Source organism: Enterovirga sp. CN4-39 (assembly GCF_049446235.1).
Taxonomy (GTDB): domain Bacteria; phylum Pseudomonadota; class Alphaproteobacteria; order Rhizobiales; family Beijerinckiaceae; genus Enterovirga.
Genome location: NZ_JBMSEF010000020.1, coordinates 1 through 85045 on the forward strand (window position 1 = coordinate 1; position 85045 = coordinate 85045).

Consider the following 85045-nt stretch of genomic DNA (forward strand, 5'->3'; position numbering starts at 1 on the left):
GGATGCGGGGCTGGTCGTGATGCTGGCGGCCGGCGGCATCCTGGCCGAGATCCACGAGGATCGCAGCCTCCGTCTTGCGCCGGTCGACCGGACCGAGGCCGAGGCCATGATCGGCGAGGTGAAGGCGCTGCAGGCGCTCGCCGGCTATCGCGGACGGCCTAGGGGAGATCTCGCGGCCCTGGCCGACGCCATCGTGGCGATCTCGCAGGCCGGCCCGGAGATCATCGAGGCGGAGATCAATCCGCTCATTGTCCTGGCCGAGGGCCAGGGCGTAGTCGCGGTGGATGCGGTGCTGCGCGTCGCGGAGGAGGAACGATGATCGAGACGCTCGCCGAGCGCGTGAACGGGAACGAGCACCTCGTCCATCGAGGGCGCTTCGTCGACACGACCTTCCTGCTCGGAATCGGGGACGAATCCTGGCTCGTCCGCATCGATTCGGGGCGTATCGCCGAGGTCAGGAAGGGTCCGTTCGTGATGCCGCGCTGGACCTTCGCACTCCGTGCCTCGGAAGAGGCCTGGCAGAGCTTCTGGTCCCCGACGCCGCCGCCCGGGTATCACGACCTGTTCGCGCTGATCCGGTTCAAGCGCCTCGCCGTGGAGGGAGACATGCACCCCTTCATGGCCAATCTCTTCTACTTCAAGGGCGTGCTCGGCGCGCTGAGGAGCGCCGCATGAGCGCCGTGTTCGAACCCGTCACCGGCCGCTACCTGCGCCTCGACCTGCTCGGCAAGCCCCACCGGCTCTATGTCGAGGAGGCCGGGGAGGGCGTGCCGCTGCTCTGCCTGCACACGGCCGGCAGCGACAGCCGGCAATACCGCGCGGTGCTCAACGATCCGGAGATCCTGCGCAACTTCCGCGTCATCGCCTTCGACCTGCCCTGGCACGGCAAGTCCTCGCCGCCCGCCGGCTGGCATGAGCAGCTCGAATACCGGCTCACCTCGAAGGATTATGCCGAGATCGTCATCGGAGTCGCGGATGCGCTCGGCCTCGACCAGCCGGTCGCGATGGGCTGCTCGATCGGCGGCCGCATCGTGCTCCAACTGGCGCTCGATCACCCGGACCGTTTCGGCGCTGTGATCGGCCTGCAATCGGGCGGCCATGTCGACCCGTATTACGACACGCAATGGCTCTACCGGCCGGACGTGCACGGGGAGGTCTCGGCGGCCGTCGTGTCGGGCCTCATCGGGCCGAACGCCACCGACGAGCATCGCTGGGAGACGCTCTGGCACTACATGCAGGGCGGCCCGGGCATCTTCAAAGGCGACCTCTATTTCTACAAGGTCGACGGCGACATCAGGGCTCGGCTGCCGCAGATCGACACCAGCCGCTGCCCCGTCCATCTCCTGACCGGCGAATACGATTACAGCTGCACGCCGGAGGACACGCTCGCCGCCGCAGCCAGCATCGAGGGCGCGAGTGCGGTTATCATGAAGGGGATCGGCCATTTCCCGATGAGCGAGGATCCGGAGGGCTTCCTCGGCCATCTGCGCCCCGTCCTCGCCCGCATCCTCCAGGATCGCCGCTCGTGAGCGACCGGAACGCCGCGCGGGCGGCCTATCCCACCCTGCAGCTCTTCATCGCGGGCCGCTGGGTCGGGGGGGAGGGGCGTCAGACGATCCCCGTCCTCGATCCGAGCACCGAGGCGGTGCTGGGCGCGCTGCCGCAGGCGAGCGAGGCCGACCTCGACGCCGTCATCCAGGCCGCCGCGGATGCCTTTCCCGGCTGGCGCGACATGTCTCCGCTCGCCCGCGGGCGGATCCTGCGCGATGCGGCCGCCCGGCTTCGGACTGCGAAGAGCGAGTGGGCGGCCCTGATCGCCCTGGAACTCGGCAAGCCTTTCGCCCAGGCTGAGGCGGAGGTCGAGACGGCCTGCGAGATGTTCGAGTGGGCGGCTGAAGAAGGCCGTCGCCTCTATGGCCGCGACATCCCGGCCCGCAGCGCCGGGATGCGCATGACGGCGATCTCCGACCCGGTCGGGCCCGTGGGTGCGATCGGCGGCTGGAACGCGCCCGCCATCACGCCCGCCCGCAAGATCTCCGGCGCGCTCGCGGCCGGCTGCACGATCGTGCTCAAGCCCTCGGAGGCGACGCCTGCCTCCGCTCTCATGATCGCACGCGCCTTCGAGGCGGCCGGGCTTCCGGCCGGCGTGCTGAACATCGTGTTCGGGGACCCGCCGTCCATCGGCCGTCGCTTCGCGACCGATCCGCGGCTTCGGCTCCTGACCTTCACGGGCGGCACGCAGGTCGGCAAGGAACTCTCGGCGCTCTGCGCCGGCACGATGAAGCGCATGGTGATGGAGCTCGGCGGCCACGCGCCCGTGCTAGTCTTCGCCGATGCCGACATCGAGGCGGTGGCGCGCTCCGGCGTGACGGCGAAGTACCGCAATGCCGGCCAGGTCTGCACCTCGCCGACGCGGTTCCTGATCGAGGCATCCGCATACGAGCGGTTCGTCGAGGCATTCAGGTCGGCCGCGCGGACCGTAAAGGTCGGCGATCCCTTCGCGCCGGACGCCCAGATGGGCCCGTTGCAGAACGCCCGTCGCGTCGCGGCGATCCGGGCCCTGGCGGATGACGCGCGCGCCCTCGCGACGGTCACCGAAGGCGACGCTCCGGCCGGCCCGGGCTTCTGGCAGGCACCGATCGTCCTGTCCGATCTGCCGCCGCAGGCGCGGGCCTGGCACGAAGAGCCGTTCGGGCCGCTCGCGATCCTGCAGCCTTTCGACAGCGCGGACGCGGCGATCGCCGAGGCGAACCGGCTGAGCGTCGGCCTCGCCGCCTATGCCTGGACGGGTTCGCTCAGGACGGCCGAGCGGCTGGCGCGCGAGATCCAGGCCGGCAGCCTGGCGGTCAACCACTGGGCCGCCTCGTTCCCCGAGACGCCCTTCGGCGGCATCAAGGAGAGCGGCTTCGGGCTGGAAGGCGGCCAGGAGGGGCTGCAGGCCTTCCGCCAGCAGCGCTTCGTCTCGGTCCAGTCCTGAGGGACGCCCGCATAGGCCAGGCCCGTCCCTGCCGGGATCGCGCTGGCGGCCGACACCCGCGGCCGCCTCAGTTCCCGAAGGGAGTCGTCAGCTCCGTCTCGCTGCTGTCCACCACGAACACGGCGAGGAGCTTTGCGGGCTGCGTCTCGCTTGCATTTGCGCTGACGCGGTGCCGGTCCCCGGGCAACTCGGAGAAGCTCTGTCCGGCCGTGTAGGTCGCGACTGGTCCGTCATTGACCTGGCTGCGGATCGCCCCCTCGAGCACGGTCGCGTAGATGAAGGCGGATTTCGCATGCGTATGGCCGGCGGAATGGCCGCCGGGACCATATTCGACGAGCACCCCCTTGATGCTCTTGCCGGGGACGTTGGGCAGTTCGTGCTGATAGACGAGAGTGACCTTGGCGTTCTTGTCCCCGGGCGCCTCCGCGCCAGCGCCGCCGACCGCGAGGATGACCGCAAAAAGGGAGCAAAGGCTGCGCTTCATGAAGCCCTCCTTTGATTGGGAGGCAGATGCGACCGAGGCGGGCTTCGCCAGCGGACGCTAAGCCGCGCAGGGGCGGGCGAGCGTGGGTCGAGGCCCGATCTAAGCATCTCGTCCCATGCTCATCAAGAGCCGGCCGGCTTCGCCCAGCAGCGCAGCGGACCTCGTCGGCCCGAGGGAAGCGTGCCTGCGTCGGAGCGGCTTTCGCCTCGGCGGCCGCCTGAGCAAGGAAGGTGCGGCAAAGCAAATCCGTAGGTAATTGCCTCTATGTCTGGGTCAGGATTCGCTGATCATGCGTAGTGCTTTCCCGCATTTTGTTTCTGGGCGCCGTATGTACAATGATTTTGCCACATTAAGTAAATGATTGGCAGGGCGTGAGCTTCGGCTTGCCACCTCAGGGAGGGTGTGATGCTCGGCAAATGTAGCAGTGCTTTGGCTGTGACGGGAATGCTTGCCTTCGGGTTGACGCTGTACAGCGAGGCAGCGTTTGCGGCCTCGAGGGCGGCTACGATGCAGAAGTGCAACAACCTGGCTCAGTCGAAGGTCCGCAGCAGCGAGAGGAACGCTGATCGCAATCGGACTGCCATCTACAAGTCATGCATGACCAGAGCGGGCCACCGACCCTGACATCATTCGAGTTCGGCGGCGCATCGAAGCCATTGCTTCGATGCGCCATGTCTGCGTGACTGCGCGGCACCGTCGTGTGATGGAGCCGGTCGCAGTTCCCGCCGCCCGATTGCGCTCACAGCGTCAGGGCGATCCACATCAGCGTAAGCGCCATCAGGCAGAGGCTCGCCACCGCCCAGAGCCGAAGCCTCTCGTCGGTAGCCTCCACGATTCTCGCCGGGACCGCAGCCGCCGATCGCAGCGGTTTGACGATCGGGAGGATCGGCTTCCAGTGAATCATGGTTGCGAGCGGGGGAGCCCAGCGTCCCATGAGCATCGCGACGAGGAGGCCGGCCGGGATCGGCCATAGAGCCTTGAGAAGCGCGCCAAGAACGTCCGAGCCGGTGGGCGTGCCGGCGGGAACGGCGAGGAGCGCCTGCCAGGGCAGAAGGCCGAGCAGGAGCGAGCATAGGGCGAGCGCGAGTGCTGCGCCTTCGGCGAGCTTTTGGGGTGGAGCCCGCAGGGCGATCGGCTCATCTGCCGGCATGAACCCGTGGAGGATGACCAGCACGACGTAGCTGCTGGTCAGGACGGCGCTCGCCTGGATCAAAGCGGCCCACCACCACTGCCCTTCGGAGGCCTCAAGCAGCAGGCCCTTGGCCAAGTATGCCCCGCTCGCCGGCATCCCGACCAGGGCGAGGCCTCCGAGCGCGAAGGCCGCGAGGCTGACGGGCGCGACGCCCGCCGCGCCGGCGAGCCCTGCCGTCCGATCATGGCCGAGAGCCGCATAGATGGAGCCGGCGGCGAGGAACATGGCGGCCTTCGCGGTGCCGTGGGAGATCACCTGGATCATGCCGCCCGCGAGGGCGACGTCGCTCGGCGGCTGCGCGCCGCTCGAGCCGAAAGCCACTGGATACATCAGGAACAGAAAACCGATCTGAGCGACCGTCGAATAGGCCACCATCAGCTTGAGCCTCTCCTGGCGCAGCGCGAGGACGTTGCCGAAGACAAGCGCTCCCGCACCCAGCACGCCGAGGAACTCGGCTCCTCCCCGAGCGGTCACCCCAGGCATCGCGTCGAACCAGAGCCGGACCGTGAGGAAGAACGACCCTTTGACGACGAGGGCCGAGAGCAGCGCACTTGCGGCAGCGGGCGCACCGGCATGGGCCGGCGGTAGCCAGAGATAGAAGGGAAACAGCGCCGTCTTCGCCAGGAGGCCGAAGGTCATCAAGGCCGCCGCGATCACCGCGATCGGCTCGCCGTCGACCCGGGCGGCGAGCTGTCCGATGTCGAGCGTGCCGTAGCCGCCATAGATGAGGACCGCGCCGAGCAGATAGAGCATCGAGCCGAGAAGGGCGAACAGGAGGTAGCGGAAGGCCGCCTCCAGCGTCTCTTTCCGGCCGTCCAGGCAGACCATCGGCACGGCCGCGAAGGTCAGGAGCTCCAGGGCGACATAGAGATTGAACAGATCGCGCCCAACGAAGATGGCGTTCAGCGCACCCCAGACGGCGAGGAAGAGCGTCCAGAACATGAGAGGCCGGCGCTCCTCGGGCCGGTCCGGCGGCTGGCGGAAATCCGTGATCGCGTAGAGCGCGATTCCGCCCATCACGACCGCCACGGTCGCCATCATGGCGGCCGAGAGCCCATCGGCACGCAGCGACAGCCCGAGCGGGGGCGACCAGCCCCCCACGTCATAGACGATGGCGCCGCCATTCCGGACCACGGCGACGACCACGGCCGCGGCGATGACACACGAGATCGCAATCGCGACCGACGCGACGCGCCCTACATACCGCCCCCCGAGAGCGAGCCCGAGCAGCGCACCGGCATACGGAACGATCAATCCCAGGACGAGGAGATAGCCGCCAGCACTTGTCCCGTGGGTGGCGGGCAACGCGGCCTCCCTACGGGGCCGCGTCGGAAGCGGCGGACGAACTGGCACCGTCCGCTGATCCGCTGCTGTCCGGGGCGAGCCGGAGCAGCAGCGCGACCGCCATGGCGCTAGCGGAAAAGCCGACGACGAGCCCCGTGATGATGAGCGCGTGCGGGACGGGATCTCCGCTGAATCCTGCCGCGGCGCCGCGTCGGGCGATGACGCCGAGCAGCAGAAAAACCCCGCTGCCGAACAGATTGAAGGCGAGGATCCTTCGAAGCGGATCGGCATGAGCGATGAGGCTGAAGAGGCCGATTCCGACAAGGGCTGCGGCCGCGACACCGTAGAGCGCGGCGCTCACGAGGGCATTCTCCGCGCTGGCGGGCCCACGACCAGCAGGGCGAGGGTTGCCGCAAGCGAGAGCATGAGAACCATCTCCAGGCCGACGATCAGCAGCTTCGCGTAGGGCTCAGGAAAGGCGAGGAAGCTTCCTGCGAGCGGGACGCCCGCAAGCCCCACGGCGATGAACAGGGCAGGGCCTGCCGCCAGGAGGATGCGCAGCCCCGGCCGGCCCACGGGAGGTGGCCGGGCGAGCCCCGCCGCCATCACCAGGATCCACATGGCGGCCAGGATCGTGGCTCCCTGGAACTTGCCCCCGGGCGCATCGGCGCCGGCCCAGACGATATGAACGCCGACCACGATCCCGAGCGGCGGCAACATGCGGCCAAGGAGAACTAGCGCCTCGTCCCGGGCGGAGCCGGATCCCCGCCCGGGGAGGCCGCCCCACCACGGGTCGGGGGTCAACGACCACACGCCGACAAGGGCGAGGAGCATCACGATCGTTTCGAGCAGGGTGTCTAGCGCTCGATAGCCGAGGAGGACGGCCGTGACGGGGTTGCCAAGGCCGAAGGCCGACAGGTTCTCGGCGGCGGCAGGCGCGAGGGTCGGGGGCGGATCGGGAAGGCTGAGCACGACGGCTCCGAGGATGATCGACACCGCCGCGCAGAGGGCAGCCGCAAGGGCACGCTCGATCTTGCCGGAGGCTTCCGCGAGCGTGCTTCCGAGCCCCCGCATGCGCTTGGCTGCGACCAGCATCATCACGCCCATCATGCCTCCGCCGATGGCCGCTTCCGTGAGTGCGACGTCGACGGCGCCGAGGCGGACCCAGACGAGCGCCACCAGCATGCCGTAGGCGACGAACCCGACCGTCGCCGAGAACGTCGCGCGAACGAGGATCATCCAGAGCGCGATCGCCACGACCGTCAGGGCGAGTGCGGCGTCGAAGACGAGCCCGAGCGTCATGGTGGGATCCTCGCCCGCATGACCTGGGCGGCGATGAGCTGCGTCACGGCAGCGCTGGAGAGCAGGACGAGCAGCCAGATCGCGATCAGCTTCAGTCCGCCGAGCACGCCGGCCGCCTGCGGCAGAAGCCCGATCACGACAAGGCCGACGCCCATGTTGTCGGCCTTCGTGAGGGCATGCAGCCGCGTAAGCGCGTCGGGGAAACGCAGCAGGCCGACCGTTCCGGCCAGAAGGAAGAACAGGCCGGCCGAAATTGCGACGACGCTGAAGCCTTGGGTCAGGAGTGTCACCGGTCGTCCCTCCTCGAAGCATCGGCCTCCCTGGCGAATGCGGCCGCGGCGAACGGGGCGAGCAGCGCGATCAACAAGGCGAGGTCGTCCGCGCCGGCCTCCCCGGTCGCCGCTCCGGCCAGCAGCACGGCGGCGATGCCGCCGGTGCCGAGGAGCTGCGCCGACATGATGCGATCGACATCGCTCGGTCCTCTCAGGATCCGGAGGAGACCGATCCCGACCGCCAGAAGGGCGACAACCGCAGCCGCGTTCAGGAACTCGGCCATGGATGACGATCCTGCCGGATCGCGCCCGCAAACAGCGCCTCGTCTGCCGCCAACTGAGCCTGGATCGGCTGCCCGACATCGAGGCAGTGAACCAGGATCGCACCGGACGCATCCGTGCCGGCCGGCAATGTGCCGGGCAGAAGACTTTCGAACGCGCAGAAGGCGGTTCGCGAGGACGCCGTGGTGAGGGAAGTGGGGTATTGCACGAAGCCTGGCCGGAGCGGCAGGCTCGGAGCGAAGGCCCGTCGCGCGACATCGATCCCCGCCCGGAGGGATTGCGGCAGGAAGCGGAGGGCGAGCCGCAGCAGTGGGCGGAGCCGCAATCGTCCCGCGGCCGGGGGCGCGAGATGCAGGCTCGCCCAGGTGGCGGCGGCTGCCGTGCAGAAGCCGATGACCGTATCGGCAAGCCCGACGCCCGCTACGGAAAGCCAGAGACACATGAACGCGAACAGCCTCGCCGCGATCTGTGATGTGCCGGCGCCCTGCCATAAGTGCGGGGTGAACGCCATTATCGTCCCTACCTCGCCCGCCTCACCCCGCCGCCTTCGCCATGACGCGTCCATCCGCCCGTTCGAGCGCCGGTGAAGCGGCGGCTTCTTCGCCGCGGAACCAGGTGACGTAGAGCGTCGGCAGGAAGACGAGCGTCAGAAGGGACGCCACGAGCAGCCCCCCCATGATCGCGAAGGCCATGGGGCCCCAGAAAACGGTCGGCGCGATCGGCATCATGCCGAGCACGGTGGAGCCCGCCGTCAGCAGGATGGGGCGCACGCGCGAGTTGCTCGCGCTGACCACGGCGTCCCAGACGGAGCGTCCCTCGTCGCGATCCGCCTCGATCTGCGTGAGCAGGATCACGGCGTTTTTCGCCACCATGCCGAGCAGCGACAGGATCCCGAGGATGGCGACGAAGCCGAGGGGCCGATTGAACAGCAGCAGAGCTAGGACGACCCCGATGATGCTGAGCGGCACGACGGCGAGGACGAGCGCCACGCGCTGGAAGCTCTGCAGATGGAACATCAGGACAGTCAGCGTGATCAGGAGCATGACGGGAACGACCGCCAACACGGAAGCGCGGGATTGCGCGCTCTCCTCGGCGATCCCGCCGGTGGCGATGCGGTAGGGCCGGCGGAGCCCGCCGTTCAGCTCGGCGATTGCAGGCGCAAGCTCGGACACCACGGCCTCCGGCAGCACGCCATCGCTCACATCAGCCCGCACGGTAAGGGTCGGCATGCGGTCGCGCCGCCAGACGAGCGGCAATTCCTGCTCGTAGCTGAAAGTGGCGAACTGGCTGAGCGCCACCGTGCGGCCGCTGGGCAGCGGGACCTGCAGGTTCCGCAGGGTCTCGACCGAGACCCGCTGATCGGCGGTTGCCCGCGCGATGACGTCGACGAGATAGATGTCGTCCCGCACCTGCGTGACCGGCGCCCCGGCGACGGTGGCGTTCAGGGTGGCCGCGAGGCTCTGGGAGCTGAGCCCGAGCATCCGCGCCTGGTCCTGATCGATCCGGACGCGAAGCTGCCGCGTCGGCTCCATCCAGTCGTAGTTGATGTTCCTCGGCCGGCCGTCCGCAGCGACCGCCTGCGCCACCCGGAGCGCTAACGCTCGCACCTGTTCCGGGTCAGGCCCGCTCACCCGGTACTGGATCGGCCAGCCGACAGGTGGGCCGAGTTCGAGCGGGTAGACCCTGCTCACGGCATCCGGGAAGTTCTCGGCAAGGACCTTGGCCAGCTTGGCCTGCAAGCGATCCCGTCCCGCGACGTCCTTGGCGACGATCACGGTCTGCGAGAAGAAGTCGTTGGGAAGCTGGACGTTGAGCGGCAGGTAGAAGCGGATCGCCCCGCGGCCGACATAGGTGCTCCAACGATCCACATCGGTGTCGCCCTTGAGCACCTCATCGAGGCGCTTCGCCGTGTCGTCGCTCGCATAGATCGATGCGTTCTGGGGAAGCGTGAGATCGACGATCAGCTCCGGCCTGTCGGAGGCCGGGAAGAATTGCTGCGGGACGAACCGGATCGCGAAGAGAGCGAGGCCGAACGCCCCGACCGTCAGCCCGATGGTCAGCCAGCGCCTCCGCATGGCGGCCTGCAGGAACGGCACGTAGAGCCGCTCGAGAAGCCCGGGCTTGCCCGCTGATCCTTCTTTCGGCGCGCGCACGATCGCCTTTCCGATCAGGGGCGCGAAGATCACGGCAACGAACCAGGAGACGACAAGCGCGATCGCGACGACGGCGAAGATGGAGAAGGTGTATTCACCCGCGGTGCTCTTCGCGAAGCCGATCGGCACGAATCCCGCGATGGTGATGAGCGTGCCGGCCAGCATGGGCGTGGCGAGTGTCCGATAGGCGTAGGTCGCGGCCTCGTCCTTGGTGTCTCCCGCCGCGAGCCGGCGGATCATCGCGTCGACCGTCGTCATCGCGTCGTCGACGAGGAGCGTGAGGGCTATGATGAGGGCCCCGAGCGACACGCGATGGAGGTCGATGCCGAACAGCGACATCACCAGGAAGACCACCGCGAGCGTCAGGGGGATCGCGAGCGCCACGACGGCGCCCGGCCGGACCCCAAGGCTCACGAAACTCACGACGATGATGATGGCGATTGCCTGCCACAGAGAGGTCGTGAATTCGTTGATGGCGGTGTCCACGGTGACGGCCTGGTCTGCCACCAGGGTCGGCTCGATACCGACCGGAAGTTCCGCGACGATCTCGGCCATGGTCGTCTTGATGTTGCGACCCAGCGCCAGGATATCGCCGGCCTCGCGCATGGCGATTGCGATGCCGATCGCGGGCTGGCCATCGACGCGGAACAGTGGCTGCGGCGGATCCGCGTAGCCGCGCCGCACTTCGGCGATGTCGCTCAGCCGGACCATCCGCCCGCCGACAGCGAAGTTTACGGCAGCGACGTCCTGCACGGTCTCGAAGGCACCGGAGACCCGTAGCAGCAGCCGCTCCCGCCCGGTCTCGATGACGCCGGCGGGACGGACCACGTTCTGCGCCCTGAGCGTCGCGATCAGCGACGAGTAGTCCAGCCCCAGCCCTGCGAGGCGCTGCGTCGAGAACTCAAGGAAAATCTGCTCGTCCTGCGCGCCCAGGATCTCGATCTTCGAGACGTCGGGCACGTCCAGCAGGCGCGAGCGGATGTCCTCGGCGTGGTCCCGCAACTCGCGATGCGTGAAGCCGTCCGCCCTGAGGCCGTAGATGATGCCGTAGGTATCCCCGAAATCGTCGTTGAAGCCGGGCCCCACGACTCCCGCCGGGAGCGTATGGCGGATATCGCCGACCCGCTTGCGAACCTGGTACCAGAGGTCGGGCACCTCCCGTGGGGGAGTGGAGCCCTTGAGGTCGACGGAGATGGTCGTGACGCCGGGACGCGTGAAGCTGCGGACCGTGTCGAGATGGGGTGTCTCCTGGACGGCGCGTTCGATCCTCTCCGTCACCTGCTGCAGCGTGTCGTCCATCGTGGCGCCTGGCCAGGCCGCCTGTACGATCATGGTGCGGAACGTGAAGGCGGGATCCTCGGCTCGCCCGAGGCGCAGGAATGCCAGCACTCCCGCCAGAATGGCGGCAGCCATCAGAAAGATCACGAGCGAGGGGCGCCGGATCGACCATTCGGACAGGTTGGGGCCGATCACGACGGGGCCCCGAGCAGGCGCACCTTCTGGCCTGGCCGCAGCGCCTGCACGCCGGCCGTGATCACGACATCGCCGGGCTCGATACCGCGAGAGACGAGAACGCGGGCCTGGTCGAAGCGCGCGATCTCGATGGGCCGGAGCGCGACCGTCATGTTCGACGCGTCCACAACCCAGACCGCCGGCTGCCCCTCGCTGCCCGTCAGCGCGCTTGCCGGAACCGCAACCTCGCTGCCGCGGTCGAGCCGCATGCGGCCCGTGACCGTGGCTCCGAGCCGCATCTGCGGTGGCGGGTCGGTAAGGCCAACTCGGACCTGGAACGTCCCGGTGGCCGGGTCGGCGCGTGGAGACAGCTCGCGGACTCGCCCCGTCGCAGTCGCCTCGGGATCCATCGTCAGGGCAACCTCGACGACCGGGTCGGCAGGCGCCTGATCCTTCACCTGCGGCGGAACGTCGAACACCGCGTCACGCCCTTCCTTCCGGGCGATCTGGACGATCATCTGACCGGCCCGCACGACTTCGCCGGGCTCCGCGCCGCGGGCCGTGACCGTGCCGGGAGCATCGGCCGCGAGATCCGTGTAGCTCAGCCGGTCTTGCGCGATGCTGAGCTGCGCCTGAGCGCTGTCGAGCTGTGCCTGGGTGGTGTTGCGTGCCTGGAGGGCCTGATCGTAGCGCACTCGGGTCGTCCACCCCCCTGCGAGCAGCTGGCGCTGGCGATCGTAGTTGTTGCTCGCCTCGTCGAACTGACCGCTCGCGGCCAGGACCGCAGCCTGGGCGGCCCTCAGGGCATTCCTTTCGTTCTCCGGATCGAGGCGGGCAAGGACCTGGCCCGGCTTGACCGTATCCCCGACATTGACCGGCCGCTCGATCATGCGGCCGTCGATCCGGAACCCGAGATTGACCTCGGTTTGCGCCTGGACCGTCCCGGTCAACGTGACGGTCTCGCCGCCTTGTTCCTTGGCGATCGTGATCACCCTGACCGGCCGAGGCTCCGGCGCCGGAGGGGCCTCGGCGCGGTTGCAGCCGCTGAGCAGCGCGAGCGCGATGCTAGCGACCAAGGTCGTCGCCCCCGGGGCGGCTATTCCCTCCCCGGGGAGCTTCGACCTTGCCGAGCCGGCTCGGCGCCTCCCTGAGTCCAAACGCATCGATTACTCCAGTCGTCTGCGCTGGATCGCAATGCTGCGGAGACTGCGCGCCCAATCCTCTCTTCCGGCCCGGGCTCGGAACGGGGAGACGATCCTCCCCGCCGCCATTTAGTTTTCTGATCGATCCAAGAAGATCGATCGAAAATTCAAGGCAGCCTCCGGCTGTCCGGAGCAGTAGTCAATCGGGGTTTTCACTGGGGGTACTTAGAGCATTTCCCCAAGGTGGCCTCTGGCCTGGAGATGTGCACATTCGGGCACGGGCTAGGATTGCTGGCCGATCTTCGCATCGTCGCACGACGACACACGTCGATCTGCTCGGACGCAGTCTGGTCTCAGCGCTGAAAGTGCCTGTTCGGGGAGGCTCGTGAGACATCGGCGACGCGCCAACTAGTTGCCGACGCCAAGCACAATTCAGGAGAGAGAGATGTCCTCACTCGCATCCGCTCCAGCCCAAGAGAGCGCCCGAGCCGCGTCAACCACGCAGAAGCTCCCGCTCTTCGCGCTGACCGGCATGGTCGTGGGCTCGATGGTCGGGTCCGGCATATTCTCGCTGCCCCGCACCTTCGCAATCGCCACGGGCCCGTTTGGTGCCATCATCGCGTGGACCATCGCGGCGGGAGGGATGTACACGCTCGCGCGCGTCTTCCAGCTTCTTGCGGAACGCAAGCCCGAGATAGATGCGGGCGTCTACGCGTATGCCCAGGCGGGCTTCGGCAATTACCCTGGCTTCCTGGCAGCTCTCGGCTACTGGATCGGCAGTTGCATCGGCAACGTTTCGTACTGGGTGCTGATCAAGTCCACGCTCGGGGCGTTCTTTCCGGTTTTCGGCGATGGCAACACGATCGTGGCCATCCTCGTCGCCTCGGTCGGGATCTGGCTCTTTCACTTCATGATCTTGAGGGGTGTGCAGCAGGCCGCGTTCATCAACACCGTCGTGACGATCGCCAAGATCGTTCCGATCCTGGTGTTCATCGTGATCCTGTTTTTCTCCTTCAAAGCAGGCCTGTTCCAGGAGAATTTCTGGGGTGGGCAAGGCATGCCGGAGACGACGCTTTTCGATCAGGTTCGGGCAACCATGCTCGTCACCGTCTTCGTGTTCCTCGGCATCGAGGGGGCGAGCGTCTATTCCCGCTATGCCAAGGAACGCTCGCATGTGGGCCTCGCCACGATCATTGGCTTTCTGGGCGTCACGTGCCTCATGGTCCTCGTCACGCTCCTGCCCTATGCCGTGCTCCAACGCGCCGATATCGCCGGGATGCGGCAGCCATCGATGGCGACGGTTCTCGAGGCCGTGGTGGGGCACTGGGGCGCCGTGTTCGTCAGTGTCGGCCTGCTCGTCTCGGTCCTGGGCGCCTATCTCGCCTGGTCGCTGATCTGCGCCGAGGTGCTGTCCGCGGCAGGTCGGACGAAGGACATGCCAAGCATCTTCGCCACGGAGAACGAGAACCGAGTGCCCGCGGCCGCGCTGTGGCTGACGAACATCGTCGTCCAGCTCTTCGTCATCAGCACCTACTGGTCCACCGATGCCTTCACGCTCATGCTGAACCTGACGAGCGTGATGTCCCTCATCCCGTTCTTCCTCGTGGCAGCCTACGCGTTTCTCCTGGTTCGACGCGGCGAAACCTACGAGACCAGGGGCGAGGAGCGCCGACGCGACCTGATATTCGCCGGCATCGCGGTGGCCTATACGTTGTTCCTGATCTTTGCCGCCGGAACCAAGTTCCTGGTATTGTCGGCCATTCTCTACGGCCCCGGAACGGTCCTGTACTTCTGGGCGCGGCGCGAGCAGGGAGCGCGGGTGTTCACGCCGATCGAGTGGGGGATCTTCGCGGTCGCAATGGTGCTGTGCGCGATCGGCATCCACGGGCTCGCGACGGGGTACATCACGATCTGAGATCCTGCCTTGCACAGGCCGCAGCGTGCGGAGGTGCGGCTTCTTCAGGTGATTGGCGTGACCGGCCGGCGCCTCACGACCGTACCAGCCCTTGCCGGACGGCATAGCGTACGAGCTCGGCGAGGTTCTTCAGATTGAGCTTGCGCATCACGGAGGCCCGATGGGCCTCGACGGTCTTCACGCTCAGGTTCAGCTGCCGAGCGATCTCCTTGCTGCTGTAGGCGTCGGCGATGCGCTTGACGATCTCTTCCTCGCGGCGCGTGAGGGCGGATCCACCGGTGGAGACCTCCACGAAGCTTGCCAGCAGGAGCTCGGAAATCTCGCCGCTGAAATACGGCTGCTTCATCGCGAGCGCCGCAAGGGCGTGCAGCAGATGCTCGCCCGCTTCGCTCTTATGGACAAAGCCGCGAGCTCCGGCCTGGAGCGCGCCGCAGAGCAGCGCCTGGTCGTCGTACTGCGTGAAGATCAGGATCTGGCAGTCGGGGCAGACCAGCTTGAGCTGGCGGGCTGTCTCCACGCCATTGAGCCCCGGCATCGAGAAATCCACGATCGCGGCATCCGGCTTCTCGCGCCGGGCGATCTCGGCCGCACTGGAGCCGTCCTCCGCCTCCCCGCATACCTCATGCGAGCCGGATTCCTCGAGTAACGATCGGATGCCGCGCCGTACGACGGCATGATCGTCGATCAAGAGCACTCGCACGCCATGCTCCTCCGGACGCGACGCTCCCGTTATCTTCCGGGCGCGTCCCGATTTGTACCCTAGGGGAAACACCTAGGGTCATTCGGCTTGCACGCCTTTGCCGAGACGCCTGCCTAGGCCTCCACGAGCTTGTTCCGCACGGCGTAGCGCACCAGCGCTGCCGTCGATCTCAGGTTCAGCTTGCGCATCGCGGACGACCGGTGCGTCTCCACGGTCTTCGCGCTGAGGGAAAGAAGGTCGGCAATCGACTTGTTGCTATGGCCCTCGGCGATGAGCTGGACCACGCGTCGCTCGCGCGCTGTCAGGACATGGCGGCCCTCGCGGTATTTGGAAACGTATGTCTCGAGCAGCGCCTCCGAGACCTTTCCGGTAAAGAAGGGGCGATGCTCGGCGAGACTCTCCACGGCCGTGATCAGGAGCTCCCGCGCATCTGACTTCAAGAGATATCCCTTCGCTCCCGCGGCGAGCAGGTCCCCGATGATCTCCTCGTTCTCGTGCATGGTGAAGATGAGGATCTCCAGCTTCGGCAGCTTGGCCCGCACGATGCGTGTGACCTCCACGCCGTTTGCGAGCGGAAGCGAGTAGTCGAGCACGGCGATGTCCGGCTGTGTTTCCACGGCCTTCTGGATGGCGGCCATGCCGTCCGAGGCCTCCGCGACGACTTCCCAGCCCGCTCGGGCCTCCAGGATGCCGCGAACTCCGGACCGCACGACGTCGTGGTCGTCCGCAACCAGGATGCGGACCATGGCATGCCCTCCGACTATGCCGCCGCCTGGCGGCCATCGCTTACATTTGCTCGGTCTCGTTCAAACCGGGGGCCCCGAGGCCTTGAGTAGAAGCCCCACCGCTACGCCGCACGGGCCGCGCCCGAGCCGTCCCTCGCCAGGGGAACGATGGCCATCAGCGTAGTGCCTGTTCCGGCGCTACGGACCGCCAGGTCGCCGCCGAATTGCCTCAGCCGGGCGCGCATCCCGGGCAGCCCAACCCCGACGGGCGCCTCCTCGATGTCACGGAGGCGCCCGGCCGTCCCGTTGATCCCGCGGCCGTCGTCACGAATGCAGACGACGAGCATGCCTCGCGCAAGCCGGGCGCGGACAGTGACGCTCGTGGCGCGAGCATGGCGGTGGGTGTTGGCGAGCGCTTCTTGCACGATCCGGAACAGCGCTCTCTGGAGATCCTCAGGAAGGCGATCCATGGCCGGGTCTGCCGCCAGGGTTGCGCGCAGGCCGGAGCGACGGCCGAACCCTTCTACGAAGCCCCGCAGGGTGGCGCTGATGCCGTCGCGGTGCAGCCCCGGCGGATGCAGGAGGTAGGTGGAAATCCTGAGCTCCCGAAGGGCTTCGGAGAGACACTCCTCGATCTCGCGTCGGAGGTGGTCCTCGGCGTCGCTCCCGGGCGGAGGAAGCCGCGCCATCCCGAGGTTGGCGGCAACGAGGTGCTGCGAGGTGGAATCGTGCAGCTCGGCCGCGATACGTTTCCGCTCCTCTTCCTGCGCCACCAGAAGCTGACGGGATATCTCCCTGATGGCCTCCCGCGAGGCCCGCGCCTCGGTGACGTCGCGAAAGAACACGCTCACGCCGTCCTGGGACGGGTAGATGTGGTAGGAGAGCCAGCGCCCCTTCCGGATTCCTGAGGGTAGCTCCTCGTGGACGATCTCCCTCCCTTCCATCGCGCGGATGATTGCGGATCCGCACGGCTTCTCCGGACCGAACATGTGCTTCAGTCGCAGGCCGAGGGCGGCGCCCTCGTCTAGCCCGAGCCAGGCGAGTGCGGCCGAATTCGCAGCAGTCAGGCGATAGTCTCGGTCGAGGGTGCAGTAGCAGTCGCTGACGCTCGACAAGATGGAACGGAGCTGTGCGTTGAGACGAGTCAGCTCGTCCCGGTCCTGCAACTCCGCCGTCACGTCGCGTGCGCTGCCGAAAAGCAGCACAACCCGATTGGTGGTCGGATCGCGCACCGGTGCGAGATTGGTCCGCCATGAACGACGCCCGGCGGGAAGGTCGAGCACTTCCTCGTAGGTTATGGGCTGCCCGCGCCTCACGCATTCCCGGTACCTGGCCGTGACCGCCTGGGCGACGGCCGGCGGCAGACAATCGTGTGGGTCCCTGCCTTCGACATCGGCGGAGCGGATGCCGGTCAGTTCCTCGTGGGCAGGATTGATGCCGGCAATAAGGAACCGATCACCCGGCAGGACCTGGACGGTGAACAGGCTCTCCGGAGTATGCACCCAGAAGCTCTCGTGCCTCGCCACCGCGAACATCAGCTCGTCGTTTGCCTTGGTGGCCGTCTCGGCGAGAAGTCGCACCGGCAAGGAGAGCCTTCTCGCAAACGCCGAGGCGGCCAGCGCCGACGCGAGGACAAGCGCGAGTCCACTCAGCGAGATCTGTCGGACGGCCTGGTCGAATGGCTCGTCGAAAAACGATTGAGGGACACGGACGACGGCTGTGAAGCCCGATGATCCGGATCGGTCGTAGAACAATCGGTATCGCCCATCAGCCTGGACCGGGACATATTCGCCGGTGCTTCCCTCCAAACGTCCGAGTTCCATCCGGGGCGTTGGCCCCTCGCCGAAAAGGGGGGTGCGGCCGCTGCTCGCAACATGGGCCAGCGTGCGGTCGAAGAGGCTGGCCACCCATCCCGGCGAGAGTGGTTGCTCGTTCATGAGCGCGCTGAGGCGGGATTCTGAAAGCGAGACCGTCAGCGCCCCGTTCGGACGGCCCTCGCCATCGGCCGTCCTGACATGCACGGCCACCACGCTGGCCCCATTGACCCGGCTGACCACCCGGTCGGAAACCGCGAAGTCTTCCGTCCGTAGCCTCTCGATCGTCGCACCTACTCCAGGGAAGTCGGTCACGACCGGCAGCGTTGCGCCGAGCGGTTGGCGGGTATTCAGCAATTGCCTCTCCAGGTCCCACAGGATCAACCAGGAACCTTCCGGGAGGTCTGTCCTCTTCAACTGCTCATAAAAGGTCGGCAGATCCCCATTCAGCCTTGCGGGCGATCCTGCCAGACCCTTGAGGAGATTCCGGGCGGCCACCGTTTCGCGCTCGAACACGCTGGAGATGAAACCGGCATGCGAACGAGCGCGATGAACGAGGTCGGTGCGCTCGCCGGACGCGCGAAGGAGGAGCAAAGCGACGAGCGGCACGAAGACGATAAGGGGCGCGAGCACGAAGTAGAGGAACAGCGACCGCGACCACGCTTTCCCCAGCGCGATGTCGACGCGCTCCGCCGGCCTGAACCCATCAGCGACGCTCGGCCGAGGCGAGCAGGATCGCTCGTGGACGCTCGACCACATGGCCGCCCCTCCAAGCAATCTTTGGCGCCCGGGCGGTGCTGGCGCCCCGGCGCAAGGCACTATCCTGCGCCGGGGACCCGATGTCCAGCCGAGATAAGGCCAGACATACTCGGGCCACTGGTGCTGAGTCCGAGCGACTAGAGGGTCTGCTCCTGCATTTATAAGGGTTCTCCCTCGCTTCTTCCTGAAAATTGGTTCAGTTTATCAGGCGGCGGCCGGCCGCGCTGAAGATCGTGGCTCGTTCTACACGCTACCCGCGGCACCTTGCTGTCCGCCGGCGTGTGGCGCTGTCGTTCTGGGCCGATTGCCCCCTCTTCATCGCGCGCCTGCAGGCCCATTCCGGGCATGATGGCCGATAGCCTCGGCAACCCTGCGCTCAATGTAGGGGTAGAACGGATTCGACGAAATCCGCACCAGCGCATCGAGCGGGACGACCAGGACGCCGCGCTCGCCGCGCGGCGTGAGGGAGCCGAGATTGATCCCGAAGCTTTCGGTCTTGTCCGGTTGCGAGCCGTAGAGCGGATCCGTCACCGGAAATGGCAGCGCGACGTGGGAGAGCGAGAATGCGGCAGGCGGGAACGACAAGCCCATCGGCGCCACCGCCTCGGCCGTCATGCCTGCTTCGATCCGCCGTTCGATGACCTCCAGCGAGGACGGGTCAACGTTCGTGACGAGCGTCGTCCTGAACGCACGCGGGGCCGGAGGCAGGAGCCGTTCTACGATCGTTTCCATGGAACGGTCGATGAGGGGCCCCAGTCCGATCGCCCGGTTGAGGTCGAACAGGGTGAGCTCGCTGCCGTTCGCTGGAAGCCGCGTGTAAAGGTTCGCGACGATCGCCCGAGTGCTGACCGTGAAGTCGACGACCGACTGGAAGGTGTGGATCGGCGGGAGGGCGGCGATGCTGCCATCCGTGGCCGCCCGGTTGACCTGGTCCTGGAGCGCCCGCGTGACCTGGTAGGCCTGTCGCGCCCCGTTCACGGGGAAAGAGTTGTACTTGAACGGGTTGAACTCCGAGACGACGTCCAGCCAGGCCGCCCGGGCGAAGGCCGGGAAGAAGGCAGGCAGCCCGGCCAGCCCGGCGTACCGGGCAAAGACCGTGATTCCGACCATGGGGGAGAGGAGCACGAGGCGCTCGGGGTGCGGAAGGTCGTCTCTGCGGAGCGCGTCCAGGGCATATTTGAGCGCCAAAGCCCCGCCATTCGAGAAGCCAACGACATGGAGCCGCTTGCCCGCTCCCGTCCGGCGGACGCCCTCCCGCACCGCCAAGCGGGTCGCCGCCATCCAGTCCTCCCACGTCACCTCGGTCAGGGCGGCGGGGACGGTTCCGTGGCCCGGCAGGCGGATGCCGATCGCCACGAAGCCGCGGTCTCGATAAACGGCCGCGAGGTGCCGGAGGCTGTAGGGCGCATCCGTAAGGCCGTGCAGGAACACGGCGGCTCCGATCGGCTCTCCATCGGGTTCGAGGATGTATGAGCGGTTCCAGTCGGTCCCGAAGCCCTGCGGGTCGACCACGCTCCCGATGACGTAGCGGTTGACCGGGACGGCGGCCCCCGGGGCGGGAGCACGGAAGACCTTCGCCCGTACCTTGGCGAAGAGCTTCTCCTCCGCCCGCAGGTACCCCGTCCAGTCCGTGCCATCTATGGCGTCTGCGTCTAGGTCGTAGGGCACATATGTGTGCCAAGGCTCCAGCGGCGCCCCGCGCAGGGCATCCCAGGCCCGGAACGCGAGGCCCGCGACGACAAGGCATGCCGCCACGCACAGAAGAATTCCGGCCCCAATGGCGGCGCGTCTCACTGATTGGCGGACGATGGTTCGGCGGCTCACCGGGGCACGTCTTCTTGTGGACCTCGCCATCCTTGATGGGACGAGGACGCTCTTGTGCGGATCCCCGAACCCGCGGGGCTGTCGAAGGTTCGCCTCGCCCTCTCGGTCCCGCCATCGGGCGAAACCCCGAATGGGATCGGGAAGAGTACCGAGGGCGGCCTCTCCCCTGGCGCGCCCATGGGGCAAAGGTGATGGTCAGCCCGGCAGGCCAGGCTCTCGCCCGGCAGCGGGGTTCACCGCACCGTCTGCTTTATCGGGGGGGCAAGCGGCATGGCTAGCCAGCGGGTCTTTGGGTGCTGTGCGCAGCACACGCGCGGCTCGACGTAGCTCCCCACTCCCGCCTGGATCAGGTTCAGGCTTGCCACTGCTCAACTTCGCGCCTTCGGATCAACAAGAACAGACGTCGACGGGTGAGGTGGTCATATACGTCGACCCCGGGCCCTGGCCCTCAATAAGCCGGGGAGAGATTTCGAAGTCTTTTTCTGAGTTGCGCCGCCGGATGAGCGTTGCAATACTGTCAGTCGAACCCCCGTCAGAGGGGTCGCCGGAGGAACATCAATGAGGAGACGTGACGTTCTCGCAGGAGGGCTCGCGCTCTCCGCGACGGCGGTCGCGGCCCCCTGGGTTCGCGCGCAAAGCCAGATCACGCTGCATGGGGCATCGCAGTTCAACGACGACCACGCCTTCACGAAGGGCCTCGCCAAGTTCGCGGAGCTGACGCAGCAATATTACGGCAAGCCGATCAATTTCGTCCTTCACAAAAATTCCGAGCTCGGGCTCGAGAAGGACTACTTCGCCTATATGAATCAGGGGATTTCTGTCGATTACGCGATCGTATCCCCGGCGCACATGTCGACGTTCTCGCGCGCGGCGCCCTTCATCGATGCGCCCTTCCTGTTCCGGGATCTCGCCCACTGGAACAAGGTGCTCGATGCAGACATCTTGAAGCCCGTCGCCGACGAGATCGCTCAGAAAGCCGACGTGATGCTGGTCGGTTATGGCGGCGGCGGCGTTCGCAACATCTTCTCCAACAAGCCCGCGACGAACCTCGCGGAGCTCAGGGGCCTGAAGGTGCGCGTGCAGGGGGCCCCGATCTGGAGTCGCACGTTCCAGGCGATCGGCATGGCGCCGACGGTCATCGCCTATAACGAGATCTACAACGCTATCCAGAACGGTGTGATCAACGCTGGCGAGAACGAGGCTGCGGGCGTCGAATCCATGAAGTTCTTCGAGGTCGGCCCGAACCTCCTCCTGACTCAGCACGCGATCACCATCCGGCCGATTTGCTTCTCCGGGAAGACTTACAAGCGACTTCCCGCCGACCTGCAGGCGGCCGCCGTAAGGGCCGGCCGCGAGGCCGGTGCCCATGCCAGGCAGATCGAGTCGTCCGAGGATTCACAGAAGATCGATGCGCTAGAAAAAGCTGGAAAGTTGAAGAAGATCGCCTTCACCGAACGCGAGCAGATGAAGAAGCTCGTCGATCCGGTCATGGCGAGCTACGCCAAGGAGATCGGCGCAGACAAGATCTACGACCAGCTGAACGCCGTTACCTGATCGGCCTGCCTCTTCGCTCTCCAGAGTCCGTGCGGCGGTGACGTCCATGCGCATCATCATCGACGCCTACCACAAGCTTCTGACTTGGCTTCTCGTCGCAACCGTCGCGATCCTGATCATCCCCGTCAGCCTTCAGATTCTGTCACGATACACGCAACTCTTCCCCGCCTATATCTGGACGGAGGAGATGTCTCGCTTCCTCTTCATCTGGATGGTGATGATCGGCGCAATGATCGGCGTTCGAGAGCGCACCCATTTCGAGGTCGATGTCTGGCCGGACCTTGGCCCGCGCGCCGGAGCATTGCTGCGCATCATCGCCAACATCTTCGTCGTGATCTTCGCTCTCGTGTTTCTCTACTGGGGCTTCAAGTTCTTGATGTTCGGCTGGTACCAGACCTCGGAACTGGCCGATCTGCCAATGGGCTACATCTTTGCGGCCTGGCCGATCGCCGGCGCGACATGGCTGCTGTTCCTGGGCGAAGCCTTCTTTGACGATCTGAGGACGCTCGCAGGCAAGGCGCCGCTGACGCCCGAGACGCCGGACCCCGGGACCGGGCTCGTGGCCGGGCAGACAGCTGAATGATGCTGCACGGGCTCCAGGCTGTCGCCCAAACCGTCCGGGGAATGATCACGCCGTCGCAGCCCAAAGCGGATTCTCGCCCTTGACCAGCGCTCTTCTCTCGCCAGGCACCGCGGCGCTCGTCCTATTCGGCGTGTTCTTCGTGCTTCTTGTCCTGCGCGTCCCGGTGGCTTTCGCGCTAGGCCTCGCATGCCTTCCTCTCCTGATAGTCGAGGAGAGGCTCTCGCCGCTGGTGCTCTTCAACGAGACCTTCAAGGCCTACAATTCCTTCATCCTGCTCGCGGTGCCGCTCTTCCTCCTCACGGCGAACCTGATGAGCGTGGGCGGCATCACGGACCGCCTCGTGCGGCTATCCCGGGCGCTCGTCGGCAACTTCCCGGGTGCGCTCGCGCAGATCAACGTGATCCTCTCGGTCTTCTTCGCAGGCATCTCCGGTTCATCCACCGCGGATGCGGCGAGCCAGTCGAAGATCTTCATCGATGCGCAGACACGGGAGGGCTACGATCTCTCCTTCTCCATCGCCATCACGGCAGTCTCGGCGGTGCTCGCCGTGATCATCCCGCCTTCGATCCTCATGATCGTCTGGGGTGGCGTGATCTCCGTCTCGATCGGCGCGCTGTATCTCGCCGGCGTGATCCCGGGCCTCCTGATCGCGGGCGCGCAGATGGCGACCGTCCACGTCTACGCCAAGCTCTACAACTACCCAGTCTACCCGCGTGCAACGCTGCGCGAACTCGTCATCGCAATCGTCGTCTCGATCCCGGCGCTCATGACGCCGTTCCTGGTCGTTGGCGGCATCCTGCTCGGCTGGTTTACGGCGACTGAGTCCGCTTGCGTGGCGGTGGTCTACGCGGCCCTCCTCTCGATCTTCTACTATCGCGAGATGGGGCCGCGGCAGCTCTTCGATGCGCTGCTCGAGACCGGCCGGCTCTCGGCCGTGGCCCTGTTCTGCGTCGGTACCGCATCGGCATTCGGCTGGATGCTCGCCTATTACCAGATCCCGCGCGAGTTGCTCGCAAACGTAACGAGCTGGGGCATGGGGCCGATCGGGGTCGGGTTCTTCATCGCGCTCTGCTTTCTCGTCGTGGGCTGCTTCCTCGACGCGATTCCGGCGATCATCATCGTCGGCACGACGCTCGAGCCGCTGTCGCGATCCGTCGATATGCACCCGGTCCATTTCGCCCTGATCGCGATCGTCTCGCTCGCGTTCGGGCTCGTCACTCCGCCGTACGGATTGTGCCTGATGGTCGCCTGCGCAGTCGCGAAGGTGAAGTTGCGCTTTGCCTTGAAGGACACGCTCATCATGCTCGCACCGATGCTTGCGGTGCTCGCGGCGCTGATCGTCTTTCCTGAGATCGTGCTCTTCCTGCCTCGGCTCTTTGCGCCCGAGTTCCTGAAGTGAGCACGACTCTCCGCCGAAGGCTGTCTCGGACTGGTTCTCGCCTCTTGGCATTGTGGTCACCGCAGGAGAGGCGGGGATTGCCGGAAGTGGGACCGCAGCGCCTGCGCACTGTCGGCATCATGCGCGTCAGGGAGCTGGTTCGGAGCGAGACGCTGCATCGGCGAGCGCTTCTTCCCCGACCTGATCAGACGGCAGCCGCCGAGGCCTGGGATGCGGCGTTGCGGCGCTGCAGGTCCGGTGCGAGCGGACGTGATCGGCCTCCTGTTCCGGTGGCCGCAGGCCCGCCTCCAAACGTTACGCCCCATCGGAGCACGGGCTACTCAGCCCCGGGCGGTCGCGAGCGAAATCAGAGACTTAGGAGGTATGGCTGGGGCGCCAGGATTCGAACCTGGGAATGGCGGTACCAAAAACCGCTGCCTTACCACTTGGCGACGCCCCAAGATGACGCACTGATACGCAAGGCGCGGGTGGCTGGCAACCGGGCGCCGCCGCGCTTCTGCGCTGCAGCAAAATCGGCCCAGGGCGGCATCAGGCGGGTTGCGAAGCGCGCACCGCCCGGCTATAGCGTCGGCCGCTCAGTCGGAGTGTAGCGCAGTCTGGTAGCGCACCACGTTCGGGACGTGGGGGTCGCAGGTTCAAATCCTGCCACTCCGACCATCTATCCCGCCAGCAATCTCAATGGGTTAGCTTAGACCGGTCTCCGCGGAGTGGAGGACGGACCGACAGTTTCCCCGACAGAAACTTGGTCTGCGTATCCCTGAGCCGGCAATTGTGACGCGATGCCCTACTCCACCGGATATGATGCCGATCGCGCAGCGGCTCTGGCTAAGTGGCTCGACGAGCGATTTGAGTTTCAGCTGCTCGTGACCCTGACGACCCACGATCCGTCGATGTCCCGGCAAACTCTCAGGGACAGAGTTAAAGAGTGGGACGCTCGGATGAACCGAGCCCTCTACGGACCTAAGTGGGCCAGCCACAAGGACGAGCTACTCTGGTCGTTTGCCTTCCTGGAGAAGCCGGACAGGAACCCGCACTGGCATCTCTTGATCCGCCTCTACGACCACGATCTAGCCGTGCGGAATAACCGGATCACCAAGCTCGAAGTGCGAGCCGCAGAAATCTGGCAGAAGCTCGTCCCGTCCGGCACCGCCGACGTGAGACGGATCGTCCACGGTCACGACCGGGTCGCCTCCTACGTTGCGAAGGAGCTCGGGCACGAGTTACAATACGCTGACTTCGTGACGCCGGACGAGTTCCGCCGGCTGCTGTAGCGCACACGCCCAGGGCTATAGGAGCAACAGCCAAAACCCGTTTGCGGCGCTACGGGGACAACGACCGCTCTGATCGTCTACCGCAATCGTGGCCCACGCCGGACCGCGATTGGTAGGCTATGGCCCATTTGCAATGGTGATCTCGCGCGAGACGGGCGCACCAAGCCGAGCGCTTAGCGCGAGGCGACTGCGATCCGGCCTCCCGGCCGAAGGCCGGAACATCACGGTCAGCGGCTGGATATAACCTGGACCGGGGAGCAGGTGACGACCTCTCCCCGGACTTCGCCATGAACGGTTCGCACCCGACACGCTAGGGTCGAGTGCTCCGGGTCTCTCCATCGGGCAGAGGCAAAATCGTCGCGCCCGCCTACTCTTGCTGCCCGTCCGCCCTCCTGGTCCGGCCTTTCTGCCCCGCCGCGACATCCGCGAGAGCCAGAAGGGAGAGCCCGACCGAGGACGCTGACCGCCGTCCCAGATCGCGCAGACCAGGTGCTAAGCTCGGGTGCGCCGAAAGACCCGATCCGACGTCAGGACGGCCCTCGTGAGGGGACGAGACGTTTTGATGCGCAATCACAAGCACAGATAACAACTATAGCGTAATCGAGCACATAACATTGCACTTTTTCGCTCCGACTGTGTTACAATACTGATCCACAAGGAGCGTATAGCGTGAGCGCCAAGCGCAAATACACCAGACCTTCTGAGTCAACATGGGCGGAGATCTGTGCATTCTGGGAGGTGGGAGACAGCACGCTCGAAGAGCTGTCAGAGCGGTTCGGGGTTGCGCGCCGCACGTTGCAAGCGCACTTCGCGAAGCACGGCGTCATCAAGGGCTGCAAGGCCGCGGCGATGGCTCAATCGGTCCAGGAAGAGGTCTTCTCGCGCGAGCTGAACGACCACGACGTCACGGTGGCTCGTGCAAAGGCCACCCGGGAAGCAGCCTATAACAACGCGATCGCAATCGAGGCGCTCGTCATGGGGCAGCTAGAGGCCGCCAAGAAGGATCCCTCAAGCACGCACAAGGTAGCCAGCGCGATCCGAGCACTCTCGCTCGCAGCTGCGGCCGTCGAACGTCTTCATGCCGTCAAGAAGGCCGCTCTTGGCTTGGATCGCGACAACGTGCTCGAGGAAGAGCTGCCGACGCTGGTCATTCAAGACCTGACAGCAGAGGACCTCGCGGAGCTCCAGGCGCGAGACGAGCAAGACGAATACGACGAGAACGACCTTCTGCCCTTCTCAGAGCCCACGCCGCACGACAGCGCCGGCAGCTACCACGATGATGAGGTAGTCGTGGAGGATGGGACAGAGGAGATCCCCGGCGGACAGCCTCCGGTGCTCGATCACGATGGTTATCGAGTGGTGGGGCGACCTCGTTGAGAATGCGTCGAGATTGCACGCTCTGAGAGCACCTAGCGCAATGCTGTTCTGGACGGCGTGATCACCGCAACGGAGCGCGTCGTATGTCCACGGTCAGGAAATCGAAGCGCAATTCGGCCCACCCTGAGTCCTGTGTGTCAGCGCACAATGTAAGCCTGGATAACTCGCGGACGGGTTGGACTAACGATCTCCGGCTTGATAAGTTGCAGAGAGCGCCATCTCTCCCCAGCCACTGCACTCAACTGTGACTTCGGATCTTCTCGCTTGGGCCGCATCTCGACCGAGATGGCAGCAACTGGCATTGCTGAGGATTTGTGAACAAGGTCGGCTGACCGATGATGATCTCGACGACCTGCAAGCATTGGTGGAAGCAGCACACGGGTTCGCTGAAAAGCAACCGGAACCTCTCGCGCCAGTCGACCTACAGGGAGTCGTGAGCAGATCCGCGACTGCCCCGCGGACCGTGCTGGGGTCCCTCGGACCTGTCGCAAACATCGATCGACTTGCGCACGATCAAAAGCCAATCCGCTTCGCGGCTTCCGGCATTACATTGGTCTTCGGCGCAAATGGGTCGGGGAAAAGCGGCTACTGTCGCGTCGCCAAGGCGCTCTGTCGCTGCCTTCACCAAGGACGCCTCAACGGAAATGCGTATGCGGATGCCCCACCGGGCAGCGCTCAAGTTGAAGTCAAGTTCATCGTTGGTGATGGCCCTCTGCGCTCGGTGACATGGCAGTCGGGAGATCCTGCTCCGGCAGAGTTAAGTAGGATCTCCGTCTTCGACGGGCACGCAGCCAGGCTCTATGTAGACGAAGAGCGCCGGGTTGAGTTCTTGCCGCACGACCTCGATCTGCTGACGAAGTTCGCTGCGGCTATAACAGCCCTGCTCAATCGGTTTAGGAACGCCGAAGCGGCCCTCACCAAGGAGGTCAAGCCACCCCTCCCGTCCGGTTTTACGCCTGGAACCTCCGTCTCCAACCTGCTGACACGTCTTCGACCCGGCGGGGAGGATCTGCCCTCTCCGGCCGAGGTCGAGCAGCTCGCTACCTGGTCAGACGGGCTCGAGGCCCAGCTTCAAAGAGCTGAGGACGAGGTTCGACAAGACCCCGCTTCCCTGGTCACAGAGGTCTCCCTGACGCGCGAGCGCTTGACGGCGCTTGCGAAACACATGGAGGAGGTCAGCGCCGTCTTAGGAGAAGACGGCTGCAAGCACCTAAAGGAACTCTACGATCGCGCGCAATCAGCCAAGGAGCTCGCGTCCAAAACAGCCGCCGCCCTTTTTGCCCAAGAGCCCATCCCGTCGCTCGGCAGCGAAGCATGGCGGCGAATGTTGATTTACGCCCGCGACTTCGCGGTCGAGGCATTTCCGGATGGTCCTGACCCGAAGCTGACAAGGAGCGGGAAGTGCGTTCTTTGTCACCAAGATCTCGACAGCGAAGCTGGCGAGCGCCTCCAACGTTTCGACCGCTATCTCGAAGACAGGGCAGCACAAGACGCCGAGGAAGCTAAAGCGTTGTTCGTCGAGGCGGCACGCAAGGTCAGGGACCTCAAACTGAGGCCCGCTGCGGAAGTCGAGAGCTTGATCAAGGCGCTAAACGGGCTTGGCCCCGAGTGCGCCAGTCTCGCGACAGCGGTCTCTGCGTTTTTCGATGCCGCTCCAGGACGGCATGCGACTCTCGGGGAAATAATCCAAAGCAAGGCCTACGGTCACTTGGCGGCCCTGGAGTCGTTCCCGCCGGCACCGGACGCCAGTGGCGTGCTGAATGCGCTGGCGACGAGGGGGGCGGATCTGGAGCGGGAAGCTCGCACGGGAGACTCGACGGCCCGCATTGCGGCTCATGCAGAGCTCAGCGACAGAAAAAAACTCTCGACCGAGGTCTCCCTAATCATCGCTCGACTGAAAGCGCTTTGGCGCCTCCGACAGGTGGTCGCCTGTCGAGACGCGTGCAATACCACTCAGATTACGAACTTCGTCAATGCTCTACGAGAAAGGACGCTGACGGAGTCGTTGCGAAGCAATCTGGAAGACGAGATCGAGGCTCTCGACCTCGATCACCTCCCAATACGACTTCGGGAGCGTGGCGATCACGGCGCGAGCAAAGTTCAGATCAATCTCGAAACCAAGGTCCGGATCCCGGCCCGAGACGTCTTGAGCGAGGGCGAGCAGAGGGCGCTCGCGTTAGCAGGGTTCCTTGCAGAGCTTAAGGAGATCGGGAGTGCACACGGGATAATCGTCGACGATCCCGTCTCCTCGTTAGACCATGCCCGGACTGAGACAGTCGCGCGGAGACTCGTTCAGGAGGGGTTTCAAAGGCAAGTTATCATATTCACCCACAGCTTGATTTTCCATCATGCCGTCATAGCTTCGGCGAAAGAACAGGCTGTTCCAGTCCATCGTGAGTATATATCGCGCAACGCGAATGGTCAGTTTGGTATCATCGAGGACACCACCGCGCCGTGGCCTCTCGCTAAGGTCTCCAAACGCCTGCATCTTATCGAAGGCGAGCTCAGGCTGCTGAAGAAGGACTACGATCATTTTGAAGAACGGTGCAGGCCGGCTGTCCGGCACATCTACACGCTCCTTCGGGAAACTTGGGAGCGCCTCGTTGAGGAGGTCCTTTTTGCCGATGTGATCGGGAGGTTTCGTCCTGACGTTGCGACCATGAAACTCAGAGCGGTGGAGGTGGGAGAGGACGACCGGAAGGCTGTCTATCAGGGTATGAGTCGCTGCTCGCGCTACTCCGGGCATGACCAGGCGTCAGGTGCTTCTCCGGATCTGCCGCCCATCGAAGAGATCGAGCAAGATCTCGGGTTCCTCACGGATTTTTACCAAAGCAGAGATCGACGTCGAAGCGAGCTGGAGAAGGCCGGCAAAAGTGCGGAGAAAGATCCACCGTCGCCGCAACTCCTGTGCTAAGGGACGCGATGAACTTGGCTGTTCGGCGACGCGGCCAGGGGTCTTGATTTAAGCCGACGTAGATTTGCAGCTCGCGTAGTAATCGGATGCCATTACAGGCGGAGATCAATCCTTGGAGAAACCCCTTCGACAATGGACGCGCGACGACTTAGACGAACTTTGCAGGACGAAAACGCCTGAGAGTCTTTATCTTGAGTTCAAGAAGACGATCCCTCTCAGCAAGGAGGAAGAGATCCGCCAGAGGAAGGCGGGCATAACGAACCCGATCGACCCAAAACTGGCTCAAGGATCGTTCGCAGATCACGGTCGCAACGAATTGCTCGAAGAAGTAGTCGCCTTTGCGAATGCCCAGGGCGGGAAGCTTCTCGTCGGGGTTGATGAAACCAAGGATGCGCCACCTAGAGCTGCTACGATTGAACCGCTGCAAGAGCTGGCCAAGCTCGAGCGAAAGTTAATCGACTCAATTGTTGATTGCGTCGAGCCGCCCCTGCCCAGCTTCCAAGTTAGGGGCATTCCGGTTCAAGGGGAGACCGCCGGGGTCCTGTGCGTCGAAGTAGCTCCTTCTCCTGTCGCGCCTCATCGGGTGAAGACGACGAGACACGCTACCATCCGCCGAAACGATCGCTGCGACCGGATGACCATGCCGGAGATACACCGAATGGTTGCGATGAAGAGTGGTCAGGCGGACGCAATCGCACAAACATTCGCCCAATCAAGTCATAAGACCCGCGAGCGTCTATTCGATCTGATCGATAATCTGCCTGGCACTGTCATCGGCGAGCCGCTGGAACGACGGGTAAGGGCCCGGCTGAAAGCTTCTAAACTTTCTGCGTTGAGCATGCGTGTGACCGCTATACCGCTGAGCTCGCTTAACCTCCAACGGCTCGACAACCTTGATGGCCTCGTGCCATCGGGTGGAGTCTGTCTCGAAGAGAATGGCCAGCTCACGAGAGTGTGTCAGAGCAGCCTTTTTGGGCCGTCCAATGATGGCACTCCAATCTACGGTGGCGTGGTGCACGAGGCATCGCACTCTGACCTGGTTCTCAGCTTTCGAGCCATGCGGGATGGAACGGTAGAAGCAGTCCTGTTCACTTGGGAGCGAACTGGCCAGCTCTGCGCCTTCGGGAGCTGGATGATGGACGCAGTAGGAAGAGTGCTCGGCGTTTACAACAAGCTCCGCAACAGGGCGGGAATGGGATCTATGCCGGCCGAGGTAGACGTAGAGATACTCTCCCTGAACGGAGTCAAGCCCACCCCAGTAGGGGAGAGCCGCCCTGTAACAGGGTCGAAGGAGCTGCCTGAAAGCGCTCGCCTGGGTCCACACTCAGTGGCGACAATGGCTGACTTCGAAAGCCTTCTGAACCAACTGGCCGAGGATCTCCTTAACGCAGGAGGGCGGCGGGCGGATGGCGCGCGCCCGCTCCGCTTCGACCCTTCCTGACACGGCGCAGCCAAGCGGCTGAGCCTCAGCCTCTGTCTCAGAGGGTATACCCGCCTAAGACAAGCGAACGAGACATACTTACTGTCTCAGGAGGGTTGACTTTGGACTTTTGAGACGTCATCTCTGGAGGCTCTTAGAGCCAAATGAGACAGAAATGGCCCGTATTGGATACGCCCGTGTCAGCACCACCGACCAGGATCTGACGATCCAGATTGCTGCGCTCCAGAGTGCAGGATGTTCGGTTGTCCGGTCGGAAAAAGGGTCTGGTTCAACCTTGAATGGCCGGCAAGAGCTAAAAACCGTCCTGGACTTCATTGGGCCGGGTGACACGCTCGTGGTCACGAGGATCGATCGGCTCGCACGCTCGATTGGGGACCTTCAAGACATCGTTCGGACCTTGAAAGCGAAAGGCGCCACGCTAACCGCGACGGAGCAGCCGATAGACACCGGAACTGCCGCGGGTAAGGCGTTCCTGGACATGCTTGGTGTGTTCGCCGAGTTCGAAACAAACCTGCGCCGAGAGCGCCAGCTCGAGGGTATCGCTCGAGCGAAATCTGCAGGCGTATATAAGGGTAGGCCGCGGTCACTGGATCCCGAGTCAATCAAGAAGCTGAGCGATGAGGGCTTGGGAGCTTCCGAAATCTCCCGAAGGCTTGGGATCGGAAGAGCGTCTGTCTACCGTCTCTTGAATAGCGGGGCGGTTCAAAGCGACGCCGTCCCCAGACGGTAACGAAGGGCCCCGAGGACGGGTTTCTCAGACCCGGGCTGCCCAGTTCTGGAACGCAGAGCGCTTCGAGACGGCCGAAGCCTACCCGTCGGGAATGCCCAAAAGGCGCCGCACGAGCCCTTCGATCTCAGATGAGATCTCGCGTTCTACCAAAGCGGCGCGGATCAGCTTTCGAGCTCGCTGAAAACGGACAGCCTCTGGCAGGACCACCGCGGCAGCGGCGAGCTCGGCTTTTTGTGCTGCTGACACGAGGTCCACATGAAGCTCTTTTGCTGGGTCAAACCTCGGGATCGGCAAGGAAAACACAACTTTGTCGAAATGCCGGGCGCCAAACAGCCCACGCGCCTGTAGGGCAGCCGTCTGGGCGCGAGCAGTCTCGCTATTCAAAATTGCGCACAGGTAGAGGGCTTCATCCTCGTTCGCAGTGGCAAACCAGTAAAGCATGTGGTCAACGACAACTCTCCGGTCTCTGAGGACCATCGCAGCAGGCTGTGAACCTGATTTGGCATACACTACCCGAAGAGCTGGAAGCGGGAATTGCGACTTCAGTTTTCCGTAATGATCAAGCTGTTCTACGAGGTCGATCTGACGTGGCCGATGCTGGTTCCAAAGAGCTTCGGCCTTCGTCATCCATTCATGCAAGCCTGTATAGCCCCTATTTGCCGCGCCATCGGCGGTCAGGACTTCGCCTTCAGGCGTGACCGGAATAACGGCCTCAAACGGCTGAAAGGCGCGATACGGAAGGATGCTCTCACCTAAGAAGGTCGAGAGAAGGAATTCAGCCTCTACCCGACTTTCGATGCTCGCGAGGGTCTTCCAAACGCCTTTGTCGTTTCCGGTTCGCCTGCTTGTCACCGTTGGGGATGAGGCATCGCTCCCCAGCCGGCCAGTCGCTTTGCGTTCCACAAAGCACAGCATGCGCGGGTATAGGGTTGCCCCGTTTCGGAAAGCCGCTCGATAGCTGGACCCGCCTCTCTGCTGTGCCTCGCTGGGGCGCGGAGCGCCCTCGCGTGCCGTGAGCTTACGATCAGCGACCGTTTCAGGCGCATCCCGGAACGGAAGTGTTCCCGAGAAGGCCGTCACAACAGGCGGCACTGGGGAGGACACTGCCCTTCGTCGTCCGAATAAGACACAGGAAGGCACTGGAAAGAGCGGCTGAACGCTGTCATCCATCGTCCAGGCTTCGTCATAAGCGAGGCGCGCTGACGAGAACGACCCTGACCGAAGGCGCTCAAATTGACCCCGCGTGAGCACGGCGAGCGGAAGCACGAAAGCCAGCCTTCCGGCCGCGCGGAGGTATAGCGCTACTGCTCTGACCGTGAAGAGCGCGCATAGATCGTTCTGCGTGGCGAGTTTTCCACCTACATAGACCCGATCGCTCTGAGCTAGCTCTTTGAAGCGCTTCTGCAGATCGGGACTCATGTGCCTGTAAGCCACCCATGGAGGGTTGCCGACGAGCACTTGGGCCCATCCTCCCCCGGCTGCGAACGCCAGCGGACGAGACAGATTTCGAGCTACATAGGCCCAAACTGTATCTCGGCCCTCGCGACGAAGTTGATCGAAGGTGTCGAATGTTGTGCCAAGATCCGCGACTGCCTCCTTCTCCTCTTTTGTGAGATCCCGCTTGAAGTGTTGCTCAACTATCCGAGTTGAGCCCGCCTCGAACTGACGACGACTTAGACCGGCCTCACTGCCCGCGCGCATAGCCTCAACGGTTTTGTCAAAGAGCCCTGGATCGCGGCAGAACGTGTCAGGAAAATCGAGCTTTGTTGCGCCGCTACCGTCAGCGCGCGGCGGCACGCGGACCGTCAGCTCACGCAGACCCATGACGTCGCTAATCGAGAGCTGCATGGCGTCGCCAAGATAGACCGGGATTGAGAGCGCGCCGGCACGGGACGGAAGGACGGGTGCGAGCGCGAGCAGGTAGGTGACCCTCGCGATAATCACTGCGACGGGGTGGATATCCATCCCAGCAACCTTGTCCGCCGCTTCACGCGCGCGGCCAGCCGCCGGGAGATCCGCGTCTTCAGCTTCGGAAAGGAAACGTCGGATCGCATGAAACAGAAACGTCCCAGATCCGCAGGCTGGGTCCAAGACACGCTGCTCGAGCGGACGCTCGACCGCCCGACGCACAACTTTGGATGCAAGCCAATCTGGCGTGTAGTATTCTCCTAAACCGTGGCGCTCGTCTCGATCTATCAAGGACTCGTAGAGCACCTTCAGGACGTCTGTTTGGACCTCTCCCAAGCGAAATCGGCGGACGTGTGCCATAATGCGGCGGACAAGGTCCTCGCCCTGGGGGTCGGCCACGACCCAATCGAAGAAATCGCTCTCAACCGCTCCCGATATGCCCACGTCTTCGAAAGCTCGGCCGGAAAGCAGTCGCTTCGGATCGTCTTCGCGGAGCTCTAGAACGGCAACGGCGATTGCCTTAGCGACTACTACTAGGAAGGTGTGCTGGAACCAGAGAGCGTCAGTTTCGACATCCTTGCCGTAGACGAGCTTGAGGAGTTGCGCCCAGAGCTGGCGTTTTAGCGCCACAGCGGGTTCGTCCTTGAGCCTCTCCCAAAGGGCCATAAGCGCAGAGGACGCGCGCCGATAGGCTACGGAGTCTTGACCCAGTTCGAGCCGGATGGTGAGCGGATCGGGAGCAAGCTCATTCTTGAGGGCCAATGCTCCGTCCAGCCAGCTTAGAAACAGCTCAGGCTTCTCTGGATCAAGCTGAGTTCGTTTCAGCGTGACGAGGACGCCGTTATCGAGCTCCAGCACAGCCCAGTTCAGCCCGTCGCTCGCCACCCCGACAAACCGCTGACCTTCCTCGCGCTCGCGATCGGCAAGGTAGGCCGGCATGCGCCTGGTCACATCTTCCCACTCTCGATCGAGGTCACTCTTAGCTTCGAGCACCGTCCGACCAATCAGCGCATCGAGGCGGCCCCTGATTTCAGGGACTCGCCGTTCGAAGTCCAACGCGTGGCGCTCCACATCGAACTCTTCGACGAGGAGTTCTCGGAAGCCAGCCTTGACCTCGTCGTGACCCGGCTTCCTCGCCAAGTCTCGTAGGACGTCCAGAGTGCGATCGCTCAGAGGCATGAAAGTCCGTTGCTCGCGCCTACCCTTGCGCTGGCTGCTTCTACCCGAAGTTGGCTCCAGTGAACGCCGCCTGCGTCGCGATCCACACCTCAACTGTCGGGATCTCGCGCGGTCGAGCACGCATCAGGAACTCGACCCGTTCGCCGCTTGTCACAGTCCGAGACTTCGGACGCGTCTGGGCTCCGTATCCCATCACGGGCGCGGCCGCAGCCGAGTTTGCGGGCGCACGCGCGCACAGCTCACTTCGGGCCCACTCCATTGTAGAATGTCCGAAACCGGACAAAGCGGATTGCCGGAGGAGCACTCCCTCGCTCGATCGCTATAGCGTCAAAGTCAGGCTTCGACCTGACGTAGGGAAGCCAACATGATTACGGAAGAAACCGAGCACGCGGATCGCGTGATTGCCTTAGAGCGGTCAGCTATGCGCCAGTCGCTTGCGCCGCTGAGCTTGGACCAGAAGGCAATTGACGCACTCTGGACCGTCGGGATCAAGGAACGCGAGCAGTTGCTGTTCCGCGCACCCGAAGAGCTGGTCAAGTCCGCTGGCTTAAGCCGCACCGCAGCGGCGAATATCAAGCGTTATCAGGAGCAGTTCCGGCCGGTTTGGGTCGGACAGACAGTCGCGACGATCTGGGAGGCGACTTGGGCTGCGATCAATTCAGGCTATACGGCCGGCTTCGAGCAGTGCGCTGCGGTCCATCATGCTGCACGTGCTGCCCAGACTGCGCCTGAGATCGAAGCCTCCGGCGTGGACGACGATCTGAACGAAGTCGACCGTCTCGCCGCGTGAGAGACAAAAAGGGCGCTCGGCCTCGGCCCGGCGCCCTTTCTCGTCACGGCGCTCGCACTTGGCGGGCCGCTACACCACAGCTGAGCAGCTGCCGCGACGAGCCGGATGAAGTCCGCCTGCTCGCCAAGCGCGGAGGAAACCTCCACGTCTGCCCAGCCAAGGTGTTCCAGAGCTTGCATACCGACGAGCCACTATGAAGCACCAAGGCGAAGTCCTAGAAGAAGGCGCCCAGACCTTATCCCTTGCATTCTGTGTGCCCGACCGGAAATCCAGGGCGCAATCTGCGGATGTGCCCGGATCGAGGGTTGTGCAGGGCGGATGCGACTTCTTTCGTTTCGCCGTGAGCAATCCGGCTCGATCTCGCTATAACGCAGGCATGAAGGATCACTGCACCCGGATCGGCCCCACCGCGAGTCCTCCAATGCTGGGTCGGCCGCAACGCTAGGACCACAGGCGATGGCAACAGCCGCTTGTGGTCCGGCAGCAATGCGGGAATTCAGGAATGAGGACGGTGAAGTCGAGCGAGAGCTCGGTCGAGCTAACGCTCGACGCGGTTGGGCCAGACACGCCGTTACGCTTGAGCGTGGCGGCACGTCTGGCCTACCCTGACGGTTCGATGACCGTCAGCGGTCTTCGCAATGAGGCTGCTCGGGGCCGTCTTATGATCGAGCGGACCGCGGGCAAGCATTATACGACCCTCGCCGCAATAGAGAGGATGAGAGAGCTTTGCCGCGTCGAGCAAAAGGTCCCAGGCTATACGCGCAACCAGAGCGGCGCGACCGATCGACCGGAACCATCATCGAGCAAGCCGTCTGGGTCGTCCGAGATGGGCGCGTTAAGCGCAGCACGGGCCTCAGCGTCGAAGATGATCGACGACCTCCTGCGGCAGCCGAGCAAGCCCTCCAAGAATACCTCGCCACGAAGCACCAGGCGCCCCGAGACGGCCACCGTCCTATAGCTGCCATCCCGGTAGCAGACGTGATCAGCATCTATGTGGCGGATACAAAGGACAGGCAGCCCCGTCCGAAGGAATTTGCCTCGCGCGCCAAGCGCCTGCTTGAGTTCTGGGGTGATATGACCCTCGCTCAGGTGACGGGGCAGACCTGCCGCGAGTATGTCGAGAAGGGCGGCACACGTCGCCAGCTTGAGGATCTGCGTGCCGCCATAGGCCACCATCTCGCAGAGGGCTTGCACCGCGAGATCGTCAAGGTGGTCCTGCCGGAGAAGGGCATTCCGCGTCAGAGATGGCTCACGCGCTCCGAGGCGGCGCGCCTCGTCTGGTCCGCGTGGCGCTACCGCGAAATTCAGAAAGGCAAGGCGACTGACCGGTATTCGCGGCGGCACGTCGCCCGCTTTATCCTCGTGGGGCTCTATACCGGAACGAGGGCGGGCGCGATCTGTTCAGCCGCGTTCAAGCCGACTGACGGGTGCGGATGGATCGACCTCGAAACCGGGGTGTTCTATCGCCGGCCGGAAGGCGAGCGAGAGACAAATAAACGCAAGGCTCCTGTGCGCCTGCCGTCACGGCTGCTCGACCACCTCCGGCGCTGGAAGGCGAAGCGGGCGTGCTTCAATCATCCGGTCGAATGGATCGGCGAACCCGTCAGGGACGTGGACAAGGCTTTCCGTAATTCCGTCAAGGCCGCCGGGCTACCGCCTGATGTGACGCCGCACGTCCTGAAGCATACGGCCATCACGTGGGCCATGCAGGAGGGCATGTCGAAGGAGGACGCCGCGAAATTCTTTTCGACCACCGTCGAGACGATCGAGCGCCACTACTGGCATCACCATCCCGATTTCCAGAAGGAGGCGGCGGAGCGCATGAACCGGCGTTCCCGACAGAAACCCGACAGGAATGAGAGAAACAAACGCGAACAGAACGGAACCGAACGTGACAACGTCCTCGTTCTTAAGAGGGCAAGCTAATGTGCCCCCCCGTTCGGGACGTGGGGGTCGCAGGTTCAAATCCTGCCACTCCGACCAGCAGCCTCCGAGGCGGATCGGCCGGGCCTCGTTTCACCGCAGCACGAAGTACGGCAACGGAGCGGTGCTGCCCTCCGCCGCGATCTCCTCTCCCGCGATCTCATGCGTTCGGAGAGCGGGCTCCTGGGTGGGCGCCGGCGTCGGCCCGGGATGGGACTTTTACCACCGCCTCGCCCTCGAGCACGACCTCGCCCGCGACCGCGCAGGTGCAGGACAGCCGGGCGCGGTGCTTTTCCGGGACGAGTTCGACCACCTCGACGGTGACGTCGACCGTGTCGCCGATGCGGACGGGCGCGCGGAAGCGGAGGTTCTGCGACATGTAGATCGCGCCCGGCCCGGGGAGCCGCGTGCCCAGCACGGCCGAGATGAGGCCCGCCGTATAGAGACCGTGCGCGATCCGCGTGCCGAACGGCGTCCTGGCGGCGAAGTGCTCCGACAGGTGGATCGGGTTCCGGTCCCCGGTGATCTCGGCGAAGCCGACCACGTCCTGCGACGAGATCGTCTTCGACAGCCCGTCCTTCATGCCGACGGACAGGTCCTCGAAATGGAGCGTCCTCAGTTCGAGCATGCCGTCATCTCCTCAGGCTGGCGCGATCGAGAGATCGTCCACGCCCTGTTCTGCCGCGGCGCGGCGTTCGGCCTCGATGGCGCGGCGGAAGGCCGGGCGGCTCTCGAGACGCTCTCGATAGGCCCGAATGTCCGGGGAGAAGCGCGGCGACAGGCCGCTCTCGTCGCCGAGCATCAGGGCATAACCGACGGAGATGTCGGCCATCGTGAAGCGGCCGGCGGCAAGCCAGGTCTGGTTCGAGACCCGCTCGTTGACAGCCCGGAGGCGGGCGGAGAACCAGCGGCCGTAATCCTCCGCCGCCTGCGGCAGGCGGCGCTCGGGCGGCTCCATGCGCGAATATCGGAGCACGATCGCCTGCGGGAAGGTCAGGGTCGCCTCGCCGAAATGCAGCCAGTTGAGATAGGCGCCGTAATCCGGCTCATCGGAACTAATGGCCAGTCCGGATGGGCCATGCCGGGTCGCCAGATAGTGGCAGATCGCTGCCGATTCCGTCATCCGGGTCTCGCCGTCGACGAGCAGCGGGATCGTCCCGAGCGGATTGACCTCGAGGTATTCGGGTGCGCGCGCCCGGGGTGGGAACGGCATGACCCTGAGATCGTATTCCAGCCCGAGTTCCTCGAGCGCCCAGAGCGGGCGAAAGGAGCGGGCGCCGACGCAATGATGAAGCGTGATCACATCCGACCTCTTGAGCCTTCCCCATCCGCGCCCGTGCCCCTATATCGATGGGGCGGGGCTGCGGGGCACGTCAGGAGTACACATTCCCCGGGGCCTTATCGATCTCCTAGGGCGCTGTCCCTGGCCTCGTCCGTGGACTTGGCCAACACGGTGCCCACCTACGTTGTAGGTTCCCGGGATCGATCTCCAACGGCTCTCGTGGCTCCGCACTTTCCATCATGACCGATCTCTCGCCGGCCGGGCGGAAACAGGCGCTCCGGGCCGAAGCCTTTGCCCGCCGCGAGGCGCTCGATCGCGATTGGCGGCGCTCCGCCGCCGACTTGATCGCACAGCATGCGTTGGCTGCGCCCGAACTCGAGGATGTGCATCCGGTCGGGGGTTACTGGCCGATCCGCAGCGAGGCCGATCCGCGGCCGCTCATGGAGGCGCTCATCGCCCGTGGCCAGACCATCGCGCTCTCCCAGATCCGCCACCCGCACCTCTCCTGGCGGGAATGGCGCCCCGGTGACGTGCTCGTCCATGGCGGCTTCGGGGTGAGCGAGCCCGGGCCCGACGCGCCGGAGGTTTTTCCGAAGGCCCTGCTCGTCCCGCTCGCAGCCTTCGACAGGCGTGGCGGGCGGCTCGGCTATGGCAAGGGTCATTTCGACCGCTCGATCGCGGATCTGTCGTCCCATCATCCGGTGATCGCCATAGGGCTTGCCTATGCGGTCCAGGAGATCGAGGAAGTGCCGCGGGAGCCGCATGACCGGCTCCTCGACCTGATCGTCACGGAGGCCGGGATCATCCGGCCGCAATAGGCCTCCCATGCGTCTCCTCTTCCTGGGTGATATCGTCGGGCGTCCCGGCCGCAAGGCGGTGCTCGATCGCCTCCCCGGCCTGCGGGAGCGCTGGGCGCTCGATTGCGTCGTCATCAACGGCGAGAACTCGGCCGGCGGGTTCGGCATCACCGAGCAGATCTGCGACGAACTCCTGGAGGCCGGCGCCGACGCCGTCACACTCGGCAACCATTCCTGGGACCAGCGCGAGGCGCTCGTGTTCATCGAGCGGCAGCCGAAGCTTCTTCGCCCGGCCAATTACCCGCCCGGCACACCGGGCCGCGGCGCGACACTCGTCGATACGCGATCGGGCGCGCGCGTGCTGGTCGTGAACGTGATGGGCCGCCTCTTCATGGACCCGCTCGATGATCCATTCGCGGCAGCCGAGCGCGAGATCGCGCAATGCCCGCTCGGCCAGGTGGCGGACGCAATCATCGTGGACATGCACGCGGAAGCGACGAGCGAGAAGCAGGCGATCGGCTATTATCTCGATGGGCGCGTCTCGATGGTGGTCGGCACGCACACGCATGTGCCGACGGCTGACCATCGCGTGCTGCCGGGCGGGACGGCCTACATGTCGGACGCAGGCATGTGCGGCGACTACGAATCCATTCTCGGGCTGGCCAAGGACGAGCCGGTGCGCCGCTTCGTCGAGAAGACGCCGGGCACGCGGGCCGAGGTTGCGACCGGGGAGGGCACCCTGTCCGGCTTGGCGGTCGAGACCGACGACCGCACCGGCCTTGCCGTGAAGATCGCGGCGATCCGGATCGGGCCGAACCTCGAGGAGAGCCGGCCGGGGTTCTGGGAGTAGGTGCTTGCAAGCGCGCAACCGGCCGGTTGCGGCGAGGCCCCTTCACGGTCGTTACCGGACGGGCGACATCCCGCCGAAATCCATCCGTCACGAGCGGCGATCATGCTTCAATTCGGCCTCGATACCTTCGGCGATGTCACGGCGGATGGTGAGGGGCGCCCCCTTCCTGCCGCGCAGGTCATCCGCGATGTCGTGGAGGAGGGCGTCCTCGCCGACCGGCTCGGCATCGACTTCTTCGGGGTCGGCGAGCATCACCGCGCAGACTTCGCGGTGTCCTCGCCGGAGACCGTCCTGGCCGCCATCGCCGCACGGACGGAGCGGATCCGGCTCGGCTCCGCCGTCACCGTCCTCAGCTCCGACGACCCGGTGCGCGTTTTCCAGCGCTTCTCCACGCTGGACGCTCTCGCGAACGGTCGTGCCGAGGTGATCCTCGGTCGTGGCTCGTTCACGGAGTCCTTTCCGCTCTTCGGCTACCCGCTGGATGCCTACGAGACGCTGTTCTCCGAAAAGCTCGACCTGTTCGCGGCGCTGCTGGAGAACGGGCCTGTCACCTGGCAAGGGACGGTTCGGCCACCCCTGAAGGGGCAACGCGTGTTCCCGGAAATGGAGGGTCGGCGCCTCACCACCTGGATCGGCGTCGGGGGCTCGCCGGAATCGGTGGTCCGCGCCGCCCGGTACGACCTGCCGCTGATGCTCGCCGTCATCGGCGGAGAGCCCGCGCGCTTCCGCCCTTATGTCGATCTGTACCATCGGGCCTATGCCAGCATCGGACGGGCCGCCAAGCCGATCGGCGTCCATTCGCCCGGTTACGTGGCAGAGACGGACGCGCTCGCTCGCGAGGAATTCTTCCCCGACTACAAGAGCATGCGCGACCGCATCGGTGCGGAGCGCGGCTGGCCGCCGATGAGCCGGGCCGAGTTCGACCGCGAGATCGAGCACGGGTCCCTCTATGTCGGCTCTCCCGAGACGGTCGCGGCCAAGATCGCCCGCACCGTCCGGGCGCTCGGCATCTCGCGGTTCCAGCTCAAGTACAGTGCCGGGCCGCTATCCCACGCACGCCTCATGAGGTGCATCGAGCTCTATGCCTCGGAGGTGGTGCCGCGGGTCAGGGCGGCTCTTGGGGAGGGCGGCCCGGCGACCACGGCCTGACCACCACCGGGCCCGTTTGGGGTGACGAATTCTTAAGCGAATGCACGGCTTTTGAAGCTTCGATGTCGCGAGAGCACAGCTCGCGGCCCAGCCATTGCCGCCGGTGCGTGTCTGCCGGCGGTGCGTATGGAGTATCGGCTTGGCGAAGCATCCGCGTATTCCCGCCGTCCTGGCGCTTACGCTGACGGCGCTCACGCTCGGCGCCTGCGGTCACAATCCGGGCGGGTTCGGGCCCACGGCACAGCTCAGCGAGAAGGAGTGCATGGCGCGGGTCATGTATTTCGAATCCAATCGCTCCAGCGACGACGGGATGCTGGCGGTTGGCACCGTCGTGATGAACCGGCTGCAATCGCCCAGGTATCCAAAGACGGTGTGCGGCGTGGTCGGGCAGCAGAACCAGTTCGCCGAGGGGGCGCTGAGCAAGCACGTCAACAAGCGCCACTCCTCTTGGGCGCGCGCGGAGCGGGCCGCGGATGCCGTGCTTTCCGGCCAGCGGCATGCGGGCGTCGGGGCGGCCATGTTCTTCCACACAGCCGGCTACAGCTTCCCCTACCGCAACATGAAGTACGTGACGCTCGCCGGGGGCAACATCTTCTACGACAAGCGCTACCCGGCGCCCGGCGCACCTTCCTGGCCCTCCGCGAACAGCTTCGCCCGGAACTTCGGCAAGCCGGGAGAGTCCTTGGCGCCCGTCATGGTGGCGGACGCGGCGCCCATCCGGGCGACACGGCCCGAGCCGCTCATGGTCGCCACGAGGGCGCCGGCTTCCGCCGCCGCGAAGCCCGAGCCGACCGTCCTTGCCGCGAAACCCTCGGCGAGGCCGGTGCAACCGGTGGCGCTCGCGTCGGCAGCGCCGGGCAAGCGCCCCACGTTCGATCCGGCGCAGATCGCCTCGGTGTTGGCGAAGCCGGCTCCAGGCAAGGCGAAGCCGGCTCAGGTCGCCGCGCAGCAGCCGCCGACGAAGTCCAGGCCGATTGTGCTGGCGATGGCGGAGAGCAAGTCCCGCTCCGGCGGGATCAGCATCGCGGACCTGATCGAGCGCGATACAAGGAGGCGCTAGCGCGTCGCGGCCGTGATGCCGCCATCCACGATGAGCTCGGTGGCCGTGACGTAGCGGGCCTCGTCGGACGCCAGGAACAATGTGGCGTTGGCGACGTCCCAAGCGTCGCCCATGCGGCCGATCGGGACCTGGTTGTTGCGCCTGCTGACGAAGCCGTCGTAGTCGCCGCCCGCATATTTCTCCGCGAGCCGCTCCACGAGCGGCGTGTGCATCAGGCCGGGCACCACGCAGTTCAGGCGCACGCCCGTGGAGGCATGGATGATGGCGGTCGTCCGGGTGAACTGGATCAGTGCCGCCTTCGCGGCGGAGTAGCCGACCTGCGGCTTGCCGATGTAGCGGAGTGCCGCGACGGACGAGACGTTCACGATCGAGCCGCCCCCCTGCCGCTCCATGATGGGGATCGCGTGCTTGCAGGTCAGGAAGGCCGTCGTGACGTTGAGCTGGAACTGCGCCTCCCAGGTCTCGATCGCCATCTCCACCGGGCCACCCGGTTCGGACTGGCCCACATTGTTGACCAGGATGTCGATACGGCCGTACCGCTCGGCCGTCTCCGAGATGAAGGCTTCGACGTCCTCGGGCGAGGTCGCGTCGGATACCACCACCTCGCAGGCGTTCCCCTCCTCTACGATGAGACGGCGGGTCTCATCCGCGGCGCCGGCGTTCCGGTCGGTGCCAACCACGCGTGCGCCCTGGCGGGCGAGCAGCGTCGCGATGGCCTTGCCGTTGCCCCAGCCAGGCCCGCTCGATCCGCAGCCCGTTACGACCGCGACCTTTCCGTCCAACCTCAGCATGCGCGATCCTCCCGAGCCCGAGCCATCCCGCTCTCTGCCGCCCGGATGACAAACGGCGCAACCTCTCCTAAGTCCCGGTCAGCTTTTCCCCAGGTGCATGCGGGGCTCCCCGGCGCCTGACGACATACAGGTGAGGCATGGCCGGGCATTCCCAGTTCAAGAACATCATGCACCGGAAGGGGCGCCAGGATGCGCAGCGCTCCAAGCTGTTCTCCAAGCTGGCGCGCGAGATAACCGTCGCGGCCAAGATGGGCACGCCCGACCCGGCCATGAATCCCCGGCTGCGTGCTGCCATCCTGGCGGCCCGGGCCGAGAACATGCCCAAGGACAACATCCAGCGCGCGATCAGCAAGGCGTTGGGCGGCGATGCCGAGAACTATGAGGAGATCCGCTACGAGGGCTATGGCCCCGGCGGCGCTGCCGTGATCGTCGAGGCCATGACGGACAACCGCAACCGCACGGCATCGGACGTCCGGTCGGTGTTCACGAAGGCGGGCGGCAACCTCGCCGAGACCGGCGCCGTCGCCTTCATGTTCGACCGGGTCGGCGTGGTCGAGTTCGACGCCAAGGCAGCCGACGCCGACGCCATGCTCGAGGCCGCGATCGAGGCGGGTGCAGAGGACGTCGAATCCGACGAGAACGGCCATACCGTCTACTGTGACCAGGGCGCGCTCGGCGAGGTGACGAAAACCCTGGAGGCGCGCTTCGGCGAGCCACGCAAGTCGGCGCTCGTGTGGAAGCCGCAGAATGCGGTGGCCGTCGACGATGAGGCGGGCGAAAAGCTGGTGCGGCTCGTCGAGGCGCTTGAGGACCACGACGACGTGCAGAACGTCTACGGGAACTTCGAGCTCTCTGAAGCCCTCCTGGCCAAGATGAGCTGAGGCCTTGGCCGGCCCGCTGCCGCCTGCGCTCGAGGCGCTCGCAGCCTCGGGCCCGCATCCGGACCATCGCGACGAGCTGATGCTTTTCGGCCAGTTCGTCGGCAGCTGGGATCTGGACGTCACCTGGTATGAGGCTGGCGCGCCCGTGCGGCGCGAGAGGGGCGAATGGCATTTCGCCTGGATTTTGGAGGGGAGGGCGGTCCAGGACATCTGGATCGTGCCGCCCCGGATCGAGCGCACGGCCCGGAGCGACCTCTATGAATACGGCTCCTCCCTGCGCTTCTACGATCCTGCGCTTGGCGCCTGGCGCTCGACCTGGATCGGCCCGATGCGCGGGGCCGTGATCCCCTTCATCGCACGCGGGATCGGCGACGAGATCGTGCTCGAAGGGCAGGAGCCCGGGGACGACAGGCCGATGCGCTGGATCTTCTCCGGCATCGCGCCGGACCGGTTCCTGTGGCGCAAAACCGTATCCGGCGACGGCGGCAGCACCTGGACGACACAGCAGGATTTCGTCTGCCGCCGCTCCGCGTGATCCGGTAACGCGTCTCCGGTAGACGGAGAAGATGCGCGAGCCTCCGATTCGCATCCTCGGCCTCGACCCGGGCCTTCGCCGCACCGGCTGGGGCGTCGTTGTCGTCGAAGGCACCCGGCTGACCTATGTGGCCTCGGGCCTCGTCACCTCCTCGGAGGAGCTGTCGCTCGCCGAGCGGCTGCGTGAGCTGCACGATGGCCTCGCCGCGACGGTCCGCTTCCAGGCCCCTGACGAGGTCGCGGTCGAGGAAACCTTCGTCAACACCAACGCTCAGTCGACCCTGAAGCTCGGCCATGCCCGGGCGGTGTCTCTCCTCGTTCCGGCCCTCGCCGGTCTTCCGGTCGCGGAATACGCCGCCAACCTCGTGAAGAAGACGGTGGTCGGGACCGGTCACGCCGACAAGCGGCAGATCCAGGCCATGGTGAAGGTGCTGCTGCCGAAGGCCAATCCAGCCTCGGCCGATGCGGCCGACGCGCTGGCGATCGCCGTCACGCACGCGCATCACCGCAGGGCGAAGGCGCTGGTCAGGATGGCGTCATGATCGGCAAGCTGAAAGGCGTGGTGGACAGCTACGGCGAGGACCACGCCATCATCGACGTGCAGGGCGTCGGCTATGTCGTCCATTGCTCGTCCAGGACGCTGCGGCGGCTGCCCGGCATCGGCGAGGCGACGGTGCTCTCGATCGATACGCATGTCCGCGAGGACATGATCCGGCTCTACGGCTTCGAGTCAGATGCCGAGCGCGAATGGTTCCGGCTCCTGCAAACAGTCCAGGGCGTCGGCGCGAAGGTGGCGCTCGCCATTCTGTCCTCCCTCGATCCCGGGAGCCTCGCGACCGCGGTCGCGACGGGCGACAAGGCGGCGGTCGCGCGGTCGCCCGGGGTGGGGCCGAAGCTCGCCGCCCGCATCGTCGCCGAGCTGAAGGACAAGGCGCCGATCTTCGGAGCCGTCGATCCGGGTCTCGTGCGGCTCTCAGGTGCCGTGGAAGACAGGTCCGCACCGCCTGCCATCTCCGATGCGGTGTCTGCCCTCGTAAATCTCGGTTACGCCCAGGCGCAGGCCTCCGCCGCCGTGGCGGCCGCGCTCAAGAGCGCGGGCGAAGGTGCAGAGGCACCGATGCTGATCAGGCTGGGCCTGCGGGAACTCGCCGCCGCTCGCTGATTGCGACCGGGGAACCTGCCCCGGTCCTTCCGGTTGGCTCTCACCAGGAGGGAGCCATGATCAGATATCTTCTCGGCCTTGCCGCGCTCGTCGCTGCAGCGCCTGCGCTCGCGCAGAGCCCGAGCTCAGTTCCGCTGCGCGACAACACCCCAGACCGTGAATCGACCGTCAGCCGCCCCGATCCGCGCAGAACCTCTCCCGACACGACGCAGAGCGTTCGCGGGGATCCGAACGCTCGCAACCGCCGAGATGGTCGTGTCGCACCCCCGGCGGCGATCGACAGTGGCGTGCAGGTGATCGCGCCCGAGAAGCGCTAGCCGGACGTCACTGTTCGGCCCTGCGGGCGAAGCTGTGCTAGGTCCGGTCTGCGCCGCCTGAGGCGCCGAATCGAAACCGGGCAGCCTTGGCCGTTCCCTCCAAAAAGACCCTCGTGAGCCCGGAGCGCCGCGGCGACGATCCCGACGCATCGCTGCGCCCGCTGGCGCTCGCCGAGTTCATCGGCCAGCGCGCCGCGCGCAAGAACCTTCAGGTCTTCATCGATGCCGCCAAGGGCAGGGGAGAGGCCCTGGACCACGTGCTGTTCGTCGGCCCTCCAGGGCTCGGCAAGACGACGCTGGCCCAGATCGTGGCGCGGGAACTCGGGGTGAATTTCCGCTCGACCTCCGGCCCCGTGATTGCCAAGGCGGGCGACCTTGCGGCCCAGCTCACCAATCTCGACGAGCGCGACGTCCTGTTCATCGACGAGATCCACCGGCTCAATCCGGCCGTGGAGGAGATCCTGTATCCCGCCATGGAGGATTATCAGCTCGACCTCATGATCGGGGAGGGGCCGGCCGCCCGATCAGTGAAGATCGACCTGCCCAAATTCACGCTGGTCGGCGCAACCACCCGGGCCGGTCTCCTCACGACGCCTCTTCGGGACCGGTTCGGCATTCCGATCCGCCTCGAATTCTACGACACCGACGAGCTCGAGCTAATCGTGAGCCGCGGGGCGCGCGTGCTCGGCATCGGCATCGAGCCTGCCGGCGCGCGCGAGATCGCAGCCCGTTCGCGCGGCACCCCGCGCATCGCCGGGCGGCTGCTGCGCCGGGTCCGCGATTTCGCGCTGGTGGAGGGATCGGACCGGATCACGCGCGAGATCGCGGACAGCTCGCTCCGGCTGCTCGACGTCGATGCGGCGGGGCTCGACCAGATGGACCGCAAGTACCTGACGATGATCGCCGCGAACTACGGGGGCGGGCCGGTCGGCGTGGAGACGATCGCAGCGGCCCTCTCGGAGCCGCGCGACGCGATCGAGGAGATCATCGAGCCGTTTCTCATCCAGCGCGGTTTCGTCCAACGAACCCCGCGCGGGCGGCTCCTCACCGCCCATGCATTCCGTCACCTCGGCCTGCCTGAGCCAAATCGCGATCCGGCGGCACAGTTCGGCCTCTTTACGGAGGAGGATTAGGAACCGGCGGGGACGCCTGGGGCGTTCTAGCCGGCGATGTCCTCGCGGAGCTCTCCATGCGCCGTCTCTTCATGCTGGCCCTTCTTGCACTTCCGACCAGCGCGGGTGCGCAGAGCCTGTCGACCATCGAGTGCGCGACCTACCGGGCGGCGCTGACCGCCTCCGGCGAGAGTGTGAAGGCGCTGGCCCGAGGTGCTCGGGAGATCGATCTGAGCTCGCTGCGCGCCAAGGTCGACGAGGATACCAAGCGCGCCATCTCGCGGCTGGAGGATGCGAATGTGAACCTTCAGCCGGCGATGGAGGAATGGGCCGCGGCCGCGGCGGCCTTGTCCGAGCGCATCAAGGCTGCTTGTTCGGGCTGATGCACGATTCCTTCCGTCACCGCCTCTCCGTCCGCGTCTATTACGAGGACACTGACTTCTCGGGGGTCGTCTACCACGCGAACTACCTGCGCTTTCTGGAACGCGGGCGAACGGAGCTCCTGCGGGAGGTCGGGGTCGACCAGTCCATCTTGCACGCCGAGCCGGGCGGCGTCATCTTCGTCGTGCGGCGGATGGCTATCGAATACGTCCGGCCCGCCCGCATGGATGATGTGCTGACCGTCGAGACCGAGACGGTTGAGATCCGCGGCGCCTCCCTCCGCATGGCTCAACGAATCCTCCGGGACGACACGGTCCTGCTCACGGCCGACGTGCATGTGGCCGTTCTTGCGGGAGGCAAGCCCGCGCGCCTGCCGGACGATCTAAGGCGCCTCCTGGAGGCCGCGGGCGCATGAAGCGAGTCTTGATCAAGGTCGCTGCGGCCATCGCGCTGCTTGCCTTCGCTCGGCCGCACCCCGCCACCAGCGCGGCCGAGCCCGTCTGCCGCCGCCTGACCCATGAGGACCAGGGCTACACGGTTTGCACGGCGGACCTGCGTCGGCACGACATCCGGCTCTTCTGGAAAGCGAAGGACGGCGATCCCTATGGGGGTTTCCGGCGGCTGCTCCCTGAGGCCGGTCCGGGACTGCTCGCCGCGATGAATGCCGGCATGTACGATCCCGCACTGGCGCCGGTCGGCCTCTACGTCGAGAACGGGCGCCAGCTGAAGGCGGCCAGCACCGCCGGCGGCCAGGGCAACTTTCACCTGAAGCCGAACGGCATCTTCTTCATCGAGAAGGGAAAAGCAGCCGTTATGGAGACCGGCGCCTATCTCAAGCGCAGGCCCAAGGCGGAATTCGCGACGCAGTCCGGCCCGATGCTCGTCATCGGCGGGCGCCTGCATCCGAAGATCTCCGAGGACGGGCCGTCCAGGAAGCTCCGCAATGGCGTCGGCGTAAAGGATCCGAAGACGGTCCTGTTCGCGATCTCCGACGGACCTGTGAGCTTCGGGCAGTTTGCGCGTCTGTTCCGGGACGCGCTCGGATGTCGCGACGCGCTCTTCCTCGACGGTTCCGTATCGAGCCTCTACTCGCCCGATGTGAAGCGGCAGGACTGGCTTCTTCCGCTCGGACCATTGGTCGGCATCATGAACCGGGACGGAACGGCGAGGTAACGCACCCTTAACCCTGACAATGTGTTAAGTGGGATCTGCGAACCTTATGCAGGCGGGCGCTCTTACTTTCGACAGATTTCCGGCACACCGAGAGACGCTCTGCCCGAGATCTTTCGACGAACGGCGCGACCGCAGATCTTCGGTGCGCTGCTGATGAGGACTTGTCGAGAATGAACCCGGCTGACGCCCTCCCCGTCGCCCACGATCTATCGCTCTGGGGCCTCTTCATGAGCGCCTCCCCGGTCGTGAAGCTTGTCATGATCGGTCTTCTGGCCGCCTCCGTCTGGTGCTGGGCGATCATCATCGACAAGACGCTGCTCTTCCGCCGCACCCGGGCCGAGATGGACCGGTTCGAGGACGTGTTCTGGTCCGGCCAGTCGCTGGACGAACTGTACCGGGCGCTGAAGGACAAACCCGCGGCCGGCCTGCCGGCGATCTTCGTGGCGGCGATGCGCGAGTGGAAGCGGAGCTTCGAGGGGTCCGGCCGGCAGGTCGCCAGCCTCGCCCAGCGGATCGACAAGGTGCTCGACGTGACCATCCAGCGCGAGGTCGAGCGGCTCGATTCCAAGCTCGTCTTCCTCGCTTCGATCGGCTCGGCCGGCCCGTATATCGGCCTGTTCGGCACCGTCTGGGGCATCATGACGGCCTTCACGTCGATCGCGGCTTCCAAGAACACCAGCCTTGCCGTCGTGGCGCCCGGCATTGCCGAGGCGCTCTTCGCGACCGCGATCGGCCTCTTTGCTGCGATCCCGGCCGTTCTCGCCTACAACAAGCTGCAGGCGCAGGTCTCGAAGGCGCAGGGACGCCTCGAAGGCTTCGCGGACGAGTTCTCGGCGATCCTGTCCCGGCAGATCGACGAGCGCATGGCGCTTGCGGCCTGAGGTCGGCGGATGGGAGCCATGATCGGAGCCGCCGGCGGCGGTGGACGCAGGCGCCGGCGCGGTCGCCGGGCCGGCGTCATCAACGAGATCAACATGACGCCGTTCATCGACGTCATGTTGGTATTGCTCATCATCTTCATGGTCGCCGCGCCGCTGATGACGGTCGGCGTGCCGCTCGACCTGCCGCAGACCAAGGCGGCGCAACTGAACGTCGACCAGAAGCCCATCATGCTGTCCATCCGGCAGAGCGGGCAGGTCTTCCTCGCCGAGGCTGAACTGAAGGACAACGAGATCATCCCCCGACTTGGCCAGATCGCCAAGAACGGCCAGGAGGAGCGCGTCTTTGTGCGGGGCGACAAGAAGGTGGATTACGGCCGCGTAGCCGAGGTCATGGCCATCGTGACCTCTGGCGGGTTCAAGCGCGTCGCGCTCGTCACCGAGCCCGAGCAGCGCTGAGGGTGCGTCGCGTCCCGTGGGCCTGACCTTCAACCGATCCGAGCCGGGAGCCTGGATCTCCGGCGCTGCGCATGGCGCCCTCCTGCTCGCCGCCGTGTTCGGCCTCTCGTCCGGCAAGCTGCCGGACGCCGAGGAGGGCATCCCGGTCGAGGTGATGACGGAGAACCAGTTCTCCGAGATGACCAAGGGCGAGCGGCAGGCCGCAAAGCCTCTTCCTGATGCCAAGCCGCGCGCCGACCGCGTGGCCGAGACGCGCGTCGAGCGGGATCCTGGCGAGGCGAAGATGGACGCTCCGGCCCCGCCGAAACGGCCGGCCGAGGTGAAGCTCGCCGAGGAGGATACGGAGGCTGCGGCCTCCCCGGCTCCCCCGCCGCCGCCCCCCGCACAGCGTCTGGCCGAGGCGAAGCCCGAGCCGGCTGCCGCTCCAGCGCCGCCGAGCAGGCCCGAACCGCCGAAGCCGGATCCCAAGATCGAGGCGCAGAAGGCCGCCGAAGCCAAGGCTGCTGCCGAAGCGAAGGCCGTCGAGGCCCAAAAGCTCGCGGAGAGGCAGGAGGCCGAGGCGCTCGAAAAGGCGCGCGTCGAGGCCGCGAAGGCGAAGGCCGAGGCTGAGCGCCGGAAGCAGGTGGCCGAGGCGAAGGCGAAAGCCGAGGCGGACGCCAAGGCGAAGGTGGAAGCCGAGCACCGCAAGCAGGTGGCAGAAGCCAAGGCCAAGGCCGACCTCGAGGCGAAGCTGAAGGCGATCGCCGATGCCGAGGCGAAAGCCAAGGCGGAGGCCGAAGCCGAGCGCCGCAAGGAGATCGCGGAAGCGAAGGCCGAAGCCCGGGCGAAGGCGCTCGCCCAGGCGAAGGCCAAGGCCGACGCTGAAGCCAAGGCCCGTAAGCAGGCCGAAGCGGCCGAGAAGTTCAGCCCCGGCGATATCCGCGAACTCCTCGCCTCCAAGGAGGCGTCGCAATCCTCGGGTGCGACCGGCCGGGAGGTCCAGCGGACCGCCTCGCTCGGAACCGCGACCGGGAGCTCGCAGCGCCTGAACCCGAGCCAACGCGACCAGTTGATCGGGCTCCTGTCCGAGCAGCTTCACCGTTGCTGGCAGGTGCCGATCGCGGCCCAGTCCGCAGACAGGCCCCCTGTTCCCACGGTTCGCGTGAAACTCAACCAGGACGGCTCGCTCGCGGCTGAGCCGGTGGTGATGAACGGCTCGGGCGATCCACTATTCCGCACCGTCGCGGACAGCGCGACGCGGGCGACCCGCCGCTGTGCCCCGCTCCGCATCCCGGCCCAATTCGCGCCCTTCTACAACGACTGGCGCGATCTGGTCGTCAACTTCGACCCCCGCCAGCTGGGCTAACCACCCCTCGGTGGCGGGCTCCCCAACCTCCCGAATGCCATGACCTCGATCAGCCGCCGTTCGTTTCACTCCCTCGCAGCCGCCTTCGCGGCGAGCGTTGCCGTCCCTGCCCTGGTGCAGCCCGCGCGCGCGGAACTCGTCATCGACGTGCGCCGCGGGAACTTCCAGCCGATCCCGATCGCGATCGCGGATTTCTCCGGCGAGGGGGATCTCGGGCCGAGGATCAGCGGGATCATCGCCAACAACCTCACCCGGTCCGGGTATTTTCAGGTCCTGGACAAGACCCGCTTCCCCGAGCGCCCGGCCTTCGACGCCGCGCCGCAATTCGCAGCCTGGAAGGCAAGCGGCGCGCAAGGCCTGGTGACCGGTCGCGTGGCGCGGGACGGCTCCGGTCGGCTCCGGGCCGAGTTCCGGCTCTGGGACCTCGTCTCGGGACAACAGGTCCAGGGCCAGCAATACACGACGGATTCGGCGAGCTGGCGCCGGATCAGCCACATCATTTCGGATGCCGTTTATACGAAGATCACCGGCGTCGGCGGCTTCTTCGATACCCGCATCGCCTTCGTGGACGAATCCGGCCCGAAGGAGAATCGGCGCAAGCGCCTCGCCGTCATGGACCAGGACGGCGGCAATGTCCGTTTTCTGACGCAAGGTGAATCGCTCGCGGTCGCCCCCCGCTACTCGCCTGTGACGCAGGACATCGCCTTCATGTCGCAGGCCTCGGGCCAGCAGCCGCGGGTGCAGGTCATCAATCTCGAGACCGGGTCCCGGCAGGTCGTGGGTAACTTTCCGGAGATGAGCGCGAGCCCGCGCTTTTCGCCCGATGGGCGCCGCCTTCTCATCAGCCTGCAGGACGGCGCGAATTCCAACATCCACGCCTACGATCTCGCCTCGCGACAGGCGAGCCGCCTGACCAACACGAACGCGATCGACACCTCGGCTTCGTATTCGCCGGACGGCTCGCAGATCGTGTTCGAGTCCGACCGCGGCGGAAAGCAGCAGATCTATCTGATGGGTGCGGACGGCTCATCTCCCCGTCGCATCTCCTTTGGCCAGGGTGCCTATTCGCAGCCCGCCTGGTCGCCGCGCGGCGATCTCATCGCTTTCACCAAGCAGAGCGCCAACGGCTTCGCGATCGGGGTCATGAAGCCGGACGGCTCGGGCGAGCGCATCCTGACGGAAGGGTTCCACAACGAGGGGCCGTCCTGGGCGCCGAACGGCCAGTATCTGGTGATCTTCCGCGATCCAGGCGGTCAGTCCGGCGGAAAACTCTACATGATCGACATCACCGGCAAGGTGGAAGTGCCGATCCCGACCCCTTCCTACGCGTCCGACCCCACGTGGTCGCCACTTCTTTCTAACCAATGATGGTTCGCGCCATTGACTTTCGAAGTTCTTCCCTAGTTACTTCCAGGGCGGCTCTCGTCTAAGCCGAGCCGATCCGGCGTGTATCACTAGCGGTCGGAGCAGACCTCAACTCTTGTCGGAGGGAAGCGTTCGTGCCGATCGACTACTACAACAACGTTGACACGCCTGGCAGTCGGCGGGGTTCGGTCGGAGGCAACCAGTATACTCCAGCCCGGGATTGCGATCGGCAGAGCCAGGAAGCCAGCAGCTTTGTCGGCCAGTTGTTCTCTGGAACCCATCCAGGACAGCCTGGCCAGCGCTCGACGGCTCCGAACAGTTCGACCGGCGCCTATTACAGCGATCCGAATGCACCGGCGCAGAACCACGTGAATTCCGGCGGTTCGAACTACAACTACGTCGATACCGGCAATGTGCCTTCAGGCCGGCCTCGCGCTTATAGCGGAGCCGCGCAAACCGGCACTTACTTCGAAGTCAAAGAGTCGCCGAACAGCACCCCTTCAAGGCCGCCTGCTCGCGGGCCGGTTATCGGGTTGCGCGGGACGGACCGCACGACCGTCCAAAGCGGCTCGTCCGGATCGGTGCGCGAACTGCAGAAGATCTACGAAGGGCTGGGGCACAATGCCTTGACCGAGGATCTCGCGAACGACGTCGACTACCTCAAGAGGTCCGATCGCGAGCAGTATCTCATCACGGTGAAGGACAAGCTCTATCGCGGCAGGCAGCTTTTCGACACGAAGAAGACGAATGACGCCGTCAAGGCTAGCGGGCAGAAGCCGGCCCGATTCGGCGGCGGCGGATCCCTTCCCGAGATCTGGAAGGGCAGCACCTGCATCTGGATCTGCACTTCGAATGCGCAGGACCGGGCGATCTTCTACTCGCATGTCTGCGTGGCGCAGAAGTTCCACCACAGCACCTTCATCGGCGGAGCGAGTGTCATCGGGGCCGGTGAGTGGGTCGTGAAGGACGGCGTGCTACTGTCGGTGAGCGGCAATAGCGGCCATTACCGCCCTGAGATGCGCATCCTGTACAACTCGGTGCTTCACATGACGAAGGCAGTGAACGCCGAGACTACAGTCCTGCTCTGGGACGTGCTGAACGCCAACTGGACGCTTCGGCGATTCCCGGATTTCATCGCCAAGCCGACGGATAACGGCCGCTACAAGGTGAGCCCGCATTCGGCGGCCTGAAGGCGTTCTGGTCGTTCGTATTCGACCCCTCCGCCGAGCCGCGAGGGAGAGGCTGCCTAAATTCAGCCGGCATTAACCCTGACGAGACCTTTCGGATTCGCCGCCGCCTCTCCGGAGCGGCGGCAAGACTTCGTCAAGGTTGATAAAACCCGTCCTTAACACCTCGCGGCTAGCCCTGGATGCATCCAGGGTTGCGTGAAGGAGTCCACTGGAATGTCGCTGTCGTCCCTCGCTCGGGGCGCAACCGCCCTGAAGCTCGCCACCGCCATGGCGGCTGCCTTGTCGATTGCCGCCTGCTCATCCACGCCCGACGAACTCGCCGATGGCTCTGCCGCGGGTGCGGGCGGCCGCGGTGGCTTCGGCGCCGGCGGCGCCGCGACCCCGGGCTCGGCCCAAGACTTCGTCGTGAATGTCGGCGACCGCGTCTTCTTCGAGTCCGACTCGTCCGACCTCACGGCCACGGCCACCGGAACGCTCGACCGCCAGGCGCAATGGCTGCAGCGCTATCCGCGCCATACCTTCCTGATCGAAGGTCACGCGGACGAGCGCGGCACCCGCGAGTACAACTTCTCGCTCGGTGCTCGCCGCGCCCAGACGGTGCGTGATTACCTTGCTTCGCGCGGCATCTCGTCGTCGCGGATGCGCACGGTCTCCTACGGCAAGGAGCGACCGGTCGCCGTCTGCAACGACATCTCGTGCTGGTCGCAGAATCGCCGCGCCGTCACGGTCATCGGGAGCGGCGGCGAGTCCTGATCGCCCGCGCTCCCGCTCCTCTGCCGGATAAAGCCTTGTCCGGGCACTTTTTTGTGCCCGGATTGCGCGCTAGGCGGGAGCACGAAGGAGTTCAACCATGGCCCGCCTTGCCGCGCTGGCGCTCAGCGCCGCGCTCGCGACAACGTTCCTGACCAGCGCCGCATCCGCCCAGGATGCTGCCGAGCTTCTCGTCCGGCTCAACCGCCTCGAAGGCCAGGTCAGGCAGATGTCCGGCCAGATCGAGCAGCTGCAGTTCGAGAGCCGGCAGCAGAGGGACCAGCTGCGGAAGTTCCAGGAGGACGTCGAGTATCGGTTCCAGGAGAGCTCGGGCGGCGGACGCTCGGCCGCCCCGGCGACCACGCCGTCCACGACCCCGCGCCCTCCGTCCTCAACGAGCCGCCCGGATCGCCGCAGCGATGCCTTCGACCCTGATGGCGATCCTGATGCGCCCGGCGCGCCGCGCCCGCTTGGCATGACACCGCCATCCTCGCCGCTCTCCGACCCGCCCCAGCCTCGCCGCCGTGCGGCGCTGGAGGAGGACACGGCGTTCAGCGAGGGCGCACCCGTCGGCGGCGCTCCGCTCGATCTCGGTGCCGCCGCCAGGGGACCGGTCGCCGGCATGAACCCCGCAGTGGCCGGTATGAACCCGGCCGGCCCGCGCTCGACTGCGAGCCTGCCCTCGGCTGCGAGGAGCGACGTGCAGGAAGAGTACGAGGCCGCCTACGCCTATGTGCGGCAGCGGCAATGGGACCAGGCCGAGCCCGCCCTCCGGCGGTTCCTCGCGTCCCATGGTCGCGACCGCCTCGCTGCGGACGCATCCTACTGGCTAGGGGAGAGCTATCTTCAGCGTAACAAGCCGCGCGACGCCGCGGAGCAATTCCTGAAGGTGTCGACCGAGCACGCGCGCTCATCGAAGGCGCCGGATGCCCTCTTGAAGCTCGGGGTCTCTCTCACGGCCCTGGGCGCCAAGGACCAGGCCTGCGCCACCTTTGCCGAGGTGGAGCGCAAATACCCGCAGGCCTCTTCCAGCTTGAAGCAGGCCCTCGACCGCGAGCAGAAAAAGGCTCGCTGCGCGGCGTGAGCCGCCGACATCAAGGCTTTTGTTGCGGCGCGCTCGGCGCGGCCGACTTTGCGGCTGCCTTTGCGGGGCTTGAGGCCGCGCGCCACGTCCTAGCGGCCGTCTCCGGCGGACCTGACTCGACGGCGCTCCTAGGGGGCCTCGCTGAATGGACGCGCGATCGGGGTGGGCCGGCTCTGTCGGTCGCAACGGTCGATCACGGGCTTCGACCAGGCTCTCGGCCGGAGGCCGAGGCGGTGGGCGCCTTCGCCCGGAGCTTCGCGCTCTCGCATACGATCCTGACCTGGGAGGGGCGGAAGGGCCAGCCGGTGTCACAGGCCGCAGCCCGAGATGCCCGCTACGGCCTTCTCCTCGCTCATGCGCGTGCGGTCGGTGCGACGCACCTGCTCACCGCGCACACCCTCGACGATCAGGCGGAAACGTTGATGCTGCGGCTCGCCGCCGGGTCCGGGTTGTCGGGGCTCGGCGGCATGCGTCGCGAGGTCGCGCGCGGCGATGTCCTGCACGCCCGGCCGTTTCTCCACCTGCCGAAGGCTAGACTTGTGGCGACCTGTCGCGAGCGTTCCTGGCCCTTTGTCGAAGACCCGTCCAACGCGCACGCACGCTTTGCCCGTGTGCGCTGGCGGCAGACGCTAATGCCCCTGCTGGCATCGGAAGGTCTGGATGCGGTGCGGCTGGGGCGCTTGGGAGAGCGCCTAGCCCGGGCCGACGAGGCGCTCGATCAGGCGGCGGATTCTGCGTTCTCCCGGTTCGCGCGTCACGGCCGCGCGGGGATGATCCTGGACTTCGCGGCGCTCAGCCTCGAGGCGGAGGAGATCGCCCTTCGTGTTCTTCAACGTGCCTTGGCGCCCCCTGGGCCGGCATCGCGGCATCTCCGGCTTGAGCGCCTGGAGGAGTGTCTTTCCGTGCTGCTGCAGGCTCGCGCGGCGGGCACATCGGTCCGACGCACGATCGCGGGACGGCTGCTCACCCTCGACGCGAATGGAATGCTCACCATCTCGGTGGAAGGAACACGGCGCCGCGGCCGAGGCGGTGCGGTAACCCAGATCGACATCCCGGACGGCCCTTCACTTGGCAGGGAACCCGGGCGCGCCTAAATTACCTTGCAGGAGACGCGTGCGCCCGCCGCCACGTGTCCCGGGGACCGCCCGCTGAGATGAATCCGAATTTTCGTAACTTCGCCCTGTGGGTGATAATCTTCCTTCTGGTCCTGGCGCTCGTCACGCTGTTCCAGAATCCCGGCCATCGGGGAGGCGGCGGCGATATCGCTTACAGCCAGCTGCTGACGGACGCCGATAACGGCCGCATCTCGAACGTCGTCATCTCCGGCCAGGAGATTTCCGGCAGCTACACGGATGGTCGCACCTTCACGACCTATGCGCCCTTCGACCCGCAACTCGTGACGAAGCTGCAGCAGAAGGGCGTCCAGATCACGGCCCGCCCGGCGGGTGACTCGACCCCTTGGTTCATCGCGCTGCTCGTGAACTGGCTGCCGATCCTCGTCTTCATCGGCGCCTGGATCTTCCTCTCGCGCCAGATGCAGTCCGGCGCCGGCCGTGCCATGGGCTTCGGCAAATCCAAGGCGAAGCTCCTGACCGAGGCGCATGGCCGCGTCACCTTCGAGGACGTGGCGGGCGTCGACGAGGCCAAGGACGACCTGCAGGAGATCGTCGAGTTCCTGCGCGACCCGCAGAAGTTCCAGCGGCTCGGCGGGCGCATCCCTCGCGGCTGCCTCCTGGTCGGCCCGCCCGGCACCGGCAAGACGCTCATCGCGCGCGCCGTCGCGGGCGAGGCGAACGTCCCCTTCTTCACGATCTCGGGATCGGACTTCGTCGAGATGTTCGTCGGCGTCGGCGCGAGCCGCGTGCGCGACATGTTCGACCAGGCGAAGAAGAACGCGCCCTGCATCATCTTCATCGACGAGATCGATGCCGTCGGCCGGCACCGCGGCGCGGGCCTCGGCGGCGGCAATGACGAGCGCGAGCAGACCCTCAATCAGCTCCTGGTCGAGATGGACGGCTTCGAGGCGAACGAAGGCATCATCATCATCGCGGCAACCAACCGGCCGGACGTGCTTGATCCCGCGCTGCTGCGCCCGGGCCGCTTCGACCGCCAGATCGTGGTGCCGAACCCGGACATCGTCGGCCGCGAGAAGATCCTGCGCGTCCACGTTCGCAAGGTGCCGCTCGCGCCTGACGTCGACCTGAAGACGATTGCTCGCGGCACGCCCGGCTTCTCCGGCGCGGACCTGATGAACCTCGTGAACGAGGCCGCGCTTCTTGCTGCCCGCCGCGGCAAGCGCATCGTCACGATGCACGAATTCGAGGACGCAAAGGACAAGGTCATGATGGGCGCCGAGCGGCGCACCCTAGTCATGACCGACGACGAGAAGCGGCTGACCGCCTATCACGAGGCCGGCCACGCCATCGTCGCGCTGAACGTCCCTGCCACCGACCCCGTGCACAAGGCGACCATCATCCCGCGCGGCCGTGCGCTTGGCATGGTCATGCAGCTCCCGGAACGCGACAAGCTCTCGATGTCCTTCGAGCAGATGACGTCGCGACTCGCCATCATGATGGGCGGCCGCATTGCGGAAGAGATGATCTTCGGCCCCGAGAAGGTCACGTCCGGCGCACAGTCCGACATCGACCAGGCGACCCGGCTCGCCCGCATGATGGTGACGCGCTGGGGCTTCTCGCCCGAACTCGGCACGGTCGCTTACGGCGAAAACAACGACGAGGTCTTCCTCGGCATGCAGGTCAACCGGCAGCAGAACGTGTCGGAAGCCACGGCCCAGAAGATCGACTCGGAGGTGCGCCGCCTCGTCGAGACCGGCCTCGAGGATGCCCGCCGCATCCTGACGGAGAAGGCCGAGGACCTGGAGGCGCTTGCCCGCGGCCTGCTCGAATACGAGACCCTCTCGGGCGAGGAGATCAAGGATCTGCTCGACGGCAAGCCGCCCGTCCGCGATGTCGGCGAGCCGCCGGCCCCGTCCCGGGGCTCCCCGGTTCCACAGGCCGGCCGCAACCGGCCCCGCGGCGAGCCCGGTGGGCTGGAGCCCCAGCCCCAGGCCTGATGACGGCCTACAAGCCCGCCGTCAGGCGGGCTTTTTCTTTGGCGCTACTCCCGCTCATCAACCTTCAACCAGCGTGGAGTACGTCTGGGACCGCGGTTCCCCGATTGGCGCCACGTTGCGCGAGGGGCGCCGCCAAGAATGGGAAGCACGATGGCGCGCAAGTATTTCGGAACGGACGGTGTTCGCGGCCGCGCGAACGGCGTGATCACGCCTGAACTGGCTCTCAAGGTCGGGCAGGCTGCCGGCCTGATGTTTCAGCGCGGGGATCACCGTCACCGCGTCGTAATCGGCAAGGACACCCGCCTGTCCGGCTACATGATCGAATCCGCCCTGCAGGCGGGCTTCACGTCGGTCGGCATGGATGTGCTGCTGCTCGGGCCCATGCCGACCCCGGCCGTCGCCATGCTGACCCGGGCGATGCGGTGCGACCTCGGCGTCATGATCTCGGCCTCGCACAATCCGTACGAGGACAACGGCATCAAGATCTTTGGGCCGGACGGGTTCAAGCTCTCGGACGAGACCGAGAGCGAGATCGAGGCCCTTATGGATTCCGATTTCTCGGCCCGTCTTGCGAGGTCGCCGGATCTTGGCCGTGCAAAGCGCATCGAGAGCGTCCAGGCCCGATACATCGAGTTTGCGAAGCGCACTTTGCCGCGCCAGTCCGATCTGGACGGGCTGCGCGTCGTCGTCGATTGCGCGAATGGCGCCGCCTACAAGGTCGCGCCGGAGACACTCTGGGAGCTCGGCGCCGAGGTGATCTCGATCGGCGTCGAGCCTGATGGGTTCAACATCAACCGCGATGTCGGCTCCACCGCGCCAGATGCGCTGGTGCGCAAGGTGCGCGAGTTGCGGGCGGATATCGGCATCGCGCTCGACGGCGATGCCGACCGCGTGCTGATCATCGACGAAAAAGGCCAGCGGGTCGATGGCGACCAACTCATGGCCGTGGTCGCCACGAGCTGGCGCGATGACGGTCGTCTGGCGCGACCCGGCGTCGTCGCCACCATCATGTCCAATCTCGGGCTCGAGCGGTATCTCGGCGGGCTCGGCCTGGAGCTGATCCGCACCGCGGTCGGCGATCGCTACGTGCTCGAGCACATGCGCAGTCACGGCTACAATCTCGGCGGCGAGCAGTCCGGCCACATCATCATGTCGGACTACACGACGACGGGTGACGGCCTCATCGCCGCCCTGCAGCTTCTCTCCGTCGTGAAGAGTCAGGGCAAACCCGTCTCCGAGGTCTGCCACTGCTTCGAACCGCTTCCGCAGATCCTCAAGAACGTGCGAACCAAGGGCGGGCAGCCGCTGAAAAGCGACTCCGTGGTCACCGCCATCGAGACGGCGAAGCAGCGGCTCGGCGGCAGCGGCCGCCTCGTTATTCGCCCGTCCGGCACGGAGCCCGTCATCCGGGTGATGGCGGAAGGGGACGATCGCGCGCTCGTCAACGAGGTGGTCGACGAGGTGGTGGACGCGCTCTCGCGCGCCGCCTGAGTAGTCTATCCCGGCTAGCGATCGGTCAGATCGAGGGCACCTTCGCTGAAAGGCGTGCGCCCGTCTCAGCCGATCGCAGACACGACGAGATAGAGAAGCAGGCTTCCGCTCACGACGGCGGAAAACATGATGAGCCGGCTGCGTGTCGAGCCGTGCTCCAGACCTTCGTCCGCGTGAAGGAAGGGGTCGTATCGCTCCTGGTACATCCCAGGAGCTAGCCACGCGGACATGACACCGATGTGAACCGCGCCCCGCGGTGACCTGATCCTGCTCGAAATCTTCCGGGCCATCGGCACAGAACTGCACAGGCAGAATGCTTCGGCCTGAGAGAAAGGACCTAGGTCGTAAGAACTAAGCAAGGATAACCGTTAGGGTTAAGCCGCCTTTAACTCCTGTCTGACAAGTTTCCGATCGTCAACGCGTGCGGTCCTCTCCCATGGCCGCCGAGTACAAAGGGACCTGTCATGGGCAGCTTGAAAGTCTACGCCTCGGTGGCGGGATTTCTGGCCGTTGCGGCGTCATCCATGACGGCGCAAGCGGCCGATCTCCTCGATCCTCCGCCCGCACCCGAGCCGTTCGAGGTGGCTGCCCCGTTCGCCGGAGGCTGGTATCTCCGCGGCGATATCGGCTTCAGCAATCAGGGTGTCGAACGCCTCTCGAATCCGGTGATCACGGCCGGGACGACGCTCACGAACGTGCAGAAGGGTTTCGATGCGGCTCCGTTCGGGGGCGTCGGCGTCGGCTACAAGTTCAACGACTGGCTGCGCTTCGACCTCACCGGCGAGTATCGCGCCCGCGCGAATTTCCACGGCTACGACACCGTCTCGACGCCGGGCTTCTTCTTCGGCACCAACGACCTGACCGGAAGCAAGTCTGAGTGGGTCGGGCTGGCCAACGTCTACTTCGATCTCGGTACCTGGTACGGCTTCACGCCATTCGTGGGCGGCGGCATCGGCTTTGCGCACAATACGATCCACGATTTCACCGATCGCGGCTTGGGCTTCATCCCCGGGCCTGGGGCGCCACCCCTCATCGGGCAAGCGACGGCGCGCTCCCATTCGGAGACGAACTTCGCTTGGGCGGTCCATGCCGGTGTCGCCTACGCGGTGTCGCCGAACTTCTCGATCGAGTTCGCGTATCGCTACCTGAACCTCGGCGACGCGCGAACGGGAACGCTCGTTGGCTTCGACGGTACCCTCACGCCGCCGACGCGCTTCCACAACATCGACTCGCACGACTTCAAGGTCGGCTTCCGCTACCTGTTCGCGGACGTTCCGGCCTACGATCCGCCGCTCATCCGCAAGTACTGAGCGGACGAGGGTCTGATGAACGGCGCCGGCTCAGCCGGCGCCGTCTTCTTTTCTGGCCTAGCGCGGCCGAAAACGGGTCCAGGGCGGTTGCGCGCCAGGACCCTTCCCGTTATATGGCGGGCCTGCGCCGGGGTTAGCTTGTGCCCTGTTTGCGCTCGCGGTGGTTCCGGCCGGCTCGGATCCCGCTGAGGAGAGGCCGCCTCGCAATGGCGGCCTTCGACGTTTCGGAGAGAACCGATGAGTGCGGTGAGAGAGCTGAAGGCCGTTGCCCGTGAGCGTTCCGGAAAGGGCGGTGCCCGTGCGGAGCGGCGTCTGGGTCGCGTCCCGGCTGTGATCTATGGTGGTGGCGCTGATGCGGTTTCGATCGCCCTCGACGCCAACGAGATGCGCCAGATCATCTTCGCTGGTCACTTCCTGACGACCATTTTCGAACTGGACGTTGCAGGCAGCCGCACGCGGGTCATCCCGCGCGACTACCAGCTCGATCCGGTCAAGGACTTCCCGCTTCACGTTGATTTCATGCGCCTTGCTGAGGGGCAGACGATCACGGTCGAGGTGCCGGTCCACTTCGTCGATCAGGACAACTGCCAGGGCCTGAAGCGTGGCGGCACGCTGAATGTGGTCCGTCACACGGTCGAGCTGATCGTGCCGAGCGACCAGATCCCGGATGCCATCGACGCGAGCTTGGCGGGCCTCGACATCAACGACTCCCTGCACGTCTCGGCCGTGAAGCTGCCGGCTGGCGCACGTCCGGTCATCGACCGTGACTTCACGCTGGCCACCATCGCCGTCCCGGCGGGCTTCAAGGACGATACCGCAGCGGCCGAAGAGGCTCCCGCGGCGAGCTGATCGCGGGCGTCCTCTGTGGACGCCTGAACGTTCGGTTTCGAAGGCTCGGACGGCATGCGCCTCTTTGTCGGGCTCGGCAATCCGGGCGCCCGGTACGCGGGCAACCGCCACAATATCGGCTTCATGGTCGTGGACGAGATCGCGCGCGTCCACGCCGCCCAGCCCTGGCGCCGCCGTTTTCAGGGTCAGGCCACCGAGGCCCTGATCGGGGGCGAGAAGGTCCTGCTGCTCAAGCCGGAGACCTTCATGAACGAATCCGGTCGCTCTGTCGGCGAGGCGCTTCGCTTCTTCAAGCTCGGCCTCCCTGATCTCGTCGTCTTCCATGACGAGCTCGACCTCGCCCCCGCGAAGGTGCGTGTGAAGGTCGGCGGTGGCAATGCCGGCCATAACGGCCTGCGGTCGATCACGGCCCTGTGCGGCAACGACTACAAGCGCGTGCGCCTCGGCATCGGCCATCCCGGTCACAAGGATCTCGTCCACGGCTACGTGCTGAGCGATTTCGCCAAGGCGGAGCGGCCGTGGGTCGAGGATGTCGTCCGGGCCTGCGCCCAGAACGCCGCGCTCCTCGCGAAGGGCGACGACGCCAGCTTCCAGAACAAGGTCCATCTCGCGACGGAGCCAGGCGGCGCCCCGGCTTGACGGCGGCTCGGCCGCTCCCCATTCGGAGCCGGGCTCACCGGGCTCCTCAACAGCATCGAGCAGGTCATGGGTTTCAAATGCGGCATCGTCGGGCTGCCGAATGTCGGCAAGTCGACGCTCTTCAACGCGCTGACGCAGACCGCGGCCGCGCAGGCGGCGAACTATCCCTTCTGCACCATCGAGCCGAATGTCGGTGACGTCGCTGTCCCCGATCCGCGGCTCGAGACCCTGGCGGCCATTGCGGGGTCCAAGGAGATCATCCCGACGCGGCTCACCTTCGTGGATATCGCTGGCCTGGTGCGCGGCGCCTCGAAGGGGGAGGGGCTCGGCAACCAGTTCCTCGCCAATATCCGCGAATGCGATGCGATCGCTCACGTCGTGCGCTGCTTCGAGGATTCGGACATCACCCATGTCGAGGGCGCGATCGATCCGGTCGCCGATATCGAGACGATCGAGACCGAGTTGATGCTCGCCGACCTCGAGAGCCTCGAGCGCCGCGTCGTCGCGCTGGAGAAAAAGGCTCGAGGCAACGACAAGGAAGCGAAGGAGACGCTCGACCTCGTGAACCGGTGCCTGCCCCTGCTTCGCGACGGCAAGCCGGCCCGTCTGGTCGAGCGCAAGCCGGACGAGGAGAAGCTCTTCGACTCCCTCGGCCTCCTGAGTTCGAAGCCCGTCCTCTACGTCTGCAACGTCGAGGAGAGCTCCGCGCATGATGGGAATGCCTTCTCGGCACGCGTCTTCGAGCGCGCCGCCGAGGAGGGCGCAAAGGCCGTCGTGGTCTCCGCCAAGATCGAGAGCGAGATCGCCATCCTGCCGCCGGAGGAGCAGAAGGATTATCTCGAGGCCGTGGGGCTTGATGAGCCTGGCCTCAACCGCGTCATCCGTGCCGGCTACGAACTCCTGGGATTGCTCACCTACTTCACGGTCGGTCCCAAGGAGGCGCGCGCCTGGACGATCACCAAAGGCACCCGCGCACCGCAGGCTGCGGGCGTGATCCATACGGATTTCGAGAAGGGCTTCATCCGGGCCGAGACCATCGCCTATCAGGACTATGTGTCGCTGAACGGCGAGGCGGGGGCGCGCGACGCCGGCAAGCTGCGCCTCGAAGGCAAGGAATACGTTGTCGCCGACGGCGACGTGCTGCATTTCCGCTTCAACACCTGAGCGGAGCCGATGATGCCGGAGATCTATTTCGAGGACCTCGTCCCCGGCACCACCACCACCTTCGGCAATACGAGAGTCACGGCCGACGACATCGTCGACTTCGCCCGCCGGTACGACGCCCAGCCATTCCACCTCGGCGAGGAGAGCGCGCGCGATACGTTCGTCGGCCGGCTGATCGCGTCCGGGTGGCACACCATCGCTATGCAGATGCGGATGGTGTGCGACGGCTGGCTGCTTCGCTCGGCCAGCATGGGCAGTCCTGGCATCGACGAGGTGCAATGGCTGAGGCCCGTTCTGCCCGGCGACATCCTCTCTGTCCGGCAGACCATCACGGAAGCCAAACCATCGCGGAGCCGCCCGGAAATGGGCGTGGTCCAGTTCCGGCTCGAGACGCTGAATGGCTCGGGTGAGGTCGTCATGGTCCAGGCGAATCCGATCATGTTCGAGCGCCGGAGGCCGGGCGCGCCCGCTCCTGAAAGGGACGACCAGCCCCGCCTGGCGCGCGGGCCCGTGGAACGGTTCGAGGGGCTCCGTCCCGGTTCGGATGGGCGGTCGCAGATGATGCGCAGCTTCGACGAACTCGAGGTCGGTGCAACGGATTTCCTCGGCGAGCACGCCTTCACGCCGGACGAGATCATCGATTTCGCGACGCGCTTCGACCCGCAGCCCTTCCACGTGAGCGACGAGGCTGCGCGAAGCAGCCATTTCGGCCGGCTCGCCGCCTCCGGTTGGCATACCGCTGCGATCTGGATGAGCCTGCTCGTCAAGGCTCGGACACAGGCGATCGAGAGCGCGCAGACGGCCGGCGCGGAGCTGCCGCGGTTTGGGCCCTCCCGAGGCTTCAAGAAGCTTCGTTGGCTGAAGCCCGTCCTCGCCGGCGACACGATTCGCTTCGCGACCACGGTCATGGACAAGCGGATATCGTCATCGCGCCCGGGCTGGGGCATTTCCTTCAGCCACAACACGGGCTGGAATCAGAAGGGCGAGAAGGTGTTCGCCTTCGACGGAAGCGGCTTTATCGGCCGAAACGGCGCGGGCGACGGAGCCTGATCAGGCCGCGAGCGCAAAGATCTCCCGCGGCTCGCTGACGCCGCGGAGGCGATGCAGCCCCAGGCTGGCCGTTCGGTGGCCGCAATGCCTGGCGAAATCGGCCGACATCAGAAGCGGCACGTCCAGCACGCCGCAAAGAGCCTCGATCCGGCTCGCCTCGTTCACGGCGGGCCCGATCACGGTGAAATCCAGCCGGCTGCCGCCTCCCACATTGCCGTAAAAGACCTCCCCGCTATGGAGCGCGATGTCGAGCGGGAGCGCTGGCGCGCCGCCGTATTTCACGTTGACGGCATCATTGCGTGAGAGTGCGCCAAGGGAGGCGGCGACTGCCGCGGCGCAGGCCGGCTCGGGCCTATCCTCGATGGCGAAGGCCGCGAGGAGCCCGTCGCCGAGGAACTTCAGCACCTCGCCTCCGGCAGCCTCGATCGGTTCCGCGATGGCGGCGAGGTGATCGCCTAGGCGGGCGATGAGTTCCTCTTCGCCCTTTTCCGAGGCCGCCGTGAACCCGCGCAGATCGGCGATCATGATGGCTGCGGACAGGCGGTTTCCTTGGCCACGGCGGATTTCGCCGTTGAGGATCCGCAGCCCCGCATCCTGCCCGACATAGGCGTTGAGGATGCTGGTCATCATGTCGAACAGCGCGATGCGGTACACGGCGAGCGCGAGCGGCGGGACCAGCTCATTCAGGAAGGCCAGATCCTCCCGCCGGAAGCCTTCTGCCCGGTCGGTGCAGACCGTGAGCGCGACGCCCTGCAGCGCCGTCGTGGCGCTGCCGCCGAACTTGACGACATGCGCGGCATATTCGGCATCGCCCTCGGCATGGAGTTCCTCCAGCAGAGCGTAGCCTTCGCGCCCTTCGGGAGTCAGGAGCCGCCATCGGTGGCGCACCATGTTGTTGGTGAGCATGAATGCGATCGGGCTCGTCTCGAAGACGTTCGGGAAGCGGTCATGACGAACGCCTTCGCGGACCACTCCCGTGGAGGGACGCCAGGTCAGGTTCAGGGCCCGGATCTCCGGGTGCACGGCGGGGGAGGCGAGATAGGCGCGGGAGAGATGCAGTCCGGCCTGGACCACGCGCAGAGCGAATCCTTCGAGAAGGGCGGCGAGGCTCGTCCCCTCCAGTCCCTGCGAGAGGATCCAGTCGCGGATGCCGGGCGTTGCCGCGGCCAGATCCCGCGCCGTTCCGGAGACGCTCACCTCGGTTCTGCCCACTCCGGAAACAGCCTCGCCAAGCCCTCCCGACTGGCCGGCGCGACTCCGCGCTCGGTGATGATGCCGCTGACGAGGCGAGCCGGCGTGACGTCGAAGGCGGGATTGGCGGCGGCCGATCCGGGAGAGGCGATCTCGACCGTGACGATGGCGCCGGTCTCCGCGCGGCCGGTCATGTGCGTGACCTCGCGTGCGCTGCGCTCCTCGATCGGGATTTCCGAAACCCCGTCGTCCAGGCTCCAGTCGATCGTGGAGGAGGGGAGGGCGGCGTAGAAGGGAACGCCGTTGTCCCTGGCTGCCAAGGCCTTGAGATAGGTGCCGATCTTGTTTGCCACGTCCCCGGACGCGGTCGTGCGATCGGAGCCGACGATGCAGAGATCGACGCGCCGGTGCTGCATCATGTGGCCGCCGGCATTATCGGCCAGGATTGTGTGGGGCACCCCATGGTGCCCAAGCTCGAAGGCCGTGAGCGCGGCGCCCTGGTTGCGCGGCCGGGTCTCGTCGACCCAAACGTGGATGGGGATGCCGGAATCGTGCGCGACATAGATCGGCGCGAGCGCGGTCCCCCAGTCGACAGTCGCGAGCCACCCGGCATTGCAGTGGGTCAGGACGTTCACGGTCCGGCCTGTCCGTTCATGCGCCTCGCGGATCAACGCGGCGCCGTGCTCCCCGATGGCCCGGCAGGTCGCAACATCCTCGTCGGCCATTTCCGCGGCCAGACACCAGGCGGCTGCGACCCGGTCGTTCACCTCGGGGGCCGTCAGCGCGGCGGCGATCCGGTCCAGCGCCCAACGCAGATTGACGGCCGTCGGGCGCGTGGCGGCGAGCGTCTCGAGCGCCCGCGCGATCCCCTCGTCCGAGGCGTCCTCCCGCGTCGCGAGCGCGAGCCCATAGGCAGCCGTGACACCGATCAGCGGCGCCCCGCGGACCACCATGGTTCGGATCGCATCCGCGGCGTCGGCGAGCGACGCGAGCTGTCGGACGACGATCTCGTGCGGGAGCCGTGTTTGGTCGATCACCTCGACGGTGACGCCGTCCGCGGCAGGCCAGATCGTCCGGTGATGGCGTCCGTCGATGTTCATTCGTCTCCCCGCCCGAGGCGTAAGGCCGCGAAAGGACGGCCGCCATGCGCGAGCCGGAGTACCAGAACGCGTGCGGAGCTCACACGCGAAAAGGAGCGCGCCAGTAGCTCGACGTGAGCTTCACGCCCGCCTCAATGCCCGTCGAAGCTCATGAGGCTCCGCACTTCGACACCGGCCTCGCGCAGCTTCGCCGCTCCGCCCAGCTCCGGTAGGTCGATGACGAAGCAGGCCGCGATCACGTCTGCGCCGATCTGGCGCAGCAGTTGAACGGCGGCGAGCGCCGTTCCTCCCGTCGCGACCAGGTCATCGACCAGGATCACCCGCTCGCCCTTCACCAGGGCGTCCGCATGCATCTCGATCTCGTCCTCGCCGTATTCGAGCAGGTAGGAGACGCGGACGGTCTTGTGCGGAAGCTTCCCCTTTTTGCGGATGGGGACGAAGCCCGCCGAGAGCTGGTGCGCGATCGCGCCGCCCAGGATGAAGCCTCGGGCCTCGATGCCCGCGACCTTGTCGGCCTTGCCGCCGGCATAGGGGTGGACGAGCTCGTCGACGGCGCGCCGGAAGGCCTGAGCATCGCCCAGCAGCGTCGTGATATCCCGGAACATCACCCCGGGTTTGGGGTAGTCGGGGATCGTTCGGATGGCGTCGCGGAGGTCGCGGGAAGGAGGCTGATGCATGGCGCCGCTACCGATGCCAAACTCGTGCCCGGCGTCAACCTGGGACAGGCAAACCGATGAACGGCCCGACGAATTCCGTGACCTTGGTGGATATCGACATCCCGTTCGGGCGCTTGGTCGCCTTCTTCGTCAAGGCGAGCCTCGCCGCCATCCCGGCAGCGATCATCGTCTGGATCATCCTGTGGCTGATCGCGGCGGTCGTGTGGAGCGTGCTCGGGCTGTCGTTCTTCAGACCCTTCCAGGTCTAGACAGCTTCAGGCCCCGAGCACCCGCCCGGCGATCGCATCCAGCTTCGCGACGAGGGCCGGATCCCGTGCGGCCGGCGCCGTCATGAGGGCGTATTCCAGAGCCCGGTCGGATTTGGCCGGGCAGCGCTCGCGCTCGGCTGGGAAGTCGTTGGCGAGGCGCGCCACGAGGCGCGCAGCATTGCCGGCATTCGCCTTCGCGACCGCGATGATGTCGGACACCTCCACGGCGTGGTGCTCGGGGTGCCAGCAATCGTAGTCCGTCACCATTGCGATCGTGGCGTAGGTGATCTCGGCCTCCCGGGCGAGCTTCGCCTCCGGCATGTTGGTCATGCCGATCACGTCGTAGCCGGCTGCCTTGTAGGACAGGGACTCCGCAAGGCTCGAGAATTGCGGACCCTCCATGCAGACATAGGTTCCGCCCCGGACGACCTCGATTCCCTCCGCCGCGGCAGCCTCGGCGATGCGCTGCTGCAGGCGTGGTCCGACTGGGTGGGCCATCGAGACATGCGCCACGCAGCCCTGCCCGAAAAAGGAACTCTCGCGCTTGAACGTGCGGTCGACGAACTGGTCGACGAGCACGAACCGCCCCGGCGGCAGCTCCTCCTTGAACGAGCCGCAGGCTGAGACGGAGACGATGTCCGTAACACCTGCGCGCTTCAGCGCATCGATATTCGCCCGGTAATTGATGTCGGACGGCGCGAAGCGATGGCCGCGCCCGTGGCGGGGCAGGAACACGACCGTCGTATCCGCGATCCGTCCGATCCGGAGCGCGTCCGAGGGCTCGCCCCAGGGGGAAGCCACGCGCTCCTCGCGGATATCCTCCATGCCGGGCAGGTCGTACACGCCCGATCCGCCGATGACCCCGAGGATGGCCTTTGTCATGCGCGCCCCAAAACGAAGATGGCCGGGGTTGTCCCGGCCATCGTGAGCAAAATCAAGCTTGCGGTACCGCTCGTCAGCCGGTCGGGCCCAGGGGAGCCGTGCCCGGAGCACCTTCGGCCTCGCCGCCGACCTGCGCCCATACCTTCTTCTTCACGTAGTACATCAGGTACGCGAACACGGCGAGGAAGATGATGACCACGAAACCGAGGCGCTTGCGCTGCTCGAGGGCCGGCTCGGCGGTCCACATCAGGAACGCAGCCAGATCCCGCGAGTACTGATCCACGGTCTCCGGCACGGGCGAGCGTCCGTCAGGCCCCTTGGGATACTCCACCTGTCCGTCGGAGATCGGCTTCGGCATCGCGATCACATGGCCGGGGAAGTACTTGTTGTAGTGGCCGCCCGGCGGAACCGTGAAGCCGGCCGGCGGCTCCTCGTAGCCGGTCAGCAGGGCGTGGATATAGTCCGGCCCATGCTCCTGGTACTGGAGGAACGGGAGCGCATCGATGACGAACCAGGGGAAGCCGCGCTCGAAGCTGCGGGCCTTCGCCATGAGCTGGAGAGGGGGAGGAGCCTTTCCGCCGTTGGCCGAGGCAGCCGCGTTCTCGTTCGGGAACGGAGCCGGGATGAAATCGGCAGGGCGGCCCGGACGCTCGAACATGTCGCCGGCATCGTTCGGCCCGTCCTGGATCTTGTACTCGGCCGCAAGCGCCGTGACCTGGGGCACGGAGAACTGAGGGCCGCCGTTCTGGGCAAGGGTGCGGAACGGGATCTTCAGCTCGTGGCAGCTCTGGCAGACCTCACGGTACACCTTGAAGCCGCGCTGCAACTGCGCGCGATCGTAGGTCCCGAAGACGCCGGAGAAGCTCCAGCTTCCGCGGGGTGGGTTCGGCGTGCCCTCGGCCGCCATCGAGGGGGCCCCGCCGGAGAGCGTCGCGACAGCGAGCGCAACGGCGAGGAAAGCGTGTCTGGTGTTCATCTGTGTGTGAGCCCCGAGATCTCGTGCCGGTCAGCCGCGGGTCGACGGCTCAGCCGTCGCGCCGACCGGAATCCCGGCCCCGCCCTTCTTTCCAAGCACCGTCTCGGCGATGGAGGACGGCAGCGGCTTCGGGGTCTCGAAGAGCCCGAGCAACGGCAGGACGACGAGGAAGTGGATGAAGTACCAGGCCGTGCAGATCCGCGAGGCGATCACGTAGCCGCCCTCCGCCGGCTTGGCGCCGAGCCAGCCGAGCAGGATGCAGACGACCACGAAGACCCAGAAGAACTGCCGATACAGCGGCCGGTAGTTCGCCGAGCGGACCCGGGACGTATCCAGCCATGGCAGGAACGCCAGCACGACGATCGCACCGCCCATCGCGATCACGCCGCCGAGCTTGTCCGGAACCGCGCGAAGGATCGCGTAGAAGGGCAGGAAGTACCATTCCGGCACGATATGCGCGGGCGTCACGGCCGGATTCGCCGGGATGTAGTTGTCCGCATGGCCGAGATAGTTCGGCACGAAGAACACCCACCAGGCGAAGAACATGACGAAGACGATCGTGGCGAACACGTCCTTGATCGTCGCGTAGGGCGTGAACGGCACGGCGTCCTTGCCCGACTTGATCGGCACGCCGGTCGGGTTGTTCTGGCCGACCACGTGCAGCGCCCAGATGTGCAGCACGACCACGCCCGCGATCATGAAGGGCAGGAGGTAGTGCAGGGCGAAGAAGCGGTTCAGCGTCGGGTTGCCGACCGAGTACCCGCCCCAGAGGAGCGAGACGATCGTGTCGCCGATGATCGGGATCGCCGAGAACAGGTTCGTGATGACGGTTGCGCCCCAGAAAGACATCTGACCCCAGGGCAGCACGTAGCCCATGAAGGCCGTCGCCATCATCAGCAGGAAGATGATCACGCCGAGGATCCAGAGGATCTCGCGCGGCGCCTTGTACGACCCGTAATAGAGGCCGCGGAAGATGTGGATGTAGACCGCGATGAAGAACATCGAGGCGCCGTTGGCGTGCAGGTAGCGCAGCAGCCAGCCGTAGTTCACGTCGCGCATGATGTGCTCGACGGAATCGAACGCCTTCGTGGCTTCGGGCGTGTAGTGCATCGCGAGCCAGACGCCCGTGACGATCTGCGCTCCCAGCATGAAGACCAGGATCGCCCCGAAGGTCCAGAAATAGGTCAGGTTCCGCGGGACCGGGAACGCGATGAAGGAAGAGTGGACGAGACCTGCCAGCGGAAGCCGGCTCTCGAACCACTTCGCAAAGCGGCTCTTCGGAACATACGTGGTGGCGTGCTGGCTCATGACGTCGCCCTGGTATCGATCTTACGCGTGTGCAGCCTTGGGGGCGGCGTTCGACTCCTCGCCGATCCGAATCTTCGTGTCGGACACGAAGGTGTAGGGCGGGATCGGGAGATTGATGGGGGCCGGTCCGGCACGGACGCGTCCGGAAGTATCGAAGACCGAGCCGTGGCAGGGGCAGAACCAGCCATGGTATGGGCCTTCGTTGCCGAGCGGCACGCAGCCCAGATGGGTGCAGTTGCCATACACGACGAGGATGTTCGGATGGCCCTCCTTCACGCGTGAGGAATCGGGCTGCGGGTCGGGCAGCGACGCGACGTTCACGTCCTGCGCGGCCTTGATCTCCTGCTCCGTGCGGTTCCTCACGAAGATCAGCTTGCCGCGCCAGAAGACCTTCACGATCTGCCCTGGCGAGACCGGGGCGAGATCGACCTCGACGGGTGCGCCGGCGGCGACGGTCTGCGCGTCCGGCGCCAGCGAGGAGACGAAGGGCCAAGCGACGGCGCCGACACCGACGGCGCCGACGGCGCCGGTCGCGATCATCATGAAGTCCCGTCGGGTGTGTTGCGGCGCTCCGGTTGCGGTTGTTGCCAAGTCTCGGCTCCAGGCGGGATCGGTCAAAAAACGGGCGGATGGCGGCGGCGCGTTTCCGGCTGCCGAGCTTGGCCCCGAGAAGCACTGCGGCGCGAGCGCGTGCAATGCGACGAGGGGTCACCCGCGCGGGCTGTTTGGCATAGCTCCAAAGCGGTGTCCACGGCCGAGACGACGCGTTTTCGCCTCAGTTCGGCCATGGGTGGGCGGGCGGTTTACGCCGCGCGGGCCACAAGCCCGAGCCGCTCGCGCCGCGACCAGCGCGTCAGGTGCAGGAGCGATACGGCGGCAAGTCCGACGGCGAGGCCGATCCACAGCCCCGCGCCGCCAAGCTTCCCCGGGAAGGCGAGGGCCAGTCCGATCGGGGTGCCGATTCCCCAATAGCCGAGCGCGGCAAAGAGCATCGGCCGCCGTGTATCCTTCAGACCCCGGAGCATGCCGGCGCCCACGACCTGCGCGCCGTCCGCGAGCTGGAATACGGCCGCGAAGAAAAGGAACTGGATCGCGAGGGCAATCACCGGAGCGTTGCCCGGTGCCGCCTCGTCCAGGAACGCCCGAACGAGAAACCCGGGTGCGACGATCAGCAAGAGCGCCGTTAAGCCGCCGAATGCCATGGCGGTGCCGAAGGCCGCCCAACCCGCACGCCCGACCGCGTGCCGATCGCGTGCCCCGACGGCGTGGCCGACCCGGATGGTTGCGGCCTGCGCTATGCCGAGCGGGACCATGAAGCAGAGGGCCGAGATCTGGAGCGCGATGGTGTGGGCAGCGAGCTCGGTCGTGCCGATCATGCCCATGACCAGGCCGGACCCACCGAAGAACGCCACCTCGAAGGCCAGCGTGGCAGCGATCGGCATGCCGATGCGCCAGATCGCCCGAAACCGCCCCCAATCCGCCCGCCAGAATCGCCCGAAGACGTGGTAGCGCCTGAAATGGCGGTCGGTCACTGCGACGACGGCGAGCGCCACGAAGCCGAGCGCGGCCGTGATGGTCGTGGCGATGCCGGCGCCCACCAGGCCCAACTCCGGCGCGCCGAGGCGGCCGAAGATCAGCATCCAGGCGAGAACAAGGTTCAGGGGAAGGCCGGCGAGCGCTACCGCGAGGCCCCAGCCGGGCCGGCCGAGGGCGGCCATGAACAGGCGCAGCACGACGAAGGCGAGGGTAGGCAGCAGCGCCCATTGCAGCGTCCAGAGATACCGGCCGCCGGCCGCCGCGAGGTCCGGATTCTGCCCGAACGCTCGCAGCAGGGTCTCGCCGCTCGACAATAGCAGCCAGGCTGGGATGCATATGACGATCGCGACCCAGAGGCCCTGGCGCACGGTGCGGCGTATGTCGCGGACCGCGTGCCGGGCGCGACCGTATTCGGCCGCGACGAGGGGCGACACGGCCGTGACGAGGCCGATCGAGCTGATCATCACGGCATGATAGAGGTTCGTGCCGAGCGCGGCCGCGGCCAGGGGTTCGGGCCCGAGCCGGCCGATGAGGATGACGTCCATGGTGGCGAGCGCCGTCCCGGCCACGTTGGACAGGATCATCGGCCAGGCGAGCGCGAGGGTTGCGGCGACCTCGCGCAGCCACGCGGCCCTGTACTCATCCCGGCGCTCGATCGCGCCCACACCTGCCTGGATCATGGGCAGCGTGTAGCGGGATGACAGAAGTGTCGCCAGGAGGACGGGCTATTCCGCCGCGGCACTATCCGCGAAGTCGCCCAGGAACCCTCCCGATTGGCGGTGCCACAGCCGGGCATAGAGTCCGCCGCGTGCGAGGAGTTCGGCATGGCTGCCCTCCTCGACGACACGTCCCGCATCCAGCACGACCAGGCGGTCCAGCGCCGCGATCGTGGAGAGCCGGTGCGCGATGGCGAGCACGGTCTTTCCCGCCATGAGGCTCGTCAGCGCATCCTGGATCGCGGCCTCGACCTCCGAATCCAGCGCTGATGTGGCCTCATCGAGGATCAGGATCGGGGCGTTCTTCAGGATCACGCGCGCGATCGCGATGCGCTGCCGCTGGCCGCCGGACAGCTTGACGCCCCGCTCGCCAACCTGCGCGTCATAGCCGCGCCGCCCCTTGTGGTCCTCGAGGTCGCGGATGAACACGTCCGCGTGAGCGAGTCGCGCGGCGTGCTCGATCTCGGCCTCGCTCGCACCCGGGCGACCATAGGCGATGTTCTCGCGGATGGAGCGGTGCAGGAGCGAGGTGTCCTGGGTCACCACGCCGATCTGTCGCCGCAGCGAATCCTGCGTCACGGCCGCAATGTCCTGCCCGTCGATCAGGATGCGTCCGCCGTCGACATCGTGGAGGCGCAGGAGGAGCGACGTGATGGTCGTCTTGCCGGCGCCGCTCGGACCCACGAGGCCCACCTTCTCGCCGGGGCGGATCGACAGGTTCAGGTTCGAGAGGATGCCCGTCTCGCGGCCATAGTTGAACGACACGTCCTCGAACCGGATCGCGCCCGAGCGCACCACGAGTTCGCGCGCGCCGGGCCGATCGACGAGGCCGTGCGGGCGGGCGATGGTCGACATCGATTCCTGAACGACGCCGATATTCTCGAAGATGCCGCGGACCGTCTGCATCACCCAGCCGGACATCGCGAGGAGCCGCATCACGAGGGCGAGACCTGCCGCCGCGTCGCCGCTCGTCATGCGGCCCTCGGACCAGAGGAGCAGCGACAGGCCGGCCGTCGAAGCCAGGAGGGCGCTGTTCATGACGGAGAGGAGACCTGTGACGCCGGTAATGAGCCGCATTAGGTCGAGGAAGGCCGCCATCCAGCGCGCGAGCGCCTCGCGGACCGAGGAGCGCTCATCCTCGCCGCGGGCGAAGAGCTTCACCGTGAGGATGTTCGTGTAGCTGTCGACGACGCGGCCGACCATCACGGAGCGTGCATCCGCATTGGCCAGCGAGCGCTGCTGCGCGCGCGGCACGAAATAGCGCAGCAGGGCGATATAGGCCGCGATCCAGACGAGCATCGGTAGCGCGAGCCACAGGCTGATCGAGCTGAAGAGGCCCACCGCCGCGAGCGCGAAGACCGCCACATAGACGAGCGTGTCGAGGACCGTGACCGCGATCTCGCGGATGGCCGGCCCGGTCTGGGTGATGCGGTTCGCGAGCCGGCCTGCGAAGTCGCCTTGGAAATAGGCCAGCGAGTGGCCGAGCGTGTAGAGGTGCGTCCGCCACCGGATCATCGTCGTCGATTGCGGCACCACGATCTGGTTGGACACGTATTCGTGCGCCGTATGGACGATCGGGCGGATCACCAGGATCAGGATGGCCACGGCCAGGAGGGCGCTGCCGTGCTCCGGCAGGATCCGGTCCGGCGAGGAGGTCGCCAGGATGTTCACGAACCAGCCGATCAGGAGGTAGAGGCCGGATTCGAGAACGCCCACGACGAGGGAGAAGGCGAGCAGAACGGCCAGCCAGAACCGGATCGGCTTCAGGTAGTGCCAGGTGAAGCGGCCGACACTCGTCGGCGGCATCTCGCTCTCGATGAAGGGAGCGAAAGGCTCGATCAGTGTCTCGGGGCGGCGGAGCATCGGGTTCATATCGGGATCGCGCAGAGCCACACAAACGTCCCCGCGCGATCCCCGTTGCCGCGGCCCTCGCGCTCAGGTCCGCAGCGGACGGAGCGCCGTCCCGCGATCAGACGATCGGTTTCCCGCCCGTGACGGCCACCATCGTGCCCGAAACATAGCTCGCCTCGTCGGACGCGAGCATCACGTAGACGGGTGCGAGTTCGACCGGCTGGCCCGGCCGTTTCATCGGAACCTGCTGGCCGAAGTTCTTCACCTTCTCGGCCGGCATGGTGGACGGGATCAGGGGCGTCCAGATCGGGCCCGGCGCCACGGAATTGGCCCGGATGCCCTTCTCGGCCAGCATCTGCGACAGGCTGGCCGTGAAATTCTCGATGGCGCCTTTCGTGGCCGCGTAGTGCAGGAGTTGGGGGCTCGGATTGTCGGCATTCACCGAGGCCGTGTTGATGATGGATGCACCGGCCTTCATGTGCGGCAGGGCCGCCTTGGTGATGATGAACATCGCGATGATGTTCGTCTTGAAGGTATGCTCGATCTCCTCGTCCGTGAGCTCCTCGAGCGTCTGGACGGTGCTCTGGTAGGCGGCGTTGTTCACCAGGATGTCGATCCCGCCAAAAGCCTCGACGGTCTTCGCGACGATGTCCCGGCATTGCTGGGGCTTGGAGATGTCGCCCGGCAGGAGCAGGACCTTGCGGCCGGCCTCCTCGACATGATGGGCCGTGTCCTTCGCGTCGTCGTGCTCGTCGAGATAGGAGATCGCGACGTCGGCCCCCTCCCGCGCGAACGCGATCGCCACCGCGCGGCCGATGCCTGAATCGCCGCCCGTGATCAGCGCCCGCTTTCCGGCGAGCCGGCCGTGTCCCTTGTAGCTCGTCTCACCATGATCGGGCACCGGCTTCATGGCGTTGGTGCGCCCGGGCATGGGCTGGTTCTGGTCGGGGAAGGGCGGCTTCGGATAGTCGGTGGGCATTGCAGGCTCCGGGGGAGTGTTGCCTGTTCAATGTCCCAGCCGCCGCGAGGTTCGCTCCCGTCCGGTTGCGCGGGACGGGGTCCCGCGAGGGTAATCTACCGAACCGGCGCTGCTCAGGCTGCGATCTCGGCAAAGCTCCGCGCGTCGAGATTCGCGCCGCAGAGAAGGATGCCGACACGCTCCCCGCGAGATGGGCGATACGCACCGGACAGGAGCGCCGCCAGGGCGGCCGCCCCGCCCGGCTCGGCGGCGATCCGGAAATCGCCCCAGAGACGGCGCTGCGCATCCCTGATCGCCTCGTCCGTAACCAGCGCAACGTGATCGACGGCGCCGCGGCAGGTCTCGTAGACGAGCGCGCCGACGTTCCGGGCCCCGAGCGAATCGGCCGCGACGGAGTGGACCTCGACATCCACCGGGCCGCCCGCCTCCAGGGCGGCGTGCAGAGCACGCGAGCCCTCCGGCTCGACACCGACCACCTTCGTCGAGGTGCCGTTCCACCAAGTTGCGATTCCGCCGACGAGGCCGCCTCCGCCGACCGCCACCAGCACGGTATCGAGACTTGGCGCCTGGTCGTCCCATTCAAGGCCGACCGTGCCCTGGCCCGCCATCGTGGCCGTTGCGCTGAAGGGATGGATGAGCAGGGCACCGCTTTCTGCGGCGTGCCGGTCGCAAGCGGCCTGGGCGTCAGCGTAGCGCTCGCCACCGACCACGATCTCCGCCCCGCAGGCCCGGATCAGAGCGATCTTCGCCGGGCTCGCGATCTCGGGAACGAAGATCCGGGCCGGAATGCCGAGCTCGCGCGCTGCGAAAGCGACCGCCGCGCCGTGGTTGCCGCCGGATGCGGCCGCCACCCCGGCCTCGGGAATCGGCTGCGACAGGAGCGAGTTGAAGGCGCCTCGGCTCTTGAACGAGCCGGCATGCTGCAGGAACTCGAGCTTCAGGCTCACCGGGCCGTCATGGCCCAGCGCGCCGGCCGCAAGCTCAAGGACCGGGGTGCGGCGAATACGCGGAGCAATCCGCCCGTAGGCGGCCTGGATGTCGGATCGGGAAAGGCTCATGAGCCGGGTTTAGGGCCGGGCGGGTTACCCGGCCAGTCCCGCGGTTCAGACCCGGCCCGGCTCCCAGCGCAGGGCCACGGCATGCCGGCCCGCCTGCCGTGGGCGCAGCCTCCTCATCGAGGCGCGCTCGCCGAGTTCGCCCGACGCATCCTCCCAATCCGCGTGGCCCGTCCAGCATTCGAGCGACAGGAACGGCGCGGTGGGCCGAGACCATACGGCGAGGTGCGGGAAATCCTCGGTCTCCATCACGATGGCGGCGCCGTCCGCCGCTTCGAACCGCATGGCGCGGCTCTTCGCGTCGAGGAAGACGAGCGCCTCGGCAAAGAGGTCGGGCGAGAGCGGCAGCTCGCGGCCTTTGATCGGGACGGGGCGCGAGCGCCGGGCCAGCAGGCCGCCGGCCGCGACCTCCGGCACGACGTCGCTCTCCGCGGCGTCGAACACCACCCGGTATCCGTCCTTCACGACGCCATGCCCGGGGAGGGGCCAGGGGAAGGCCGGGTGGAAGCCGATCGCATAGGGCAGGTCGCGCCGGTCGGTGTTGGTCACCTCGAACGAGAGCCGCAAGGCATCCGGTTCGAGCCGGTACAGGATGTCGAGCTCGAATGCGTAGGGATAGTGCTCGCGCGTCGCCTGGTTGTCGGAGAGACGGAAGCGGGCGCTCGCCTCGTCGCGTTCGATCAGCCTGAAGTCCGAGCGCCGGGCGAAGCCATGCTGCGGCATGGGGAAGAACTCGCCATCGACCTGCACCATGCCCCCAGAGGAAGCTCCGACACGGGGAAACAGGATGGGCGCGTGGAAATTCCAGTGCTCGGGGTCGCCGCTCCACAGGAGCTCGCGGCCGCCGACCTGCCAGGAGATGGGTTCGGCGCCGCGGAGCGCGATCTGCGCGCTACTGCCCCCGGCCGATAGGTGCACGTTGTCGGCCGCCGGGCGGATGCGGTTCCAATCAGGCATGGGAGGGAGTTGCCGGGCTTCGCGGCCCTGCGTCAAGCGGCCGGTGCCGGTTCACCGCAGCGCCTGCAGCACCCGGCCGCCCGGGCGTCCGGTCGGCTTCATGCCGAGCTGGCGTTCGATCTCCTTGATGGCATCGCGGGTCTTCTGCCCCACGCGGCCGTCCGGCTCGCCCACGTCATAGCCGCGTGCGGTCAGCTTCTGCTGCAGCAGGCGGCGCTCCGCCCGGGACAGCGGCGGGTCGTCGGTCGGCCAGGCCGTCTGGATCCCGGGCCGCCCCTTCAGCCGGTCCGACAGCATGGAGATGGCGAGCGCGTAGGAATCCGCGCCATTGTAGGAATAGGCGCAGTCATAATTCTTGAAGACCAGGAAGGCAGGGCCGTCACGCCCGGCGGGCATCAGCAGGCCGGCATTGCCGGCGCCGTTGAGCGAGCCCCCGTTGACCTTCTTGATGCCGCGCGCCGCCCAGAACGAGAGGGGGTGCTTCTTGGTCCGGCCGGAGGGGCCGGAATAGCCGTCCGGGACCCGCACTTCGTAGCCCCAGGTGTTCCCGGTCTGCCAGCCGGCCTTGGCCATGAAGTTCGCCGTCGAGTGGAGCGCGTCCGAGACCGAGTTCACGAGGTCGCGGCGACCGTCGCCATCGCCGTCCACGGCCAGGCGAAGATAGGTCGACGGAATGAATTGCGTATGCCCGAAGGCGCCGGCCCAGGAGCCCTTCAGGTCCGCGGGGTTCAGGTCTCCGCGTTCGATGATGCGGAGCGTCGAGACGAGCTCGTCCCGGAAGAAGCTCTGGCGACGTGGCGCAAAGCAGGCGCCTGTCGCGAGAGCCTGGACCAGCGGCATGCTCCCGCCCGCCTTGCCGTAATCGCTCTCCACGCCCCAGACGGCCACGATCGTGTGGCGGTCGACGCCGAACCGCGCCTCGGCGGCCGCGAGCACGGAGGCGTAGCGGCGCAGCATCTGCTGGCCTTCGGCGACCTTCTCCTCGTCGTTGAGCGTCGCGAGATAGTCCCAGATCGGCGTCTTGAACTCCGGCTGGTTGTTCATCCGCTCGATGACCGTCATGTCCGGCTCGAGCCCCCGCGTGGCGCGGTCGAAGGTGGAGGCCGAGACCCCCTTGGAGAGGGCGGCCGACCGCAGCCCAGACAGGCACGACGAGAAATCGGCCTGTGCCAAGGCAGGTGTGCCTGCAAGTGCTGCAGCTAGGGCGCAGGCAATTCGGATCGTGCGGCGCAAACTGTCCTCCCGGGTGTGCCGCTATTCGGGCCGCGGACGGTTAACGAAGAGTTGCGGCGACCCTGCGGCCAGTCGTCGGCCCGATCGTGAAATGTCGCGGTGGCCGGCCCGCACGCCGGCCCGGCACGGTGCGAGCCCGCAGCGGATCGGGCCGCCGCCAAGCTTGGCGGATCGAGACGGCCCTGGCGGCGTTGAACAGGTTTGCCGCCGCCGGTCAGCGGCGCATCGTGCCTGCCCGCGAGGACAGAACAATGGCTCGTGCCCCCGTGAAGCCGAAGGATCCGAAGACTTTCCACGTCTCGTACTGGCTGATTGCCGCTCTCGGCCTGCTGATCTTCCAATACGTCTACGCGTCGTATTCCCAGGTCGCGAACCTGCCCTACAGCCAGTTCGAGCAGTACCTGAAGGAAGGCAAGGTCGCCGAACTCGGGGTCTCGGACCGCTTCATCCAGGGCAAGTTCAAGGAGCCGATCGACGGCAAGAGCGTCTTCATCACGACGCGCGTCGATCCTCAGTTCGCGGACGAGCTGCAGAAATACAACGTCCGATACACCGGGCAGGTCGAGAGCACCTTCTTCCGCGACCTGTTGTCCTGGGTGCTGCCGGTCCTCCTGTTCTTCGGCATCTGGGCCTATCTCGGGCGGCGGCTGGCGAAGGGGCTCGGCGGCGCGGGCGGCCTGATGGCCGTCGGGAAATCGAAGGCCCGCGTCTATGTGGAGGCCGATACCGGCGTGACCTTCGCGGACGTGGCCGGCGTCGACGAGGCGAAGGACGAACTGCGCGAGGTCGTCGACTTCCTCAAGGACCCGGAGCGCTACGGCCGGCTCGGCGGCCGCATGCCCAAGGGCGTGCTGCTGGTCGGCCCGCCCGGCACCGGCAAGACCCTGCTCGCCAAGGCGGTGGCCGGCGAGGCGAAGGTCCCCTTCTTCTCCATCTCGGGCTCGGAATTCGTCGAGATGTTCGTTGGCGTCGGGGCGGCCCGCGTGCGCGACCTCTTCGAGCAGGCGCGGCAGAAGGCGCCGGCCATCATCTTCATCGACGAACTCGATGCGCTCGGCCGGGCCCGCGGCGTGGGACCCTATGCGGGCGGCACCAGCGAGAGCGAGCAGACCTTGAACCAGCTGCTGGTCGAACTCGACGGGTTCGACAGCCGGTCGGGTCTGGTTCTCCTCGGCGCCACCAACCGGCCGGAAATCCTGGATCCGGCCCTGCTCCGCGCCGGTCGTTTCGACCGGCAGGTGCTCGTCGACAGGCCGGACAAGAAGGGCCGCATCGAGATCCTGCGCGTCCACATGCGGAACGCGAAGCTCGGGCCCGACGTCGACGAGGAGAAGGTGGCCGCGCTGACGCCGGGCTTCACCGGGGCCGACCTCGCCAACCTCGTGAACGAGGCGGCGCTGCTCGCCACGCGGCGCGGCGGCGACGCCGTCACGATGAGCGACTTCAACAACGCGGTCGAGCGGATCGTGGCGGGGCTGGAGAAGCGCAACCGGCTGCTCAATCCGCGCGAGCGCGAGATCGTGGCCTATCACGAGATGGGGCACGCGCTGGTCGCCCTGTCGCTTCCCGGCAGCGACCCGGTGCACAAGGTCTCGATCATCCCGCGCGGGATCGGCGCGCTCGGCTACACGATCCAGCGTCCGACCGAGGACCGCTTCCTGATGACCAAGGAGGAGCTGGAGAACAAGATGGCCGTGCTGCTCGGCGGCCGGGCGGCCGAGCTGGTCGTGTTCGGCCATTACTCGACCGGCGCCGCCGACGATCTCAGGCGGGTGACGGACATCGCCCGCTCCATGGTGACCCGCTACGGGATGTCGCCGAAGCTCGGCAGCGTCGCCTATGAGCGGGATACGCGCTCCTTCCTGCAGGGCGCCGACCTTCCCTCCATGCCCCGGGAGCGCGATTTCGGCGAAGAGACCGGAAACGAGATCGACACGGAGGTGAAGGGAATCGTGCAGGAAGCGCTCGATCGCACGGTCGCGATCCTGCGCGAGAAGCGCGACGCGCTGGAGCGCTCGGCCCGGAAGCTGCTGGAGAAGGAGACGCTCGACGAGCACGAGCTCGCCGAACTCGTCGGGGTGCCCGTCCACCGGGTCACGCAGGCGGCGGAGTAGGTCCTCGGCCGGTCACACCTGGCGGTTGGCGGTGCCCTGAGGGGGCTGGATCCCGGCTTTCGCCGGGATGAGCGGGTGGCGGGCACGCGCCGTCCTTCCCCGGCCCGGGGTCTGGTCCATCGGCGCTGTCAAAGAGCGGTCTCGTTCCTCATCGAGGGGAGCGGGACGCCGGTTCTCCGGCCTTCAGGGATGGTGATTTGCGGATTTGCCAGGTCCCTCCCGGCGTCCCACGACGGTCTTTTCGGCCCCATAGGCACGCGCCCGGTCAGCCGCCCGGACGCCCCGGCTACCGAACCGAGACCCCGGGACCCGTCCTCCCCTCCGCCAAACGTGACCGGTGCGCACGCGGCTCCCTCGCCGGAGGGGAGTGCGGAGGTTATAGGAATAAATGCTAGGATTGTCAAGCGGAGCGCGGCGGCGCCGCCGCGCACCCTCTCCCATTCGGGAGAGGGATGGGGTGAGGGCATGACGTTCCAGGATTGATCGAACACCGAGTCGCTGCCCTCCGACCAGGAGAGCAATCCGGCTGCCGAGCAACCCTCACCCGGTCGGCTGCCGCCGACTCGACCTCTCCCACACGGGAGAGGGGGCGCGCACGACCGTCGCGCTCGGGCGATTGGTCCGCGGAAAGGCGCGCTCGAAGGGAGGGATCAGGCCCAGGCCCGCTCCGCGAGCTTCTGCTCGTAGCTCTGGATGGCCGGCGCCTTCTCGAGCGTTAGGCCGATATCGTCGAGGCCGTTCAGCAGGCAGTGCTTGCGGAAGGGGTCGATCTCGAAATGCAGCGTGCCGCCGTCGGGGCCACGGATGGTCTGGCTTTCGAGGTCGACGGTCAGCGTCGCGTTCGCGCCGCGCTCGGCGTCGTCGAAGAGCTTCTCCAGGTCCTCGGGCGAGACCACGATCGGCAGGACGCCGTTCTTGAAGCAGTTGTTGTAGAAGATGTCGGCGAAGCTCGTGGAGATGACGCAGCGGATGCCGAAATCGAGCAGCGCCCAGGGAGCGTGCTCGCGCGAGGAGCCGCAGCCGAAATTGTCGCCCGCCACCAGGATCTGGGAATTCCGGTAGGCCGGCTTGTTCAGCACGAAATCCGGATTTTCCGAGCCGTCGTCGAGGTACCGCTGATCGGCGAAGAGACCGACGCCGAGGCCCGTGCGCTTGATCGTCTTGAGGTAGTTCTTCGGGATGATCCGGTCGGTGTCGACGTTGGTGCTCCGCATCGGCGCCGCGACGCCCGTCAGGGTCTTGAACGGCTGCATCGTCTCACTCCCATTTCGATCCGGACGCGGCCCAAAAGGCTCGACAGCCCGCGTCATAAACCTGTGTTAAGGAAGCGGTTACCATCTTGGCGCACCTTGGCGGCAAGCGGGGCATTTCCGCTTCCACGCAAGCGCCGGGACGAGACCGCGGATGTACCGGCTCTCCCGCGCACTTGCGGTGCGATCGTCAGTCCCCGCTGCCGGGGTTCGGCGAGAACAGGTCCGCCTTCCCGGGCTTCCCGTCCCACTCCTTCGCGTCGCCCGGCTGTTCCTTCTTGCGCGTCAGGTTCGGCCAGCTCTTGGCGTAGTCGGCATTGAGCTTCAGCCAGTTCTCGAGGCCCGGCTCAGTGTCCGGCTTGATGGCCTCGGCCGGGCATTCCGGCTCGCAGACGCCGCAATCGATGCACTCGTCCGGGTGAATGACGAGCATGTTCTCGCCTTCATAGAAGCAGTCGACCGGACAGACCTCGACGCAGTCCATGTACTTGCACTTGATGCAGTTCTCGGTGACGACGTAGGTCATCTGTTCGGTCCTGGCCTCGCCGGCTCGGGAAGGTGTCTGAGCAATCCGGCCGGGCCGGAAAGCCTCCCGGATCAACGCATTGGGCGATCCGGAACGGTGGCGTTTTCGTGACTGCGCTTAGCCGGTGCCCGGATTGGTGACAAGCGCAGCGTCGTCGCGTCCGACATCCTCGTAAAGAAGACGTGCCTCCGGAGCCGGCCCGCGCCGCTCGCCCGGGGCGACGACCCGGACGACCGCGGTGACGTGCCGGGCCGCGATGGTCAGGACGTCGCCCGTCCCGACCAGCTTTGCGGGCGCCTCAGCCCGGACGCCGTTCACGCGGACGGCCCCGTCCGCCACCAGCTTCGCGGCGAGCGTGCGGGTCTTGGCGAAGCGCGCGAACCAGAGCCACTTGTCCAGCCGCTGCCTCCCCTCCCGCATGCGTGCCTCAGCTCTTGTTGCGGTCGCCGGATTCGAGCTGCGCCTTCAGGGCAGCGAGCGCCGCGAAGGGTGAATTCGGGTCCGGCTGGCGCTCGCGGCGCTCGGGACGGCGATCGTCGCGGCGGCCTCCCTCGGGACGGGGCCGGTCGTCACGACGCGGGCCGCGCTCCTCGCCGGACCGCCCGCCGCCGCCCTGCGGGCGTCCGCCCTCGGCGCGGAAGCGGTCGCGTCCGCCTTCCTGCCCACGGCCCTGGCCGCCGGGTTGGCCGGCGCGGCGCTGCTCGCCCGGACGATTCTGCCCCTGCCCGCCGCCGGGACGGCGATTGCCCTCCGGCCGGCCGCCACGTCCCTCGGGACGGTTGCGGGCGTGCCGCCCACGCGGATGCTGCTCGCGATTGTGCCGGTTGAGGCGCCAGACCTCGACGGTCTCCGGTTCCGCCGCGGCGGCGAGCGCGCCGGCATCGGCGTCGCCGGCCGAAACCGGGACCGTCGGGTCGACTTCCTGGGCGGCGGCGGCAGCGTCCGGCGTCGCCTCGAGGCTCGT

Annotated in this window: 79 protein-coding genes, 2 tRNA genes, 1 other RNA gene and 1 pseudogene; 47 read left to right on the forward strand and 36 right to left on the reverse strand. The window is 66.3% G+C overall.

Annotated elements, in window-relative coordinates:
* The 4 genes from ACO2SS_RS23820 to ACO2SS_RS23835 form a co-directional block, all read left to right on the forward strand.
* Positions 1-319 (forward strand): acetate--CoA ligase family protein (locus ACO2SS_RS23820; protein ID WP_423280341.1); only part of this gene is annotated, 319 nt, incomplete at its 5' end.
* Positions 316-675, forward strand: coding sequence for a hypothetical protein (locus tag ACO2SS_RS23825; protein ID WP_423280342.1), 360 nt, complete (start codon positions 316-318; stop codon positions 673-675). The genes ACO2SS_RS23820 and ACO2SS_RS23825, both read left to right, overlap by 4 nt.
* Entirely contained in the window at positions 672-1529 is an 858-nt protein-coding gene (locus tag ACO2SS_RS23830; RefSeq protein ID WP_423280343.1) for an alpha/beta fold hydrolase, read from the forward strand. The genes ACO2SS_RS23825 and ACO2SS_RS23830 overlap by 4 nt, the downstream gene beginning before the upstream one ends.
* Complete coding sequence (locus ACO2SS_RS23835; RefSeq protein WP_423280344.1) at positions 1526-2977, forward strand: NAD-dependent succinate-semialdehyde dehydrogenase; 1452 nt, start codon at positions 1526-1528, stop codon at positions 2975-2977. Before ACO2SS_RS23830 ends, ACO2SS_RS23835 begins: the two co-directional genes overlap by 4 nt.
* A 67-nt stretch (positions 2978-3044) precedes the next feature.
* Here the strand turns inward: ACO2SS_RS23835 and ACO2SS_RS23840 are convergent, their stop codons facing one another.
* The 9 genes from ACO2SS_RS23840 to ACO2SS_RS23880 all read right to left on the reverse strand — a co-directional run bounded on the left by ACO2SS_RS23840 (position 3045) and on the right by ACO2SS_RS23880 (position 12474).
* On the reverse strand, positions 3045-3461 hold the full coding sequence (locus ACO2SS_RS23840; protein ID WP_423280345.1) for a cupin domain-containing protein: 417 nt from the start codon (positions 3459-3461) through the stop codon (positions 3045-3047).
* A gap of 739 nt (positions 3462-4200) precedes the next feature.
* Positions 4201-5958, reverse strand: a complete 1758-nt coding sequence (locus ACO2SS_RS23845; protein WP_423280346.1) for a complex I subunit 5 family protein — start codon at positions 5956-5958, stop codon at positions 4201-4203.
* Between the two features lie 10 nt (positions 5959-5968).
* Complete coding sequence (locus ACO2SS_RS23850; RefSeq protein ID WP_423280347.1) at positions 5969-6298, reverse strand: NADH-quinone oxidoreductase subunit K; 330 nt, start codon at positions 6296-6298, stop codon at positions 5969-5971.
* Positions 6295-7239, reverse strand: a complete 945-nt coding sequence (locus tag ACO2SS_RS23855; protein ID WP_423280348.1) for a hydrogenase subunit MbhD domain-containing protein — start codon at positions 7237-7239, stop codon at positions 6295-6297. The genes ACO2SS_RS23850 and ACO2SS_RS23855 overlap by 4 nt, the downstream gene beginning before the upstream one ends.
* Positions 7236-7529 (reverse strand): cation:proton antiporter, encoded by a 294-nt coding sequence (locus ACO2SS_RS23860; RefSeq protein WP_423280349.1) that lies wholly within the window; start codon positions 7527-7529, stop codon positions 7236-7238. The genes ACO2SS_RS23855 and ACO2SS_RS23860 overlap by 4 nt, the downstream gene beginning before the upstream one ends.
* Positions 7526-7795 carry a monovalent cation/H+ antiporter complex subunit F gene (locus ACO2SS_RS23865; protein ID WP_423280350.1) on the reverse strand — a complete coding sequence of 90 codons (270 nt, stop codon included), beginning with the start codon at positions 7793-7795 and terminating at the stop codon, positions 7526-7528. The genes ACO2SS_RS23860 and ACO2SS_RS23865 overlap by 4 nt, the downstream gene beginning before the upstream one ends.
* Positions 7780-8304 carry a Na+/H+ antiporter subunit E gene (locus ACO2SS_RS23870; RefSeq protein WP_423280351.1) on the reverse strand — a complete coding sequence of 175 codons (525 nt, stop codon included), beginning with the start codon at positions 8302-8304 and terminating at the stop codon, positions 7780-7782. The genes ACO2SS_RS23865 and ACO2SS_RS23870 overlap by 16 nt, the downstream gene beginning before the upstream one ends.
* Before the next feature lie 22 nt (positions 8305-8326).
* A complete protein-coding gene (locus ACO2SS_RS23875; RefSeq protein ID WP_423280352.1) occupies positions 8327-11419 on the reverse strand; it encodes an efflux RND transporter permease subunit in 3093 nt (1030 codons plus the stop codon).
* Positions 11416-12474, reverse strand: a complete 1059-nt coding sequence (locus ACO2SS_RS23880) for an efflux RND transporter periplasmic adaptor subunit (protein WP_423280353.1) — start codon at positions 12472-12474, stop codon at positions 11416-11418. Before ACO2SS_RS23880 ends, ACO2SS_RS23875 begins: the two co-directional genes overlap by 4 nt.
* A 511-nt stretch (positions 12475-12985) precedes the next feature.
* Between ACO2SS_RS23880 and ACO2SS_RS23885 the strand changes: the two genes are divergently transcribed.
* Positions 12986-14455: a basic amino acid/polyamine antiporter gene (locus ACO2SS_RS23885; protein WP_423280354.1), complete on the forward strand. Its 1470-nt coding sequence runs from the start codon at positions 12986-12988 to the stop codon at positions 14453-14455.
* A gap of 73 nt (positions 14456-14528) precedes the next feature.
* On the opposite strand, the gene ACO2SS_RS23890 is transcribed toward ACO2SS_RS23885, so the two are convergent.
* The 4 genes from ACO2SS_RS23890 to ACO2SS_RS23905 all read right to left on the reverse strand — a co-directional run bounded on the left by ACO2SS_RS23890 (position 14529) and on the right by ACO2SS_RS23905 (position 20208).
* Positions 14529-15155, reverse strand: coding sequence for a response regulator (locus ACO2SS_RS23890; RefSeq protein ID WP_423280355.1), 627 nt, complete (start codon positions 15153-15155; stop codon positions 14529-14531).
* 113 nt (positions 15156-15268) lie between these two features.
* Positions 15269-15901 carry a response regulator gene (locus ACO2SS_RS23895; protein ID WP_423280356.1) on the reverse strand — a complete coding sequence of 211 codons (633 nt, stop codon included), beginning with the start codon at positions 15899-15901 and terminating at the stop codon, positions 15269-15271.
* A 101-nt stretch (positions 15902-16002) separates the two neighbouring features.
* Positions 16003-18453: a PAS domain-containing protein gene (locus ACO2SS_RS23900; protein WP_423280357.1), complete on the reverse strand. Its 2451-nt coding sequence runs from the start codon at positions 18451-18453 to the stop codon at positions 16003-16005.
* A gap of 315 nt (positions 18454-18768) precedes the next feature.
* Positions 18769-20208 (reverse strand): alpha/beta hydrolase, encoded by a 1440-nt coding sequence (locus tag ACO2SS_RS23905; protein ID WP_423280358.1) that lies wholly within the window; start codon positions 20206-20208, stop codon positions 18769-18771.
* 627 nt (positions 20209-20835) lie between these two features.
* Between ACO2SS_RS23905 and ACO2SS_RS23910 the strand changes: the two genes are divergently transcribed.
* The 3 genes from ACO2SS_RS23910 to ACO2SS_RS23920 all read left to right on the forward strand — a co-directional run bounded on the left by ACO2SS_RS23910 (position 20836) and on the right by ACO2SS_RS23920 (position 23813).
* Complete coding sequence (locus tag ACO2SS_RS23910) at positions 20836-21831, forward strand: TRAP transporter substrate-binding protein (RefSeq protein ID WP_423280359.1); 996 nt, start codon at positions 20836-20838, stop codon at positions 21829-21831.
* A 46-nt stretch (positions 21832-21877) separates the two neighbouring features.
* Positions 21878-22414, forward strand: a complete 537-nt coding sequence (locus tag ACO2SS_RS23915) for a TRAP transporter small permease (RefSeq protein ID WP_423280360.1) — start codon at positions 21878-21880, stop codon at positions 22412-22414.
* Between the two features lie 79 nt (positions 22415-22493).
* Positions 22494-23813, forward strand: coding sequence for a TRAP transporter large permease (locus ACO2SS_RS23920; protein ID WP_423280361.1), 1320 nt, complete (start codon positions 22494-22496; stop codon positions 23811-23813).
* 364 nt (positions 23814-24177) lie between these two features.
* On the opposite strand, the gene ACO2SS_RS23925 is transcribed toward ACO2SS_RS23920, so the two are convergent.
* A tRNA-Gln gene (locus tag ACO2SS_RS23925) sits at positions 24178-24252 on the reverse strand.
* A gap of 141 nt (positions 24253-24393) precedes the next feature.
* Between ACO2SS_RS23925 and ACO2SS_RS23930 the strand changes: the two genes are divergently transcribed.
* The 6 genes from ACO2SS_RS23930 (at position 24394) to ACO2SS_RS23955 (ending at position 31546) form a co-directional block, all read left to right on the forward strand.
* Positions 24394-24470 (forward strand) — tRNA-Pro (locus ACO2SS_RS23930).
* A gap of 281 nt (positions 24471-24751) precedes the next feature.
* Positions 24752-25084 carry a hypothetical protein gene (locus ACO2SS_RS23935; RefSeq protein WP_423280362.1) on the forward strand — a complete coding sequence of 111 codons (333 nt, stop codon included), beginning with the start codon at positions 24752-24754 and terminating at the stop codon, positions 25082-25084.
* 669 nt (positions 25085-25753) lie between these two features.
* Complete coding sequence (locus tag ACO2SS_RS23940; protein WP_423280363.1) at positions 25754-26461, forward strand: hypothetical protein; 708 nt, start codon at positions 25754-25756, stop codon at positions 26459-26461.
* A 721-nt stretch (positions 26462-27182) separates the two neighbouring features.
* Positions 27183-29375, forward strand: a complete 2193-nt coding sequence (locus ACO2SS_RS23945) for an AAA family ATPase (RefSeq protein ID WP_423280364.1) — start codon at positions 27183-27185, stop codon at positions 29373-29375.
* Between the two features lie 112 nt (positions 29376-29487).
* Entirely contained in the window at positions 29488-30816 is a 1329-nt protein-coding gene (locus tag ACO2SS_RS23950) for a helix-turn-helix domain-containing protein (protein ID WP_423280365.1), read from the forward strand.
* 154 nt (positions 30817-30970) lie between these two features.
* A complete protein-coding gene (locus tag ACO2SS_RS23955; protein WP_423280366.1) occupies positions 30971-31546 on the forward strand; it encodes a recombinase family protein in 576 nt (191 codons plus the stop codon).
* 78 nt (positions 31547-31624) lie between these two features.
* On the opposite strand, the gene ACO2SS_RS23960 is transcribed toward ACO2SS_RS23955, so the two are convergent.
* Entirely contained in the window at positions 31625-34594 is a 2970-nt protein-coding gene (locus ACO2SS_RS23960; RefSeq protein ID WP_423280367.1) for an N-6 DNA methylase, read from the reverse strand.
* Positions 34595-34997: 403 nt separating this feature from the next.
* On the opposite strand from ACO2SS_RS23960, the gene ACO2SS_RS23965 reads away from it, so the two are divergent.
* Both ACO2SS_RS23965 and ACO2SS_RS23970 read left to right on the forward strand, forming a co-directional pair.
* Positions 34998-35423 (forward strand): hypothetical protein, encoded by a 426-nt coding sequence (locus ACO2SS_RS23965; RefSeq protein WP_423280368.1) that lies wholly within the window; start codon positions 34998-35000, stop codon positions 35421-35423.
* A 978-nt stretch (positions 35424-36401) separates the two neighbouring features.
* Positions 36402-37349: a tyrosine-type recombinase/integrase gene (locus ACO2SS_RS23970; protein WP_423280369.1), complete on the forward strand. Its 948-nt coding sequence runs from the start codon at positions 36402-36404 to the stop codon at positions 37347-37349.
* 157 nt (positions 37350-37506) lie between these two features.
* Here the strand turns inward: ACO2SS_RS23970 and ACO2SS_RS23975 are convergent, their stop codons facing one another.
* Positions 37507-37974 carry a MaoC family dehydratase gene (locus ACO2SS_RS23975; RefSeq protein WP_423280370.1) on the reverse strand — a complete coding sequence of 156 codons (468 nt, stop codon included), beginning with the start codon at positions 37972-37974 and terminating at the stop codon, positions 37507-37509.
* A 12-nt stretch (positions 37975-37986) separates the two neighbouring features.
* Positions 37987-38649, reverse strand: a complete 663-nt coding sequence (locus ACO2SS_RS23980; RefSeq protein WP_423280371.1) for a glutathione S-transferase family protein — start codon at positions 38647-38649, stop codon at positions 37987-37989.
* A 52-nt stretch (positions 38650-38701) separates the two neighbouring features.
* Between ACO2SS_RS23980 and ssrS the strand changes: the two genes are divergently transcribed.
* The 5 genes from ssrS to ACO2SS_RS24005 all read left to right on the forward strand — a co-directional run bounded on the left by ssrS (position 38702) and on the right by ACO2SS_RS24005 (position 42484).
* Positions 38702-38858, forward strand: a non-coding RNA gene (gene ssrS / locus ACO2SS_RS23985) — 6S RNA.
* Between the two features lie 9 nt (positions 38859-38867).
* Positions 38868-39446 carry a 5-formyltetrahydrofolate cyclo-ligase gene (locus tag ACO2SS_RS23990; RefSeq protein WP_423280372.1) on the forward strand — a complete coding sequence of 193 codons (579 nt, stop codon included), beginning with the start codon at positions 38868-38870 and terminating at the stop codon, positions 39444-39446.
* A 7-nt stretch (positions 39447-39453) separates the two neighbouring features.
* Complete coding sequence (locus ACO2SS_RS23995; RefSeq protein WP_423280373.1) at positions 39454-40275, forward strand: TIGR00282 family metallophosphoesterase; 822 nt, start codon at positions 39454-39456, stop codon at positions 40273-40275.
* Between the two features lie 102 nt (positions 40276-40377).
* Positions 40378-41424, forward strand: a complete 1047-nt coding sequence (locus ACO2SS_RS24000) for an LLM class flavin-dependent oxidoreductase (RefSeq protein ID WP_423280374.1) — start codon at positions 40378-40380, stop codon at positions 41422-41424.
* Positions 41425-41563: 139 nt separating this feature from the next.
* Positions 41564-42484 carry a cell wall hydrolase gene (locus ACO2SS_RS24005; RefSeq protein WP_423280375.1) on the forward strand — a complete coding sequence of 307 codons (921 nt, stop codon included), beginning with the start codon at positions 41564-41566 and terminating at the stop codon, positions 42482-42484.
* On the opposite strand, the gene ACO2SS_RS24010 is transcribed toward ACO2SS_RS24005, so the two are convergent.
* Complete coding sequence (locus ACO2SS_RS24010; RefSeq protein WP_423280376.1) at positions 42481-43275, reverse strand: SDR family NAD(P)-dependent oxidoreductase; 795 nt, start codon at positions 43273-43275, stop codon at positions 42481-42483. The genes ACO2SS_RS24005 and ACO2SS_RS24010 overlap by 4 nt on opposite strands.
* 137 nt (positions 43276-43412) lie before the next feature.
* Between ACO2SS_RS24010 and ACO2SS_RS24015 the strand changes: the two genes are divergently transcribed.
* From ACO2SS_RS24015 to glmM, 19 genes are all read left to right on the forward strand, one after another.
* Positions 43413-44156 (forward strand): YebC/PmpR family DNA-binding transcriptional regulator, encoded by a 744-nt coding sequence (locus ACO2SS_RS24015; protein ID WP_423280377.1) that lies wholly within the window; start codon positions 43413-43415, stop codon positions 44154-44156.
* A gap of 4 nt (positions 44157-44160) precedes the next feature.
* Positions 44161-44691: a hypothetical protein gene (locus ACO2SS_RS24020; protein WP_423280378.1), complete on the forward strand. Its 531-nt coding sequence runs from the start codon at positions 44161-44163 to the stop codon at positions 44689-44691.
* A gap of 31 nt (positions 44692-44722) precedes the next feature.
* Entirely contained in the window at positions 44723-45232 is a 510-nt protein-coding gene (gene ruvC, locus ACO2SS_RS24025; RefSeq protein WP_423280379.1) for a crossover junction endodeoxyribonuclease RuvC, read from the forward strand.
* Entirely contained in the window at positions 45229-45852 is a 624-nt protein-coding gene (gene ruvA / locus ACO2SS_RS24030) for a Holliday junction branch migration protein RuvA (protein ID WP_423280380.1), read from the forward strand. Before ruvC ends, ruvA begins: the two co-directional genes overlap by 4 nt.
* Positions 45853-45908: 56 nt before the next feature.
* Entirely contained in the window at positions 45909-46169 is a 261-nt protein-coding gene (locus ACO2SS_RS24035; protein ID WP_423280381.1) for a hypothetical protein, read from the forward strand.
* 86 nt (positions 46170-46255) lie between these two features.
* Positions 46256-47302, forward strand: a complete 1047-nt coding sequence (gene ruvB / locus ACO2SS_RS24040) for a Holliday junction branch migration DNA helicase RuvB (RefSeq protein ID WP_423280382.1) — start codon at positions 46256-46258, stop codon at positions 47300-47302.
* A 56-nt stretch (positions 47303-47358) separates the two neighbouring features.
* Entirely contained in the window at positions 47359-47664 is a 306-nt protein-coding gene (locus tag ACO2SS_RS24045) for a hypothetical protein (protein ID WP_423280383.1), read from the forward strand.
* Positions 47664-48077 (forward strand): tol-pal system-associated acyl-CoA thioesterase, encoded by a 414-nt coding sequence (ybgC, locus tag ACO2SS_RS24050; RefSeq protein ID WP_423280384.1) that lies wholly within the window; start codon positions 47664-47666, stop codon positions 48075-48077. The genes ACO2SS_RS24045 and ybgC overlap by 1 nt, the downstream gene beginning before the upstream one ends.
* On the forward strand, positions 48074-48835 hold the full coding sequence (locus ACO2SS_RS24055; protein ID WP_423280385.1) for a phosphodiester glycosidase family protein: 762 nt from the start codon (positions 48074-48076) through the stop codon (positions 48833-48835). Before ybgC ends, ACO2SS_RS24055 begins: the two co-directional genes overlap by 4 nt.
* Before the next feature lie 170 nt (positions 48836-49005).
* Positions 49006-49716, forward strand: coding sequence for a protein TolQ (gene tolQ, locus ACO2SS_RS24060; protein ID WP_423280386.1), 711 nt, complete (start codon positions 49006-49008; stop codon positions 49714-49716).
* Between the two features lie 9 nt (positions 49717-49725).
* Positions 49726-50172, forward strand: a complete 447-nt coding sequence (locus ACO2SS_RS24065) for an ExbD/TolR family protein (protein ID WP_423280387.1) — start codon at positions 49726-49728, stop codon at positions 50170-50172.
* Positions 50173-50188: 16 nt separating this feature from the next.
* Positions 50189-51517 (forward strand): cell envelope integrity protein TolA, encoded by a 1329-nt coding sequence (gene tolA / locus ACO2SS_RS24070; protein ID WP_423280388.1) that lies wholly within the window; start codon positions 50189-50191, stop codon positions 51515-51517.
* Between the two features lie 39 nt (positions 51518-51556).
* A complete protein-coding gene (tolB, locus tag ACO2SS_RS24075; RefSeq protein ID WP_423280389.1) occupies positions 51557-52885 on the forward strand; it encodes a Tol-Pal system beta propeller repeat protein TolB in 1329 nt (442 codons plus the stop codon).
* A 131-nt stretch (positions 52886-53016) separates the two neighbouring features.
* A complete protein-coding gene (locus tag ACO2SS_RS24080; protein ID WP_423280390.1) occupies positions 53017-54072 on the forward strand; it encodes a hypothetical protein in 1056 nt (351 codons plus the stop codon).
* Positions 54073-54285: 213 nt separating this feature from the next.
* Positions 54286-54825: a peptidoglycan-associated lipoprotein Pal gene (pal, locus tag ACO2SS_RS24085; protein WP_423280391.1), complete on the forward strand. Its 540-nt coding sequence runs from the start codon at positions 54286-54288 to the stop codon at positions 54823-54825.
* A 97-nt stretch (positions 54826-54922) separates the two neighbouring features.
* Positions 54923-55906, forward strand: a complete 984-nt coding sequence (gene ybgF, locus ACO2SS_RS24090; protein ID WP_423280392.1) for a tol-pal system protein YbgF — start codon at positions 54923-54925, stop codon at positions 55904-55906.
* Complete coding sequence (gene tilS, locus ACO2SS_RS24095; protein WP_423280393.1) at positions 55903-57000, forward strand: tRNA lysidine(34) synthetase TilS; 1098 nt, start codon at positions 55903-55905, stop codon at positions 56998-57000. Before ybgF ends, tilS begins: the two co-directional genes overlap by 4 nt.
* Before the next feature lie 59 nt (positions 57001-57059).
* Positions 57060-58979: an ATP-dependent zinc metalloprotease FtsH gene (gene ftsH / locus ACO2SS_RS24100; protein ID WP_423280394.1), complete on the forward strand. Its 1920-nt coding sequence runs from the start codon at positions 57060-57062 to the stop codon at positions 58977-58979.
* A 150-nt stretch (positions 58980-59129) separates the two neighbouring features.
* Positions 59130-60470 (forward strand): phosphoglucosamine mutase, encoded by a 1341-nt coding sequence (glmM, locus tag ACO2SS_RS24105; protein ID WP_423280395.1) that lies wholly within the window; start codon positions 59130-59132, stop codon positions 60468-60470.
* Positions 60471-60535: 65 nt separating this feature from the next.
* Here glmM and ACO2SS_RS24110 read toward each other — a convergent pair whose 3' ends face one another.
* Positions 60536-60676 (reverse strand): hypothetical protein, encoded by a 141-nt coding sequence (locus tag ACO2SS_RS24110; RefSeq protein ID WP_423280396.1) that lies wholly within the window; start codon positions 60674-60676, stop codon positions 60536-60538.
* Positions 60677-60934: 258 nt separating this feature from the next.
* Between ACO2SS_RS24110 and ACO2SS_RS24115 the strand changes: the two genes are divergently transcribed.
* The 5 genes from ACO2SS_RS24115 (at position 60935) to ACO2SS_RS24135 (ending at position 65482) form a co-directional block, all read left to right on the forward strand.
* A complete protein-coding gene (locus tag ACO2SS_RS24115) occupies positions 60935-61780 on the forward strand; it encodes an outer membrane protein (protein WP_423280397.1) in 846 nt (281 codons plus the stop codon).
* Between the two features lie 237 nt (positions 61781-62017).
* Positions 62018-62629, forward strand: coding sequence for a 50S ribosomal protein L25/general stress protein Ctc (locus ACO2SS_RS24120; RefSeq protein WP_423280398.1), 612 nt, complete (start codon positions 62018-62020; stop codon positions 62627-62629).
* A gap of 54 nt (positions 62630-62683) precedes the next feature.
* Positions 62684-63268 (forward strand): aminoacyl-tRNA hydrolase, encoded by a 585-nt coding sequence (gene pth, locus ACO2SS_RS24125; protein ID WP_423280399.1) that lies wholly within the window; start codon positions 62684-62686, stop codon positions 63266-63268.
* A gap of 66 nt (positions 63269-63334) precedes the next feature.
* Positions 63335-64432: a redox-regulated ATPase YchF gene (ychF, locus tag ACO2SS_RS24130; RefSeq protein ID WP_423280400.1), complete on the forward strand. Its 1098-nt coding sequence runs from the start codon at positions 63335-63337 to the stop codon at positions 64430-64432.
* A gap of 9 nt (positions 64433-64441) precedes the next feature.
* A complete protein-coding gene (locus tag ACO2SS_RS24135; protein ID WP_423280401.1) occupies positions 64442-65482 on the forward strand; it encodes a MaoC family dehydratase in 1041 nt (346 codons plus the stop codon).
* Here the strand turns inward: ACO2SS_RS24135 and ACO2SS_RS24140 are convergent, their stop codons facing one another.
* The 3 genes from ACO2SS_RS24140 to ACO2SS_RS24150 form a co-directional block, all read right to left on the reverse strand.
* Complete coding sequence (locus ACO2SS_RS24140) at positions 65483-66679, reverse strand: adenylate/guanylate cyclase domain-containing protein (protein ID WP_423280402.1); 1197 nt, start codon at positions 66677-66679, stop codon at positions 65483-65485.
* The gene (gene mtnA, locus ACO2SS_RS24145; RefSeq protein WP_423280403.1) at positions 66676-67773 is read right to left on the reverse strand and encodes an S-methyl-5-thioribose-1-phosphate isomerase; all 1098 of its coding nucleotides are present in this window, start codon (positions 67771-67773) and stop codon (positions 66676-66678) included. The genes ACO2SS_RS24140 and mtnA overlap by 4 nt, the downstream gene beginning before the upstream one ends.
* Positions 67774-67904: 131 nt before the next feature.
* Positions 67905-68450, reverse strand: coding sequence for an adenine phosphoribosyltransferase (locus tag ACO2SS_RS24150; protein WP_423280404.1), 546 nt, complete (start codon positions 68448-68450; stop codon positions 67905-67907).
* 56 nt (positions 68451-68506) lie between these two features.
* Here ACO2SS_RS24150 and ACO2SS_RS24155 point away from each other — a divergent pair, with 56 nt between their 5' ends.
* Positions 68507-68698 (forward strand): hypothetical protein, encoded by a 192-nt coding sequence (locus tag ACO2SS_RS24155; protein ID WP_423280405.1) that lies wholly within the window; start codon positions 68507-68509, stop codon positions 68696-68698.
* Between the two features lie 6 nt (positions 68699-68704).
* Here ACO2SS_RS24155 and ACO2SS_RS24160 read toward each other — a convergent pair whose 3' ends face one another.
* The 10 genes from ACO2SS_RS24160 to ACO2SS_RS24205 all read right to left on the reverse strand — a co-directional run bounded on the left by ACO2SS_RS24160 (position 68705) and on the right by ACO2SS_RS24205 (position 80191).
* Positions 68705-69580 (reverse strand): S-methyl-5'-thioadenosine phosphorylase, encoded by an 876-nt coding sequence (locus tag ACO2SS_RS24160; RefSeq protein ID WP_423280406.1) that lies wholly within the window; start codon positions 69578-69580, stop codon positions 68705-68707.
* Positions 69581-69653: 73 nt separating this feature from the next.
* Entirely contained in the window at positions 69654-70556 is a 903-nt protein-coding gene (locus tag ACO2SS_RS24165; RefSeq protein ID WP_423280407.1) for a cytochrome c1, read from the reverse strand.
* Between the two features lie 30 nt (positions 70557-70586).
* A complete protein-coding gene (locus tag ACO2SS_RS24170; RefSeq protein WP_423280408.1) occupies positions 70587-71864 on the reverse strand; it encodes a cytochrome b in 1278 nt (425 codons plus the stop codon).
* Between the two features lie 21 nt (positions 71865-71885).
* Positions 71886-72455: a ubiquinol-cytochrome c reductase iron-sulfur subunit gene (gene petA, locus ACO2SS_RS24175; RefSeq protein WP_423280409.1), complete on the reverse strand. Its 570-nt coding sequence runs from the start codon at positions 72453-72455 to the stop codon at positions 71886-71888.
* 212 nt (positions 72456-72667) lie between these two features.
* Complete coding sequence (locus ACO2SS_RS24180) at positions 72668-74080, reverse strand: MATE family efflux transporter (RefSeq protein ID WP_423280410.1); 1413 nt, start codon at positions 74078-74080, stop codon at positions 72668-72670.
* Positions 74081-74125: 45 nt separating this feature from the next.
* On the reverse strand, positions 74126-75988 hold the full coding sequence (locus ACO2SS_RS24185) for an ABC transporter ATP-binding protein (RefSeq protein ID WP_423280411.1): 1863 nt from the start codon (positions 75986-75988) through the stop codon (positions 74126-74128).
* 97 nt (positions 75989-76085) lie between these two features.
* Positions 76086-76946, reverse strand: a complete 861-nt coding sequence (locus ACO2SS_RS24190; RefSeq protein WP_423280412.1) for an SDR family oxidoreductase — start codon at positions 76944-76946, stop codon at positions 76086-76088.
* Between the two features lie 113 nt (positions 76947-77059).
* Entirely contained in the window at positions 77060-78004 is a 945-nt protein-coding gene (locus ACO2SS_RS24195; RefSeq protein WP_423280413.1) for a threonine/serine dehydratase, read from the reverse strand.
* A gap of 45 nt (positions 78005-78049) precedes the next feature.
* Positions 78050-78958, reverse strand: coding sequence for an aldose 1-epimerase family protein (locus ACO2SS_RS24200; RefSeq protein ID WP_423280414.1), 909 nt, complete (start codon positions 78956-78958; stop codon positions 78050-78052).
* Between the two features lie 51 nt (positions 78959-79009).
* A complete protein-coding gene (locus ACO2SS_RS24205; protein ID WP_423280415.1) occupies positions 79010-80191 on the reverse strand; it encodes a lytic murein transglycosylase in 1182 nt (393 codons plus the stop codon).
* Between the two features lie 251 nt (positions 80192-80442).
* Between ACO2SS_RS24205 and ftsH (ACO2SS_RS24210) the strand changes: the two genes are divergently transcribed.
* Positions 80443-82305, forward strand: coding sequence for an ATP-dependent zinc metalloprotease FtsH (gene ftsH, locus ACO2SS_RS24210; RefSeq protein ID WP_423280416.1), 1863 nt, complete (start codon positions 80443-80445; stop codon positions 82303-82305).
* Between the two features lie 650 nt (positions 82306-82955).
* Here the strand turns inward: ftsH (ACO2SS_RS24210) and leuD are convergent.
* The 4 genes and pseudogenes from leuD to ACO2SS_RS24230 form a co-directional block, all read right to left on the reverse strand.
* Positions 82956-83558, reverse strand: a complete 603-nt coding sequence (leuD, locus tag ACO2SS_RS24215; protein WP_423280417.1) for a 3-isopropylmalate dehydratase small subunit — start codon at positions 83556-83558, stop codon at positions 82956-82958.
* Positions 83559-83745: 187 nt separating this feature from the next.
* The gene (gene fdxA / locus ACO2SS_RS24220) at positions 83746-84081 is read right to left on the reverse strand and encodes a ferredoxin FdxA (RefSeq protein WP_423280418.1); all 336 of its coding nucleotides are present in this window, start codon (positions 84079-84081) and stop codon (positions 83746-83748) included.
* Positions 84082-84198: 117 nt separating this feature from the next.
* Complete coding sequence (locus ACO2SS_RS24225) at positions 84199-84501, reverse strand: RNA-binding S4 domain-containing protein (protein ID WP_423280420.1); 303 nt, start codon at positions 84499-84501, stop codon at positions 84199-84201.
* A gap of 7 nt (positions 84502-84508) precedes the next feature.
* Positions 84509-85045: pseudogene (locus ACO2SS_RS24230) on the reverse strand (helicase); the annotation flags it as partial.

Bases quoted from the DNA above. Each gene is read 5' to 3' on its own strand.
- ruvC (WP_423280379.1), top strand. From the start codon at position 44,723: ATGCGCGAGCCTCCGATTCGCATCCTCGGCCTCGACCCGGGCCTTCGC.
- ACO2SS_RS24195 (WP_423280413.1), bottom strand. From the start codon at position 78,004: ATGAGCCTTTCCCGATCCGACATCCAGGCCGCCTACGGGCGGATTGCT.
- mtnA (WP_423280403.1), bottom strand. From the start codon at position 67,773: ATGAACATCGACGGACGCCATCACCGGACGATCTGGCCTGCCGCGGAC.
- ACO2SS_RS24035 (WP_423280381.1), top strand. From the start codon at position 45,909: ATGATCAGATATCTTCTCGGCCTTGCCGCGCTCGTCGCTGCAGCGCCT.
- ACO2SS_RS23840 (WP_423280345.1), bottom strand. From the start codon at position 3,461: ATGAAGCGCAGCCTTTGCTCCCTTTTTGCGGTCATCCTCGCGGTCGGC.
- ACO2SS_RS24045 (WP_423280383.1), top strand. From the start codon at position 47,359: ATGCGCCGTCTCTTCATGCTGGCCCTTCTTGCACTTCCGACCAGCGCG.
- ACO2SS_RS23955 (WP_423280366.1), top strand. From the start codon at position 30,971: ATGGCCCGTATTGGATACGCCCGTGTCAGCACCACCGACCAGGATCTG.
- ACO2SS_RS24155 (WP_423280405.1), top strand. From the start codon at position 68,507: ATGAACGGCCCGACGAATTCCGTGACCTTGGTGGATATCGACATCCCG.
- ACO2SS_RS23975 (WP_423280370.1), bottom strand. From the start codon at position 37,974: ATGCTCGAACTGAGGACGCTCCATTTCGAGGACCTGTCCGTCGGCATG.
- ACO2SS_RS24180 (WP_423280410.1), bottom strand. From the start codon at position 74,080: ATGATCCAGGCAGGTGTGGGCGCGATCGAGCGCCGGGATGAGTACAGG.
- pth (WP_423280399.1), top strand. From the start codon at position 62,684: ATGCGCCTCTTTGTCGGGCTCGGCAATCCGGGCGCCCGGTACGCGGGC.
- ACO2SS_RS23830 (WP_423280343.1), top strand. From the start codon at position 672: ATGAGCGCCGTGTTCGAACCCGTCACCGGCCGCTACCTGCGCCTCGAC.
- ACO2SS_RS23855 (WP_423280348.1), bottom strand. From the start codon at position 7,239: ATGACGCTCGGGCTCGTCTTCGACGCCGCACTCGCCCTGACGGTCGTG.
- ACO2SS_RS23885 (WP_423280354.1), top strand. From the start codon at position 12,986: ATGTCCTCACTCGCATCCGCTCCAGCCCAAGAGAGCGCCCGAGCCGCG.
- ACO2SS_RS24190 (WP_423280412.1), bottom strand. From the start codon at position 76,946: ATGCCCACCGACTATCCGAAGCCGCCCTTCCCCGACCAGAACCAGCCC.
- ACO2SS_RS23910 (WP_423280359.1), top strand. From the start codon at position 20,836: ATGAGGAGACGTGACGTTCTCGCAGGAGGGCTCGCGCTCTCCGCGACG.
- ftsH (WP_423280416.1), top strand. From the start codon at position 80,443: ATGGCTCGTGCCCCCGTGAAGCCGAAGGATCCGAAGACTTTCCACGTC.
- ACO2SS_RS24160 (WP_423280406.1), bottom strand. From the start codon at position 69,580: ATGACAAAGGCCATCCTCGGGGTCATCGGCGGATCGGGCGTGTACGAC.
- leuD (WP_423280417.1), bottom strand. From the start codon at position 83,558: ATGCAGCCGTTCAAGACCCTGACGGGCGTCGCGGCGCCGATGCGGAGC.
- fdxA (WP_423280418.1), bottom strand. From the start codon at position 84,081: ATGACCTACGTCGTCACCGAGAACTGCATCAAGTGCAAGTACATGGAC.
- ACO2SS_RS23895 (WP_423280356.1), bottom strand. From the start codon at position 15,901: ATGGTCCGCATCCTGGTTGCGGACGACCACGACGTCGTGCGGTCCGGA.
- ACO2SS_RS24015 (WP_423280377.1), top strand. From the start codon at position 43,413: ATGGCCGGGCATTCCCAGTTCAAGAACATCATGCACCGGAAGGGGCGC.
- ACO2SS_RS23865 (WP_423280350.1), bottom strand. From the start codon at position 7,795: ATGGCCGAGTTCCTGAACGCGGCTGCGGTTGTCGCCCTTCTGGCGGTC.
- ACO2SS_RS23965 (WP_423280368.1), top strand. From the start codon at position 34,998: ATGATTACGGAAGAAACCGAGCACGCGGATCGCGTGATTGCCTTAGAG.
- ACO2SS_RS24150 (WP_423280404.1), bottom strand. From the start codon at position 68,450: ATGCATCAGCCTCCTTCCCGCGACCTCCGCGACGCCATCCGAACGATC.
- ACO2SS_RS24010 (WP_423280376.1), bottom strand. From the start codon at position 43,275: ATGCTGAGGTTGGACGGAAAGGTCGCGGTCGTAACGGGCTGCGGATCG.
- ACO2SS_RS24120 (WP_423280398.1), top strand. From the start codon at position 62,018: ATGAGTGCGGTGAGAGAGCTGAAGGCCGTTGCCCGTGAGCGTTCCGGA.
- ychF (WP_423280400.1), top strand. From the start codon at position 63,335: ATGGGTTTCAAATGCGGCATCGTCGGGCTGCCGAATGTCGGCAAGTCG.
- ACO2SS_RS23825 (WP_423280342.1), top strand. From the start codon at position 316: ATGATCGAGACGCTCGCCGAGCGCGTGAACGGGAACGAGCACCTCGTC.
- glmM (WP_423280395.1), top strand. From the start codon at position 59,130: ATGGCGCGCAAGTATTTCGGAACGGACGGTGTTCGCGGCCGCGCGAAC.
- ACO2SS_RS24065 (WP_423280387.1), top strand. From the start codon at position 49,726: ATGGGAGCCATGATCGGAGCCGCCGGCGGCGGTGGACGCAGGCGCCGG.
- pal (WP_423280391.1), top strand. From the start codon at position 54,286: ATGTCGCTGTCGTCCCTCGCTCGGGGCGCAACCGCCCTGAAGCTCGCC.
- ACO2SS_RS23995 (WP_423280373.1), top strand. From the start codon at position 39,454: ATGCGTCTCCTCTTCCTGGGTGATATCGTCGGGCGTCCCGGCCGCAAG.
- ACO2SS_RS24185 (WP_423280411.1), bottom strand. From the start codon at position 75,988: ATGAACCCGATGCTCCGCCGCCCCGAGACACTGATCGAGCCTTTCGCT.
- ybgC (WP_423280384.1), top strand. From the start codon at position 47,664: ATGCACGATTCCTTCCGTCACCGCCTCTCCGTCCGCGTCTATTACGAG.
- ACO2SS_RS24000 (WP_423280374.1), top strand. From the start codon at position 40,378: ATGCTTCAATTCGGCCTCGATACCTTCGGCGATGTCACGGCGGATGGT.
- ACO2SS_RS24135 (WP_423280401.1), top strand. From the start codon at position 64,442: ATGATGCCGGAGATCTATTTCGAGGACCTCGTCCCCGGCACCACCACC.
- ACO2SS_RS24225 (WP_423280420.1), bottom strand. From the start codon at position 84,501: ATGCGGGAGGGGAGGCAGCGGCTGGACAAGTGGCTCTGGTTCGCGCGC.
- ACO2SS_RS23935 (WP_423280362.1), top strand. From the start codon at position 24,752: ATGAACCGAGCCCTCTACGGACCTAAGTGGGCCAGCCACAAGGACGAG.
- ruvA (WP_423280380.1), top strand. From the start codon at position 45,229: ATGATCGGCAAGCTGAAAGGCGTGGTGGACAGCTACGGCGAGGACCAC.
- ACO2SS_RS24165 (WP_423280407.1), bottom strand. From the start codon at position 70,556: ATGAACACCAGACACGCTTTCCTCGCCGTTGCGCTCGCTGTCGCGACG.
- ACO2SS_RS23990 (WP_423280372.1), top strand. From the start codon at position 38,868: ATGACCGATCTCTCGCCGGCCGGGCGGAAACAGGCGCTCCGGGCCGAA.
- ACO2SS_RS24200 (WP_423280414.1), bottom strand. From the start codon at position 78,958: ATGCCTGATTGGAACCGCATCCGCCCGGCGGCCGACAACGTGCACCTA.
- ACO2SS_RS23900 (WP_423280357.1), bottom strand. From the start codon at position 18,453: ATGTGGTCGAGCGTCCACGAGCGATCCTGCTCGCCTCGGCCGAGCGTC.
- ACO2SS_RS24110 (WP_423280396.1), bottom strand. From the start codon at position 60,676: ATGTACCAGGAGCGATACGACCCCTTCCTTCACGCGGACGAAGGTCTG.
- ACO2SS_RS24170 (WP_423280408.1), bottom strand. From the start codon at position 71,864: ATGAGCCAGCACGCCACCACGTATGTTCCGAAGAGCCGCTTTGCGAAG.
- ACO2SS_RS24115 (WP_423280397.1), top strand. From the start codon at position 60,935: ATGGGCAGCTTGAAAGTCTACGCCTCGGTGGCGGGATTTCTGGCCGTT.
- ybgF (WP_423280392.1), top strand. From the start codon at position 54,923: ATGGCCCGCCTTGCCGCGCTGGCGCTCAGCGCCGCGCTCGCGACAACG.
- ftsH (WP_423280394.1), top strand. From the start codon at position 57,060: ATGAATCCGAATTTTCGTAACTTCGCCCTGTGGGTGATAATCTTCCTT.
- ACO2SS_RS23915 (WP_423280360.1), top strand. From the start codon at position 21,878: ATGCGCATCATCATCGACGCCTACCACAAGCTTCTGACTTGGCTTCTC.
- tolB (WP_423280389.1), top strand. From the start codon at position 51,557: ATGACCTCGATCAGCCGCCGTTCGTTTCACTCCCTCGCAGCCGCCTTC.
- ACO2SS_RS24055 (WP_423280385.1), top strand. From the start codon at position 48,074: ATGAAGCGAGTCTTGATCAAGGTCGCTGCGGCCATCGCGCTGCTTGCC.
- ACO2SS_RS23870 (WP_423280351.1), bottom strand. From the start codon at position 8,304: ATGGCGTTCACCCCGCACTTATGGCAGGGCGCCGGCACATCACAGATC.
- tolQ (WP_423280386.1), top strand. From the start codon at position 49,006: ATGAACCCGGCTGACGCCCTCCCCGTCGCCCACGATCTATCGCTCTGG.